Source organism: Paraconexibacter sp. AEG42_29 (genome assembly GCF_040581415.1).
Lineage (GTDB): Bacteria > Actinomycetota > Thermoleophilia > Solirubrobacterales > Solirubrobacteraceae > Paraconexibacter.
Map to the genome: position 1 here is coordinate 727,632 of NZ_CP114014.1, position 112,259 is coordinate 839,890.

The following is a 112,259-nucleotide window of genomic DNA, read 5'->3' on the forward strand; positions in this document are numbered from 1 at the left end:
ACGAGGAGCAGCTGCCCGTGCAGTACGCCGGCTTCTCGCCGTGCTTCCGCCGCGAGGCGGGCGCCGCCGGCCGCGACACCCGCGGCATCTTCCGCGTGCACCAGTTCGACAAGGTCGAGATGTTCGCGTTCGTCAGGCCGGAGGACAGCGTCGAGTGGCACGACCGGCTGCTGTCGATCGAGGAGGAGATCCTCACCGAGCTCGAGCTGCCCTACCGGGTGGTGAACATCGCGGTCGACGACCTCGGCGCGAGCGCCGCGAAGAAGTACGACTGCGAGGCGTGGCTGCCCGGCCAGGGGAAGTACCGCGAGCTGACCTCGACGTCCAACACGACCGACTTCCAGGCGCGCCGGCTGGACATCCGCTACCGGCCGGCCGGGGGGAAGAAGCCGATCACGCTGCACACGCTCAACGGGACCGCGGTTGCCGTCGGGCGCACGATCGTCGCGCTGCTCGAGAACGGCCAGCAGGCCGACGGGTCGATCGCGATCCCGGCAGCGCTGCAGGCCCACGGCCTGCCTGCGGCTCTCGGCGCCGCCTAGGGCCGCGCGGGCCGGGCCTGACCGGCCCTCGACCGGGCGCGAGGTGGGCCGTCAGGATGCGGACGGGTCACCGTCACACGCCGGCGGGCCCCGCGTTCCCATGGCATGCCCACCACCCGCCGCATCACCTCCTCCCGCCGCGCCGCCGGCGTCGTCCTGGCGCTCGGGGCCGCGCTGGCCGCCGGCGTGCAGGCCACCCCGGCGAACGCCGACGAGCCCGTGCAGCAGACGCCCACCGGTCTCGGCCTCACCGCGGACGCCGGGTACGTCGCCTGGCAGGCGCAGGACGCCCGCAAGGGCCCGTTCCGGTTCCACGTCCTGAAGGCCGGCGCGCCGGCGGGGACCGCGCCGACGGTGATCGGCCCGGCGCTGACGCGCGGCACGAACCTCGACGTCGGGCGCGGCCGGGACGGGAGCGCCCAGCTGGTGTGGGCGGAGGGCTGCTCGCTGAAGGCGGCCCGCTGCGCGGTCCGGACCCTCGCGGCGACCGGCGGCACGCCCAAGCTCCTCACGCGCATCCCGTACACGGGCAACGGCACGCCCCACGTCGCGCTCGACGGGGCGCGGCTCGTCTACACGCAGGCCGTGTACACGCGCCCGTCCGGCACCGGCAAGAAGCGCAAGGCCTGCGACTCGCTGCGCACCCGCACGCTGACGGCGGGCGGTCGGCCGCGGCAGCTCGTCCTCGGGACGGGCTGCGTGCCGGTCCTGCAGCTGGACGTCGAGGGCTCCTGGGTCGCGGTGCTGATCAACCGCGGCAACGTCTACTCGGGCGGGGACCCGACCGAGGCCCGCGTGATCCGCACCGACGGCCGCGGGTCCCGCTCGCTCGAGCGCGAGAGCCAGGGCGAGGAGTCCAACTACATCGACAGCATCGCCATCGACCGCGGCCGCGTCTACACCGCGCTCGGCGGCCAGCGTCAGGCCAACCTCTTCCGGCGCTTCGACCCCGCCACCGGGCGCCGCAGCGACACGCGCCTGTTCAGCGCGTTCTCGGGCGGGTTCGCCCGCGACGGCGGCCACCAGTACTGGGTCCAGCCCGGGACGGGCAACGCGTACGACGCCGACTGCTACGAGGACACGGGGGCACCGTGCCTGCTCGTCGCCGGCCCGGATCCGTGGGCGGGACGCCGCACGCTGCTGGCCCAGGTGAGGATGGACCAGCCCGAGCCGGTGTACGTCGACCGCGCGGTCACGCTGACCGGCGTGGTGACCCGCACCGTCGCCGACCGCGTCAAGCGCCAGGTGACCTCGCCGCAGCTCGGGGTGCCGATCCAGCTCACCACGTCGATGCTCGACGACCAGGGCCAGAGGGCGCCGTTCACGCCGATCGGACAGGCGACGACGAGCGGGGCGGACGGCACCTGGTCCGTCACCGTCCCGGCCCCCCAGCAGGTGCACCGCGGGTTCGACGTGCACGCCGGCGGGCCTGGGGCGTTCGACGTCCTGCGCTCCGGCGACGCGCTGTTCCCGACCGTCTACACGCACCTGGACGCGACCGCACAGAGCCGATCGGGCGGCAACGTCACTGTGACCGGCACGATCGACCCGCCGCAGCCCGGCCGCAAGGTCGTCCTGAACCGCCGCTCGACCCGTGTCTGCAACGACCCGTTCGGCACGTGGCGTCCGTCGCCGGCCCAGGTCGGCGTGCCCAAGGGCTGCCACGACACCTTCAAGGGCCTCGGCTCTGCGGCGGTGAGCGCGGACGGCGCGTCGTTCACGATCACGCGGCCGAGCGGTGGTGGGGTGTTCTGGGTGGCGCTCGACAACCCGAAGTTCGGTCAGCTCGGTGGCGAGACCGCGCAGCTGACGGTGCCGTAGCCCGGGCCCGGGCCCGGGCCCGGGCCCCGGCCCGGGGTTGGGGCGGGAGCGCCGGTCAGTAGCCGTCGCGGCGCAGGGCGGCGACGACGATGTCCGCCGCGATCGACGCGCCCGCGACGTTCAGGTGCACGCCGTCCGGCTGGCGGACCGACACCGTGCGGCCGCCGTAGGAGATGACCTGCCGGAAGCGCCCGCCCGGCGTGAACGTCCGGCGCAGGTCGACGACCGTCACGTCGTCGGCGTCGAAGCGCCGCCCGGCGTCCTCGATTGCGCGGTTCACGACGCGGAAGACGCGCTGGAACGCGGCGGCGCGGGCGTCCGGGAGCAGGAGCCAGTAGACCCGCGCGCGGCCACCGCGTAGGTAGGTCCGCATCATTCCCGCGACGCGGTCGGCGTAGGAGTCCTGCCACGCCTGCCCGCAGCACGCGACGCTCCCGCCCCCGCGGCGCGGCATCGAGTAGCCGTCGTTGGCGCCGATGATCATCACCGTCGCGTCCGGCTTGAGCGCGCCGGCCGAGCCGCGGGCGTGCGCGGGCCAGTTCAGCTCGAACGGCTTGGAGAGCCCCGTGGAGATGTGGGCGTCGCTCGTCACGCGGCCGCCGCTCGCCCGCAGCCGCCGCGCCAGGAAGCCGTCCACGATCTGGATCTGCGAGTCCCCGGTCGCCAGCAGGCGGAACGCGCCGCCGGGCCGCCGGGCCGTGACGGTGCGGGCGGCGCGCTGGCCGAACGGCGTGCGCAGCTCGATGCGGTAGCGGCCGATCCGGGGGGTCGGGACGCTCAGGGCGCGGCGCGTCTGACCGGCGCCGAGGCGGACCGGCCGGCAGGCGGGCGTGCGGCCCGCCGGTCCGCTGCAGACCGTCGCCTCGAGGTCGCCGACCGCGAACCGGTCGAGCAGGCTCACGGTGACCGTGCCGCCGGGTCGCGCTGCGGTCGCGCGCAGCTCGATCCGGCGGTTGCAGGCCGGGGTGGTCACCGTGGTGCGGTCGCGCTGTGTGGTCCCGTCCGGGAGCGTGGCCGTGACGTCGAAGGCCCGGCTGCGCCGGCGGTCGCAGCGCCAGGCGGTCAGCCGCTGGCGTCCGCCGGTCGGGCCGCGCAGCGTGAGGCCCGCGACGGGGACGTCGACCTCGCCGACCGCTTCGGTGACGGCGATCGTGCTGCCCGGGACGCCGGTCACGGTCAGGTTGATCCAGCCACGCTCCTTGACCCGCGCGGCGGCGGACAGATCCGCCGGGGCGGCCGGGGGCAGCGGCGTCGCGGCGGCGGCGGCGGCTGTCTGCGCGAGGCCGGCGGCCAGCAGCAGGGTGACGATCAACTTGGTGGTGCGCCGCATCGCGGGGCGCGACGCTACCGGTTCTGCGCCAGCGAGCCGCAGGAATCCTGCCGGGCGATGAGTGGTCAGGCGCCGCGATCGAACAGGCTGGGTTGACCGAGGCTCTGGGGACGGGTCTCCCACACGTCGGACGCCCGGGCGAGCATCGTCACGTGCTCCGGCCAGGCGGCCAGACCCGACCCGCCGCGGAAGTTCACGCGCCCCGTCTCGCTGACGGAGCTGATGACCAGCGACGCGGGCAGCGGACGTGGTCGCGGGTCGGCCAGGAACGGGATGTCGTCGTCCTCGTCCCGATGCGGCCCGCCCCCGCGGCGGGCGACGCCGACGAGGTCGCCGTAGGCCGGCCGGAGCAGCTCGAGCGAGCCGACCCGCCCGCGGCTGACCAGCACCCCGATGAGCGCGGAGGCCACGCGGCGCGTCGCGCGCCACGGGGCGAGGCGCCACTGGTGACCGAGGTCGTGGAGGTACTCGAGCTGGCCCGCGGTCGGCGGCAGGGCGGGGTTCAGGGTCAGCGTCGGTGCCAGCGCGTCGAGCAGCAGGGCCGCAGCGACGTCGTGCGGGGTGTCGTCCGGCAGGTCGACGCCGGCGTGCGCGGCGAGCGCGACCTGCTCCGGGGTGGGAGGTCCGTACGACACGGCAAGCAGCCGTGCCGGCTCACGCCAGTCGGGAAACGGCATCGCGGTCCCGATGCTGACCGGCAGCGGCACCGCCGTCAAGGCCCGCCGGTCCCGCCCGCGGCCGCCCGGGCCGACGGCCGGTCGATGCTCGCGGCTCGGCCGCCGGGATCGACGGGCCGCTCGCCGTCAGGAGTAGAACTCCAAGGCGTTCTCGAGCAGGCCGAAGTAGTGATCGATCACCCGGTCGGACCCCGGGTTCACCCACGACACGTTCAGCTGGCTGTCGTTCCCGGGCGACTGGAAGGCCTTCAGCTCGTCCAGCGTGCCGCCGGCCCGCAGGTCGGGGACGACCGTGCGTGCGCGGCGAACACCGCCGCGGACCAGGTCGATGACGACGGCGTCGCCGAGCTCGGACAGCTCCACGCGGACGCGCCGGCCGTCGGGCAGCTTCGTCTCCGACGTGGCGACGAGCGCCCCGCTCGGGAGGTTGCGTGCGGCCGGCCCGTCGACCGTCTTCGGCTGCGGGGGGACGCCGCCCACGTCGAGCTCGGCGCGCAGCTGCAGCTCGCGGTCCAGGCCGGTGCCGGCCGCCCGGGTCGCCGGCCGCGGGAGCGTGACCGGGCCGAACCAGCGCAGCGTCGTCGGCGACGGCGTCCCGCCCGCGCGGGCGAAGCCGGCGGACGCGCCCGGCATCAGGACCAGCGCCAGCAGGTCACCGGCGTCGGCCCGCAGGGCGGTCGCGAACCGGTGCGTTCCGGTGTCGGGCGCCTCCTCGGTCTGCGAGCGCTGGATCTGCAGGTAGGCGTCGCCGCGCCGGCGCAGGACCTGCAGCGCGAGGCTGCCGCGGGCGCCGCGGACCGTCCACGCCCGGATGGCGCCGTCCTTGGTCACCTGGACCGCGCGGCCCGGAAGCGCGAGCTGCATGATCGAGCAGCTGGGTGCGCCCGCGCCCGCCGCGGCCCCCTCGCAGTCGAGCGTCTGCACCTCGCCGGCGGTGAGCGGGCTTCCCAGGGCGACGAGGCCGTCGCCGACAGGCGGGGCGGCGGTGTCGGGTGCCGGTGTAGTCCGGCCGCTCCCGGCGCTCGCGCGGTTGCCGCTGTCGCCGTCGTCACCCGAGCCGGCGACCAGGACGCCGGCGACAACGGCAGCGGCGACCGCGAGGGCGGCGATCGCCCGCCTGACGTGGCGGCGGCCTCCGGACGACCGCGCGCCGGGGGACGCACCGGATGCTGCAACGGCCCCCGCGCCGCCAGTCGCACCGGCACCGGCACCGGCAGTCGCACCGGCACCGGCACCTGCAGTCGCACCGGCACCTGCAGTCGCACCCGCGGTCGCAGCGCCACTCGCAGTCCCACCGGCAGCGCCACTCGCACTCGCAGCCGTACCGGCAGCGCCATCGTCACTCGCGTCCACGCCGCCGGCGCCACCACTGGCAGGAGTGGCCGCGGCAGCGATGCCGCCTCCGCCGGTCGCCGGGACGACCGTCGGCGCCGCGCCGCTGACGTCGACGGGTGCCGCCGTGACCGCGCCGCCCGACCCCGCGCGGTCGGCCCCCGCGGACGTCCGGGGTGCGCCGAGTGTCCGGCCGTCCTCGCCCAGGGCCGCGATGATGTCCGCCACCAGCGCGGCGGCGCTCGCGGGGCGGGCGGCCGGGTCTTCGCTCAGCGCGCGAGCGAAGACCGCGTCGAGTCCCCGCGGCAGGTCCGGCCGCCGCTCGCCGACCGGCGGCGGCGCCTCGCTGGTGATCGCGTAGAGCACGGCCGCGTCGGTCGGGCGCGGGAAGACGACCTGCCCCGTGAGGGCCTGGAAGGCGATCGCCGCGAGCGCGTAGCGGTCGGTGGCGGCGGCCGGCTCCTCGCCCCGGACGGTCTCGGGCGCGAGGTAGGCGAGCGTGCCGGCGAGCTGGCCGGTGAGCGTGAGCGACTCCTCGCCCGGCCCGCGCGCGAGGCCGAAGTCGGTCAGGTACGCGCGGTCGCCCTCGGTCAGGACGTTCCGCGGCGTGACGTCCCGGTGCACCGCGCCGGCGGCGTGGGCATGGTCGAGCGCGTCCGCCACCTGCCCCAGCAGCACGAGGGCGCGCGCGACGGGGAGCCCGCCCTGCAGCAGCTGCGAGAGCGTCGGGCCCGGGACGTGGCGCATCGCGAGGTAGGGCCCGTACGCGGAGTCGCCGACAGCGAGCACCGGCACGATCGCGTGGTGCTCGAGGGTCGCGTGGACGCGTGCCTCGCGCGCGAACCGCGCGGCGGCGGCGGCGTCGACCGCCAGCCCGGGCGGCAGCACCTTGACGGCGACATCGCGTCCCGTCGCGCGCTCGGTCGCCAGGACGACGACGCCGGCGCCCCCGCGGCCGATCTCGCGGACGACGACGTAGGGACCGATGGCGGAGCCGGGCGTGAGCATGGTCGATCCGGGCGCGCGACCGACGGGTCCGCTGTCCTCCGGCGGGCGCAAGCCTACCGCCCGCCCTGGCGCCCGCTACGGGCCACGGACCCGGTGGCGATCGTCGCGCTCACGCGAGCCGCTCCCGGACGACCAGCAGCAGCGTCGCGCCGATCATGACGCGATCGCCCAGCCCGAGCGCCGTGATCCCGGTCACGCGCTCACCGTTGACGAACGTCCCGTGCCGCGACCCGAGGTCCTGCAGCGCGATCGCTGCGTCCGCCGCCCAGACCTGCGCGTGCCGCCGGGACACGAGCGGATCGCCCACCCGCGGGCGGCAGCCGCCCGCCCGGCCGATCGCGGCGCCGGGCACCAGCCGGTGCTCTCGGCCGCGGACCGGGGACAGCTCGAGCAGGGCGACGGGGGCAGCAGACACGCCCGCCGGACCGTAGGCGCAAGGGCGGCTCGCGGACACCGACCCCAGGGATGAGGTCTCCAACCCCTGCTCGATGTGCCATCAGGCGCCACATCGGGACCTGGTGGCACATCGAGCGCGATGGACCGACACCCCCGCCTGCTCGATGTGCCACTACACGCCACCCGCGCACGTGGTGGCACATCGAGCGCGATGGACCCGTGCAAGACAGCGGCATGGAGGCCGGCCCCGACCGGTTCCGCGCGTGGGGGATCCGCCCGCGCGCGACCCCGGCTGCCGTCAGCCGAGCAGGTCGCGCGGCGTCACGAGCCCGGTCGCGATCGCCCGCCGCGCGAGCTCCGCGCGCTTGCGGTTCTGGGCCAGGTCGTCGACCCCGAGCTTGTCGAACAGCGCGCGCAGGTGGGTCTTCACCCCGGCGACCGAGAGCACGAGCTCGGCAGCGATGTCGGCGTTGGACGCCGGCATCGCGGTGTCCCCGCCCGCCGTCAGCAGCGGGCGGCAGAGCGCGCGCAGCACGCGTCCTTCGGCCGGGGTCAGCGACGCGACCGCGGTCGCGTCCTTGGCGGTCACGGTCACCCCCGCCGCGTCCTCGGCGACCGGGAGGCGGAAGACCAGCACGGTGCGGCCCACCCGGACCACGTCACCGGCGTGCAGGGGGCTGCGGCCGTGGACGCGCGTGTCGTTCAGGAACGTGCCGTTGCGCGAGAGGCCGTCGTCCACCAGCGACCAGACACCGCCGTGGCACTCCAGGCGTGCGTGGGCGCGGCTGACCTCCGGGTCCCAGTCGAGCGCGGCGTCGCACTCGGGGGCCCGGCCGATGATCGCGCCGCGGGCAGGGTCCAGCGGCAGCAGGCGCAGCGACGAGGCGCCGTCGCGCAGCAGGAGGTAGGCGGCGAGGTCGCGGTCGACCGCCAGCACCTGCTGCAGCTCCGGCGCGCTGAGGACGTAGGGGCCGAGCCACATGGAGCCATGATCCTGACACGCGCGTCCGACGCCCGCCCCCCGTCGTCCCCCCGTCGTCCCCCCGTCGTCCCCCGGCGTCCCCCCGCCGTCCCACGCGCTCGATGTGCCACCACACGCCACCCGCGCACGTGGTGGCACATCGAGCCGCCGACCCGGCCCCATGGCCGACCCGGCCCCATAGCCGACCCGGCCCCATGGCCGACCCGGCCCCTGGCCGATCCCGCCCCAGCGGCCGCCGCCGGCTCCACCGCCGCGAGCGGCCGAGTGGGCGTCGCCGTCCGCGCGTACGATGGGACGCACGTGGACCCGACGCCCCCGCCGCCCGACGAGCCGTCACCCTGGGCCGCGGTCGACCCCGAGGTCGCCGAGCGCATGCGGCCGCGCATGGGGGCGGCCGTGGACGCCGTGATCGCCGCCGTCCGCGCCGAGGTCCCCGAGTACGACCAGCCGCTCGAGGGCGAGTTCGGCCGGCTCATCTCGCAGGGGGTGACCGCGGGACTGGACCAGTTCATCGCGATCCTCGGACAGCCCGGGAGCTTCCCCGACGAGTCGGTCTACGAAGCGCTCGGCCGGGCCGAGTACCGCGCCGGCCGGACCCTCGACGCCCTGCAGTCGGCCTACCGCGTGGGCGCCCGCGTGTCCTGGCGGCAGGTGGCCGGCCACGCCGAGGAGGAGGGGATGGACGTCGCCACCCTGAGCCGCCTGGCGGAGGCGATCTTCGCGTTCATCGACCGCCTCTCCGCTGCCTCCGTGCGCGGCTACTCGCAGGAGCAGTCGCTGCGCGCCGGCTCGCTGCAGACGCGGCGCCAGGCGCTCGTCGAGCTGCTGGTCGCGGGTCCGGTCACGGACGTCGCCGCGGTGGAGGAGGCGGCGCTGTCCGCCGACTGGGAGCTGCCGGCGTCGGTCGCCGTGCTCGCGGTGGGGGACGCGGACCCCGCGGTGATCGGGCGGCGCATGCCGTCCGGCTCGATCGGTGCGGCCCTGCGGCCGGTCGCGGTGCTGCTGGTCCCGGACCCGGGGGCGCCGGGGCGCCGCGCGCAGGTCCGGCGGGCGCTCCGGGACCGACGCGGCGTCCTCGGCCCGGGCGGGCCGTGGACCGCGGCGCACGTCTCGTACACCCGCGCCGTCTCCGCGTGGCCGCTGCACGCCGCCGGGCACCTGGGCGGGGACAAGCTCGCCGTCGCGCGCGACCACCTGCTGCCGTTGCTGCTCAGCGCGGACCGGACCCTCACCGAGGACCTGGTCCAGATGCGCCTCGCGCCGCTCGACGGGCTGACCGACGCGGCCCACGCCCGCGCGATCCAGACGCTCGAGGCGTGGCTCGACGCCCACGGGGACGTGAGCACCGCCGCGGCCGCGCTGCACGTCCACCCCCAGACCGTCCGCTACCGGCTCGGCGGCCTGCGCGAGCGGTTCGGGGACGCGCTGGAGGACCCGCGTCAGCTCCTGGAGCTGCGCCTGGCCCTCCGCGCGCGCGACCTCGTCGACTGACGTCAGACGGCGGGTGCCGGCTTCGCGGCGCCGCCGCCGGGGAACGCCAGGCGCGTGATCTTCGACAGCACCTGCAGGTACTGCTTCGGCAGTGGGCCGCTCGTGTACGGCAGGTCGTAGCGCTCGCAGATCGCGCGCACCCGCGGGCTGATCTCGGCGTAGCGGTTGGACGGCACGTCCGGGAACAGGTGGTGCTCGATCTGGTGCGACAGGTTGCCGGCCATGATGTGGAACAGCTTGCCGCCGTCGAGGTTCGCCGACCCCGCGAGCTGCCGCAGGTACCAGCCGCCGCGGGTCTCGTCGGCCAGGTCCTGCTCGGAGTACTCGAACGTCTCCACGCCGTCGGGGAAGTGGCCGCAGAAGATGATCGCGTAGGACCACAGGTTGCGGGCCAGGTTCGCCGTCAGGTTGCCGGTGAAGACCGCCGGCGCGGCCGGGCCGGCCAGCGCCGGGAACAGCGCGTAGTCCTTGAACAGCTGCCTGCGGGCCTTGCGCAGGAAGCGCTTGAGGTCGACCTTCGCGGTCTCCGGGTCCTTGTTGCCGCGCTTGACGTCGTGGATGCCGACGTCGTGCAGCGCCACGCCCCACTGGAACAGCAGCGCCAGCGCCACGTTGTACACGGGCTGCGCGAGGTAGACCGGCTTCCACGGCTGGGCCGGGTCGATCCGCATGATCTCGTAGCCGAGGTCGCGATCCTTCCCGACGACGTTCGTGAACGTGTGGTGCTCGAAGTTGTGGCTGTGCTTCCAACCCTCGGCGGACGACACGTTGTCCCACTCCCATGTGGACGAGTGGATCTCCGGGTCGCGCATCCAGTCCCACTGGCCGTGCATGACGTTGTGCCCGATCTCCATGTTCTCGAGGATCTTGGCGACGGTCAGCGCGGTCGTCCCGACGACCCAGGCGGGCGGGAACAGGCCGAACATCAGCGTCCCGCGGCCGGCGACCTCGAGGGCGCGCTGGGTCGCGATGACCTTGCGGATGTACTGCGCGTCCTGCTCGCCGAGGTCGGCGGTGACCTCGTCGCGGATCGCGTCGAGCTCACGCCCGATGGTGGCGATGTCCGCCGCGCTCAGATGCGCGAACGGCGTCGGCTTGTCGGTGGCGTCGGCATCGACGACGACATCGACGGCGGGGGCTTCGGTTTCGGTGTACACGGTGCAGGTCTCCTGGAACGTTGGAGTCTTGAAGGGGTCAGAGGTCCAGCTCGACCGCGCCGACGGCGGTCGTCGTGCAGGTGCGGACCATGACGTCGGGCGTGTCGATGACCTCGCCGGTGCGCATGTCGCGGACCGCGCCCGAGCAGAGGCGGCCGATGCACGAGTTGCAGATGCCCATGCGGCAGCCGCTGGGCAGCAGCGCGCCGGCCTCCTCGCCGGCGACGAGGATCGGCGTCGACGCATCGGCGTCGGTGGTCCGCCCGGACTTCGCGAAGGTGACCGTGCCGCCGGTGCCGGTGCCGGCGGCAGCGACGACCGGCTTGAAGCGCTCGACGTTCAGGCGCTCGGGGACGCCGGCCGCCGCGTAGGCGTCGCCCAGCGCGTCGAGCAGCCCGGCCGGGCCGCACGCCCACGTCTCGTGCTCGTGCCAGTCCGGGACCAGGTGCTGCAGGCGGCCGGTCGAGAACACGCCGTGCCGGTCGTCGTGGTGCTCGTGGAGCGTGAACCGGTCGTGCCGGGCGTCGAGGCGACGGAGCTCGTCGCCGAAGATCGTGTCGGCCGCCGTCGGGGCGAGGTGGACGTGGGTCACGCCCTGCAGTCCGGCCCCCGCCGCCGTCAGCGACCGCAGCATCCCCATCGCCGGCGTGATGCCGCTGCCCGCGGTGATCAGGAGCACGCGCTCCGGCCGGGCCGCCGGCAGGACGAACTCGCCCGCGGGCGGACCGAGGCGGACGACCGTGCCCGGCCGCGTGTCCCGCACCAGATGGCGGGACACGAAGCCGTCGGCGGTGGCCTTGACGGTGATCGCGATGCGGTGGTCGGCGCGACCGGGGACGCTGGTCAGGGAGTACGTGCGCCAATGGCGCACGCCGTTGATGTCGACACCGACCCGGACGTACTGGCCAGCGGTGTGCAGCGGCCAGTCGGGCCCGACCTTCAGCCAGATCGTCGCGCTGTCCGCCGTCTCGGGGATGACCGCGTCGACGCGCCCGCGAGGCTCGCGGGTGGACCACAGCGGGTTGATGTACGTGAGGTAGTCGTCCGGCAGCAACGGGGTCGTCAGCGCCGTGGCCGCGCGGAGCAGCCGGCGGGCGACAGGCCGCTGGGCAGCGGCGGGGCGGGTGGCCGTGATCGACATGTATGGAGCGTACGATCAAGGTCCCGGTGCGATCTTGCCCGCAGCCTCACGACGTGACACGCAAAACTATTGCCTTTGCCACAGAAATCGCGGGCGCGAGGCGAGCCAGTGTGCCCGCCGTCACACGAGCGTCGGTTCCGCTCAGAGCGGAGTGGCCAGGACGTGCCGGCACTGCGGATCGTCCGGGCCCCAGGGTCCGTCGAGCGCCTCGAGCGCATACCCCGCGTCGCGCAGGACCGGCAGCGCGTCGGCGTGCGTGTCGTGCAGCTCCACGACGACGATCGGCCGGTGCGTCCGCAGCGTGTCGCGGGCGCCGCGCAGGACGTCCCCCTCGGACCCCTCCACGTCGAGCTTGAGGACGTCCGGGGCCGGGGCGCCCGCGGTGACCACCGCGTCGACGGTCGTCGTCGGCACGGTGATCGTCGCGACGGCGCCGCCCGGGTTCCCGCGGCTGGCCAGGTGCGACCAGCTGGCGTCCTGCACCACGTAGAGCGCCTCCGTCCCCTCGGTGAGCGCGACCGCCTCGGCGCGGACCTCGACCCGGCCGTCGAGCCCCGACCGCTGCGCCGCCTCCTGCACCTGCAGCGCGAGGTCCGGGACGGGCTCGAAGGCAAGCACGCGGCCCGCCTCGCCCGCGAACCGCGCGCACAGCAGGCTGAAGAAGCCGACGTTCGCCCCGATGTCGTACACCGTCGCCCCCGGGGCGACCGACCGCCGCAGCGCCTCCTGGACCGGGACCTCCAGGTCGCCGTCGAGGATCAGCAGCGCGTGCGCGAAGCCGGGGGTGACCGCACGCGCCGGGAAGCGCAGCCCGATGGCCATGCCGCGCAGCACGGCGACCTCGCCGCGCTGCATCAGCCCGGTCAGGCGCGCGGCACGGCGCGGCGGGAGGTGCCGCGAGACGCGCAGCACGGCGGTGCGGTCGCTGCGCCCGTGCTGGGCGACGAGGTCCGGGGTGTCGGCGGCGGCCATCGCGACATCGTCGCGCGTCGGCGGGACGGCGTGCGGTCCCGGGGACGCCGTGCTCAGCCTGGTTCCGCCGATCGATCCGTGGGTCCAGGCTCAGCGGCGCGCCGGAAGCGTCCGGTCGAAGGCGAGCGTCGCCCCGCCCATCGTGACCCTGATCCCGTAGCGGCCCGCAGCCAGGCTGCGGGGCACCGTGACGCGGACGACGCGCTCGCCGCGGAACACCGTGACCGTGCGCGTCAGGACCACTCGTCCACGCCGGCGCAGCTGTACCCGGAGCGCCTCGCGCCGGCAGACGGTGGCGCGGACGGTCAGGCGCCGGGCCCCGGCCGCGGTCCGCAGGAACCCACCGAACTTCAGCCGGGTCGTGCAGGCCTTGCCGGTCCCGGCCGACGGGGCGAGCGCCGTCGCCGTCGTGGTCGCCGCCGGCGGCCCGGCTGTCGTGAAGGACCAGCTGCGGGTGAACTCGCGATCGCCGCCGGTCGTGCTCACGCGCAGGCGGAGCGCCGCGCGGTAGGTGGTGCCCGCGGCCAGCGGCGAGCGTGGCAGCAGCTGGGCGCCCGCCGGCAGGTACTGGCCCACCTGCGGGCTCGTGCGGTCGAACGTCAGGAGCGTGACGGGCCCGGCGGGGCCGGTGAGCGACGCGGACACCACCTTCGTCGGGGTCGACCACGCCACCCCGGGGCCGCTGGCCAGGACGTAGAGCGTCGGGCCGGTGGTGATGCCCTGCGCCAGGCCGACGGTCTGCCCCGGGGTGAACGGCCCCTCGCGGGCGACCTCGGAGGTCCGCCAGCCGCGCGTCCCGTCGCCCGGATAGGTGTAGAGCGTGTCCACGGCCGCCGGCGGCCGCCCCAGCGACGCCAGGGTGCTGGCGCAGCCGTAGCCCTCGTTCTCGGACGCGCCGAGCCGGTCGATCTGCGGCGACAGCAGCTGGTGCAGGTGGATCGGCGCGGTCTCGAACGGGTTGGCGGACGCGGTCCACGTCGTCCCCTGATAGAGGACGGACGTCCGCGCCGCCGCGTCCCCGGCCACCGAGTAGCCGGGCTGCGCCGGGTCCTCCCGGTGGTCGAGCGACCGGTTCAGCGCGCTGTAGCGGTTGTGCCGGGCGCAGCCGTCCGAGAGGGCGGGGTCCTCGGCGATGTCGGCCGGGAAGCCGTGCGCCGCCCGCTGGGCGTTGAGGAACCCGACGATGTCCCGGCCGCTGACGTCGGCAGCGGCGGACGCCGGGCCGCAGAGCGCAGCCAGGGCGAGGGCGACCGGGACCAGCCGGCGGAGGGACGGGACGGACATACGTGCCCTATCGACACCGCGCGCCGCCCGGTCGATGCGGTCGCGGTGCCGCGCCGTGCCGTCAGGTCCGCATCGTGCCGCGCAGCGCGGCCAGCGCGATCGCCGTCGCGATCAGCAGCAGCACGAACAGGCCGAAGCCGGCCACGCCGAAGATCGCCAGGACGAACGTGACGGCGGAGGCGAGGCCGAGGCCGCCGGTCGCCATCGTGAGGGTGAACGCGCGGGATTCCCGTTGCCGGCGGGTGAGGTTGCTCATGCGCAGGTTGTAGCGGACCGGCCACCACGGGGGCGGAGCATCCGGGCGCGACGGCCGCCTGTCGACACCCCCCGGACGGCGGGGCGACGGCTCGGAATCGGCCCGTGCGGGCTACGCTTGGGGCGCGCGTGCGCTGCGGGACGGTGTGCGACGTGTCCACGACCGATCGATCGCGAGACCACGCCACATGAGCACTGCTGACCCGATGCAGCACCTGACCCCTGCCGACCTGGACGCGCTGGCCGCGGAGCTGGACGCCATCGCGGACGGCGTGCGCGCCGACCTCGGCGCCCGTGACGCCGCCTACATCCGACGGGTCATCGCCGCGCAGCGCGGCCTCGAGGTCGCGGGACGCGGTCTGCTCCTGTTCAGCCGCAAGCGGACGGCGCTCGTGCTCGGGACAGCGGTGCTCGCGGTCGCGAAGGCGATCGAGAACATGGAGATCGGCCACAACGTCATGCACGGCCAGTGGGACTGGATGCAGGACCCGTCGATCCACTCGTCGACCTGGGACTGGGACGCCGCCTCGACCGCCCAGTCGTGGAAGTACTCCCACAACTACCAGCACCACACGTACACGAACGTCCTCGGGAAGGACCGCGACCTCGGCTACTCGGCGATGCGGGTCGACCCCGAGCAGCCGTGGCACCCCGTCTACCTGCTGCAGCCGATCTACGGCGTGCTGATGGCCGCGACCTTCGAGTGGGGCATCGCGCTCTACGACATGGAGCTCGACGCGGTCCGCCGCGGCGAGAAGTCCAAGGAGCAGGCCCGCGCCGAGGTCGTCGCCTTCCTCCAGAAGGCCGGACGGCAGCTCGCGAAGGACTACGTCGTGTTCCCCGCGCTGGCCGGGCGCCGGGGCTTCAAGAAGGCCGTGCTCGGCAACGCGACCGCGAACGTCGCGCGTAGCGCCTGGGTCCACACGATCGTCTTCATGGGCCACATCCCCGAGGGTGCGCACACCTTCACCGAGGACCAGCTCGAGGGCGAGAGCCGCGGGGCCTGGTACGTCCGCCAGCTGGTCGGCTCGTGCAACCTGGAGGGCTCGCCGCTCTTCCACCTGATGACCGGCAACCTGTCGCACCAGATCGAGCACCACCTGTTCCCGGACCTGCCGTCCTCGCGCTACGCGGAGATCGCGCCGCAGGTGCGCGCCGTCTGCGAGCGCTACGGCCTGCCCTACCTCAGCGGGCCGCTCGGGCGCCAGTACCGCTCGGTCGCCAAGAAGATCCTGCGCCTGTCGTTCCCCGGCGGCTCCGCGGTGGCGAAGGTCGCGCCGACCGTCCCGCCGCAGCGCACGGCACCGGTGCCCGAGGCGGTCCCCGTCCCGGCCTGAGGAACCCTGCCGGCCGGCGCGGCCCGGCCGCCTGCGCTCAGGCGCCGAAGGCGGACGCCGGCAGCACGTAGCGCACCGGCGGGCGTGCGGCGGACGCGGCCGCGTCCGTCACCCGGCGGCGGTGCAGGCCGGCCGCGGGTCCGGCCGAGGCGCCGGTCTCCGGCTGGCCGTCGTGGGCCAGGATCCAGTCGATGACCGCGGTCGCATCCTCGCCCTCGGCCATGATGGCCGCCCGGGCGATCGCCCGGCCGCCCGAGGCGTGCCGGCGGGACAGGCGGCCGACCAGGGCCCGGATCTCGTCGTCTTCCACTGCCGCCGACACTACTCGACGCTCGCACCCAGGCCGGATTTCTGTGTGTGGCTGGGTCTGCCGCCGCCGGCTCAGAGGCGCAGGTGCAGCTGCAGCGCCGGGCCGAACCGCGTGGGGACCGAGTCCAGCAGGACGAAGCCGTGGCGCTCGTAGAAGCCCAGCGCGCCCGGGCCCGAGACGACGAACACGCTCGATGCGCCCGCGGCCCGCGCGCGCTCGACCGCGTCGAGCAGCAGCACCCGGCCCAGGCCGGACCCGATGTGCTCCGGCTCGACGAACAGGGCGTCGAGCTCGCACTCGCCCTCGGCCACCGGCAGCAACGTGGCGAAGCCGACCGGCCGGTCCGCGTCGGCGGTGACCACCCGCACGCGCCGCTCGGCGATCGCGCGGGCCGGGACGCTGATCGCGTCGGGGTGCGCCTCCAGGACGGCGCGGTCCTCCTCCCAGACCGCCGCCGACCGGCGCTGCAGCGCCTCCAGCACCGACGCCTCGCCGGGGCGCGCCTCGCGCACGCGGCCGACCGCCGTGCTCACGCAGCGTCCTCGCCGGCGGCCTTCCGCGCGGCGCGACCGGCCTTGCGGCCCGCGGGCACCGGCGGCGCCGCCTCGCGGATCTCGGTGAGGAGCCGCTGCGCGAAGGCCTTGTGGTCCTCGCCCGGCTGCAGCTGGCCGCCGGCGGGCGGGAAGAACGCGACGTGGATCCGCGGCCGCGTGAACGGGCCGCGCACCAGGTCCACCGTCCCGGTGACCCGGCAGGAGACGACCTGCGCCTCCGGCACGTTCTGGGCCAGGCGGCCGATGCCGCTGCGGGCGCGCAGGACCTTTCCGCGCGTCAGCGTCCCCTCGGGGAAGATCCCGATGCACGCGCCGCCGCGGAGCTCCGCCGTCGCCGCGTCAAGCGCGCCGACGTCGCCGGCGCCCCGCTCGATCGGGATCTGGCCCATGCCGTCCAGGATGTGCCGCAGCCCGGGGCGCTTCCACATCGACGCCTTGGCGAGCGCGCGGATCTGGCGGCGCGGCCGGCCGGCGACGCCGATCGCGACCGGGTCCCAGTGGCTGTCGTGGTTCCCGGCGAGCAGGACGGGCCCGTCCTCCGGCAGGTGCTCGAGGCCCTCGACGGTCAGCCGTCCCCACCAGCGGACAGCTGGGCTGCAGGCGGTCATCGCGAAGCGGTACGTCTTCGTGAACTGCTCGATCGGTGCCACCCCGCGACCCTACGAGAAGGCGTCGGCCCGCTGCCGTCAGCCCGCCGCCTTCAGCCACGTCATCGCGAGCGTGGGGGTGGGGGAGACCCGCGTCGCCGTGCCACCGCCCGCACGCATCCGGTACGTGCCGGCCAGGCTGCTGAACGCGACCTGGTCGCCGTCCGGTGCCCACGCCACGGCGAACGCCTGCGGGTGCAGGAGGCGCGGCGTCGCGCGACCGGTGAGCGCCACCTGGTAGACGCCGGTGCGCACGAGCGTGCCGGGCGGCGGGAGCTGTCCCGGCGCCGGGTCGCCGGTGAACACGGCGCTGTTCCCCGCCGGCGACAGGGCGAAGCTCAGCGCGCACGGGAGCGTCCCGCCGACGGCCTCGTAGAGCAGCGTGTCGCGCGTGCCGTCGAGGCGGACGCGTCGCAGGGACGGGCACGCCACGAAGTCGCCGGTGGTGGGTGCGCCGGCGTAGACGAACGCCCGCCCATCGCGGGTGAAGCGCAGGTCGAACGTGTGCCGCAGGCGCGTGGTGACGCGGGTCAGGCCGCGTCCGCTGATGTCGGCGACGTACGGGAACAGGTTCAGCCGCCCCGGTTCCGCGTCGCGGAACGCGGTGAGGGCCAGCCGGCGCCCGTCCGGGGAGATGTCGAGGGAGTGGATGACGATGCCGCGGAAGTCGATGCGGCGGATCACCCGCCCGCGGCCGTCGGCGATCGTGACGTCCCCGTCGGTGCCGCTCGAGAGCGCCATCAGCCGGCCCGAGCGCGAGCTGCCGATGATCGTCGCGCGGCGGTCCTTGATGACGGACGGTGCGCCGGTCAGCGGCTGCAGCACGAGGTTGCTCGCGTTCGGGAACGCGAGCCGCCCGTTCTTCGCGACCGCCGCCGCGGGTGCGATCAGCCCGCTGCCGGCGGTGACAGCGGTGACGGCGGCGACGGTGGCGGCCACCCGGGACCGACGCCCCCCCGTCGGCGCGGAGATGCGACAAGCGACACCCAGGTCGACGCGCATCGCGTCCCGGCCTCAGTGTGACGAGGTCTCGACGGGGAGCGACTCGGTGGCGACGTCGCCGCTCATGCCGATGTACGCGAACTGCGCCGGGTCCAACTGCCGCGTCGCTGCCTCGTACTCGCGCATGTACCCGGGCCAGTTCGCGACGATCCGCCCTTCGTCGGTCCGGTACCACGAGTCGCACAGCGTCCACGCCGTGCCGGCGAACTGCTGCTGCAGCGCGGCGTCGCTCGCGGACTCGACGTCCGCACGGACCATCAGCGCCCGGGCGCCGCGGTCACGGACGGTCTCCAGCGCCTGCCGGATGTACTGCGCCTGCGCCTCGAGGTAGACGATGATCGACCCGCCCGAGGTGTTGGTGTTCGGCCCGTACATCACGAACAGCGAGGGGAAGCCCGGCATCGAGATCCCGAGGTGCGCGTGCGCGCCGCCCTCCCAGTCGGTCGCGAGGTCGCGCCCGTCCGTCCCGGTCACCTGCATCGGGAACATGAAGTCGTTCGTGCGGAACCCGGTGCCGTAGATGATGCAGTCGACCGGGTGCTCGCGCCCGTCCTCGGTCCGGACGCCGGCGGGGGTGAGGCCGGTGACGCGGTCGGTGACGAGGTCGACGTTCGGCCGCTGCAGCGCCGGGAGGTAGTGCGAGCTGAAGAGCACGCGCTTGCAGCCGAACGTGTAGTCCGGCCATGCCTTCGCGCGGACCTCGGGGTCCTTCAGCTGGCTGCGCATGAACGACGCCGAGCGGAAGTACACGAGGCGGCCGAGCGTGTTCGGGTGCCGGATGGCGGCGGTCAGCACCTCGCCGTAGTGGTAGAGGAAGCGCCGCCGGGCGGACTGCAGGCCCGGGATCCGGTCGATCGCCTTCATCGCGAGCGCCGGGTAGGGCCGGTTCTTGCGATTCAGGAACCAGTTCCCGGACCGCTGGAAGACGCTGAGCGCCGCCACCTGCTTGGCGATCTCCGGGACGAACTGCACGGCGCTCGCGCCGGTCCCGATGACGGCGACGCGCTTGCCGGTCAGGTCGTACTCGTGGTCCCACTCGGCGGAGTGGAAGCTGTGGCCCTCGAAGGACTCCGCGTCCTGCAGCCGCGGGAACGCCGGCTGGTGCAGCTGCCCGGTCGCGAGCACCACGGCGCCGGCGTCGTACGTCCTGCCGTCCGTGGTGGTCACGGTCCACTGCAGGTCCTCGTCGTCCCACACGCAGCTGCTCACGGTGCTGCCCGGGACGGTGATGCGGTCCAGCCCGTACGTGCGCGAGACGCCCTGCAGGTAGCGCAGGATCTCCTCCTGGGGCGAGCACAGCCGCGTCCAGTCGCGGCGCTGCGCGAACGAGTACGAGTAGAGGTGGCTCGGGACATCGCACGCCGCGCCGGGGTAGCTGTTGTGGAACCACGTGCCGCCCGGCTCGGTCGCCTTCTCGAGGATCGTGATGTCGCTGAAGCCGTGACGCTGCAGCTCGATCGCCGCGGCGATCCCCCCGAAGCCGGCGCCCACGATGACGACCTTCGACTGCACGTTGGCGTACACGCCGTCAATGTACCGATGGGCCCGCCAAGCGGCGACGGCGGCGCCCCGTACGACCGGTGACAGGCATTGTGAGAGCTTCGTGAGATGTGTAACCCGGACCGCACCGGGGCCGTTTACCTCCGTGTTACCTTCCCGATCATCACCCCCTCCAAGGAGAACTTCCTGATGCACAGCCGTCGCCGCCCCCGCGCGCGCACCCTCGTCACGCTGGCCTGCCTCGCCGGTGTCGTCCCCGTCGCCGGCGTCACCTCGACGACCGCCACCGCCGCCACCTACACCGCGTCCAAGGCTGCAACGTGCTCGCTGTCGACGAAGGACGGCACCAAGAAGGGCGGGTACTTCACCTCGCTCAAGGCGACGGGCCTCAGCTGCAGCTCCGCGAAGTCCGTCATGAAGGCGCACGACAAGTGTCGCCTGAAGAAGGGCCGCAAGGCGACCTGCACCCGGGTCAGCGGCTACAAGTGCACCGAGAAGCGCGGCGCGTCGATCCCGACCGAGTACTCCTCGACCGTGACGTGCAAGAAGGGCTCCAAGAAGGTCGTCTACAGCTACTCGCAGGACACCGCGTAGCCCGCAGCATCACCTGACGCGGAGCGCCGCTCCGCGACGGTCACCGCGCGTCCCGGACCTGGTCCGGGGCGCGCAGTCTGCGTTAAGCGGCGGGTGAGGCGGCCGCCGCGGGGGCGACGGGTGCCGGGTCGGTGACCGGCGGCGTGGCCGGTGCGGGCTCCGGCGTCGGCGTCGGTTGCGGGGCGGGGGTGGTCGCCGGCGGGTCCAGCTGCGACGGCGCCTGCGGGGCCGGCTCGGTCAGCGGCTTGAACGGTGCGAGCTTCTCGACGGCACGCTGCAGGTAGGGCGCGAGGGTCTCGCCGAAGGCCCGCGTGATGTGCCCGGGGTCCTTGAAGACGAGGACGCCACCGATCACCGGAAAGCAGAACCGGCTGGAGCAGAAGAAGCTCGTCAGGTCGACCGCCATGTAGCGAGGGGACTTGAGGCGGCGGACGGCTTCGACCGCTGGGTCGGGCTTGACCGAGAAGCTGCGCGGGATCGCGCAGGCGGTACCGGCCCGCTGCTTCTTGCGCACCGCGCCCGCGACGCAGGCCGCGGTCTTCCCGGTGGCGCGCGGGGTGTCCTTGATGACGACGACACGCGTGACGGAGGCGGGCAGCGCGGACATCTGGTTCATGTAGCCGCGGACCTTCGCCTCGTACTGCCCGCGCTTCTTGGAGTCGGTGACGCGGACCTGGATGTGCTCGGACAGGAAGACCGTCGACACCTCCTTGTGCCGCCGGAACCAGGCCTGGACCTGCGGGTTCCACTTCACGCACGCGCGCCGCGTCGACTCCTCCAGGACGGGTGTGGTCGTCGAGAACGGGCAGCTGGAGCGCGTCAGCGAGTACCCGGTCCACTCGCGGGCCTTGGCGAACGGGTCCAGGGCCGCGCGCCAGTGGGCGGCGTGGCTGTCCCCGACCAGCGCGATGGTCCCGGCGGCGCGCGCGGCCTCGGGCGGCGTGAAGCCGAAGCTGCAGACGAACGGCTTGCTGATCAGCGAGACCGTCACGCACTCGGCGTTCGGCTCGATCAGGGCGTTGTCCGGCGTCGGGGTCACGCGGAACCGCAGCGCGGAGTTGCTGCACGGGTGCAGCAGGTCCCGCGCGGCCGCGCCGAAGCACGCCGGGGCCTTGGGCGGGGGGCCGGACTCGCCGGCGGCGGCCAGGGCCGGGGCGGGGGAGCCGACGGACAGCGCGAGCAGGATGCCGGCACCCGCCAGCTTGAGCGCCGGGTGCGGCCGCGGGGTGCAGCGGCCGCGGCCCGGAGCGCGCGTGGACGCGATCCGAGCGAGCAGAGAGGCGTACATGTGCGTCGAAACGCTACAAGACGCCTCGGAGATGCGGCGCGCTTGCCGCCGGGCGCCGCTGCGACGCGTCACCTTTGACGGGGCGCGCGCGTTGACGGGACCGGAAACGCCGGTCGTCTCTATGATCCGGCGCTGGCCGGGCGGCGCCCTTCCTCGCCCCCACGCCCGCTCCCGCGCCCCAGAAGCCGCGCCCGGCGCCTCCGCGTCGCTCGCGAACGAGCTCCCGCTGATGCTCTTCCCCACCACCCAGTTCGCCATCTTCTTCCCGATCGTCCTGGCGATCTCGTGGGCGTTGATGTCGCGGCCGTCGCTGTGGAAGCCGTTCATCGTCATCGCGAGCTACGTCTTCTACGCGGGCGCGAACCCGCGGTTCTGCCTGCTCCTGGGCGGCGTGACGATCGCCAATCAGCTGTTCGCGAAGTGGATCCACCGCACCGAGGACGACGTCGCCCGCAAGCGCCTCGTGGTGACGATCGTCGTGATCGACCTCTTCGCGCTGGGGGTGTTCAAGTACTACTCGTTCTTCGTCGAGAGCCTCGCCGACGGCCTGGACTCGATCGGGCTCGGCATGCCGCTCCCGCTGCTGACCATCGCGCTCCCGGTCGGCATCAGCTTCTTCACCTTCCAGGCGATCTCCTACGTGGTGGACGTGTACCGCCGCGAGGTCGAGCCGTCGCCGACGATCGACGTCGCGCTGTACCTGAGCTTCTTCCCGCACCTCGTCGCCGGCCCGATCGTCCGCGCCAAGGAGTTCCTCCCGCAGCTGCTGAAGCCGGCCAACCCGAAGCGGGTGGCGGTCGGCGCCGGCATCTCGCTGATCGCGCTCGGCCTCATCAAGAAGGTCGTCATCGCGGACTACCTCGCGCGGTCGGTGGCCGACCCCGTGTTCGGCGTCCCGCAGGGGTACGGCGCGCCCGACGTCCTGCTCGCCTCCTACGCGTACACCGCGCAGATCTACTGCGACTTCTCCGGCTACACGGACATCGCGATCGGCCTGGCGCTGCTGATGGGCTACGTCTTCCCGCAGAACTTCAACAGCCCCTACAAGGCGACCGGCTTCCAGGACTTCTGGCGGCGGTGGCACATGACGCTGTCGCGGTTCCTGCGCGACTTCCTGTACATCCCGCTGGGCGGCAACCGCGGCGGCAAGTGGTTCATCTACCGCAACCTCATGCTGACGATGTTGCTCGGCGGCCTCTGGCACGGCGCCGCGTGGACGTTCGTCATCTGGGGCGGCCTGCACGGCCTCTACCAGGTGCTCGAGCGGATGTGGGGCGGGCGCTACAAGCTGCCGGTCTTCGTCCGCTGGTTCGTCACCTTCCACGCCATCGTCCTGGGCTGGATCGTCTTCCGCAGCCAGAGTCTCGGGGAGCTCGGCGACTTCCTGACGGGCTTCACCCAGGGCGGCGGGCTGACGCTGCTGACCCCGGGCGTGGCGCTGGCGATCGGCTTGACGATCGGCCTGCAGCTGCTGCCGACCGGCCTGCTGCAGAAGGCCACCATCTGGTTCGAGGGCCGACGCCCGCTCGTGCTCGGCACGAGCTTGGCGCTGCTGATCGTCGCGACGGCTGCGACGATCTCGAGCCAGGGTGTCGCCCCCTTCATCTACTTCAGTTTCTAAGCGGCCGTAAGAGGAGCATCTTCCGATGGCAGACGACGACGCGCTGATGGACCGATTCGAGCAGAACTCGCGGCGCTTCAACGCGCGCGACGCCATCATCACGGTGTTCGTCTGCGCGTTCGTGCTGGTCCTCATCAACGGCAACTCGATGAAGAACGCCGGGGAGCGGCTCGAGCCCGGCGTCCAGCGGACGGCGATCCTCGCGGTCGCCAAACCCGCGGGCTGGCTCGCGGACCAGCTGCCGTTCCACGACGTGGCGCACGACCTGACCGCCGGGCTGTCGCCCGACGAGGAGCTCAGCAAGAAGGGCGGCTTCGACCAGGCGCCCGCCGCGGGGGCCGCGAACCAGGTCCCGCTCGTCACACCTGCCGCCTTCGACCCCGCCGCCATCGGCGCGAAGCCCGCGGCGAAGCTGCCGCTCAAGAAGCTGCTCGTGACCGGCGACTCGCTGTCGGACCCGCTCGACAAGGTGATGGCGCGCGACCTGGCCTCCGCCGGGGTGGACGTCGACCGCAAGCCCGTCCTGGGCTCCGGCATCTCCAAGACGGATCTCGTCGAGTGGGGCCGGCTGTCGGCGACCCAGAAGGAGAACATCGATCCCGACGCGGTGATCATGTTCATGGGCGCCAACGAGGGCTTCCCGATGAAGAACGCCGCCGGCAAGGACGTCGAGTGCTGCGGCGCCGACTGGGCGGCGATCTACGCCAACCGCGTGCGGCAGATGATGAACACCTACCGCGCGGGCGGGAAGACGCACATCTACTGGGTCAAGCTCCCGACGCAGCGCCAGGCCGCCCGGCAGAAGATCGCCAAGGTCGTCAACGCCGCGATCGAGGTCGCCGCGCAGCCCTACCGCAACCAGGTGACCGTCTTCGACACGCTCCCGACGTTCACGCCCGGGGACAAGTACCGGGACGCGATGGACATCGACGGCAAGAAGACGATCGTCCGGCGCGAGGACGGCATCCACCTCAACGACGAGGGTGCCGACCTGCTCGGGGAGCTGCTCATCAAGCAGCTCCAGCAGCACTTCGACTTCTGAGCGCTCGAGCTCGCCGGGCGCTCGGCCCGGCGCGCTCGCTCAGCCCGGTAGGCGACCGTCGAACCGCGGCAGCCCGTCGTCCGGGATCGGCTCCCACGGCGCGGCGTTCGCCACGAACTGGCGGGCCTGGGGCCGCACCCCGGGGTCGCCGTCGATCGCACCGAGCCGGACGACGACGACGGCACCGGTATCGCGGTCGGCGGCGAACAGCGCCGACCCGCAGTCCCGGCAGAAGCACTTGAGCAGGCCGTCGCCGGCGTCCCACCGCCCGACGCGGTCCTCGCCCTCGACGATCGTCGCCGAGCCCGGCTTGACGCGGCCCGAAGCCTGCGCCGCGGTGCCGCTGCGCCGCTGGCAGCGGGTGCAGTGGCAGTAGGCGGCCGCCTCGAGCGGGGCGTCGATCGCAAGGCGGACGGCGCCGCAGCCGCAGCCGGCGGTGAGTGTGGGTGAGGACATGGGGTGACGCTACCCGGCTACGGTTCGAGCCATGTCCACCAGCGAGAAGCCCACCGTCGACGTCCCCGTCGGCACCGACCCGTCCTACCAGCTCGAGCTCGAGGACCTGGTCGTCGGCGACGGCGACGAGGCCGTCTCCGGCCACACCGTCGAGGTGCACTACGTCGGCGTGTCGTGGTCCAGCGGCAAGCAGTTCGACGCGTCGTGGGACCGCGGCGACACGTTCAAGTTCGGCCTGGGCAAGGGCCAGGTCATCAAGGGCTGGGACGACGGCGTGGCCGGCATGAAGGTCGGCGGCCGCCGCCGCATCACGATCCCGCCGATGCTCGGCTACGGCAAGCGCGGCGCCCCGCCGGTCATCGGCAAGGACGAGACGCTCGTCTTCGTCGTGGACCTCATCGCGGTGCGCTGACGAGGTCCCGCAGGGCGGCGGAGAGGCGCTCGCCGTCGTCGTCGCCGCCCCGGGTCGTCGGGAGGACGTTCACGGGACGCGGCCGGCGATCGTGCCAGAAGCGGCCGCTGGTCCGGCCCGGCTCCGCGGCGGCGCCGAGCCAGACGATCGTGTCGGCGCCCTGCTCGGGGGTCCGCAGCACGGGCTTCAGCAGGCTGTGGAAGCGCGGCAGCGACGTCTCGACGCCGGGGGTGTCCGCCCAGCCCGGATGCATCGCGTGGACGGTGACGCCGGTGCCGCGCAGCTGGTCCGCCCACCACTCGGTCAGGACCACCTGCCCGCGCTTGGTCCGCGCGTAGACCGCCGGGGCGGCGTACTCCATCCGCGCGGTCTGCAGGTCATCCAGGCGCAGCTTCTGGCTGTACATGCCGCCCGAGGACACGGTGACGATGCGGGCGGGGGCGCTTTCGACGAGCAACTCCCTGAGCCCCTCGGTGAGCGCGAACGTCCCGAGCAGGTTGGTCGCGAAGGTCAGCTCGTGACCGTCGACCGACAGCTGACGCGTGTCGCTCATGACGCCGGCGTTGTTGACGAGCACGTGGATCGCCGCCTCGTCGCGCTTCAGCGTGTCGACGGCCGCCTGCACGGAGTCCAGCGACGCGAGGTCCGCGAGGACGATCGCCACGTCCTGGTTGCCGGTGGCGGCGACGATCTCCCTGCGCGCCGTGTCGGCCCGCTCCTGGCTGCGCCCGACGAGGACGACGCGGGCGCCGAGCGCCGCGAACCGCTCGGCGGCGGCGCGGCCGATGCCGCCCGTGGCGCCCGTGACGACGACGGTGCGGCCCTCCATCTGGGGCAGGTCATCGCCGCGACCCGGCCAACCGCGGCGCCGCAGCTCGTAGCCGACGCGGGAGTAGCCGGGGGCGACGGTGAGGTCGAGGGCGCGGTCGAGGACGGAGGCGATCACATCTGGTTGTCCGGATGGGGGAGGCGGCCGGATCAGTCGCCGGCCGGGGCCGGCCGGGGGGTGGGACGCCGGCTGGCGATGGTCGCGGGGCCGTCGTGTGTCGCTCCGGGAGCAGCGGACGGGCCTGCGGGTCAGGCGGGGGACAGGCCGCGGACCAGCAGGCGGACGACCGCTCTCAGGCGGCGGCGGTAGGCGTCCGGGGTCAGTGCGGCGTCCGTCTTCGCGCCGTGGGCGCCGTCCAGGATCGCCTGTGCCGCGGCGGGGGCCGACAGGCCCGCGGCCTTGAGATCGAGCTCGCCGGCCTTCGCGGCGGCTCGCAGCGTCGCACCCAGCAGCGCAAGCGTCTGGGCGTGGGCCGCCGCGACGATGTCCGCGGAGACGCGGCCCCCCTCGGCGAGGATCTCGGCGCCGTGCGGCGACCCGTGCGCGAGTGCGACGAAGCCGCCGAACCGCGCTTCGAGCATCGCCAGTACCCGCGCGCCGACGTCGGCGTGCTCGGCCAGCGACGCCGCGCGCATCGCCTCGAGCGCGAGGTCGTGCTGGTGCTGGGCCAGCGCGCGGAACACCTCCTCCTTCGTGCCGAAGTGGAAGTAGATCGTCGCCCGCGAGCAGCCGGCCGCTGCCGCGATGTCGTCCATCGACGTGCGGCGGTACCCGTAGGCGGTGAAGCGGCTCAGCCCCGCCGCGAGGATCGCCACCCGGGTCGCCTCGCCGCGCGCGGACGCGACCGGTGACGCGCCGGCGGGCGACGTGCCCTGCGGTGCCATGCCTCAGCCGGACCGGCCGGGACGCACGAACTGCGTCGCCATCATCCGGTCCCACACCCGCGGCGGCATCAGGCGGGCCGGCGGGATCAGCAGGTGTGCCGAGGCCGTGACGCGGTAGCGGATCTTCGGCCGCTTGGCGGTGATCGCGCGCTCGATGGCCTTCGCGACCGTCTCCGGGCCGCCGCCGAGCCGGGCGGCGGGGCCCTCCTCGTAGATCTCCTTCGTCGCCGTGGCGAGCGCCGCGTTGAACTCGGCGTAGGGCCCCTCGTCCGGGCTGGACGGCATCGCGGCCGCGGCGGTCTCGGCGAAGCTCGTGCGGATCAGGCCGGGCTGGATGATGACCACGTCGATGCCGAAGCCGGCGACCTCGAAGCGCAGCGCGTCCGACAGCGAGTCCACCGCGTGCTTGGTCGCGTGGTAGACGCCGCCCCCCGGGAACGTGAAGTTCGCGCCCATCGACGAGACGTTGATGATCTTCCCGCTGCGCTGCGCGCGCATCCCGGGCAGCGCGAGCTGGCACATGCGCGTGAGGCCGAAGACGTTGGTCTCGAACTGCCGGCGCAGGTCCTCTGGCGTCACGGTCTCCAGCGCGCCGGACTGCGAGTAGCCGGCGTTGTTGACGAGCACGCCGACCGCCCCCTCCGCGTCGACGACGTGGTTCACGGCGGCCTGCATCGAGTCCTCGTCGGTGACGTCGAGCGCCAGGAGCCGGCATCCCTCCGCCTCGAGGCCGGCGAGGCTCTCGAGCCGGCGGGCGGTGGCGTAGACGGTGTGCCCGCGCCGGGCCAGGTGCGAGGCGGTCGCCCGGCCGATGCCGGTCGAGCAGCCGGTGATCAGGACGGCGGCGGAGGGTGTCGGCATAGCGACAAACTGACATCTTGTGCGCAGAACGTCAAGTTGTCGGAAACGTCTGACGAGATGGGCGGGTCCGGAACGACCGAAGCCCCGCCGGAGGCAGGGCTTCGCGCGAAGCGGAGAGGGCGGGATTCGAACCCGCGATGGAGCTTTCAACCCCATACCCACTTAGCAGGCGGGCGCCTTCAGCCTCTCGGCCACCTCTCCGTGCGCCGCGAAGTGTAGAGCAGCGGGCCGCCCGGGCGCAGGACGCGACCGGGGGTGCGCTTGAATGCAGACATGGGCGACTTCTCGGCCTTCGACACCCGCGGCTACCGGACGGTGGACGTCCGCAGCGGCTACGGCCAGTGGATCGCGACCTACGAGGACACCGTCCGGGACGAGATGGACCTTGCGCTGCTGGAGCGCCTGACGACCGTGGACTGGGCGGCCGCGGCCGACGTGGCCGACCTCGGCTGCGGGACCGGCCGCACCGGGGCGTGGCTGGACGCGCGCGGCGCCCGCGGGATCGACGGCGTCGACCTCACGCCCGAGATGCTCGAGCGGGCGCACGCGCGGGGGATCTTCCGCTCGCTGGCGGAGGCGGACGTCCGGGCCAGCGGGCTGACGGCGGGCGCCTACGACCTCGTCAGTACGTCGCTCGTGGACGAGCACCTGCCCGCTCTGGAGCCGCTGTACGCCGAGGCCTTCCGGCTCGCGCGGCCCGGCGGAGCGTACGTGCTGGTCGGCATCCACCCGTTCTTCCTGATCGCGTCCGGCATGCCCACGCACTTCGACGCCGCCGATGGGGAGGCCGTCGCGATCGAGACCCACCTGCACCTGCTGGGAGACCACGTCGCGGCGGCGCACGCGGCCGGCTGGGTGCTCGCCGAGCTCCACGAGGCCGTCATCGGGGACGAGTGGATCGCCGCCAAGCCGCGCTGGGCCGCCCAGCGCGGTCAGCCGATCTCGTTCGCGTTCGCCTGGCGTCGTCCGGCCTGACCCCGCCTACCAGGCCCCGTCCCGGCAGCCGGCACCCGCGGGCGGGTCCGCTGCCGCGCAGGTGCGGGTCTCACCGGCGGGCACGACCCGGCGGATCGTGTAGTCGGTCCCGGCTCCGCTCCGCGCGGTCAGGGCGTAGGACTGCGGCAGGATCGTGGTGCGCAGGACCTCCGCGGGCGTGAACCCGTCCACCTGCTCGCACGTCTCGTAGTCGGCGCGCTCGACGAAGCACAGGTCCAGCTGTGTCGCGGCATCGCGGAGGCGCTGGCGGACGGCGACGTCGTCCGCCTTGCGCGCCTGCCCGGCGAACGCGGGCACCGCGATCGCGGCGAGGCCCGCGAGCACGAGCAGCGTGACCAGCACTTCGGGCAGGGTGTAGGCGCGGTCGTCGTGGGACGTCGCTGACACGGGTGAACCTCCTTGTTCCGGGCGCACCCGCCGGGCACGCGGTCCCGTCCGTGGGACCCACTCGGGGTGGTCGGTCCGGGCGACCGAAACCTGAGGCGGCGGGTCCCGGGCGGATTCGTCAGTATCCGTGGCCTCGGAGAGGTGGCAGAGCGGTTGAATGCACCGGTCTTGAAAACCGGAGACGTCTGAAAGGCGTTCGCGGGTTCGAATCCCGCCCTCTCCGCTCCGCCCGGGCGGTTCCGTGCGACGCAGAGCATCTATGTGACGCATCCGGTCTCACGCAGGCCGTGTGTGGGACTAGGATCGGGCGGGTCATGCCACGGTCGCTGATCCGCCTGCTCCTCTGGCCGCTCGTCGCAGCGACGCTGGCGCTCGCGGCGGCCGCCGCCGGGCCGGCCCACGGCGCCGCACCGCAGCCGACGGTCGTGGGGAACCGCCTGGTCGACGCGGCGACCGGCCGCGCGTTCGCCGTCCGCGGCGCCAACTACCCGAGTTTCGAGTACGCGTGCTACTACGGCTACGCGTACGGCGGCAACGACACCACGCCCGACCGGCTGCCCGACGCCGGCGCGGTCGCCATGATGGCGTCCTGGAACATCACGACGATCCGCATCCCGCTCAACCAGAGCTGCTGGATGGGGACCGACGGCCTTCCCGGCCAGGACCCCGACACGCCCGCGGTGGTCTACACCAAGGAGGGCTACCGGCAGGCCGTCGAGCGGTTCGTCGATCTGCTCAACGCCGCGGGCATCGTCGCCGTCCTCGACCTCCACTGGTACGGGCCGAACGACGGCAGGGGCGGCCAGCGGGCGATGGCCGGGACCGGCGCGCCGGCCTTCTGGCAGAGCGTCGCGACGACGTTCAAGTCGCGGCCGTCGGTGATGTTCGACCTCTTCAACGAGCCGTACTCGCGTGCCCCGGGGATCGACCTGACCTGGTCCTGCTGGAAGAGCGGCGGGTGCCAGCAGCCGAACGCGACGGACACGGCGGACCTCGGCGCGGTGCCCGGGACCGCGCCCGTCGTCGGGATGGACGCGCTCGTGGCCGCCGTCCGCTCGACCGGGGCACGGCAACCGGTGCTCGTCGCCGGGCGGGACTACGCGAACGACCTCGGCGAGTGGCTGGTCAACCGGCCCACGGACGATCAGGTGGTCGCGGCGTTCCACAACTACCAGAGCCAGGCCTGCTCGAACGAGGCGTGCTGGGACCGGACCATCCGGCCGGTGGCCGCCCAGGTCCCCGTCGTGACCGGCGAGTTCGGCTCCTGCGTCCCGGGCTTCGATGAGCAGTTCATGACCTGGGCCGATCGGCAGCCCAGCGTCGGCTACCTCGCGTGGGGCTGGTGGGTCTCGACCGCCGAGTGCGGCCAGTACTCGCTGCTGACCAGCGCAGACGGGACGCCGCGCGCCCCGAACGGCACCGAGCTGAAGGCGCACCTCGCCAGGTTCCCGAGTGCCCTGGGCGACGTCGTCACCGCGCCCGGCCCGGGGACGAACCCGGGCCCCGGCACGAACCCGGGCCCCGGCACGACCCCGGGCACAGGCACGACCCCGGGCACCGGCACAGGCACGACCCCGGGCACCACGCAGCCCCTGCCCGGCACGCGCGTCAACGCCTCCATCGCGCTCGCGGGCGTCAAGCGCAGGGGCCGGGTCGTGAGCTTCAAGGGCACCCTGAAGCCCGCCGCCCGGGCGAGCATCAAGGTCGTCGTCGAGTACCTCCCGGCCCGCGCCCGGCGCACGCAGAAAAAGACGAAGACCGTCCGCAGCTCGATCACCGGCCGCTTCAGCGCCACGGTCGTCCTGCCGAAGGGCGCCCGGGCGCGGAAGCTGACGGTCACCTTCCCGGGCTCCGCGAAGGCCCGCCCGAAGATCGTCTCCCGGACGTTCTGAGAACTAGGAGTCCGCGACGACCAGCTGCAGCTCGGTCACCCAGCCTGCGACGTCATCCGGGCACTGCAGCGTGACCTCGCGTGAGAGCCCGACGCTGCGCAGGCCCTGCTCCTCCACCCACACGGCGAGCGACTCGTAGGACGGCATGCACTGCTCCATCGAGCCGTGGTGCAGCAGGGTCGCGGCGCGCTCGACAGGCGGGAGCTCCGTGACGGTGAACGCGCCGTCGGCGCCGGCCGGCACCGGCATGGCCGCGTGCACGTCGATGCGGTCGTCCTCGCGCGGCGCGTAGTAGGACAGCGGCGGACCGCACGGCTCGACGCCGGCAGCCTCCAGCCGCTCGCCGAGCTGCCCGAACAGGGCCTGGATCACGGGCCCGATCTCCTCGGGTGCCCACCCGCCCGCGGTGTCGCTGAGCTGCGCGACGCGGACGGCGGGGACGGACTTCAGGGTGACGGCGGAACTGGTCATCTGGCCTTCTCTCTGGATGGACCGGAGTCGCGCCTCGACCCGCGCAAGGCGACCGGCGTCCTCCGCCAGCCGTGCCTCGAGCTCGACGCGCCGCAGCCGCAGCATGCCGGTGAGCTCCTCGACGCCGACCGACTCGTCGAGGAACACCTGCACCTGCTCGAGCTTGAACCCGAGGTCCTTGAGCGCGACCAGGCGGTTCAGGCGCCGCAGCTGGTCCAGCTCGTAGTACCGGTACCCGGTGTCGGGGTCCACCCGAGCGGGCCTCAGCACCCCGATGGCGTCGTAGTGACGCAGCATCCGGATCGAGACGCGTCCGAGCCTGGCGAAATCTCCGATGGTGAACATGACCTGACGCAGCCTGCGCCATCACATGGTGTCAGGGTCAAGGGCACGACCGGGAAATGTGTCCGGGCAGGGGCCCTGGCACGGCTGCGCTATAAGTCGAAGCATGCGTCGCACTGCTGCTGTGATCCTCGCTGCCGGGCTGCTCGCCGGATGTGGGTCGGACGACGAGGGCTCCGGGTCCTCCACGACCTCCGCCGGCACCGTCACCACCACCTCCTCCGTCACGGTCGCGCCGGGGACGACGACGACCACCGCGCCCGACACCACCGTCACCCAGACGACGCCGACCGCCGCGCCGACCGTCAGCACGCCGACAGTGACGACGACGACCACCGCCCGCGTCACCCACGCCCAGTACGTGACCCAGGTCGACGGACTGTGCCGCACCATCAACGCCCAGACCAAGCGGCTCAACGCGAAGGCCAACGCGGCCCTGCGCGGTGCCAAGACCGAGGCGGAGCAGCTCGCCGCCGTCGCACCGGTCCTGAAGGAGGGCCTCGGCGCGCAGAGCCTCGCGCTCGACACGATCAAGGCCGTCGAGCGACCCGCTGCCGACAAGGCGGCGCTCGCGTCCTACTTCGCGCTGCTCGACCAGCAGAAGCAGCAGCTCACCGCCCTCGCGGCGGCGGCGGAGGCGGGGAGCATCACGAAGTACAAGTCGGTGACGGCCAAGTCCGCCGGGCTGCGCCAGCGGGCCCGCGCGAAGGCCATCGCCTTCGGGTTCAAGGAATGCGGGAGCGGCAAGGGCGACGCGGCGTGACGAGGCTGCTGTTCGTCTGCCTGGGCAACATCTGCCGCTCGCCCACGGGCGAGGCCGTCATGCGCAGCCTGGTGGCCGACGCGGGCCTGACGGACACCATCACGATCGACAGCGCCGGCACGGGCGCGTGGCACGCCGGAAACCCGCCCGACGAGCGCTCGGCCCAGGCCGCGGCCGGCCGCGGCATCACGCTCGCTGGCGCCGCGCGCCAGGTCCGGCCGGCGGACTTCGAGGACTTCGACCTGCTGCTCTGCGCCGACGCGAGCAACGTCCGCGATCTGCTCGCCCTGCTGCCCGCGGACGACGTCGAGACCCGCGCGAAGGTCTGTCGCCTGCGTGAGTTCGACCCCGCCGCGGTGACCGCCGGCGACCTGGACGTCCCCGATCCGTACTACGGCGGCCCCAGCGGCTTCGACGACGTCCTGGACCTCGTGACCGCCGCCTGCGAAGGGCTACTCGGGCAGCTCCGCGGCGGCACCGTCGCCGCCGGTTGAACCCGCGCGGCTTCACCCGCCGCGGACCGTCGCCCCAGGGTCAGCCTCTAATGTGACCGAGGTGTCAACGCCTGCTCTGCCCGACGCCCGCCGCGTGCGCATCCTCGCCGCCGGGGGGACCATCGCCATGACCGGGCAGGCGGGGGCGACGCCGCAGCTGGACGCCGCCGGGCTCGTCGCGGCCCTCCCATCCCTCGCGGGACGCGCCGGCCTGTCCGCCGAGACGCTGATGAACAAGCCGAGCGCGCACCTCACGCTCGGCGACATGCTGCTGATCTGCAAAGCGGCACGCGACGCGGCCCGCCGCGGCATCGGCGTCGTCGTCACCCACGGCACCGACACCCTCGAGGAGACGGCGATGCTCTGCGACGTCATCCACGACGCCGAGGCGCCGATCGTCTTCACCGGCGCCATCCGGACGGCGACCGCCGCGGGCGCCGACGGCCCCGCCAACATCATGGACGCCGTCTCCGTCGCGGCCAGCGAGCACGCCGCGGGCATGGGCGTCCTGGTCGTCTTCGGCGGGGAGATCCACCACGCCCGCTGTGCGCGCAAGACCGACACCACGTCGCTCGTCGCCTTCAGCTCCCCGCAGACCGGTCCCCTGGGCCGCGTCACCGAGGGGCACGCCAGCATCTGGTCGCGGGTGCCGCGCAACCCGCCGCTGGACCCGCACGACATCGACCGCCGCGTGGTCATCGTCCCGACGACGGCGGGGGACGACGGCTCGCTGGCCCGCGCCGCGCTGTCCGCCGACCCGGACGGCGTGGTCATCGGCACGCTCGGCGCCGGGCACCTCGCGCCCGCGCTGCTCGAGCTCTGGGCCGAGGCGGCGCAGCGGATTCCGATCATCGCCTACTGCCGCCCCGAGCGCGGGGTCGTCCTGACCGGCACGTACGGGTACGCGGGCTCCGAGCAGGACCTCCGCGACACCAACATCATCCCCGTCGGCTTCCTCAGCCCGCAGGCGGCGCGGATCAAGCTGCTCGCGTGCCTGGCCTCGGGGCTCTCCATCGAGGAGACGCGGTGGGCGTTCTCCCAGGATGACGGGTAAACCGGGAGCTTCTCTCGCCTGCGGCTCGGAAGCTCCCGGTTTACCCTGGCGGTTGCTCGGCTGCGCCTCCCAACCGCCGCCCTCCTCCGGCGGTGCATGACGGCCGCTCCCGCCGACAGCTCGTCCGTCACCAGTTGCTGAGAGACGCCTTGAAGATGCTTTGCAAGTCGTCGGCGGATGGGTCGCGGGGGGCGATCACCAGGAGGCGCTGCTGCTTGAGGGCGCCTTCGACGAGGGCGGGGATGTCGTCCGAGGTGTAGCCCAGCTCCTCGATCCCGCGCGCCGCGTGGATGTCCTTCATCAGCGCGACGATCACGTCGGGCAGCGTGTCCGGCCCCGGGTCCGCGATCGGCTCGCCGTGGAGCAGCTCGGCGACGTGGTGGTGGCGCTCGGGCATGGCGTCGTAGGTGAAGCGGAAGCACGCCGGCGCCGTCACGATCACGCTGTGCCCGTGGGGGACGAACGGGTGATCCGCCGGGTAGCCCGGGGGCTGGTAGACGTGCTTGAGCCCGGCGATCGGGTAGGCGCACGCGTGCGGGATGTGGACGCCGGCCGAGCCGAAGCCGATGCCGGCGGTGGTCGCCGCCAGCATCATCGCGCCGCGTGCCTCGACGTCGTCGCCGTCCGCCACCGCCCGCCGCAGGTACGTGCCGCCGGTCCGCAGCGCGTGGGCGGACCAGATGTCGGCGATGGGGTTGGAGCCCTGGTACGGCGGCCGGGCGTCCGGCGTCTCCGGGTAGGGGCGCGTGTCGAACGGCCGCGAGAGGAACGACTCCGCCGCATGGCAGACGACGTCCAGCCCGCACGACGCGACGACGTCGGCGCCGAGGGTCCGCGTCAGCTCCGGGTCGACGATCGCCTGCGTCGCCCGCAGGTAGCGGTGCGAGATGCCCGACTTCACCTTCAGGTCGGGCAGGTCGAGGATCGCGACGGTGGTGGCCTCGCTGCCGGTCCCCGAGGTGGTCGGGATCGCGAGATGGGGCAGCAGCGGCGACGGGGGCTTGCGGCCCTCGCCGATCGGCGGGTTGATGTAGGCTATGATGTCGGCCGGGTGGCTGACGATCAGGTCCATGACCTTCGCGGTGTCCATGGCCGACCCGCCGCCGACCGAGACGAAGCCGTCGACCTTCGCGTCCTGCGCGAACGCGACCGCGTGCTCCATCGACTCCAGGTCGGGCTCGACGCGGCACTCGGCGTAGACGACGACATCGATGCCGGCGGCACGGACCGACTCGGCGACGCGGTCGGCGTGGCCGGCGGCCTGGACGCCCGGGTCCGTGACCAGCAGGGCACGGGTGACGCCGAGCCGCGCGAGCTCCCAACCCGCGTCGCCGGCCGCCCCCGGGCCGTACTTCACCGGGGTTGCCTCGAGGGTGAAGATCGTCTCCTGCGCGGGCCGGCTCATGAGGTCGTCTCCAGTGCCTCGAGGGATGAACGGAGCTGCTCCGGGAGCGCGGCGACCGGGCGCCGGGTCTCCCGGTCGACGAACACGTGCACGAACCAGCCGGTCGCGGCCGCGGCCTCGTCGCCGGCGCGGAACAGCGCCAGCTCGTAGGTGACCGACGAGCGGCCCAGCCGACCGACGCGCAGGCAGGCGTCGACGGTGTCCGGGAACGCCAGCGCGGCCGTGTAGCTGCAGTGTGATTCAGCGCAGAGGCCGATCACGGTGCCGCCGTGGATGTCCAGTCCGCCGACCCGGATCAGGTACTCGTTGATGACCGTGTCGAAGAACGCGTAGTACTCCACGTTGTTCACGTGGCCGTAGACGTCGTTGTCCTTCCAGCGGGTCGGAATGGCCGACCGGTGCGGGTAGTCCGCGCGGGTCGGAGGCGGGGCGGCGTCGGTCGTGCTCACTGTCGCCGGACGATACGCGAGGGGCGCACGTCCGGTGGCGTCGGGCTACCGCGGGCGGTCCGTCAGCTCTTGAAGCACGGCGTGGCGCCCGGAAGCGCGTTGACCGAGCCGTCCGTGTAGCCGTAGGTCACGGTGCTCATGAAGCTGCCGGCGCACGTCTTCGGGGTCGTGATGAGGTTCTGGGTCACCGTCTTGCGGACCTTGACCTTCTTCGTCACGGTCCGCGTGCGCTTGCGCAGCTTGCCGTCCTTGCCGCGGACCCGGGTGGTCTGCTTGACCTTCCGGGTCTGGGTGACGGTGACGCGCAGCGGCCGCCTGGCGCCCATGACCAGCGAGAGGTCCTTGACCTTCGCCGTCACGCCCGAGGGCAGTTTGGCGGTGGTGGACAGGTCGAACAGCAGGGCGGGCGCGCCGGCGTTGGCGCCGCGGATGACCCGGCCGGGAATGGTGAACGTCGCGCTCTCGGACGAGGCGGCCTGGAGCGTGAGGCCGGCGAGGTCACCCGGCTGGGTCGGCGGCGTCAGGTAGACCGTCGCGGTCGGGGCGATCGTGCCGCCGTAGCCCCCGATGATCTCGGTCTCCAGCGACACGCCGCCCTTCGCGACCTTGCTCGCGGGCGGGCACGACAGCGCCTTCGCCTGCTCGGGCGAGCACAGCGCGGCCACGGCCTTCGTGTTGAGCCTCACGCCCGCGGGGGTGTCGACGCGAATCGTCGACGGCGTCTTCGTCCGCGCCGGATCGAAGCGCGCGCCGAGCGCCCGGACGAGGTAGTCCGCGCCCTGGCTCGCGCGCGGCGGGTCGAAGGTCACGTAGACCGCCTCGCCCTCGGCCTGGCCGAGGGCCGGGACGGCGACGACCGCCGGGGCGGCGACGAGCGTGACGAGGGCGATGGACCAGACGCGTCGGGACATGCCCGTGACTCTCTCACCCGGACGCGCCTCCGGCCCCCGTCGTTCGCCGCGGATCTCCCCGCCTTTAGGGGTGCCTCTCCGCGGTCGCCATGGCCTGCGCCGCAGCCACCGCGGCCTCGCCGATCCGCGCGAGGTCCGCGTCGCCGGTGACGTATGGCGGCATCGCGTAGACCAGGTTCCGGAACGGGCGCAGCCAGACGCCGCGCTCGACGGTCGCCGCGGTCACCCGCGCCATGTCGACCGGCCCGTCGAGCTCGACGACCCCGATGGCACCGAGGACCCGGACGTCGACGACGCCGGGCACATCCCGCGCGGGGGCCAGGCCGGCTGCGAGCCCGCGGGCGATCCGCGGGACGTCGTCCCGCCAGCCGCCGTCCAGCAGCAGCTGCGTCGACGCGAGCGCCGCGGCGCAGGCCAGCGGGTTCGCCATGTACGTCGGGCCGTGCATCAGGGCGCCGCCGGCCGCGGGGGTGGCGAGCCGCTCGGCGACCGCCGGGGTGCACAGCGTCGCGGCCAGCGTCAGCGCGCCACCGGTCAGCGCCTTGCCCACGCACAGCACGTCCGGCGTGACGCCCGCGTGGTCCGCGGCGAAGAGCGCCCCGGTACGGCCGAAGCCGGTCGCGATCTCGTCGAGGACCAGGAGCAGCCCGTGCCGGTCGCAGACGTCCCGGAGGTGGGCGACGCAGGCGGGGGAGTGCAGGCGCATCCCGCCCGCCCCCTGCACGACGGGCTCGACGATCACCGCCGCCAGCTCGTGCGCATGCCGAGCCGCCAGGTCATCGACGGCTGCGGCCCAGTCCGGGTCGAGGCCGGCGTCGAAGCCGTCCGGCGGGCGCGGCGCGAAGACGTGCTCGGCCAAGATGCCGGTGAACAGCGAGTGCATCCCGCCGACCGGATCGCACACGGCCATGGCCCCGAACGTGTCCCCGTGGTATCCGCCGCGGACCGTCAGCAGCTTCGTCCGCTGCGTGCTCCCGTCCGCCCGCGCGGCCTGCAGGACCATCTTGATCGCGACCTCGACGGCGATCGACCCGGAGTCGGCGAAGAAGACGTGCTCCAGGCCGTCGGGGGCCATCGCGACCAGCCGCTGCGCCAGGACGATCGCGCCCTCGTGGGTGAGGCCGCCGAACATCACGTGGGCCATGCGGTCGAGCTGGTCGCGGATCGCGGCGTCGATCGCCGGGTGCCGGTAGCCGTGGACGGCGCACCACCAGGAGGACATGCCGTCGATCAGCTCGCGCCCGTCGGCGAGGGTCAGCCGGACGCCCTGCGCGCTCGTGACGGGAAGCGCGTCGACCGTCCCCGGCATCGGGCCGTACGGGTGCCACACGTGGCGGCGGTCGGCGGCGAGGAGGGCGTCCCAGTCCATCGCGGACACCCTACGCCGCGGGATTCGCCGCGCGGCCCGCGGGTAGGGTCACGCCCCATGGCCGCCCTGCGCTTCGCCGCCCCGTCCGACGTGACCCGCAGCTGGACGCATCCCTCGCCGCCGTGGATGCAGCGCGCCGGGCACGCCGTCCTGGCCGGCGGGGGCGTGTGGCTGGTCGACCCGCCGGACGGGGACGGGCTGGACGCGGGAATCGCCGAGCTGGACGCGCCCGTCCGCGGCGTCCTGCAGCTGCTGGATCGCCACCCCCGCGACTGCGCGGCGCTCGCGGAGCGGCTCAGCGTCCCGCTGCACGTGGTCCCGCTCGGCTCGGGCCACGGGCTGCCGTTCGAGGTCGTCCCGATGTGGCACCTGCCGGTCTGGAAGGAGGACGCGCTCTGGATCGCGGAGTCCGGGACGCTGATCGTGCCCGAGGCGCTCGTCGGCGCGCCCGACTTCGCCGCGCCGGGCGAGCGCGTCGGCGTGCACCCGATGCGGCGCCTGCTGCCGCCGTCCGTCCTGAAGCGGTTCGCGGGCGACGTCGAGCACCTGCTGCTGGGCCACGGCGACGCACTGCACGGCGACGCGGCGCGGGCCGCCGTCCGGGACGCGCTGGGCGGATCCCGGCGGCGGCTGCCGCGCCTGCTCGCCGCGCAGCTGACCCGCGCGGCGAGGGGACGCTTCCGGGGCTGACGCCCGACTCAGCCCGTCTTGGTGATGCGGGTCGCGGCGGGCGGGGCGAGGGCGGGCTTGGTCCCCAGGTAGGCGGTGAACGCGTCGATGTCGACGTCCCCGCCGATCTGGTTCGTGCCGGCCGCAAAGACCGCGAACCCGTCCCCGCCGGTGGCGAGGAAGTTGTTCATCGTCACCTGGTAGTTCGTCGCCGGGACGACGGCCGTCCCCCCGATCTTGATCGTGGCGGCGTCGACCCGCGAGCCCGCGGGCTTGCTGCGGTCGTAGCTGTACGTGAACCCGTCCGAGACCTGCAGGACACGGTCCGCGCCGGCGGTGGGGTTGTCGAACTGCTGCTCGAGCAGCGCCTTGATCTGCGCGCCCGTCAGCGTCTTGACCACCAGCGTGTTCGCGAACGGCTGCACCGTGTAGGCGGCGTTGTACGGCACCTTGCCGTCCGTCCCGAACGGCAGGTCCGCCCGGATGCCGCCGGGGTTCATGAACGCGACGACCGACCCGCCCTTCGCCGGGGCGCTCGTGGCCGCGAGCTGCGAGTCCGCGATGACGTCACCCAGCGGCGACTCCCCGGCGGCGTTGGTCGTCCGGCTGATCGTGGCGGTGACCGTCCCCACGACCTTGTTCGCGATCGGCGCGGCGGCCGCCGTGTACTTGTCGACGATCGCCTTGACGCCCGGGTCCTCCGGCACGTCGCGCGTGTTCAGGACGTTCGCGGCGTCGTAGGCCTTGACGTCCCCGGTGGTGCCGTCGAGCGTGAGGTCCACGCGCGTCACGAGCCGCCCGAACGACGAGGAGCTCGTCACGAGCTTGTTGTTGATCCGGCAGACGTAGGGCTGGTGGGTGTGGGCGCTCAGGACCGCGTCCACGCGGCTGTCGAGCCGGTTCACGACGCCGGTGATGTCGCCGCTGAGGTTCTCGCAGCCGCTGGCGTCCTGGTACCCGGCGGCGTACGGCGGGTTCTGCTGGCCGCCCTGGTGGATGAGGACGACGAACGCCTGCACGCCGTCGGCGTCGGCGAGCTTGCGCACGACGCGGTTGACCGCCGCGGCCTCGTCGTCGAAGGCCAGGCCCTCGACCCCCGACGGCGTGACGATGCTCGGCGTGTCCTTCAGCGTGACGCCGACGAACGCGACCGGGATGCCCTGCACGCGGCGCACCATGTAGGGCGGCAGGATCGTGTCGTCCGTCCCGGCGTAGCGGACGTTCGCCGCCAGGTACGCGAAGTCGGCGCCGTAGAACGGGTCGCCGTCCTGGCAGCCGTCGTCCGGATGGCAGCCGCCGAACTGCATCCGCAGCAGCTCCTTGCTGCCCTCGTCGAACTCGTGGTTGCCGACGCCGGCGTAGTTCATCCCCATCGCGTTGAGCGCCTCGATGGTCGGCTCGTCGTGGAACAGGCCGGACACCAGCGGGGACGCGCCGATGAGGTCGCCCGCGCCGACGAGGACCGAGTTCGGGGAGCCGGCGCGCAGCTGGTTCACCCGCGTGGCCAGGTACGCCGCGCCGCCGGTGACGGCGGTGGCGCCGCCGGGGCCGACCGGCGTGGTGCCGGAGCTGCCCGACGGCGGGGCGAGGTTCCCGTGGAAGTCGTTGATGGCCAGGACGCGCAGCTGGCGGTCGGCGGGCGCCGCCGGGGTCGCGGGCGGGCCGGGGGGACCGGCCGGGCCGGTGGGGCCGACCGGACCGGGGGCGCCCTTGGGCCCGGTGGCGCCCTTGGGCCCCTTCGGACCCTTCTTGGCGGCGAGGGCCTTCTTCTTGGCCGCCGCCAGCGCCTTCTTCTTCGCCAGCGCCTTCTTCTTCGCGGCCGCCTTCTTGGCCGCGGCCTTCTTCGCCGCTGCCTTGCGCTGGGCGGGCGTCAGCCGCGCCGCCGCCTTCTTGGCCGCGCGCTGCTTCGCGGCCGCCTGCTGCCGGGCCTGGGTGGACGAGCCGGCCTTGGCCGTGGGCGACGACGAGGCGGCGCCGGTCGCGGCGGCCGCGGGCGCCGGGGCGCCCGAGGTCAGCAGCAGGCCGGCGGCGACGACTGCCGCGAGAGCAGAGCGCATGGGGTGGATCTCCTGGGATGGGAACAGCGGGGTCGGTCGCCAAGCTAAGCGGCGCCGCCGGCGCGCGCCAGCCCCTTCACGACCTGCTCACCGCGGGTTGTCAAATCGCTGACAACCCCGGGGAGCCGTCCGGCCCCCGCGTCGGTCGGCGCGGGACCGTCAGTCCGTCAGCGCGTCCGCGAGCTCCTGGCGGAGGGTCGGCGCCGGCTGGCGGCGCTGCTCGTAGGTGGTGGTGAGGAACCGCTCGATCGCCTCGATGACCGGCGCCGTCCGCCAGCTCGGGATCACGTCGAATGCGTGCTGGCCGCCGACCATCTCACCGAACAGGACCGGCTGCCTGGACACCCCGCGCAGCGCCTCGACGAACTTGTGGGCGTCGGCGATCGGGACCAGCGAGTCGCGCGTGCCGTGCAGCACGAGGAACGGCGGGGCGTCCGCGTGGACGCGGAAGAACGGGGACGCGGCCCGGTACCGCTCCGGGGCGTGCTGCCGGCGGACGCGGAAGACCAGCGGCGCGAGCACGATGTCGTGCAGCGCGGGGGCGTGGAGGCGGTCCTCGTCGAGCATGTCGTACACGCCGTAGAACGGGACGGCGGCCGCGACGGAGGTGTCGGCGTCCTCGAAGCCGGGCTGCAGGCTGCGGTCGTCCGACGTCAGCGCGGCGAGCGCCGACAGGTGACCGCCCGCCGAGCCGCCGCTGATCGCGATGAACGACGGGTCCACGTCATAGTCGGCGGCGTTCTCGCGCAGCCAGGCGATCGCGCGCTTGACGTCGACGACGTGGTCGGGCCACTGCGCCCACGGGCTGAGCCGGTAGTCGATGTTCATGCCGACGAACCCGTTGGCGGCGAGGTGCGTCAGCAGCGGGATGCCCTGCTCGCGGCGGGAGCCGAGGACCCAGGCGCCGCCGTGGACCTGGACGACGGCCGGCCGGGGCTTCGTGGCGGGCGTGTCCGGCAGGTAGAAGTCGGCCAGCAGCGGGCGGCCGTCCACGCGCGCGAACTCGACGCCGCGCACCACCTTCACGCCGGGCCGGCGGAACATCAGCCACGGGAACGCCACGTGGCTCAGCGGGTAACGCGGCGTCTTGCCGTCGTCGTCGGCGATGTCGAGCTCGGTGACCAGGGAGCCGGTCGACAGGCGGGTCCGGCGCGCGCTGACGACGAGCGGGATCGCAGCGAGGTCGGTCGCCACGAGCAGCCCGAGCCCGACGAAGCCGGCGACGTGGCCGGTCGCGCCCAGGACCGCGAGCGCCGCGGCCGCCAGCGTGCTGAGGACGATCAGGTGCAGCGCGAGCTCCGTCGTCACGAACGCGGCGCCCCAGCTGGGGCCGATCGCCCACCAGGCGCGCCGCGGGAAGAGGGCGTTCAGGAGCCCACCCGCGGCGGAGGCACCGAGCAGGAGCAGCAGGACGGCGGCGACGACGGACATTGGCGGCCAGGGTAGTGACCTGCGCCCCGGATGCCAGCGCTGGTCCGCGCCGCCCGCCCGAGGCAATATGCGCCAGCGTCGGTTCAGCGGCGCGCCCTGCGGGCATGGAACGTCGACGCGGGCGCGGGCCCGCGGTCACCCGTCCCCAGGAGAGCCGATGACCCTGAGCACCCGACTGGTCGCCATCGCGGCCGTCGCCCTGTCCGCCGGAGCCCTTGCCACGACCGCCCACGCCGCCCCGACGTGGGCCCCCGCCGGGAGTGCGACCGTGCACCCCGGTGTCCAGACCGACACGGCCGGCGCCGGCCAGTGCACGTCGAACTTCATCTTCACCGCCGGCGAGGACGTCTACATCGGGCAGGCCGCCCACTGCTCCGGCACCGGCGGCAGCACCGAGACCGACGGCTGCACCTCGAAGTCGCTGCCGCTCGGGACCGACGTGACGATCCAGGGCGCCACCCAGCCTGGGAAGCTCGCCTACAACTCGTGGATCACGATGCAGGAGAAGGGCGAGAAGGACCCCGACACGTGCGCGTTCAACGACTTCGCGCTGGTCAAGGTCGATCCGGCCGACGTCGGCAAGGTCAACCCGTCGGTGCCGTTCTACGGCGGTCCTGTCGGCCTGTCGCGCACGGGCCTGCAGGTCGGTGACGGCGTCTTCTCGTACGGCAACTCGTCGCTGCGGCAGGGCCTCACGCTGCTCTCGCCCAAGCGCGGTCTGTCCCTGGGCGACGACGGCAACGGCTGGTCGCACGGCGTCGTGACCCTGACCCCGGGTGTCCCGGGCGACTCCGGCAGCGCGTTCCTGACGAACTCCGGTGAGGCGCTCGGCGTCCTGAGCACGCTGGCGCTGCTGCCGATCCCGGGTTCCAACGGCGTCGGCGACCTGGCCAAGGAGCTCGACTACCTCCGGGCGAACTCCACGATCGCCGCCGACCTCGTGCCCGGCACCGAGCCGTTCACGCCCAAGCCGATCCCGCTCGACCTCGGCGGTCTGCTCGGCTGACCGCACGACGCGGGCGGCAGTCGCCCAACTAGACTGCCGTCCGCACGCGCCCGTAGCTCAGCTGGATAGAGCGTCGGTCTACGGAACCGAAGGTCAGAGGTTCGAATCCTCTCGGGCGCGCTGGGCGAAAGGTCCGCTTTTGCGGGCCTTTCGTAATTCCGCGGTGCGCCAGTTGTGGCGCGTTGGCGGTGGTGGGGCAACGTAGGGGGCAACACGAGGAAATGGCGGTCGCGCGGCGGGCGAGATGTGGGGCAACAGGCTGTTGCCCCACCACGGCCTTATGGTCGTGGTCCAGTCGGTCGCGGGTTCGAGCCCTGTCGCTCACCTCTCGTGCCGAAGGGTCTTCCTTGCCGAGAAGCGCCTTCCCGGTGGGGTGTCGATTCGAGCGGCCGTGCAGCAACTAGTGGCTCCGGGCTCCGGATTGCCCTCGCTCTCCCGCGATTGGTGGCGATTCTCGGGCGGTCTTAGGGACCGCTAGCGGCGGCTTACTGAGTGCGGGGGCGGGGGCCGCACGAGCGGTGCCCCGACGCGTGATCGTGCAGGAGCGCGCGCGATCGGAGCGACCGGTGTTCGCGAAGTCGCCGATGGCGGTAGGCAGTTCGCGGCGTGCGTCCGGGAACGCCGGTCAGATCGCGTTCAGATCGCGGTCGTATTGACGCTGAGGTTCGCTGGAGCTTGGCTGACGTAGGTCAGCGCGGTCTGGACCGTTTTGATGGCGGTCTGCAGCTCGGGGGTGTCGCCGTTCTCGAGATAATTGAGGATCAGGCCCTGCACGTTGGCGAGGATGAGGACTTCCAGGCTCGCTCGGTCCAGGAGAAGTATGCGTCCGCGGCCGATGGCGTCGTCGATGAGGCCGCTGACGAGGTCGCGGAAGCGGGTCGAGATGTAGCTGGCGGCGCCGTGGAGTGCGGGGTTGGTGATCGATTCGGCCTGCAGGCCGAACCAGGCGACGAGGAGTGCGCGGTCGGTGGTGATCGAGGCCCAGAAGGTCTCGAAGCCGCGTTCGACGATGTCGCTGGGCTCTTCCAGGCCTCGGACGGTGTCTTCGAGCTGGGCTATGAATCGGCCGCCGACGTGCTCGACGACGTGGAGGAACAGGCCTTCTCGGGACTCGTAGTAGTAGATGACGACGCGCTTGTTCAGACCGGCTTCGTCAGCGACGCGTTGGAGCGAGGTCGCCGCGAAGCCGTCGCGCGCGAGGCAGCGCAGCGCGGCGTCGAGGATCTCGGTGGCCCGCTGCGCGCCCTTGCGTGTGAGGTCGCCGTCGGCTCGCATCGGCACAGGGTAGTCGCGCTGTCGGCAGAGCGCACCAGGCGGTGAACTAAAAACCACCATCTGGTACGTTCTGCCGATGGGTGCCACGAGTCGGCCAAGATGATGAAGCGCGCTGGGGCGTTCGCGATGGCGCGGCCGAAGCTAACGATCGCGCTCTGGGCAGCGGTGACCTTGGTTCTGGTGGTACAGGGCCTCAGCTTCGCGGGCCGGATCTCGCCAAGCTCGATCGATGTGCCGGGAACCTCGAGTGAGAAGGCACAGCGAGTCGCGGCCAAGTACTTCGGGATCGAGGCGTCGATCCCGGTGTTGTTGGAGGGGCCGCGGGCGCAGCTCGATGCGGAGGGGCGGCGGCTGGTGCGTCAGCTGCGGCTGCGCAAGGACTACCGCGTGCTGTCGCCGTGGGACCGCGGCGCGAAGCTCCCCGAGCTGCGGCCTCGCAAGGACGCGGCGCTGGTGCTCGTGGTGGCGGGAACGGACGACGCGTTTGCGGGCACCGCCGGACATACGGTGCGCCGGCAGGTCGCCGCGGAGGTCCGCTCGCCGGTACGGGCGTCGGTGACCGGCTTCTCGACGGTCGGCGGGGATCTGAAAGACGCGTCGCTGAGCGCCGCGCACGAGGCGGAGCTGGTTGCGATTCCCGTGCTGCTGATCGTTCTGCTGCTCGTGTTCCGTTCGCCGATCGCGGCGCTCATCCCGGGGCTGTTCGGGCTTGCGGCGGTGGAGTCGGGGTTCGGGGCGGTCGGGCTGATCGCGCTGATCCACCCGATCACCGACGTGGCGACGGCGCTGACGTCGATGATGGGGCTGGCGCTCGGGGTTGACTACTCCTTGCTGCTCGTCTCTCGTTTCAGAGAGGAGCTCGCGCACGGGGCTGAACCGGCGGCGGCCGCCCGAACCGCACAGGGCAGCGCGGGGCGGACGGTGCTTTTCGCCGGGGCCACGCTGGTGGTCGCGATGGGCGTTGCGGCTCTGTTGTCGCCGGGCGACTTCCTGCTGTCGGCGGCGGTGAGCGTCGCGACGGTCGCGGTCATCAGCATGGGCGGAGCGTTTCTCGTGGTCCCGGCGATTCTTGCCCTGCTCGGCCATCGGATCGACCTGTGGCGGATCGGCGGGATCCCGCGCGACGACGGCAACTGGGCCAGCATGGCGCGGTTCGTCCAGCGCCGTCCGGTCATCCTCGGGGGCCTGGCGCTGCTGCCGCTGCTGGCGCTGAGCGTTCCGGCTCTAGGGCTGGACACCGGTCCTCCCGACGTGCGGACGCTGCCGAAGAACGCCCAGGCCCGGATCGACTCCCAGCGGACCATCGATGTCCTCGGGCCCGGCTGGGGTGCGCCGTTCGAGGTGTTCGTCACCGACCCCAGCGGCCCGGTCACGACGGCGTCGCGGCTGCGGGCGATGGAGCGCTGGCAGCGCCGCATCGCGAGGCTGCCGTCGGTGCAGACCGTGATCGGGCCGGGCGCCATCGCCAGCCGCGAGCCCGCCCTGCTCGACGCTGATCGCAGCGTCGGCCGCACGCAGCGGGCGCTAAAGAACAGCCGCGTTCAGGCCCGAAAGCTGTCCGGCGGCTTGGCGCAGGCCCGCGGCGGTGTGGCCAGCCTCCGCGGCGGGCTGCGCGACGCCCGCGGCGCGTCTGACCAGCTCGGCAGCGGCGCCGGACAAGGCAGCGCAGGGGCCGCGCGGCTCGCCGACGCGCTGACACGCGCCCGCAGCGGCGCGCGGCAGCTACGTGCCGGAATCCTCCGGGCGCGCGACGGTGCCGGCAAGCTCAGCGCCGCCCTCACCCGTGCCCAGACCGGATCACGGCAGCTGACCTCGGGACTCGCCAAGGCCCGCCGAGGAGCGCGGCAACTCGCCGGCGGAAGCGGCCAGCTCGCCGCCGGCCTGCGCGCAGGGCAGCAGGATCTCGACAAGCTGACCGGGGCAGCCAGCGACGCGCAGGCTGAGACCGCCGAGCTGCTTAAGGCGCTCTCGTCGATGACCCTTGGCCGCGCCGACCCCCGATACCGCGCCGCGCTGGAATCGGCCGGGAAACTCTCGGCGTTCGCGACCGGGAAGGATCCCCGCGACGGGCAGCAGCTGGACCCGGCCTACCCGGGCCTGAGCGCCGCGCTGCAGCAAGCCTCGGGCCAGCTGACCCAGGCCGCCGACGCCGCCGCCAAGCTCCAGGCCGGCGCCGACCAGCTTCAGGCCGGGCTGCAGAAGCTGAAGAACGGCTCCGGCGCTCTGACCACGGGCCTTGCGAAGGTCGACACCGGTGCGAGCCAACTGGAGGGCGGCCTGGACCGGATCGCCGCCGAGACCGGCACCCTGCCCACGGGCCTAAGCCAGCTGGCCGCCGGCGCCGACAAGCTCGCGGCCGGCCTGTCGCGGCTTGAGCGCGGAAACCGCCAGCTCGCCGCCGGGCTCGCCAACGGCAACGCCCGCAGCGCCACCCTCCAAAGCGGCCTCGCCCAGGCGCGCAAGCGCACAGCGGACGCCGCCAGCGGCGGCGCCGGCCAGAACCGACAACTTGAGCAGCTCCAGGACCGGTCACCGCGCCTCCTGGACTCCGGCTACTTCGTCCTGGCCGCCCTGGACGGCGCATCGGCCGGGGCACGCACCCAGGCCGGATACTCGGTCAACCTGCAGGGCGGCGGCCAGGCTGCCCGCATCACGATCATCCCGAAATACGGGATCAACACGCCGCAGACCACGGCGCTCAACCGCCGGCTACAACAGGAGCTACCAAGCCTCGAGCGCAGCACGCGCGCCAGCGCCGACCTCGGCGGCGTCGCCGCGCAGATCACCGATTACCAGCGGATCCTCGGGGCGCGCCTGCCGATCCTGGTCATCGCCCTCAGCCTCGTCATGTTCCTGGTCCTCGTGCTCATCCTCCGGGCGCTGGTGCTACCGCTGATCAGCGTCGTGCTCAACGTCCTGACGGTCGGCGCCTCGTTCGGCATGGTCGCGCTGCTCTTCCAAGGCGACAACCCGACACTCGGCGGCCCAGGCTGGGCGGACATCCTCTCGCTCCTCGGGACGTTCACCATCGTCTTCGGCCTGTCCCTCGACTACCAGGTGTTCATCCTCACCCGCATGCGCGAGGCCTTCACCGACAGCGGCGACCTCGGCGACGCGATCACCTTCGCGATCGACCGCACCGGCCGCGTCGTGACCGGCGCCGCCGCGATCATGGGGGGCGTCTTCATCGCGTTCACCACCACCGACCTGACCATCATCAAGCAGACCGGAGTCGGCCTCGCCGCCGCCGTCATCATCGACGCCACGCTCGTGCGGATGGTCCTGCTGCCCGCCGCAATGCGCCTCGCCGGCCGCTCGACCTTCTGGCTCCCCGCATGGCTCGACCGGCTGCTCCCCGAGCTCGACGTCGATGGCGTCGCGCAGCCTCAGCGGACGCTCGCGGTGAAGCCGGCATGAGCACCCTGAATCCTGAGATCCCGCTCAACGTCTGCCGCCCTGCGCCCGGTGTGTCGCGCTTCACCGTTCCGCTGGCGATGCCGTCACCCGATCACCTGCACATCCACGTCCTGGACACGCCCGACGGCCCGCTCCTGGTCGACACCGGCGCGATCGGATCACAGGATGCGCTCAGCGCCGGTCTCGCGTCGCTCGGTGTCACGCCTGACCGGGTGCTGATCACCCATGCGCACATTGACCACTGGGGACTGGCCACGACCCTGACCGACACAGTGCTCGCCCACCCCGGCGTGCTGCCGAGCCTGCGCTTCGCGACCGACGGTGCCGGCCCCGACCTCGCAAGCGCCTGGCCCGGCGCAGAGAAGATGGTTGAGGTCTTCGCCGCGTTCACCGACATGGCCAGCGGCGTCCCGGCAATCGATGAGCTCCACGACGGTCAGGTCATCGGTGACTGGCAGGTCCACTGGACCCCGGGGCACGATCCCGGCCACATCTGCCTGTTTCGCCCTGCTGACGGGGTCCTCATCTGTGGCGACCTGCTCCTCCCCGGATACACCCCGAACATCCAACCGGGCTTCGACGGCGCCGACGCCCTGACCGACTTCCTCGATTCCCTCAAGCGGATGGCGGCGCTGCCGATCACCCTCGTGCTGCCTGCCCACGGAGCGCCGTACCACGACGCCCAGGGGCGCGCCGATCAGCTGACCGCTCACCACGCACGCCGCCTGCAGCAGCTGCAGGCGGCGATCCACGCCGGCGTCCACGATCTCCGCGGCCTGAGCAACCGCGTGTTCGGCGCAGACCTACAGGCGCCGGCCGACCGGATGCTCGCCCGGATGGAGACCTACGCGCACCTTGACCACTTGCGCCGCCGCGGCCTGGCGTCGGCAGATCCCGACGGCCGCTGGACGACCGCCGAGCGGCCGCAAGACACGTCGTGACCCGCCCCGCGCCGCGACTACCGGCCAGCGAGCGCCGCACGCAACTCCTGCACGCCACGCGCTGCGTGGTCGACCGTGGCGGGTACTCGACGCTCACCATGGAGGCGGTCGCCCGCGAGGCGAACGTCACCAAGCCGGTGGTCTACTCCGCGTTCGCCAATCGCGACGACGCGATGACCCGGCTGCTGGAGGTCGAGGGGGCGAGGGTGGTGGCCGAGATCAGTGCCGCGATCGAGTTCGCCGCCCACGGGAGGTCTCCCCAGAACCTGGGGGAGATGGTGGTCCTTGGCCTGGACCGCGTCCTTGACATCGTGTGCCAGCAGCCGCAGCGGTACCGGCTGATCCTCATCGGAGTCCACGGGTCCCCGAGAGAGGTCCGCGAAGCCATCGACGAAGGACGGCGGATCCTCACCGCACAGGTCGCCGCCGTGATTGGCCGAGCGCCGGCGCTCGCGCGGACGGATGTCGAGCTGTTGGCCACGATGCTCGTAGCACTCGGGGAGCATGCGGCGACGCTCGTGCTGACCGAGCCCGAGCACTTCGGGCCGGCGAGGTTCAAGGACGCGCTACAGGCGCTCCTCTCAGCTGCTTGCTGAGGCGTGCGCCGGCTCTGCGTCGCGCGGCGCGGGCTTCAGCGCGACGGCTGCTCGGCGCGGCGGCGCCCAGAGCGCCGCGACGATGCCGGCTGCGAGCATGATAAAGACCATGACGAGCGCGGTGTGCTGCGTGGCCTGCACGTAGGAGTCCCGGGCTTGGTCTGCGAGTGCCTGCCCGTTGGGGCCGAGGCGGGCAGCGACCTCGAGCGCCCCGGCGGCAGATCCGCGGCTGGCCTCTCGGGCCGGGCCGGGGAGCTTCTCGGTGATGTTGAGCATGTCGGCGGTGTACTTGCCGGAGAGCAGGCCGCCGAAGAGCGCGACCCCGAGCGAGGTGCCGAGCTCGCGGGTGGTGTGGTTGACCGAGGCAGCGACGCCCTGCTTGGCCTCGGAGACGTTGCTGATGATCGCCTGGGTGCAGGGGACCATCGCCCCGCCGAGCCCGAGGCCGATCGGGAGCGTCGCGGCGAAGAGGACCCACACAGGTCCGGCGGAGCCGATCCCGAGGAGGATTAGGAAGCCGAGTGCGTTGAAGACGCAGCCAGCGCAGACGATGACGCGCAGGCCGAAGCGGCGGGTGAGTCGGCCGGCGTAGATCGTGATCGGGATCAGCGTCAGCGCGGTGGCCGACATCGGCAGCGACGCGGCGAGCGCGGAGTCGCCGAGCACGACCTGCTGGTAGGGGATGATCAGGAAGGCGAGTCCGTAAACGCTGGCGAAGCACATCATTACGGTGAACGAGGCGACGCCGAACGAGCGGTTGGCGAACAGCCGCACGTCGAGCAGCGGGTAGCGCCGCTTGAGCTGGATCGCGGCGAAGGCGGCGCCCGCCACGACGCCGAGGGTGAGCAGGCCGATGATCTTCGGGTCGCTCCAGCCGTCCAGGCCGGCCTGGATGAAGCCGGCCACCAGGGCGCTGACGGACACGAGGGCGGCGAGGGCGCCCCAGACGTCGATCGGCGGTTGGTCCTCGTCGCGGGAGGACGGGAGCGTCGGCGCGACGGCGAGCACGATCGCGGCGCCGGCGAGGATGCTCCAGAAGGCGGAGCGCCAGGAGAAGAACTCGAGCAGGATCGCGGCGATCAGGCCGCCGAGCACACCGGCGAGGGAGAACGCCGCGGTCCAGATGCTCACGCCGGCGTCGCGCATGTCCGCCGGGAGGGTGCTGGTGATCAGCGAGAGCGTCGAGGGGAGAATCAGGGCAGCGCCGACGCCGAGGGCGGCGCGGGCTGCGATGAGCGTGTTGGGGGTGTCGACGAACTGCAGCGCGACGGCCGCGGCGGCGAAGATCCCGAGGCCGGCGATCATCACGCCGCGGCGCCCGAAGCGATCACCAAGAGCACCCGCCGGCAGCAGCAGTCCGGCCATCGCGAGGGTGTAGACGTCGATGATCCACGTCAGCTCGGTCTGGTCGGCGCCGATGTCGCGGGCGACCTCCGGGCCGGCAATGTAGAGCGTGGTGATCGACGCGACGACCAGGCCGACCGCGGCGCAGAGGATCGTCAGGACCCAGTAGGCGCGGCGGCGTGACATCGGCGCTGCCTCAGGCATACGTGGCGACGGGCTGATCGGCGGGGGTCTGGGTGTCCTGCGGCGCCTGCCCGTGGGAGAGGCTGAATGACGGTAGGACCCGGCCGAGCCATGCGGGCTGGTGCCATGCCCGCGGGCCGGCGATGGCGATGAGGGCGGGGAGCAGCAGCAGCCGCACGAGGAACGCGTCCAGGAGGACGGCGACGCCGAGGACGACGCCCATCTCCTTGGCGGGGACCGCGGGGGAGAAGGCGAACGAGCCGAAGACGGCGAGCATCGCGGCGACGGCGGCGACGATGACCGGGCCCGATCGGCCCAGGCCGTGCACGACCGCGGTGCGGGCGTCCTGGGTCTGGTCCCAGCGCTCGCGGGCGGAGGAGACGAAGAACACGGTGTAGTCCATCGCGATCGCAAAGATCATCGCGCTGAAGAACACCGGGACCCAGAAGTCGATGAAGCCCTGCGGCTCGAAGCCGAGTAGACCGCTCAGATGCCCGTCCTGGAAGACTGAGACGGTGATGCCGAGCGCGGCGCCGGTGGACAGCGTGCTGGTCAGCGTCCCGGCGAGCGCGATGATCGGAGCCTGGACTGCGACGAGCAGCAGCAGCGAACCGATCAGCAGAATGAGCATGAGCACGAGCGGTGCACTGCCGGTCATCGCCTTCTGCAGGTCATGCAGCTCGGCGGGCGCGTGGCCAACGAGGGCACCCTGCGGTAGCACAGCGCGGAGGCGATCGATCTGCTTGCCGGCGGCGCGGCTGCCGGGGGCGACGGTGAGCGACGCCTGGATGATGATGTGCCTACCGGCCGGCCTGCCCGGTGTTCTGCGGGCCCCTGTCAGGTCGCGGTCTGCGCGCATGACGGCGAGCGCACGATCGGCGTCGGCGGGCGCGACGGCAGCGGTCACCGGTGCGATGGCGGCCGGCCCGAAAGCGGCGCCGGCGAGCGTTGCGCCCTGGCGGGAAGAGGCGTCCTTGGGCAGGATGGAGTCGCCGGGGATCCCGATCTGCAGGTGCGCGAGCGGGAGCGCGAGCACAACCAGGATGAGTACCGCAGCAGCAGCGAGCGGCCTAGGGTGACGCCAGACGAACGCCCCCCACCGGTGCATGAGCTGGTCCGCGTCGGGTTTGGGAGCACGCAGCTGGCGGCGGCGGCGCCACGGCATCGCTCCGGCGTCGATCCGCGGGCCCAGGCGGGCCATCAGCGCCGGCATGAGCGTGAACATCACCACGAGCACGAGCGCGACCGAGAGCAGGATCGCCAGCGAGATCGACCGCGGCATCGGGCTCGGGATGATGAAGCAGACGCCGAGCGCGGCGAACACCGTGACCCCGGAGAACGCGATCGCCCGGCCGGCGGTGTCCATCGTCACCGCCGCGGCGATCGCCGGGTCGGTGTGGTCCTTCAGCGCCTCCCGGAAGCGCATCACGATGAACAGCGCGTAGTCGATCCCGAGCGCCATCGTGAAGATCAGCGTGAACGTGAGCGCCCAGAGCGAGACGTCGAAGACGTGCGTGAGCAGCGTCAGCGTCCCGCCGGTGACCGCCAGGCCGATTGCCGTGATCAGTAGGGGCAGGCCGCCGGCGGCGAGCGATCCGAACGCGATCGCCAGCACGAGCAGCGTGATCGGCAGCGCGTACTTCTCCGAGTGCAGCGTCGCGTCGCGGTTGTCACGGTTGAAGTCCGCCCACTGCGAGGACAGCCCGGCCACGTAAGCAGGGTACGCGGCGCCAGAAGCGGCCGGGATCTTCTGAAGGAGGCGGTCGGCGGCACGGATCATCTCCTTGGGGCTTGCGCCCGCGCCACTGCTCACGATCACCGTGCGGCCGTCCGGCGAGATCAGCCGGGCCTTCGTCGGCCCAACGACACCGGCCACCGCGGCGTCGCTACGCAGCACGCCCGCAACCCGGTTCGCGGCAGCCCGGAACGCCGCGTCCTGACCGTAGGCGCGTGGCCCGCGGATGACGACGCTGAGCGCCGAGCTCGCCGCCAACGGGTTCGCTGCCTGCGCGGCGTCGCGGGCGGCGACCGACTCCGAACCCGTCGCCCACATCCCCGAACCGGCGAGCGATCGCTCGAGCTGCGGGAGAAACGCCCCGAGCACACAGCAGATGAGCACCCACACCATGGTGGTCCGCCGGCCGTTGGCGGCACAAGCGTAGGCGACGCGGCCAAGGGGTCCGAGCGCCGGCAGCGATGAAGTCGCGGAATGGCTCACTGGGGCATCAAAGCATATTTTTCACCATTCGGAGCAGAATAATGTTCTGATCGGTGCGTTATGCTTCCGGCTGTCAACGAGGAGATCAGCCGATGGCTCGCCCGACGATCGCGGACCGCTACGACGAGAAGATCGCTCAGCGGATGCTCGACTACAGCAATCAGATGCCGGGCCTGCCCGCCTACCTCGGGGTCAAGCTGTTGCGATTTGCTCCGGGGCTGCTCGAGGCAGAAGCCGACCTCGTTGCGCAAGAGGCGACCCCGTCAGGAAACGTGCACGGAGGGGTTGTCGCCGGGATCCTCGACCACATCACCGGCGCGGTGGTATACCCCCTGATCCCAGACGGGCACTGGGGCGCGACGACCGAGCTGAAGCTCAACTACATCTCCCCCATCACGCCGGAGCACCTACGCGCTGAGGCATCGGTATTGGCGATCACCAACCGCAGCGCGGTCGTTCGCGCCGAGGCCTTCCAGGGTGAACGGCTCGTCGCGGCCGCTCAGGGAACGATCGCCATAGTCGCACCGCGAACCGTCGTCACTGGAGCCTCGGCGTGACGACCGGGAAGCACCTCACGGCCAAGGGGCAGCGCACGGCCGCGCGTGTCCTGTCCGCGGCGACCACGGTGCTGGCCAGGGACGGGTTCGGTGGAGCGACGCTCAGCCGGATCGCCGAGGAGGCGGGCCTCGACAAGCGGAACGTCCTGTACTACTACGACTCTCGCGAGGAGCTCCTGGTGAGGGTGGTGCAGACCGTCGGCGAGCGTGTCGCCGAGCACATCGGCGAGGCGGTTGGCTGCATCGACACGCCGGAGCAGCTCGCAGACGCCCTCGTCGATGCGATGTGGTCGGGGGTCACCTCGGCACCCGAGCTGGCCCGCTCGTACTTCGCCCTGATCGGCGGCGGCGCCGGCAGCCCCGATGTCGAAGAGGCCCTCGGAGTGCTCAAGAGCGCGTACGAGGAGCTGATCGCTCGGCAGCTTCAGTCGATCGACCCCGTCCGGTGGCAGCTACGCGACGATCTACCGGGCATGGTCACGCTCACTCTCGCGGTGTTCCGGGGTCTGCTCCTGGAGTGGACCGAGACGGGCGACACCGCCGCGAGCACGGCGAGTCTGCGACGGCTGAAGCGCTCGATCGCCGCTGAATACGTCGAGGTCGCGTAGGCCAACCGAGCCACAGCCGTCGACCGGCGGCCCGACGCCCCCCGCCGTGGGCACGGGCCGGCGGCGCCGGAGTGTCAAGCGGCTGCGGGAACGGTGGGCTTCGGGGATCGCTCCGTGGGTGCCGGTGTCGGTGTCGTGCGAACGAGGGTCGCTGCGAGAAGTGCACCGACAGCGGCGATCGCGCTGCCGGCGAAGAACACGTGGTGCAGGGCGTCGGAGTAGGCGACCGATGCGGCCTGCGCTGCGCGGGCGCCGGCAGCATCGGGAGCACTCAGCGCATGGTCGAAGAGTGCGCCCATCGCTGCGACTCCGGTGGCGACACCGACCTGTCGGAACGTGGAGTTCATCCCTATGGCGGTCGCCGCATGGTCGGGCGGGGCCACGGCGAGGGTGACCGCGGCGACGGTCGGGTTGGCGAGCCCGAAGCCGAGGCCGCACAGGACGAGGCCGGGCAGCGCGACCGTCCAGCTCGAGCCGGCGTCGAGCATCGTCATCTGGAGTAGACCGACGGCGCTGCACGTGAGTGCCGCGCTCAGCACCAGGCGAGGCGAGACGGCCGACGAGAGTCGCCCGGCGCCCGCCGCGGCGACGAAGGCGAGGATCGTCACCAGGAGCAGGCGCGTGCCCGCGGGCAGGCCATCGATGCCTTCGACCTTCTGGAAGTAGAGGATGAGGTACACGAACATCCCGAACAGTGAGGCCGAGGTGGCGAATGCCGCGATCGCGCTTCCAGCGAATGACCGGTTGCGCAGCAGGGCCAGGTGGAACATCGGTTCCGCCTGGCGCGCCTGGGAGATGAGAAACGCGGCCAGCGTGAGCGCCGCCGTCGCGGCGACCGCGACAGTGCGGGTGCTCGTCCACCCCCAATCGCCTCCCTTGATCAGCGCGGTGACCAGCGAGGCGATACCGACCGCGAAGGTGACCTGGCCGACCCAGTCCACACGGCGCGGGCGCGGGTTGCGCGTTTCAGGGACATGACGAAGCGCGATCACAATCGCGACCGCAACGACCGGCAGGTTGACGAGGAAGATCCAGCGCCACTCGGCGACTTCGAGGATGGCGCCGCCGACGAGCGGGCCGAGTGCGACGGCGGCTCCGAAGACGGCGCCGAACGCACCGAGCGCCTTAGCGCGGTCGGCGCCGACGTAGGCAGCACCAAGGATCGCCAGACCGGTCGCGAAGAGCATCGCGCCGCCGACGCCTTGGAGCGCTCGTGCGGCGATCAGGAACGTCGCCCCGTTCGCCGCGCCGCACAGCGACGACGCCAACCCGAAGGTCACCAGGCCGCAGACGAACACGCGCCGACGGCCGATACGGTCGGCGACCGCGCCGGTATTCAGGAGCAACGCGGCAAGGGCCAGTGCGTACGCATCGACGATGAGCTGCATCGACTGCAGGCTCCCCGAGAGGTCCACTGAGATCGCTGGAAGCGCCACTGTCACGATGGTCACATCCAGCATCAGCAGCGTCTGCGCGAGGCAGACGGCCGCCAGGGGACCCCATCGCCACGACCCTGGACCCACCACTCTCCCGCCCTCGCCCGGTTCGCTCTGCTGAACTGCGCAGAACGTACCAGGCGGGGATTTTTATTTCCCACTTCGGTACAAAATGCGTTACCTTGACGCCATGTCAACTCAGGAAGCCGTGGACCTCGCGAACCTGCGCGTGGCCGACAACGCGCTGTGGCAGGCCGGCCCGCCGCACGAGACGTTCAGGGCGCTGCGGTCGCAGTGCCCGGTGCACTGGAGTACCGGGATCACGCAGACGCCGGGTGATGCCGGGTTCTGGTCGGTGACGAAGGCCGAGGACGTGCTGACCGTCAGCAAGGACTGGCAGACGTACTCGTCGGCGTCGAACTTCTTGCTGACGGATGAGGGTGTGCCGCTGGAGATTGTGAAGGGCATGTTCATCGGGATGGACCCGCCGATGCACGACCGCATCAAGTCGCTGTTTCAGCGGGCGTTCACGCCGAAGGCGATCGCCCGCCATGAGGGCGCGATCCGCGAGATCGCCGACGGCGTGATGGACGGCCTGGAGGGGCGTGAGGAGTGCGATCTGGTGACCGACCTCGCGCAGCCGGTGGTCGCCCGGGTGATCGGGAGCTTCATGGGCCTTGACCCGGAGGACGACAAGCCGTGGGCGGACGCGATCAACACGCTGCTCGGCTTCGGGGACCCGGTGCTGAACCCCGGCGGCATCGATCAGCTGGTGATGGAGCACATTCCGCCGATGTACGAGAAGTGCATGAAGCTCGTCGCTGCCCGTCGGGCGAACCCGACCGAGGACATGATGAGCGTCCTCGTCTTCGCCGAGATCGACGGCGACATGCTCACCGACCTTGAGATCTTCGCCGGCTTCGTGCTGATGATGGCTGCCGGTAATGACTCGACCAAGGCGACGTACACGAGCACGATGCGCGCGCTCATGGAGCACCCCGATCAGCGGGCGCTGCTGCTCGACGACCTGTCGCTCGTGCCGTCGGCCGTCGAGGAGGCGCTGCGGATGTTCCCGGCGTTCGCGCACTTCCGCCGGACCGCGACGAAGGACACCGAGCTCGGCGGCTGCCCGATCCGCAAGGGCGACAAGGTCGCCATGTGGTACCCGTCGTCGAACCGCGACGAGGACCGCTACGAGGATCCCGACCGCTTCGACGTGACCCGCAACCCCGAGCATCAGGCGTTCGGTGCGGGCGGCCGGCACTTCTGCCTCGGCACCGCGCTCGCCCGTCTGGAGCTGAAGATCCTCGTCGAGGAGACCGTCAAGCGGTTCCCGCAGATGACGATCGCCGGCGAACCGAGCTGGGTCGTCTCGCAGTTCTCGAGCCAGCTCAAGCACCTGCCTGTCAGGCTGCACGGATGAGCGTGAGCCCGGCGGCCGACCGCACGCACGACCCGCGGTGCATGGGATGCGGTCCTGAGAACCCCGACAGCCTCGGCGTCAGTGTGCGCTTCACGGAGGACCGGGTGCACGGCACGGTGACGCTCGACGGCCGCCACGGCGGCGCCCCCGGGTACGTGCACGGCGGCGCGCTTGCGGCGGTCATGGACGATCTACTCGGGAACGTGCTGATCGTCATCGATCGCCCCGGCGTGACCGCGACGATGACCGTCGACTACCGTGGCCCCGCCCTGCTCGGCCGCACGCTGAGGCTTGAGGGATGGTGCGAGAAGATCGATGGGCGCAAGCTCCACATGCGCGGCGAGATCCACGACGGCGACACCCTCATCGCCGAGGGCCGCGCCCTCTTCATCCACGTCGACGTCTCCCACTGGGAGGCATCCGGCCAACCCCTGCCGCCCAACTGGCAGGGCTGGGGAGACACCGCCGATGCCTGATCCCACCCGCTTCGACACCTCCCCGTCGCTGCTGATCACCGGCGGCGGCGGCCTCGGCGAGATCGCCGAATCGGCCCGTCTGGCCGAAGCGGCCGGATTCGCCGGCGCCTGGACCACGGAGTTCTACGACCGCTCCGCCACCGTCTCGCTGGCCGCGATGGCGGCCGCCACGTCGACGATCACGCTCGGAAGCGCGATCGCCTACGGCTTCGGCCGTACGCCCCTGGTCTGGGCCGCGGAGGCGCGCGACCTGGACGAGCTCACCGGCAAACGGCTGATCCTCGGCCTCGGCACCGGAACCCGCAAGATGCAGCAGGACTGGCACGGCCTGGACGGCGAGCACCCCGCCCCTCGGATGGAAGAGCTCGTCCCGCTGCTGCGCAAACTGCTGCGCCTGAACGAGGGGCCGATCGCCCACGACGGCCGCTTCTACCGCCTGCACGTCAAACCGACGCTGCCCGTCGGCCCGCCCCCGCGGACCGATCTGCCGATCTACCTCGCCGGCGTCAACCCACGGATGATCCAGGCCGCCGGCCGCGTCGGTGACGGCCTCGTCGGCCACCCGCTGTTCACCGCTGAGTACGTCCGCGACATCGCCCGCCCGGCGCTGGCCGCCGGAGCCGAGCACGCCGGCCGCGACGTACAGATCCCAATCGCCGGCTACCTGACCTGCAGCGTCAACGAGGACCGCGACGTCGCCCGCCAAGCCGCAAGAGCGACGGTCGCGTTCAACTCCACCGTGAAGACCTACCGAGTCGTGCACCGCCACCACGGCTGGGAGAAACACGCCGAGAAGATCCGCGAGAAGTGGATCAGCGGCGACTTCGCCGCCGCCGTCGACGCCGTCCCCGACGAAATGGTCGACACGATCACCCTCGCCGGCACCCCCGACGAGGTCCGCGCGCGTTACGCCGAACGCTGGCAAGGCGTCTACGAGCACACGCTCCTCTGGCCCCCGGCGTTCACCGGCATGGACGGCGTGCGCAAGGTCATCGAGACCTTCGCAGCACCGTCCGACACGGACGCTTGACCCCCGATCAGATGACGGCGGCCACCCGGGCGGGGTTGCGGATGAAGTCCGCGCAGCGCTCGCCGATCATCAGGGTGGGGGCGTGGGTGTTGCCGCGGGTGATCGTCGGCATCGCGGAGGCATCGGCGATTCGCAGCCCCTCGACGCCGTAAACGCGCAGTTCGGCGTCGCAGGCGCCGTTCTCAGGGGCGCCCATGCGAGCCGAGCAGGCGGGGTGGTAGGTGTGCTCGACGGTGTGGCGGACGTACTCGGCGATGGCCTCGTCGGTGCGGACCCACAGGCCTGGGTTGATCTCGGCGCCGCGGATGCCGTCCATCGCCGGCTGGGAGACGATCTCGCGGGCCCTGTGGACGCCCGCGACCATCGCCCGGATCTCGGAGTCGTGGCTGAGCATGCGCAGCGAGATCCGCGCCTTCTCCTTCGGGCTCGGTGAGCTGATCATCACCGAGCCGCGGCTGAACGGGGCGACGTAGGAGAGGCCGAGGGAGAACGCCGGCCGGGGATGCTCGCGCTTGCCGTGCTCCCAGAAGAACAGCGGGGCGACGACGATCTCCATGTCCGGGGCCGGGAGCGAGGAGTCGGTGCGGAAGAACGCCAGCGCCTCGCCGACGTTGCTCGTGAGCTTACCCTTGCGCGTGGTGACCCAGCGCGCGAGGTGCTTGGGGTGGCTGAGGTCGGCGAGCCCGATCTCCTCCCCTTTGAGCTCCCAGTTGAGGAACTGGAACGGGTGCTCCATGAGGTTGCGCCCGACGGCTGGGAGGTCGACCTGGACGGGCACGCCGACCTGCGCGAGGTGCTCGGCCGGCCCGATCCCGGAGCGCTGCAGGATCTCGGGGGTGCCGAAGGCGCCGGCGCTGAGGACGATCTCCTCAGCTGCGGCGAACCGCTCGATGCGCTTGCCGAACGACACCTCGACGGCGGTCGCGTGGCCGCCTTCGAGGATCACGCGGTGCACGAGCGCGCCGGTCTTGATGATGAGGTTCGGGCGGCTCCGCGCCGGCCCGAGGAACGCGGTCGCGGCGTCGTGGCGCATGCCGCGCTTCTGGTTGACCTGCGTGAGGGCGACGCCGTCTTGCTGGGCGCCGTTGAGGTCCTCGAGGCGGTCGAAGCCGGCCTCCACGCAGGCGTCGACGATCGTGTGGGTGATCGGGTCGGCGTTGCAGGTCTGCACATGCATCGGGCCGCCTGTGCCGTGGTAGGGGCCGCTGAGGTCGCCGTTGTCCTCGGTGCGGGTGAAGTACGGCAGGACCTCGTCGGCGCTCCAGCCGGGCGCGCCGTCCTGCGCCCAGGAGTCGTAGTCGTAGCGGTTGCCGCGCACGTACATCATCGCGTTCATCGAGGAGCAGCCGCCCATGAGCTTGCCGCGGGGCTCGTGGAGGCTGCGGCCAAAGAGGTTCTCCTCGGGCTCGGTCCAGTACTCCCAGTCGAGCTTCGTGTTGAACTGCGCGGAGAACGCGGCCGGCGCCTTGACCGAGAGGCGCTTGTTGTGGCCGCCGGCCTCGAGCAGCAGGACCCGTCGGTCGGGGTCTTCGCTGAGGCGGGCGGCGACGACGCTGCCGGCCGCGCCCGCTCCGATGACGATGACGTCGAAGGTGTCCATGTGCTCGAGGCTCCTCGGGTTCTCGCTTAGGCGCCGGCGTTGAGCTGGACGGGCAATGTGGTGAGCTGGTTGACGAAGATCGCCGTCGCGTACCGCGGCGTGGCGTCGAACTCCATGTTCGGGTACCGCTTGAGGGTCTCCTCGAACAGCACCTTCAGCTCAAGCCGCGCGAGCGCGGTCCCGAGGCAGAAGTGGCGGCCGCCGGCCCCGAACGCCTGGTGCTCGGGGTTGCGCTCGACCTGGAAGTCGTCGGGGTTCTCGTAGACGGCCTCGTCGTACCCGGTCGACGGGTACCACATCATCACCTTGTCGCCCTTCTTGATCGGGCAGCCGCCGAGCTCGGTGTCCGCCGTGGCGGTCCGGCGGAAGTGCGCGAACGCGGGGAACATCCGCAGGCACTCCTCGACCATGCTCGGGATCAGCGACGGGTCGGCAACGACCTTCTCCCGCTCCGTGGGGTTCTCGATGAGGGCCTTGATGCCGGAGCAGAACGTCGACTTGGTCGAGTCGTTGCCGGCGGTGACCAGCAGGATGAAGCCCATGACGATCTCCCAGTCGCTGAGCTTGTCGCCGTCAATCTCTGCGTTGACGAGGATGCTCATCAGATCGTCAGTGGGGGTCTCGCGACGTGCGTCGATCAGCACCTGACATTTCTGCACGATCTCGGGGATGACCTTCTCGATGACGTTGTCAGGGCCTTCGGGGTTCATCTCGGCGTCGTCGCCGCCGACGAGCATGTTCATGAGGTGCGCCCACATGGCGTCGTCCTCAGGGGCAATGCCCATGAAGTTGCCGATCACGCGGGAGACGACTGGAGCGGCAACATCGGTGACGATGTCGCACGTCTCCCGGCCCTGCAGCGTCTCGAGCTGAGCGACGGTGATCTGGCGGATGACATCCTCGTGCTCGGCGATCCGCTTCGGTGTGAACCCGCGCTGGAAGAGCTGCTTCAGCCGGCCGTGCTTCGGCGGGTCCATGCCGATGAACATGCCGTTCTGGACCTCGAGCTGGACCCACGGCATCCCGACCATGCCGCCGAGCTCCGAGGAGTACAGCTGGTAGTTGCGGCTGACCTCGTGCACGAGCTCCTGGTTGGTCACCGACCAGAAGCCGGGCTCGTCGGGAAAGCTCGTCATCCCCGAGCTCCAGTGCACGGGGCATGCGCTGCGCAGCTGCTTGAAGAGCCCCAGCGGTGCGCCTGCGCGCCAGTGCTCGGGGTCGGCGACCCGGACGTCCTTCAGGTCGTGCTGCGTCTCGGTCTGCTCGGACACGCTCATGGTGGCTCTCCTCGGTTCGTTTTCGCGATTGGGCCCAACATCCCACACTGCTTTACACCCTGTCAACCATCAATGTCATGCAGTAATGTCCTGGCGCATGTCAGTGCTTTCGCGTCGCTCGGCGCTTCCGGAGGAGCAACGCGGGCGAACCCGGGAGGCGATCCTGGCCGCGACGCGTGATCTGCTCGCCGATGGACGGGCCTTCGCGGAGCTGAGCGTCGGCGAGATCTCGATCGGCGCCGGCGTTTCGCGGCCGACGTTCTACGCCTACTTCCAGGACAAGCGCGACCTCGTCCTCAGCCTCGGCAGCGAGCTGGAGGCCGACGTGCGCGCCGTGGCCGGACCGTGGCTGCGCGACGAGGACGACGATCTGCGCGCCACGCTGGACGCCGTGTTGCACAGCTTTCGTACCCACGGCGCGACGCTCGGGGCGATCGTCGAGGCCGCGACATACGACCCCGAGGTTGCGACGTTCTGGCGCGACTTCCACGAGTGGTTCCTCGTCAACGCTGCCGAGCGCGCCCGCCGTGCCGACCCGGCCCTCGCGGCAGCCGACGCCGAAGCCCTCGCGTACAGCCTGGTGTGGATGACCGAGCGCTGCCTGACCGAGCACCTCAGCGCGCAGCGCGTCGAGGAAGAGCCGCTGCTGAACGCGATCGAGCGCCTGTGGCGCTCGGCCATCCCGGCAGCTGGGGCGCCCCTCAATCGCGCGCGGGTCGTGCGCCCCCCATCGGCGTAGCGGCGCCGCCGACCGTACGGGGGCCGGTCCCGTCACGGTGCGTCGCCTGAGGGCAGCGCGGCGAGGCGCAGGTACTTGGAGACGGCCTCCGCCCGGTTGGACGCGCGCAGCTTCCGGAGGATCTGCTTGACGTGCGACTTGATCGTTCCCTCGGTCACGACCAGTCGCGCAGCGATCTCGCGGTTGCGAGCGCCTGTGGCCAGGAGCTCGATCACCTCGAGCTCGCGCTTGGTCAGCAGGGACTCGAGCCGCCCGCCGCGGCACGGTTCGGGGACGCGCTCCACGGTGGCGTACGCCTGCTCCCGCGGGCGTTGGGGGCTCATCCGCACGCGGTCGAGCGTCAGCTCGTCCAGCTGCGACGCGAGGGCGGCCGTCGTCGATCGGACGAGTCGGGTCTGCGCGCGCAGGCGGCCGGCGAGCACGGTGCGCTGAACGAGCGCTCCGAAGGTCTCGGCAAAAGCGGACAGCGCGTCGCGGTCAAGCTTGTCCGGGTGTCGGCCCGAGAGGTGGTAGTCGGCGTGGATGAAGCCGATGACCTCGCCCTCAGGCATGATCGGTGCGGCGACGTACGACCGCGTGGCCGACGCTGCGGCGAGGTGCGGGTCCATACGCGGGTGGTCTTGGGCGCCGAGCACGAGGAGCGCGGCCCGGCGGCGCAGGATGTCGCACTCCAGCGTGCGGTGGGTCAACAGCTCCGGGTCCGGGCCCAGGGCTGCGAGGAGGGCGTCGCCGGCTGCCGGGTCGCCACGGACGTAGGCACTCACCGGGAGCCACTGCGAGTCGTTCACCTGCGAGACGAGTACGCGATCAAAACCAAGGGCCAGGCCGACCTCCTTCGGCGCGACCTGGAGGAGTTCGCCCGCCGACTGGACCTCGCGCAGCCTCGTGAGGCTCTCCCGCGTGGCCGCGATCACCATGACGCGCTGGTCGGCGCGGTAGGCGCATACCTCGCGGTAGACGGCAGTGAGCTCGCCCACCACGAGGCGGCGGTCGGTCGCCCGTGGCAGCCCGAGCGCACGGTCCATTAGGCCGGCGAGCACCGCGAGCGCCGCGTCCACGTCGGCGGGCGCGCGGGGTGCAGTGCTGCCGTGGTCACCGAGGGCGGATGTCGCGGTGGCGAGTGCCGCGTTCACACGCGCGCGGAGTTCGGTGCTGCGCAGTGGCGTGGCACGGGCGGGCCGCTCCGGCTCGCTTGCCGCGCGTTCCGGCCATTGCAGCGTGAGCGGTGGCGGCGGCGAGACGGTGGCCCTCATCGATCCCTTTCGTCCATGAGACCAAGTTTCGCCGCCCTGCCGCGCCGACGTTTGGGTGAGCTTCGACGGTTCGCGGTCCGTTCTCGTCGGATCGACGAAGTTGCGGTGCTTGCTGGCGCGTTGGCGGGTGTGGGATGGTCGTTTCGTGCCGTTGGGGACGCAGACATCCGGCAGCGCCCTCGCGAGCCGTTCGCCCGCATGCGCGTCCCTCATTACGAGAGTGGCCGGTGACATCGATGCCCGCATCGAGCAGATCGCTCTCGACCTGCAGACGGTGGTCCTCGGCGAGATTCCGGCGTTGGCGCAGCGCCCCGCCCTGAAGGAAGGTCTGATGGACGTCGCCCGCGGCAGCGCCACGTTGCTGACGGCGATGGCACGCTCGTGGAGCGATCCGGCCGTCGTCGCACCTCCTCAGGACTCGTTGGACTGGGCACGGAGCCTGGTCGAGCACGGGCTCCCGAGTGACACGCTCCTCCGGGTCTTTCGGGTCGGCCAGGCGCGCTACCAGGCTGAATGGCACCGTGCGCTCACCGCAAGCGGGGCCACGCCGCTGGTGATCCTGGAGGCGGTACAAGCGATCTCGGCGTTCTCCTTCAAATGGGTGGACGCGATCTCGGGTCCGCTCACGGACGCGCACGTAGAGGAAACGGCTCGCCGGCTGCGCGGCATCGATGCGGTGCGCAGCGCAGAACTGGCACGAGTCCTTCGCGGTGACCACGTCGACGAGACCGTCGCCAGCGGCCGGCTCGGCTACGACCTGCGACGCGAGCACACCGCGGTGCATCTGTGGGTCGAACCAGGGGCGCCGGGACAGGCCCGGGATCGGCTCGAGGCGGTTCTAGCCGAGATCCATCAGCAGGTCGACGGCCAGTCGCGCGCGCGGCCGCTAACGGCGCGCGTGTCGCCGGCGCACCTCCGTGCCTGGTTCATGGGGCCGATCGCGACGCCGTCCGCCGCTAACCTTGACGCGCTGCTTCGGCCCGACGGCATCCGTGCGGCGGTCGGGACGCGCGGGACGGGTTTGGCCGGCTTCATACGCACTGCGGATGAAGCCGAGCGCGCGCAGCGGGTCGCGACGTTGCTGCGCTTCGACCGGACGCTCACGCGCTTTTCGGACGTCGCCGTCGTCGATCTCCTGACCCGTGACGTTGACGCTGCGCGGCGCTTCGCCGTCGCGACGCTTGGCCCGTTGGGCGAGGACCGCGTCGGCCCGCGCCGTCTGCTGGCGACGCTGGCCTGCTTCTACGGACAGCGACAGAGCTACGCGCAGACGGCGCGGGCACTCGGGCTTCACGTGAACACCGTCGCCTACCGCGTGCGCCGCGCGGCGGAGCTCAGCGGCTTCGACGACGCGACGGCCGGCCCGCTGCACGCGGCGACGCTGCTGGCGCCCCTGATCGACGGCGACCCCCATTCATCGGGGTCGCGGTGACCATCGCTGACGCCGCTACCCGGCCCCGCGGTCGTCGGACCTGATGAGGTTCTCCGCCGCCGCCATGTTCTGGAAGTCGCCGACCAAGCGGCGGGCGATCGGAACGATGCGCAGCAGCTTGCGCACGGGGCCTGCGAACTCGATTTTGCCCTTCATGATGCCCATGGCCAGATGCATCTCCCCGGTCCAGAAGCGCAGGACGTCGTCGGTGTCGATCCAGAGCTCGATCTCGGGCTGACCGATCGGCCCCTCGGCCACTTCGATCGGGACCCGGTCGAACAGCAAGGTGAGGGTGAGGTGCTGCGGGGAGTCACGAAGGTGGACGTGGGTGACCGTCTGCGCGAAGGCGAGGCGCTCGCCGATCTCGCCGTGCGTGGCAGCGACGTTCATGATCCGCTCGAAGGCACTGAAGACGGCCTGCGCCTGTTCGGCGGTCGGCGGCTCGGCGGTCGGGCGACCGGCGGGTTGCGACGCGACCAGCGTCGGCGTTGCGTGGGACTGATCCTTATCAGGCATGCGACCTCCGTTCGGTACTTCGCCGCTAAAGCTCGACGGTAGGCGGCGCGGTGTCGCGGTGATAGTGGCCGGAAGGTGCGACGTCATCGCCCGTTCGATCACCTGCCCGCGCCGCGCGCGCCCGGTCGCCGAGCGCTGCTTTCGTCGAACCGACCAAATCCCGCCGCAGAAGCCGCTCGACAGCCCAACATCGTCGTCGGAAACGGCGGCAGAGTAGCCAGATGCGAGCGGCGCCGGACAGTCAGGTCAGCGACACGCGTTCGGCGTCGGTCATCTCGCCGGTCGCGGTCGACGACGGCGTGCGACTGCACCGGGCGTTCCGCGGGATGTCCTGCGCGCTCGCCGAGTTGCGCGAGATGGAGGTGCCGGACCAGTTGTTCGACGCCGTGGCGATCGCCGCCAGCCGGAAGTGTGGGTTCGATCGTTGCATCGTGTTCGTCGTCGTGGGTGACGAACTGGTGGCCCAGAGCGTGTACTTCCACGGGCATGAGGAGTGGGCAGCCGACGCCCTCCGCGTCGGCAAGGAGCCGCGCGGCAGACCGCACTTGCGCGAGTTCATCGTCGAGACCGAGCTTGTGCGCCGCCGGTCCGCCGCGATCGTGGCCGACGCCCAGAACGACCCTCACACGCCGCGGGCGCTGGTGGAGCTGACCCAGACGCGCGGGTATGTCGCCGCGCCGATCCTGTGCGAGGACCAGGTCATCGGGTTCCTGCACGCCGACCACCACTTTCACGACCGGGAGGTCGGTGAGATCGACAGGACGATTCTGTCCGCGTTCGTCATCGGGGTGGGCTTGATTCTGGAGCGCCAGGTCTTGCGTCGGCACCTCGAGCGCCAGCGCGCGCAGCTCCAGGCGCTGTCCGGCGAGATCTCCGCCGTCGCGCAGACGGCAGCGGTGATCGACTTCCAGGTGCACCCGGGTGCCGCGGAGGCGGGGCCGCAGCGGGCGATCGACCTCGTCTGGGATCCCGCGGTGCGCGAGTGTCTCAGCGTCCGCGAGCGCGAGGTCATCCAGCTGCTGGTCGCCGGCGCGACGAACGCCGTGATCGCGCGGCGGCTCTTTATCAGCGAGAGCACCGCGAAAGCGCACGTCCACCACATCCTTAAGAAGCTCGGCGCGTCCAACCGCGCGGAGGCGGTCGCGAAGTTCCTGCGTGCCGCGCCGCCCCCGTCGTAGGTCGCCGTCGCTCAGAGGGCGGCGACCTCGTCCTTCTCCGCAGTCAGCTCGCAGTAGATCGGAAACATGGGGCGGGTGAGGGGGACCAGTTTTAGGATCTTGTTGACCGGCCCCTTGCTCTTGGCCCGGCCACGTGCGAGCGCTGCCGCGAGGTTGAGCTCACCCCGCCAGTACTGGTTGGCGAGATCGGCGGACAGCGTGAGGGTGACGACCGGGACGACCTCGGTGTCGCCCTCGATGACCTCGATCGGGTCCGCCAGCCGCACGGTTGTCTGGCATTCCGGATCGTCGTAGCGCAGCTGCAGCACGATGTCCGCGGCCATCAGCGCCGGACCGACCTCAGGGTGGACCGCGGCCTCGCGCCAGACCCCGGCGAGGTACTTGTAGGCGTCGGCTGGATCAGCGAAGTAGGGCATGAGGCGACGCTAAGCCGGGCCTCGCACCGCGACTATTGACCGAAGGAACCGCAGGCGTGACCCGATCGGGTAGACATCGTCAGCGTCCCAGCAACTGACGCGCCCGACGTCATTCGTGCCTCCACCGAGCTCAACGAGCTTCCCGGCCCGGTGGCGACGGTTCAGCGCGGCCTCCCACGTGAACCGGATAGCCGCTGGCGGCCTGCACGGAGACCGGTGGCGTGAGCCGGCGGCCAGCGGCGCTTGGCACTGCAGCCATCCTGGCGGCGTCTCAGCATTGAACGATCTCGCGCGGTCCGGCTGGTCAGTCGGCCGGTCGGGCGGGGAGCAATCGAGGGGCGAGCCGGACGTAGGCGACCATGCCGAGGACTTCGACCAGGGTCTGGGTGACGATGACGACGGCAGTCAGCGTGTACCGGTCAGGGAGGGAGAGTGCGAGCGGGAGCACGACGAGCGAGTTGCGGGTCGCGCCGGTGAAGAGCAGCGCGCGGCCGACGGGAGCGCTCAGTCGCAGGGTGCGGGCTGCCTGTCGGCCGATGACGGCCATTGCGAGCAAGAACGCGGCGTAGAGCGGGACGACGCCGGCGATCTGACCCAGGTCGTCTTGGACGCGCGGGGTCTGGGAGGCGACGACGACGACGAGCGTCGCTGCCATCAGGGCGACAGGCGTGAGGTCCAGGGCGGCCTTGATGTGGGCTGCGGACGGTGATCGAGCGGCCGCGCTCTCCGTCGCCCAGGCTAGGGCGAGCGGGGCGACGATGAGGATGAGGAACGCCTCCAGGAAGGGACCGGGCTCGACGATGTCGGCGAGGTCTGAGCCCAGAAACAGCCAGAGGTACATGGGGAGCAACGCCATCTGCGCGAGCATCAGCAGCGGGGCAGCGGCGAGCAGTCGTCGCTCGTCGCCGCCGGCCAGGCGCGTGAAGACGATGACGTAGTCGATGCACGGGGTGAGGAGGACCATCAGGATGCCGAGTTGGACGGCCTGCCCGCCGGGGGCGAGGAGGCTGAGTGCGTAGGCGATCGGGGGGACGATCACGAAGTTGACGGTGATGACGGCGACGAGGAAGCGGCGGTCGTTGAACGCTGAGCGCAGCTCGGGGAATGGCACCTGCAGGAACGTGACGTACAGCAGGGCGCCGAGGACGGGGTAGATAAGCGTCTCGAACGCGGCCTCGCTGCCGGGGGCGACCACTCCGGTCAGACCACCGGCGGCGACAGCGAGGAGGTAGATGGGGACCTGGTGGCGCTCAAGGCGCTCGCCCAGCGCCATCATTCCCCGGCCCCGGCCCCGGCCCCGGCCCCGGCCCCGGCCCCGAGCGGAGCGGGAGGGTCGGTGGTGAATGGGTGCGGGGCGCGGAGAAACGAGCAGCCAGTGGCCTGGTCGGGCAGCGCGTCGAGCCGCTCAAAGCCGTCGGCGAACCGTCGCTCGAGCGCCCGCAGCTCTTGGATCTGCCGCAGCGTGGCGGCGACCTGGTCGACCAGTTGCTCGCGCAGCTCACGCCTGACGGTGGAGCACGGCCCCTTGTCCCGCGCCCGCAGCACATCGGCGACCCGGCCCAGCGGGACCCCGAGGCGCTCAATCGCCAGAACGAACTCGAGCCGGTCGCGGACGGCGTTGTCGTAGACGCGATAGCCGGACGAGGTGCGGCCGGGTTCGAGGAGGCCGATCCGCTCGGAGTAACGAGGCGTCGAGACGGGCACGCCGCTGGCGGCGGCGGCCTCTGAGATTTGAAGCGCGGTCACGCCCGGCACGCTAAACGCTGCACCCAGGTACGAGGTCAAGCGAGCCGGGCAACGGCTCGGCGTCATGTGACGCGTAGCGTCACGGGCGCCGATCACGACCCGGGCAGACTCGAGCACGTCAGCGGCCACCCGCGCGGTCGCGCATCAACAGCTGCAGCTGCAGCTGCCGGTGCCGCTGGCGCCCTTGCGGCGCTGCACTCCGAGGCCTACGCCGACCGCGACGAGGACTGCGGCTGCGATCCCGAACCAGCCGCCGATCATGGCGCCGGCTACAGCGCCGAGGACCGCTGGGCCGACGGCGCAGCACAGCACCATCAAGACGCTGGCGCCGGCGACCGCGGCGCCGCTCTTGCCGACTACCTTGACCGGCACCCGCGACGTCCGGAGAGGGCGCTCCGGGCCGCGGAACGCGTCGACGAGATCCTCGATGACAACAGCTGCGTCGGCTGGCCCGTCGATCGTCAGCTTCACCTCGTTGGGCTCGTCCACTACCTTCATGTGCAGGAAGGCGCAGCACTCCTCCTCCGCTGCGGCGATCGCCGCGACGCGGTCGCGACCTCCCGGAACGGCCGTGAAACGCAGCTCGGCGTGGGCGCCGTCCCGACGGGAGTCGATCAGCGCCTCGGCACCGAGCGCGGTCATCTGCGCGAGCCGCTCGGCGTAGTCGCGGGCGTCAAGCGAGCACGCGATCGGCGTCGCATCCGGGGTGCGGTGGGAGGGGGAGATCCTCAGCTCGGTCATGCCGCTACCTTGCACCTTGAACCCATGTTCAAGTCAAGGACCAAAGTGACGACCGCCGAAACGCGTTTGACGATCGGGCAGCTCGCCGCCCGCTTCGATCTCAACACCTCCGCGATCCGCTACTACGAACGCCAAGGCGTCCTCCCCCCGCCCGAGCGCGTCTCCGGCCAGCGCCGCTACGGCCCCGACGCGATCCGGCGCTTGGAAGTGCTCGAGATCGCCAAACGCGGCGGCTTCACGCTTGACGAGGCGCGGCTGCTCCTGGATCAAGCCGCCGCAGACAGTCTCGCGTTCGAAGCGATCCGCGACCTCGCCGAGCGAAAGCTCCCCGAGATCGACGCCCTGATCCGCCGCGCCCAGGCGATGCGCGGCTGGCTCACCACGGCAACCGACTGCTCATGCGCGAGCCTTGACGTCTGCGCGCTTTTCACCGCGAGCACCGAACTACAGCACAACCCCATCACCGTCACACAGGTTGCCGGCAGCGCCCACCGGTCCGCGTAGCTCAGGCCGGTCGACGCTGATCTGCGAGGGTCGTCCGATGAGCCAGCTCGCTTTCGACGAACGCGCCGGCCAGGAGCTCGAGGAGCTCTACCGCACCCGCGACGCCGTCCGCCGCCGATCACTCGCCCGCAGCGCGCTGAGAGCCGCCCCCGGCGAGCACATCATCGACGTCGGCTGCGGGCCCGGATTCACCACCGCCGAACTGCTCCTCGACATCGGCGTGAACGGATCGGTGACCGGCGTCGACAGCAGCCCGCAGATGCTGGCGCTCGCCGAGGCCCGCTGCGCTCAGCACTCGAACGTCCAGCTGCACCCCGGCCAAGCGACATCGCTGCCCGCAGCATCCGGCCGCTTCGACGGCGCGATCTGCGTCCAAGTGCTCGAGTACGTCCCCGACATCGCCGCCGCGCTCGCCGAACTGCACCGCGTCCTGCGCCCCGGTGGCCGCGTCGTCGTCTGGGACATCGACTGGACCACCGTCTCCTGGCACACGACAGACACCGACCGCATGCGCCGCGCGCTCGACGCATGGGACGAGCACCTCACCCACCCCGCGCTTCCTCGAACTCTCGCCTCGCGCATGACCCAGGCCGGCTTCGACAACGTCCAGATGCAGGCACACCCGTTCGCTGCCGCCGGCCCCATGGATCCCGACACCTACGGCGCGGGGATCTCCTCACTCATCCGCAACTTCATCGCCGGCCGTAACGGCCTCTCCCACCACGACGCCGAGGACTGGGCCGCGGAGCAACGCCAACTTGGCGAACGCAATGAGTACTACTTCGCCTGCCTGCAGTTCTGCTTCACCGGCACCCGTCGCTGACACGTGACGAGATTCCGCGTCGTACGCTCTGGCAGTCTGAACACACGACGCGGCTTCCCTCACGCTTAGCGGAACCGCTTGTTCGTCGACGGAGAGTCCGGGAGCCCTGCGGGGCCGTAGATGGCCGCGTTGTCGCGGTTCTCCATCTGCCGCGCGCCACAGGCGTCAAGCGAAGGCGGTAGGGCATGACGACGCCGCGGCGATTGATCGAAGGGCCGTTCGCGTTCGTCTTTCGGACGAAACCCGTAGCGGTCCTTGCGCAGCGCGAGAGGCCGCAGCTAGGGTCGATCGCTCACGGAGGCGACGGACCCGCAGCGTCGCGGGCGGAAGCGAGGGTGCGCACATGCTGACGGATGTCTGGCGGTCTCACCGCACGGGCGTCTGCCGTCCCGGAATCGTTCCCGGGCGTATCCGGGACACACGGTGACCGCGACCCCGGGATACGCGGCGCCGCTGTCGGCTGCGGGCGCGCGGCTGGTCGGAGGGCTCGAGTCGCGGACGGTCGAGACGGCGCGCGACGCGACCCACGCGATCTTCGACGAGATCCCGGCCTACGCGGCATCGCACAGCGAGCGCTTCTTCTCCGATGTGTGCCAACACGTGGAGCGCAACATCGCGACGCTGATCTGCACCCTGCGGCGAGGCGGACCGCCGACCGAGGAGGAGCTGGTGTTCCTGCGTGCGCCGACCGCCCGTCGCGCGCAGCATGAGATCGCGCTCGACGAGTTCCTTCACGCCTTCCGGATCGGCTTGCGGCACATCTGGCGCTCGCTGGTCCGTGACGCCGACGACGACGAGTCGCGGGCGGTGGCGCTGACGCTCGTTGACCCGGTCGCCGAGTACATCAACATCGCTTCGACGCGCGTCGCTGAGGTCTACCTCGAGGTCGAGCAGCTGCTGCTGGCCGAGGGTGAGCGCGTGCGGCGCGACGTGCTCGAGGATCTGCTCGGCGCTGCCGGGGTCCGTCCCGGCCCGCGGGCTGAGGCGTTGGGGGCCGCCGGCCTCTCGACCGGGGCGAGCTTCGTCGTCGTCAGCGCCCTCGCGGACCGGCGCATGGAGCCGAGTACGCTGCGGACCGCCGCGACGGCCATCGGCCGCGTCGTCGCCCGCAACACGGCGCCGCTCGCCGTCCAACGTGGTGACGAAATCGTCGCGGTGCTGCCGGTCGGACCGGGATGCGGACGGGCGGTGGCCGACGCGCTGGATGCGCTAAGAGCCCGCCTCGCCGCCGAGGACATGCCGCTCCGCATCGGTGTGAGCACGATCGTCACCGGCCTGGTGCAGGCCCCGGCCGCCTACCGCGAGGCGTGCGTGGCCCGGGCCATGAGCAGCGAGGCCAGGCACGTCATGTGCCTCTGCGGCATCACGGCGTTCGACTACCTGACGCTCACGGGGGACGGCACCGCCGCTCGGATGGTCGCTCCCGAGATCGCGGCGTTCGTCGCCGAAGACCTCGCAGCCGGCGGCGTCCTCACCGACACACTGCTGGCCTACGCCGCCGCCGACCTCAACGTCAAGCTCACAGCGGAGCGTCTGTTCGTGCACGTCAACACCGCCCACAAGCGGCTCGCGCGAATCGCCGAGCGCAGTGGGCGGGACCTGCGTCGGCTGAACGACGTGATCGAGCTGCTGATCGCGATCAAGCTCGCCGCCGCCGCCGCCGGGCGGTCGTCCGGCTAGGCCGCCTGAAGGAAGTACGTCGTCATCATCGACGTCAGCATGGCGAACCCGGCCAGCCCGACGACGCCGACCGGGAGCAGGACGGCGAACCGGATGCGGCGGCCGCGTGCGGCCTGTGCCGCACGCCGCTCCGCGGTGCGGCGGATGGCTACTGCCATCGACGCGCTTCCGCCCGCCGCGAACGCGGGCTGTACCTCGGCGGAGGCGCGGTCGAGATCGGCGAGCAGGGTGTTGTCGTTGCTGGTGACGGTGAGCATGGAAGCGACCGTACGCCGGGTGTTTGCGCCCCGATACGGTGCTCGCGACCACGATTTGTCACCGATCGGTGTAAGTCGCCCACACCCAGCGAGGCGGCATGCGCGATAACGCTCGGAAGCGGGCGGCCGGCGGGCATCCAGGGCACCGCAGGCCGACGAGCGCGCCCCGCGCCCGCCCGGGAGACCGGGCACCCGGCGATATGTCCGAAGGATCAACGCTTATGACCCGATCAGCGGATTGAGCGTGGCGTTGCGTCCGGCGTACGGTCGAACCACCTCTGGCCGAACCGGGAGAAACGCCGTGTCCTCGAAGTCCAAGCGCCGCAGCATCACGCAGACCCACGACCGCATCGCGCAGCTGGGGTGGGAGCCGACCTACCACGACGCGGTCCCGCGGTACCCGACCCGCTACCACATCCCGTCCAAGTCCAAGGACCCGATGAAGCAGATCATGCGGGAGTACCTCCCAATGGAGCTGGAGAAGGACGACCGCGTCTACGGCGGCCACGACGCGGCGGTGCGCGCGGACATGCCGAACAAGACGCACGAGCGCTGGCTCGAGATCCTCAAGCCCTTCCTCACGGTCACGAACTACGCTGAGATCGGCGCCGGCCGCTGCATGTCGATGCTCATCGACGCGATCCCGTCGAACGAGCTGCGCAACGGCTACCACGTGCAGTACATGGACGAGGTCCGCCACACGGGCATGCAGATGGCCCTCGGCCGCTGGTACGCAAAGCACGCGCCGGATCCGGGCGGCTGGAACCAGATGCAGAAGGCGATGCCGCGGGACATCTTCACGCTCGGCGGGATGAACTTCGCCAACCACTTTATGGTCGGCGACCCCATCCAGTGCGCGTTCGCGCTCCAGGTCGTCGCCGAGACCGCGTTCACCAACGTCGCGTTCGTCGCCCTGCCCGACGTCGCCGCGCGCAACGGCGACTTCACGCTTCCCACCACGTACCTGTCGGTGCAGTCCGACGAGGCGCGCCACATCTCCAACGGCTACGCGACGCTGCTGACCGTCCTGCAGGACGACCGGAACATCCCGTTCATCGAGCGGGACCTGCAGCAGGCGTGGTGGATCAACCACGCGTTCCTGGACGTTTTCACCGCGGTCGTCATGGAGTACTTCTCCAAGGACCGCTCCGACGACGAGTCGTTCCTGAACAAGTGGGACCGCTGGATCCGCGACGACTGGTACCGCGCCTACATCCTGAAGATGGGCAAGCTTGGCCTGGACATGGATCCGCACATCTTCGAGCGGGCGCGCGAGCGCATCACCAAGGGCCTGCATCACAAGATGGCGATGCTCGCGTTCGCGACCTGGCCGATGCACTTCTGGAAGTTCGACGGCCTCGACGAGAAGGACTTCGAGTGGTTCGAGAGCAAGTACCCCGGCTGGTACAACGAGTACGGCTTCTTCTGGGAGGCCTACCGTGAGCTCGACGATCCGGCTGAGCAGGCGCTGCTGCTCTCGGGGATGATGTCCGAGGCCCCGCCGTTCTGCTGGACGTGCACGATGCCGGCCCTCATCGACGAGGACATGTGCCACCGGCAGCTGCACGACCGCACGCGGTTCTACTGCTCCAAGGAGTGCCGCTGGCTCGACGAGTCCAACCCGGGCCGGTACGTCGGCGACCGCAACTACTTCGACCGCTTCCACGGCCAGGACCTGGCGGACGTCGTCCAGCAGCTCGAGTTCGTCCGCGCGGACGGCAAGACGCTCATGGGCCAGCCCCACCTGCGGGAAGACGGCAAGTGGACGATCGACGACCTTCGCAAGATCGCGATGACGGTCGAGAGCCCGAACATCAACACGGCCAAGGCGATGGGCCTGCCGTCCGGCGACTGGTCCTCCGCGTATAAGGAAGGCATCACCGACGCGACCGGGCGCAACGGCGGACCCGGCCCGGTGCAGGTCAGGCCGCTCGACATCCCACTGCCCCTGACGACCGTCTGACGACGGATCGCGACGAGGACGAGGAAGACGGCGATGCCGCGAATCCTGCTGGAGCCGATCGGCGAGGAGATCGACTGCGAGTCGGACGAGACGATTCTCGACGCCTCCTTCCGCCAGGGGTACTCGCTGGTGCACGGCTGCCGTGAGGGCCAGTGCTCTGCATGCAAGTGCTACCTGCTGGAGGGCGAGGTGTCGCTGAAGACGTACTCGACCTTCGCGCTGTCGGACTCCGAGGAGGAGCAGGGGTACACCCTGCTCTGCCGGGCGATGCCGGATGACGAGGACATCACCGTCGAGCTGCTGCACTTCGACGCGGAGAACTACCGGTCGGACTTCGACATCCGCGACGGGTCGGCGACCGTGGAGACGATCCGCGAGCTGACGCACGACATCTCCCACGTGGTGCTGCGGATCGACGAGCCGTCGGACTTCGAGTTCACGCCCGGGCACTACGTCGACCTCCACGTGCCCGGGTCGGATGGGGAGGAGCGTCGGTCGTTCTCGATGGCGAACCTCCCCGGTGACGGACAGATCGAGCTCATGATCAAGCGCTACCCCGGCGGCCGGCTCTCGGGGATGCTCGAGGACGGCTCGCTGACCGTCGGTGCCGAGCTGGCGTTCACCGGGCCGTACGGCGCGTTCCGCCTACGGCAGAACGATCGCCCGGTGCTGATGGTGGCCGGTGGGTCGGGCATGGCCCCGCAGATCGCGCTGCTGCGGCAGATGGCCCGGGACGGGATCGACCGGCCAGTGCGCTTCTTCTACGGCGCCCGGCAACGACGCGACCTATTCCACCTGGACGAGATCCAGGCGTTGGGGGCGCAGCTCCCGGACTTCCGCTTCGTCGCGGTGCTCTCCGACCCAGCCGAGGAAGACGGCTGGGACGGCGAAGGTGGCTTCGTTCACGACGCGGTCAGTCGCTACCTGAAGAGCGGCGAGATCGACGCCGACGTCGAGGCCTACCTCTGCGGCCCGCCCCCGATGGTCGACGCGGCGACGGAGATGCTCATCGACGGCCGCAGCCTCGACGCGTCGCAGGTCCACTTCGACAAGTTCACCACGTCGGTCGCCGCAGGCGATCAGGAGACAGCCACATGACCCCACCCCCGGTCAAGCAGATCAAGGACGGCACCGGCGCCCGCTCGGACGACAACGAGCGCACGTTCAACTACTTCACCCCCGTGAAACGCAGGGCCTCGGTCTACGAGGACGTCACCGTCGACACCCAGCCGTCCATCCACCGCCACGTGGACCGCGGCTGGCAGCTCTCGTTCGACGGCGTCCACGGCGTCTGGAGCGACGACTCCACACGGCTCGAAGTCGCCGACTGGTACGACTTCCGCGATCCCGCCGGCTGGTGGGAGCGGACCTTCTACCAGGTGGGCTCGCAGTCCGAGCGCGGCATCGACAGCGCCGTCCGCCAAGCGAACGTCGACGGCCTGTTCGCCGACTTCGACCCGGCCTGGGTGGAGTTCCTCCGCGTGAACCTCCAGGTCCCGGCGTTCGTGCAGCACGGCCTCTGGCTCGCGGTCGCCGCGACCGGCCGCGACACGCTCTCGGATACGCTCACGCACGCGGTCGTCATGCAGGCCGGACTCAAGCAGCGGTTCGCTCAGTCGATCGTCCTCTACGCCCTGGATCTCGAGCCGCACTTCGGCGAGTTTCCGATGGACACCGCCCGCGAGCGCTGGATGGAGCATCCGGCGTGGCAGCCGACCCGGCGCTTCGTCGAGAAGCTCCGGACCATCGTGGACTGGGGGGAGTCGATCGTCGCGATCAACCTCTGCTTCGAGCCGCTGGTCGGTGTGCTGATCTCCCGCGAGCTCGGCATGCGCGCGGCCAGTGCCAACGGGGACACCGTCACCCCGACGATCGGCCGGGTCGCGCAGCTTGAGTGGCAGTGGATCAACGAGTGGACGGCCGACTTCGCCAAGCTCGTCCTCGGCGACGCCGAGCACGGCGAGCGCAACCGGGAGCTGGTCGCCGGCTGGATCGACGACTGGATGCCCCTCGCCCTGGAGGCCGTGCAGGCGCTCGCGGGCATGGTCGACGAGCTGCCCGTGGCGATCGACTTCGAAGCATCGTGGGAGCGCACCCTCCGTGACGCGCAGACCATCTGGGCGGCGGCCGGGGTAGCTGACCTCGTGAGTGTGCCGACGCAGGTGCCGGCATGACCAGCGTCGGCGGCCTGGACAGCACGTACAACTTCGTCGGGATCGTGATGGCGCGCAGCGCTGAGGGCGACGCGGTCGCCGACGCGCTACGTGGCAAGCCGGGGGTGGAGATCATCCAGCAGCCGGCGTTCTGGGACATCCGCGCCGCGGACAAGCTCGAGATCGACTACGACGAGGTCTCCGAGGAGCTCGGCATCGACGTCGACGCCTACACGATCCAGCACGAGATGTCGACGCACTACGGCCGCATGGTCACCACCGACGACAAGCTCATCCTGTTCGGTGACCCCATCGAGGCCATGAACTTCCTCAACGGCGACACCTGAGCCGGCGGCTCAGCACTCCACGTCAGCAGGGCGGCCCGCGGAGTTCGCGGCCGACACCATCGAAACGAATGGACCCATCCATGTACGACTACGTCATCGTCGGCGCCGGCTCGGCCGGCGCCGTGCTCGCCGCCCGCCTCTCCGAGGACCCGTCCGTCACCGTCGCGCTGCTGGAGGCCGGCGGCGCGGACACCGACGACGAGATCCACATCCCCGCCGCTTTCGGCGCCCTGTTCAAGGGCCGCCGCGACTGGGACATGTCGACCGAGCCGGAGCCCGGCCTCGGCGGGCGCCGCGCCTACCTGCCGCGGGCGAAGATGCTCGGCGGCTGCTCATCGATGAACGCGATGGTCTACATGCGCGGCAACCGCGCGGACTACGACGAGTGGGCGGCGATGGGCGCCGAGGGCTGGGGCTACGACGACGTCCTGCCGTACTTCAAGAAGTCCGAGAGCAACGAGCGGGGCGAGGATCAGTTCCACGGCGCCGACGGGCCGCTCCCGGTGAAGGAGTCGCGGTCGATGAACCCGGTCATCGACGCCTTCGTCGAGGCCGCCGCGCAGGCCGGCCACGAGAAGAACCCGGACTTCAACGGCGCGCGTCAGGAGGGCTTCGGCCGCTTCCAGACGACGCAGGAGAACGGCATGCGCGCCAGCACCTCGGTCCGCTTCCTGCATCCGAACATGGGCCGCGAGAACCTCACGATCATCACGGACGCGATGGCGCTGCGGATCCTGTTCGACGGGGACCGCGCGAGCGGCGTGGAGATCGATCACGCCGGCACGATCGAGGAGATCCACGCGTCGCGTGAGGTGATCCTCTCTGCCGGCGCCTACCAGTCCCCGCAACTGCTGATGCTCTCCGGCATCGGCCCGGCTGACGCGCTGCCGCTGTTCGGCATCGAGGTCCGTCAGGACCTGCCGGTCGGTCAGGGCCTGAAGGACCACTGCATGGCGCTGTTCAACTGGAAGGCCGACTACGAGTCCCTCATGACCGCCTTGACGCCGGAGAACGTGGAGCTGCTGCAGACCGAGGGTCGCGGCCCGCTGTCCTCCAACATCGCCGAGGGCGGCGGGTTCATCCGCACCCGCCCGGGCCTCGACGCGCCCGACTGCCAGTTCCACGTCGCCCCCGTGCTCTTCCACGAAGAGGGCCTCGGCGCCGCGGTCGAGCACGGTGTCGCCTTCGGCCCGGGCGTGGTGAAGCCCACGAGCACCGGGTCGGTGACGCTGCGGGCCCCGAGCCCCTATGTCAAGCCGCGCATCCAGCACAACTACCTGACGACCGAGGAGGACCGGGCGACGATCCTCGCCGGCGCCCGCGTGGCGCTGAAGATCGCCGAGCAGGATGCCCTGGGCCCGTTCATCACGGGGCCTTTCAACGCGCCGCCGTCGGACATCTCCGACGAGGACCTGATGACGGTCATCGAGGCGCAGACCCAGACGATCTACCACCCGACCTCGACATGCGCGATCGGCCCGGTCGTGGACTCGCGCCTGCGCGTGCACGGCGTGCAGGGACTCCGGGTGGTCGACGCGTCGATCATGCCGTCGATCGTCCGCGGCAACACGAACGCGCCGACGATCATGATCGGCGAGAAGGCCGCCGACCTGATCAAGGAGGACGCGGCGGCCGCCGCGCCCGCCACGACCGCGACGGCGCAGGGGTAGATCGATGCTCGAGGGCCTGATGCAGCACGACGTGCCGATGAGCCTCCAGCACGCCTTCGGGCGGCTGCACCGGATGCACGGCAGCAGCGGCGAGGTCGTGTCGCTGCGCACCGCCGACGGGAATGTCGACCGGGTCGGCTATCGCGAGATCGGGGACCGATCGCTGCGGCTCGCGTCGGGGCTGACGGCTCTCGGCATCGAGCCGGGCGACCGCGTTGCGACGCTGATGTGGAACAACCACGAGCACATGGAGGCGTACCTGGCCATCCCGTGCATGGGCGCCGTGCTCCACACGCTCAACCTGCGGCTCTTCACCGAGCAGCTCGTCTACATCGTCAACCACGCGCAGGACCGCGTGATCATGATCGAGGACACGCTCATCCCGATGGTCGCCGACATCGTCGACCAACTCCCCGTCGTCGAGCACTGGATCGTCGTCGGCGACGGCGACGCATCGGCTCTCGGCGAGAACGTCATCCGGTACGAGGCGCTGCTCGCCGAGCAGCCGGGCGACTACCGCTTCCCGGTGATCGACGACGACCGCCAGGCTGCAGCCCTCTGCTACACCAGCGGCACCACCGGTAACCCGAAGGGCGTCCTCTACAGCCACCGCAGCGCGCTGCTGCACTCGATGGCCGTCCTCACCGCCGACTGCTTCGGTGTCGGGAAGAGCGACCGGATCCTGCCTGTCGTGCCGATGTTCCACGCGAACGCCTGGGGGCTGATCTACGCCGCCGCGCTCTCCGGCGCGTCGCTGGTGATGCCCGGCCCGTTCCTCAAGGCGCCGTCGCTCGCGCATCTCATCGTCAGCGAGCGGTGCACGGTCGCCGGTGCCGTGCCCACTCTGTGGATGGATCTTCTCCGCTACGCCGACGAGCACAAGCCCGACCTCACCAGCCTGCGGATCGTCCCGTGCGGCGGCGCTGCCGTCCCGCGGTCGCTGATGGAGGCATTCCAGGAGCGCCATGGCGTGCGGATCGTCCAGGCGTGGGGCATGACCGAGACCAGCCCGCTCGGGTCGGTCGCGATTCCGCCGGAGCAGCTCGAAGGCGAGGAGCACTGGCGCTACCGCACGAGCCAGGGCCAGGTCGCGCCGCTCGTCGAGGTCCGCATCATCGGTGAGGACGGGACCGAGCAGCCGTGGGACGGTGAGGCGACCGGCGAGATCCAGATCCGCGGGCAGTGGATCGCCTCCGCGTACTACGAAGACGACGCATCTGCGGAGAAGTTCCAGGACGGCTGGCTGCGCACCGGCGACGTCGCCGCCATCTCGCCCGACGGCTACATCTTCATCACCGACCGCTCCAAGGACGTCATCAAGTCCGGCGGGGAGTGGATCAGCTCGGTCGAGCTCGAGAACGAGCTGATGGGCCACCCCAACGTGCGGGAGGCGGCCGTCATCGCCAAGCCCGACGACCGCTTCACCGAGCGGCCCCTGGCCTGCGTCGTGATCGAGGGCGAGACGAGCGCCGAGGAGCTCCTCGCGTTCCTCGATGGCAAGGTCGCGCGCTGGTGGATCCCTGACGAGGTCGCGTTCATCGACGAGGTCCCCAAGACGAGCGTCGGCAAGTTCGATAAGAAGCGCCTCCGTCAGCAGCTGGCGGACGGTGAGCTCACCGACCGCCACACCGTCGACCGGCAAGCGGCGCCGGCCGCGTCCTCAGGAGGACCTCGATGACCAACACCGTCACCGCCGCGAATGCGCGCCGCGCGATCTACGACGACGACCACGAGGACTTTCGCGACTCGTTCCGCCGGTTCCTCGCCAAGGAGATCGTCCCGCACTTCGAGGAGTGGGAGCGGGACGGCATCGTCCCGCGCGAGTTCTACGCGCTCGCCGGCGCGAATGGATTCCTGGGCATGCAGGCGCCGGAGGAGTACGGCGGCGCCGGTGTCGGTGACGACTTCCGGTTCAACGCGATCATCACCGAGGAGACCTGCGCTGCGGGCCTCGGTGGGTTCGCGCTCGGCATCGGCCTGCACAACGACGTCTGCTTGCCCTACTTCCTCGACTACTGCAACGAGGAGCAGAAGCAGCGCTGGCTTCCGGGCATCGTCAGCGGTGAGCTGATCACCGCGATCGCGATGACCGAGCCGGGCACCGGCAGCGACCTGGCCGGTATCCGCACCAAGGCGATCAAGCAGAACGACGGCTCCTACCTGATGGACGGTGCGAAGACGTTCATCACCAACGGGATCAACGCCGACCTCATCGTCACCGCGGCGAAGACCGACCCGACGGAGCGCCATCGCGGTCTGTCGATCTTCGTGATCGAGCGGGACACCCCGGGGTTCGAGCGCGGCCGCAACCTGGAGAAGGTCGGTATGCATTCGCAGGACACGGCCGAGCTGTTCTTCGACTCCGCCCGGGTCCCCGCCGAGAACCTCCTGCGCAGCGAGGGTGATGGGTTCAAGTGCCTGGTCTCGAACCTCGCCCAGGAACGGCTCTCGATCGCGCTCACCGGCGTCGCCGTCGCCGAGGCCGCGCTCGCCGCGACGGTTACCTACGTCGGAGAGCGGTGCGCGTTCGGACAGCCGATCGCGGCGAACCAGGTCGTGCGTCACATGCTCGCCGACTGCCGGGCAGAGATCGACTGCGCCCAGGCGTTCGTGGACCAGTGCACCCGCGAGCTCGGCGAGCGCACCCTGACGCCGGAACGCGCAGCGTCGGCGAAGCTCATCTGCACCGAGCTGCAGGGCCGGGTCACCGACCGCTGTGTGCAGCTCCACGGCGGTTACGGCTACATGACCGAGTACGCCGTCGGCCGCATGTATGCGGACGCGCGCGTCTCCCGGATCTACGGTGGGGCGAACGAGATCATGAAGGAGATCATCAGCAAGGGGATGGGCGTTGGCTGACGCGTACCGGTCGGTCTTCCATCCCGGCCTCTTCGACGGGCAGACGATCATCGTCACGGGCGGCGGCAGCGGAATCGGCCGCTGCATCGCCCACGAGCTCGCCAGCCTCGGTGCCACCATCGCGATCACCGGCCGCCGCCTTGATCGCCTCCAGGCAGTCGCCGCTGAGATCGAGGACGTCGGCGGGTCGGTCAGCTGCCACGCCTTCGACATCCGCGACGAGGAAGCCGTCACCGGCGCGATCGCCGCGGCCCTCGAGATCCACGGACCGATCAGTGGACTGGTCAACAACGCAGGAGGCCAATACCCATCACCGGTCGAGGACCTCTCGCTCAAGGGCTGGGACGCAGTCATCCGCACCAACCTGACCGGCGGGTTCCTGATGGCGCGTGAGCTCTACCGGCAATCGATGGCCGATCACGGCGGCGCGATCGTGAACATCATCGCCGACATGTGGAGCGGGATGCCGACGATGGCTCACTCGGGCGCAGCCCGCGCGGGCATGCTGAACCTGACCGAAACGATGGCCTGCGAATGGGGGCATGCCGCCGTGCGGGTGAACGCGGTCGCCCCGGGATGGATCGCCTCGAGCGGTTTCGACACCTACGACGAGCCGATGCAGGCCCAGCTCCGCCAGCTCAAGAACGAGATACCGCTCGGCCGGTACGGAAACGAAGCCGAGGTCTCGGCTGCGGTGACGTTCCTGCTCACGCCCGGGGCGGCGTTCGTCTCCGGCTCGTGCATCAGGGTCGACGGCGCGGTCCCGAACCACCGACACACCTGGACGACCCGGCCCTCGGACCGGTCGGTGGCGTACGACGGCTTTCCACTGGCCGAGTTGCCCGACTGCCTGCGCTGAGCGCCCGCCTATTGGAGGACGCCGGCAGCGGTCAGCTGCGCACACTCGGCGTCCGAGGCGCCGAGCCAGGCAGACATCACCTCCGCTGAGTGCTCGCCCAGGCGTGGCGGCGGTCGATCGGCGATCAGGCGCCTCCCGTCGAGTCGGAACGGGCCCGCCGCCATTTCGACGCTCTGCCCGGCCAGCCGGCGCTCCTCATAGATCGCGCCGCTCGAGCGCGTGTGGGGATCAGCCGCTACCGCGTCGAGATCGGCGGTCACGCAGCAGAGCACCCCGACGGTCTGAAGCCGCGCACAAACGTCGGCACACGTCCGCGTCGACAGCGCGCCTTGGAGCGCGGAACGGACGGGTGGATAGTCGGCAAGCCGCTGATCGTTGCCGGCCAGCGCGGGGTCCGCGCCGAGGTCGGGAAGGCCCAGTGCCTCGCACAGCAGCGTCCACCGGCGGCGATCCCAGACGGCGAGGACGACGAAGCCGTCCGCGGCCGCGAACTGGTCGGCGAGCAATGGGTGACTGCGGTTCCCGAGCCGCGGCGGACTCGCGCCCTGCGCCGAGCGCAGGGTGACGAAGCCCGCGTTGTAGAGAAGCCCGAGATCGAACAGCGAGATCGACACGGGCCGTGACCCCAGCCCGCGCTCCCGGCCGAGCAGCGCGGCGACGCTCGCGCCCGCCGCTGCTAAGCCCGCGCCAACATCGATCACCTGCGAGCCGGCGCGCATCGGCACCCCGTCCGGGTCGCCGGTCAGCGCCGACATGCCGGTCATCGCCTGGATCATCGAGTCCAGCGCCGGGCGCCCGGCGTACGCGCCCTCCGGCCCGAAGGCGGAGATCGTGCAGGTGACCGCGGTCGACCCCGCCTCTGACAGCGCTCGGCGGCTGAGCCCCAACGCGGTCGCCACGTCGTCACGCTGGTTGTGGACCACGAGGTCGCTCGCCGCTGCGAGCCTCGCGACGATCGCGCGACCGGGTTCGGACGTGTAGTCGACCGCGATGCTCTGCTTCCCGCGGTTCGCGGCGATGAACAGCGCCGACAGCCCGTCGGAGACGCGTCCGCCGCCCATCTCGCGGGTCGGGTCACCGACGCGAGGCTCCACCTTCACCACCTCCGCGCCCCAGTCGGCGAGCAGCGAGCAACAGACCGGACCAGCCAGAAAGGTGCTCGCGTCGAGCACGCGCAGGCCTCCGAGCGGAGCGCCGGATCCTGCTGGCGGCGGTGTCATCTCAGTCAGTGTGTAGGGGCTGCACATCGGCCGGGAAGGCCGAGGCGAGACGCTCGATCACCTGCTCCAGCACCGTGCACGCCGCCGATGGCGTGCCGAACAGCATGCGCAGCTGCGCCTCGACGGCAACGGCCACGGAGTGCGGTGTCACCTGCGTGTCCCCAGCTATCCATGTGCGCATCGTCGCCGACTCGAACAGCTCCTCGCCGATCAGGTCGCGGAGCAGCACCAGCTCCGAAACGGTGAGCACCGCACGCCCGCGCACGGGCAGCACGCCGTCGATCAGATCATCGAAGTCGTCGTCATCCATGTGGTCTGCTCCTCGACTCGTCGCGCCGACGGTGTCATGCCATCTGGGTCATGAGCGCAACGCCGGCGTGCTCGAGCTCGCCGACCTGCCGCGCGAGCGCGATGCCGTCTCGGTGCGAGCCGGTCTTCGCGCAGTCCCCGAGTGCGACCCATGCGGCGGAGAGCCGGTCGTAGTGGTCGGCGAGGGCACGGAGTGACGAGTCGTCGAGGAGCTCGCCGGCCTCGCGCAGAAAACCCGCGTGGAGCGAGCGGAACATCGCGCCCCCGGTGCCGGCCTTCACGATGAACACCCAGAGGCCTGACATCGCGGCGGGCAGCAGGGCGTCGGGGAGGTCGTCGGGCCAGCGCTCGTAACCCGACACGAAGGCGTCGACGCCCGCCAGCCCGGATGCGCCCGGCAGGTCGCCGACGCTGACGACCGCGCCGGTCATGTTGTCCACGGCGCGCGTCAGCGCCCGGGTGACAGCAACCCGGAGGTCGGGAAGCTGATCAGGCCAGCGGTAGACGTACGTCGCGTTGCGGTTGGGGCTCGGGAACCCGCTCGACGTGCGCGCGGCGGCGAGGGACTTCAGCGAGCAGGCCACCAGCTCGTCGCGATCGTTGTCCGCAATCCAGACGACGCCCGCTTCGGGGTCGTGGCGTACCACGAGTATCGCGTGGCGGGTGTTGCTCATCTTCACCCGGAGGTATTCGAGCTCGGCGATGTCGGCCCGCACCATCGCGGGGCGGCCTGCAGCGAGCTGCTCGCTCGCCCATGCCCAGCCCTGCTCGGCGTCGTCGCTCTCCTTCACCTCGAGATCGGCGTCGAGCACGTCGGCGATGTCGCGTTCCAGGTCATCGGTGCGGCCGACGAGGTAGAAGGGAGGCGCCCAGCTCGGGTCCGGTGCGTAGAAGAAGCCCAGTCCGCCAGCGAGCCCGAAGACCATCTCCTCGGTGAGCGGTCCGCGTCCGTAGTCGAGTCCCTCGAACTCGAGCAAGTCGCGCAACGATCCCGAGCCGCAATGGCCGGCACGCCGGTGCGCGAACGACATGGTGCTGGTCATCGGCGAAGCATACGCAACTTCGTATCCGATCGGTGACATTTGACTGATGGATGGTGGGGCAGCCGTGGGCTCGGAGCTGCCGGAGGGCGGCGCGGTACGGTACGGCGATGAAAGAGCGGACAGCGTCCGGCGTGCCGGCGCCGGCCCAGCTGACGCCGAAGGGCGACTATCGGGCGGCGTCTATCCTGCAGGCTGCGACAGCCGTCCTGGCCCGCGACGGTTTCGGCGGCGCCACGCTCGGCCGGATCGCGACGGAGGCCGGGGCGCAGAAGCGCAGCGTGCTCTACTACTTTGGCAGCCGGGAGCAGCTTCTCGTCCGGGTCGTCCACAGCCTCGGCAATCAGATCGCTGAGACGGTGCGGGCGGACATGCCCGCGATGGAGGATCCCCGTGAGCTGCTCGATGCGATCGTGAGCTCCACGTGGGCCGGGGTTACGTCCGACCCGCAGCTCGTCCGCGCGTACTTCGCGTTGGTCGCCGGGGACACGGAGGCGGGCGAGATCGACGACGCGCTCGTCACGATCAAGGACATCTACCGGTCGCTGCTCCGGGATCAGATGCTCGCGCTCCAGGCGGCCGGGTGGCAGCTCCGCGGAGACGTGGACGTCTCCGCCTCGGCGCTGTTTGCGATGCTCCGCGGGCTCCTCCTGCAGTGGCTCGAGGAAGGTGACGTCGCGCTGTCCGGTGGGGGGCTCGCGCAGTTCAGGGGGCTCGTCATCGCGCAGTTCCATCAATCGAATTAAAAAATCTCCGATCGGTTACAAATGGTGTACCGTCGTCGCATGAGCAATGCACGGCGGGGTCGGCAGTTGTCGTCGGTGAGCGCGAACTCGCGCTCACCCCGCGCGGCGACACCGCGCGGCCAGAGGTGCGACGGGGAGGCCCACGCGACGGCGCATGCCGGAGCGCTGAGTGCGCTTGACGCACGCCTGGGCCTGGCCTTGAGCGCGTCGGACCTGTACGACCTGGCGCTCCGGACGGTCCGCCGGGCGCACCCGTCCGCGTGCACGGTCTTGCTCGAGGTCGATGCCGAGCGCCTGGCCAGCTGCCGCAGCGATGCCGTGCCCACGTCCGGCTGCAGCCGGCAGCTTGTCGATCGTGTCGCCGCCGAGTCTTTGGCTCTCGGCGCTGATGACCACTGGGTCATCAGCCACGGCCGACACGACGGCATCGACCCTCTCGAGACGCTCCTCGAGAGCCGCCTTGACCTGAGTGGACTGGTCGTCGGCCGGGTGCGGCTCGACGGCGCGGTGATCGCGCTGCTGGTGCTGCACCTCTCACCCGGCCTGCAGCTCGACCGGGACCGAGACTTCGTCGACGGGGTCGCGGAGCGTGTCTCGGCTCGGATGGACGCTGCCATGGACTCGTTCTGGGCGAGCGTCACGGGTAAGGCCACCCACCCCGTGGAGGTCAGCTGACTCTGTCGGCTGGTGGCGCCGGTCCGTCGGCGGCCGAGTTGCGCGCGACCGCCCTAACGCGGACTGATCCTGCGCCGAGCCCGGGCCGCCGATCCGACGGACGCCGTTGGCTATAGCTCCGAGGACCACAAGCGTGCCCTCTCTCCGCATACGACTCGAGCCGATCGTTTCCGGGACACTGGAGCACGGAAGACCGGTCCGCACGAGCATGCCGCCCTGGACCGCGCTGCGCCGTGACCGACGGGGGCCGATGCGCAGCGCGCGATGAGGTCCGAGCGCCAGCCTGGCGCCGGACTCGGTTCTGCGTCGCACGACCAGGCGGTCGTCGATAGACACGAAGACGACGCCTCCGTCGACGCCCGCCGGCCGGCCACCCGGAAGCGCGGCCAGCCGGGAGCAGGGCACTGGGTCGGGCCCGGCCGGACTCGTCCTTCGGGACTGAGTGGCGTCCGGATGCTCGTTATCCGATCCGTCCGGCCTTCACGTCGGCGAGCCACGTGTTCGTGAACTCGTTGATGGCGTCGATGTCGACAGTGCTGCAGGTGAGCTCGCGGCGCGCGGTGACGGCGCGGACCGCGGCTTGCTGTTTGGCCAGCGGGGCGCCGACGGTGGGGCGGCTGGTCCCCTGAGACCAGTTCGCGGAGCGCCTGGATGTCGGCCGCCGGGAGGGTGGGCTTGTAGCGGATGGCGACGTAGCCGTCGGTGAGGACGTGGACGATGTCCACGCCGTCGACGTCGGCGCCGGGCTCCTGGAACTTCTGGTCGGGGTGGTTGCCGCCGGCGAACGTCGGCGGGTCGATTGGCTCCTGTGTGCAGGCGCTTGCCTTGCGGGCGACAATGACTGGCTCGGCGTCGGCGCTGGATCCGTCGCTGGCGGGAATCGCGAGGACGACGGCGGCCATCATGCCAACGGCCGCCAGGAGCGTGCCGGCGATCTGCAGGGAGTGCGGCGGCCGAGCGTGGACGAGCCGCAGGGCGACCCAGCCGACCGCCACCACCAGCGCGATGACTGCGAGTTGGCCGATCTCGATGCCGACGTTGAACGCGATCGTCTTCGGGAGGATGCCGTCGTCGGGGAGTCCCGCGTCCTGCAGCCGAGTGGAGAGGCCGAGGCCGTGGATCAGGCCGAACCCGAAGACTGCGCCAAACACGGGGTTCCAGTTCTCGGGGCGGCCGTAGATGCCGCGCACGCCGACGTAGACGAGGCTGAGGGCGATGAAGACGTCGACGAGGGTGGCGTTCAGTTGCCATCCGGCGAGCGTCGCGAGGATCAGGGTGGTGGAGTGGCCGGCGGCGAACGTGGAGATCAGCTTGACCGCCCGGCGGGGCTCGGCGGCGATGACGACGATCCCGATGATGAACAGCAGGTGGTCCCAGCCGAGGGCCATGTGCTCGATGCCGAGCGGGACGAACCCGAGCGTGGACGTCTCCCGGGCGGCGAGGCCGTCCAGGCCGTGCGCGTGGGCGGCGGCGGGCGCGGCCAGCGCGGCGATCAGCGCGGCGCACGCGGAGATTTGCGCGCGGGTGGTGGTGGGGCTGGGTACGGCACGGCCAGTCCGCGACTTGCGGGTCATGTGTTCTCCTAGCGAAAGAATGGTCTGCGACGGGCGCGCGCACGCGTCGCCCTCAGGGCGGGTGCGGCGGACGGAGTCGGTCGGGTCTCAGGCCCGGGGCGGGCCGCGACCGGCGAGGTTCGCCGCCAGCGGGGCGCGGAGCAGCGGCACCGCCGCGACGGCGGCGGCCAGGCACGGAGTGCCGGGAAGAATCAGGCCGGGGTCGACCCGGACACGGACCGGCGCCGTGTCCTCCAGGCGCCGCGCTACCCGCACGCCGACGGTGAGGAGTGCCCCGACCGCTGCGGCGAGCGGGACGGAGATCGCGCCGCCCTGGCCGAACACGCCGGCGAGTCCGTCGGGGTGGGCCGGGGACGCCAGCCCCTCGGCGAGTTCCTGGATGGTGAAGATCAGCAGGAGCCCGGCGCTCATCAGCGGCCACACGCGCCTCACACGGGCGTACTGCTCGCGCCCTGCGGGCGCCGGGGCGGCCGCGGTGACCCACCGGGCGAGGCCGAGCGCGGCGAGCATGCCGATGAGCGGCGCGAGGACCGCGAGGTAGCCGTGACCGTGTTCGCCCGCCTCGTCGCTCGAGGGGGCGGCGAGGGCGTAGCGCAGCTGGTGCAGGGCGAGAGCCCCGACGAGCAGCAGCACTGCGGTGCGCACGGAAGACGGGCTGATCACACCGGCGAAGGATCGACGACGATCGGCCCCGCTGCGCGAACGGTGTGAGCCCGCATCAGCGCCCGTGGCCGCCCGTCGCTTCGGCGACGGCGTGCCCCGGGTGGCCCTTGATCGTCTGGATCGACTGCCAGGTGATTCGCAGGATCACGAGCGTGATGACCAGGCCGATGAGCGGATCCCCGAGCGGGAACCCCGCCGCGACAACGGCAGCGCTGGCGATCACCGACAAGCTCACCCACCCGTCGACGCGGGCGTGGTTGCCGTCCGCGACGAGCGCCGGGCTGTCCAGCCGGCGGCCGGCCCGCAGGCGGACCTGCGCGGCGATCTCGTTGCCGGCGAACCCGATGGCTCCGGCAGCCGCGAGGGCCCAAAGGTGGTCGAGGTTCTGGGGATCCAGCAGCCGGACGACCGCCTCGACCCCAGCGACGCAGGCGCTGAGGAAGATCGTCGCAACGACGAAGTAGCCCGCGCGCTTCTCCGCGACCAGCGACCGCATCCAGAACGCGATCGCCAGCGGCACCGCGGTCAGCGCGTCCCCGAAGTTGTGGATCAGATCGGCCAGCAGCGCCACACTCCCGGTCACCACGAACACCACCGACTGAAGCGCGGCTGTGATCAGGAGGACCAGCAGACTCCAGCCCACCGCCCGCAGTCCTTCCCGGGAGCGGACGATCGACCGCTCCACCAGGCCATGGCTGTGCCCATGCCCAGACGCGTGGTGCGAGTGGCCGTGAGCGCTCATGACGCCGCCGCCCCGAGATCGGCCGCCGCGTGCGAGAGATGCTGAACGTGGAAGATCGCCTGATCCAGGAGCTCGGCGACGTGCGAGTCGTGCAGCGAGTAGATCACGCGCCTGCCGTCACGCTCACCGACGACGAACCCGAGCTGCCGCAGCGTGCGCAGCTGATGGGACACCGCCGAGGACTCCATCCCGACCGCGTCCGCCAGCACCTGGACGGAGCACGGGCCCTCCCGCAGACGGCCGAGGATCTGCACCCGGCTGGGTGTGGCGAGCATTTGCATCTGGTCAGCGACGAGCCGCGCGAGACGCGCATCGATCCGCGCCGGGGCGATGTGTCCCTTGCTCATCAGAACACATGATAGGTCATTCAGGATTTCTCCCTTAGCCGCAGGTCGTCCGTGAGACCGCGATCCGACGACGCTCAAGAAGCAGGACGCGCGGCCGATGCTGTGGGAATGGGAACGACCGTGGACACCGCCGCGTCGGACGGCGGCGTGACGGAGGGGACGCGCGAGGGCGCGGTGCGGCTGCTGACGCGGCCGGAGCTGGTCGAGGACTACGAGCGGCTGGAGGCTGAGTGCCGGCGGTTTCGCACGGCGTTTGAGAGCGCGGCGGCGGGTTCGGCGATCGCCACGCCGGACGGGGTCCTCGTCGAGGTGAACGAGACGTACGCGGCGCTCGTAGGGCGTTCGGCCGAGGAGCTGGTCGGGACGCGGGTCGCCGCGCTCACCCATCCAGAGGATCTCGCCGCGACGGCCGCGTACTTCCGTGCGTGTCTGGCCGGCGGGCCGGCCCGCGACCAGTTGGAGAAGCGGTTCGTGCGGCCTGACGGCACGGTCGTACCCGTGCTGGTCTCGGCGGCGCTCGTGCGCGACGAGCAGGGCGCGCCGGCGTACGTGACGGCGCAGGTCATCGATCTGTCGGCGCGCATGTCCGCCGAGGACGAGGCTCGCGCGGCGCGGCAGCGGCAGCGGCTGATCCTCGCAAGCCTGCCCGGCACCGTCGTGGCGCTCTACGACAGCGACCTGCGCGTCGTCGAGACCGAGGGTCTGGGAGCGGACAATCCGGCCGGCCACACCGACACGTCCGTTCGCGGCGCGCTGCTGGCGGAGTTCTTGACGGCGGACGACTTCGCCATCGTCGAGCCGCAGATACGTGCCGCCCTGGCCGGCGGGACGGGCCGTGCCGAGCTCAACACCGCGGCCGGCCGGGAGTTCGAGATGGAGGCCGCGCCGTTCGTTGAAGGCGGTCGCGTTTCCGGCGTGCTTACCGTCTGGCGCGACGTGACCGTTCGCAACGACGCCGAGCGGGGCCGGCGGGACGCCGACCGTCAGCTGCGTGCCGCGTTCGACGACGCCCCGATCGGCATGGCGATGGTCGGCCTCGACGGTCGGTTCACCCGCTGCAACGCGGCGATCTGCGCGATCACGGGACGCTCCGCGATCGAGCTTGCGCGGCTTGGGCCGTTCGCGTTCGTCCACCCTGATGACGTGCCGGCGGTCGCGGCCCGGTTCACGTCTCTGGGGTCGGAGACCGACGCGTTGACGATCGAGCACCGGATCCTCCACGCATCCGGTCGCACGGTGTGGGTCCAGGCGCAGGTGACGCTGATGCGCGACGACGAGGAGCGGCCGCTGTACGCGCTCGCCCAGGTCACCGACGTGTCTGACCGCAGGGTCTTCGAGGACCGCCTGCGGCACATGGCGGACCATGATTCGCTTACCGGTCTGCTGAACCGCCGGAGCTTCGAGGTCGCGCTGGAGTCCCACCTGCAGCGCGCCGACGATGGTCCCGCGAGCGGGGCACTGATGGTCCTCGACGTCGATCAGTTCAAGACGGTCAACGACACCCTCGGGCACCGTGCGGGTGATGAGCTGATCCTGCGGCTCGCGACCGTCCTCACCTCGATCGTGCGGCAGAACGACGTGCTTGCCCGGATGGGCGGTGACGAGTTCGCCGTGCTCCTGCCTCATGCCGATCGGCAGGCGGCGCAGAACGTCGCGGACAAGCTGCTGGGCGCGATCCGCGGCGACGAGCAGCTGCTCCTCGGCGCCAGGCGTCGGTCGGTCACGGTCAGCGTCGGCGTCTGCCTCCTGGACGAAGCCGGTGCGGCGGACGCCGACGACCTGGTCGTGCGCGCCGACCTGGCGATGTACAGCGCCAAGGACGCAGGCCGCGACCGCGTCGTGTTCTGGACCGAGGAGGACCGAGAGGGCCGGGCACCGACACGACTGAGCTGGCCGCAGCGCATCAGCCGCGCCATCGACGGCGGCGGACTCGCGCTCGAAGCTCAGCCGATCCGCAACCTCCGCACCGAGACGATCGACCGCTACGAGCTGCTCGTACGCATGCTCGGCCACGACGGGGACCTGATCCCGCCGGCCGCGTTCCTGCAGGTCGCCGAGCGCGGCGGAATGGTCACGCGGATCGATCGCTGGGTGACCGAGCAGGCCGTCGCGCTGCTGTCGCGGACCAGCGGCTGGCCGGCCCCGCCCGTCCTGGAGGTCAACCTCTCAGGTCAGTCGGTCGGGGACGCCGGGCTGCTCGCGCAGATCGAGGCGCTGCTCCGCGCGCATCCCGACGTGGACCCGGCCCGCCTGGTGTTCGAAGTGACCGAGACGGCTGCCGTCGCGGACATCCTGCGGGCGCGTGCGTTCGCGCAGCGGCTCAGCGACCTCGGGTGCGGGCTGGCGCTCGACGACTTCGGCTCCGGGTTCGGGTCGCTCTACTACCTCAAGCACCTGCCCTTCGACTACCTGAAGATTGACGGCGAGTTCGTCGCCCGCTGCGCGACCGACCGCACCGATCAGCTGATCGTCGAGTCCGCCGTCCGCCTGGCCCAGGGCCTCGGCAAGGAGACGATCGCCGAGTTCGTCGGCGACCGCACGACGCAGCGCATGCTCCGCGCCCTCGGCGTCGACCACGCCCAAGGGTTCTTCGTCGGCCGGCCCGCACCCGTCGACCAAGTGCTCCCGTCCGCCCGATGAGATCGGCCTCAACACAAGGCTCACCCTGAGTGGTCCAGGATCGCACCTCGAAGGAGTGCGTTGCTCGCCCTCGCGGCCTCACCGATCCGGGCTGGTCGTCGACAGCGTCGACGCGGGCGGACCGGCCGCCGCAGCCGGGCTGCTGCACCGTCGACGTGCTCGTCCGCCCCCCGTGGCCGACGCGAGCTTCGCTCGGTCGCCGCACCGGCGGACGCGGCCAACGGTCGCCTGCGCGTGCGTGTCGTCCGTGGCACGGAGGAGCAGCGTGCCGTGGTTGTGCACTTCGAAGCGGCAGCAGGCGAACCAGCTAAGGCCCGTCAAACGCGGCTGTGGGTTGGTGCGCGCGTGGCCAGGGTATCCCGCGCGCGAGCGGCCAGATCGGCGACACGCACCTCGGCGTCGAAGCCTCTGTTCGTGGGCTGCCAGCGCATCGAAGTCCGGACAACAAAAGCGAGGTCTCTGCCAGAGAGACATGTAGATGGCAGTTCCAGCACGAGACAGCTCTGAGTCCTACGAGGACTACTACCGCAGGAACGCAGACCAGTTCACGGCGTTCTTGCGGCGGACCCTGGGTCGCCAGGGTGAGGACGTCGGTGGCCGGGTAGCGGTGGCCGATACGCTGCAGGAGGCGATGCTCATCGCTCACACGCGGTGGCCGGAGCTCGCGCGGGTGGAGTCTGATGAGCGCGATCGTTGCGTGTATCGGTGCTTGCGTGATGCGGCCGGGGAGGCGCTGCGCCGTGAACACGGTCGGCTTGCGAAGGAGCACGGCCGGCCGCGGGTGGTGGCGTTCGACTTCGGGCTGCTCCATGAGCGCGACGACGATGTGACCTCGGCGCGTGAACGTGAACTCACGACCGCGGTGCTGGGCTCGATGGCGGCCGACGTTGCCGCGGCGGGACAGTCGGGAAGCCGCCGCGAGCTGCTGGATCGAGCCGTACTGCTTGCGGGTTTGCGGGCGCTGAGCGAGCGCGAGGTGATCGTTCTGATCGCCGTTGACCACATGGGCTGGGAGCAGGACGAGCTGGCTGAGCATCTAGAGCTTGCGAGCGTGGCGCTGCGCACGGTGCTGTTCGAGGCGCGCCGCGTGTTCTACGGGGTGGTGCGGCACGCTGCCGGGATCGAGCTTGATGAGGAGGAACGTGCGCGGCTTCACGCCTACCAGGCGGGCGAGCTCGCCGGTCGGGAGCGGCGGGTCGCCCGGCGGCATTTGCAGCATTGCGAGGCGTGCCAGGGCCTGGTACGCGAGATGGACCGGTTCGGCGGTGGGGCGCAGTATGCGCTGGCGCCGCTGCCGTTTGTGTTCGGCGCGAGCGCATTGGCGCGGCGGGCGCCCGCGAAGGGCACGGCGGGTGGGGCGGCGGCTGGGCTGGGGTTGCTCGGTCAGGCGGGGGCGGCGAAGGCGCTCGGCGTGACGGTTGCATTTCTCAGCGTCGGCGCGGGAGTGAGCGGCTGGCTCGCTGAGCGGGCGCCGGCGCCGCCACCTGGTCGCGCGGAGTGGGGCGCGACGCTCGGGGTCAGCTCGTCGCTCGGCACGATCACGGCCGGACTCCCAGCGCCACGCTCGACCAGGCCGAAGGTGGCGACGCCCGGGCCCTCCAAGCGCAAGACCACCAAGCGGAAGACGACCCGGCGATCGAAGCGCACGGTGCGCGCGTCCGCGGCGCCGTCCCCGGAAGGCGCGGCGGCCGCGCCCGCGGCGGCGCAGGAAACGGCGCCGGTCGTGCCGGTGCCTCCGGCTGCAGCGGCGCCTGCTACTACCCCGCCGGCGCCCGCGAGCAACGGGACGGCAAGCAGTTCAGGCGGCAGTTCATCGAAATCGACCGGCGGCGGTAGCGCGACCGGTGGGGGTGAGTTCTTTGCGGGCTAGGACGAGGGCGCTCGTGGCGACCGCGGCGGCACCGATCGCGGCGATGATGATGTGCGCGAGCTCTTGGGCAGGCACCTACGATGTGCCGGCCTGTGACGCGGCTGCGGGCGCGAACGGGTCGTGGACGACGAGCGAGACGATCTACACCACCGCCTACGTGCAGTGCCCGTCAAACGGCGATCCGCTCCGTGGCCTGGTCGCACGTAACGCGGTGCAGCCTGGGCTCTCCTCGGGGAACCTGGCCGCCGCCTTGCAGTTCACGGCGCCGGCGGGCACGTCGATCGTCGGTATCCGTGCGACGGGCGACTTCTACGCAGCCGACTCCACGTGGGGTGCGGCGCTGGGCACGGGTTCGCAGGTGCTGCGCGGGTGCGGGGTGGGCAGCCTGCCCGGGTGCGCGCGGGCGATCAGTGATGAGTGGGTTGATGTGCCGCGTGCCAATGCGCTGCTGATCGCGGTGAACTGCCCTGGCACGAACTGCTCGCTGGAAGGCAGTGATGCCGCGCACAACTACCTCAGGGCACGCGCGCGTCTCACGTCCGCGGTGGTGCGGATCGAGGACAACGGCGCCCCTGCTGTTGCCTCCGCCCGCGGCGAGCTGTGGACCGACGGCTGGAAACGTGGCACTGCGTCGGTCTCGTTCGACGCATCAGACGCGTCGGGGATTCGGCAGACCGCGCTACTGGTGGACGGCGAGACCGTGGCAAGCCGTGGTCACGCGTGCGACGCGACGTTGCCCGCCCCCTGCGCGCAGGGGGGCGACTCGTTGGCGTTCAGCACCAACTCGCTCAAGGACGGAAGCCACTCCGCGGTGATCCAGGCGGTGGACTCGGCCGGGAACCCGTCGACTCTGACGAGGACCGTCCTCGTCGACAACACGCCGCCAGGTTCGCCGCAGGAGCTCAAAAACGAGGGTGGTGACGGCTGGCATCCGGCGAACGCGTTCTCGGTGACGTGGACGAACCCGAAGGTCGATGGTGCGCCGGTCGGGGGCGCCGTGTGGCAGATCTGCCCGGTGGGCAACGCCGGCGCCTGTGTCGACGGCGAGATGGCGGGTGACCGGATCACGGCGTTGCGGGATCTGAAGGTCCGCGGCGCCGGTGACTTTGAGCTGCGGCTGCGGCTGCGTGACGCGGCGGGGAACATCAGCGACGCAAACTCTCCTGCCGTCGCTCGCCTGCGCTTGGATGACGAAGCACCCGCGGTCGTGTTCCTGCCGCGGGATCCGGCTGACCCAGCGACGGTTCGGATGCGGGCGACGGACGCCGTGAGCGGTATCGCGTCAGGCGCCGTGGAGATCAAGCCCCTGGGCTCCGAGACGTGGACGTCGGTCCCCGCGCAGCTTGCGGACGGACAGCTCGTCGCGTCGCTCCCGGACGAGACGTTGGCGGACGGTGCCTACGACCTACGGGGTCGCGCGGTGGACCAGGCCGGCAACGAGCGGAGCACCACGACCCTCGAGGGCGGCGAGCCGATGACGGTGACGCTGCCCGTCCGGGCCAAGACGAGGCTGACCGGCGGGCTCGCCCGTGCGGTGCGTCGCAAGGGCAAGCGCGTGACGGTGCTCGCCTCGTCGGTTCGCGCGGGCTTCAGCCGGCGCGTCAGGCTCCGCGGCCGCCTGGTCGACGCGTCGGGACAGCCGATGGCGGGTACCGGGGTGCAGGTGCTGGAGCGGACGGCGCTGCCGGGCCGGCCGTGGCGACAGCTCCGTACGCTCACGACCGGCAAGGGCGGCACGTGGTCTTTCCGGGCGGCCGCGAAGCGTCCCTCCCGGACCGTGAGGTTCCGTTACCCCGGGACGCCGACGGTGCGCCCGTCGCAGATCGATGTGGCGTTGAAGGTCGCCGCTCGGGCGACGATCCGCCCGAGCAGCCGCATTGTCCGGCTCGGGAGCAGCGTGCGGTTCAGCGGCGTGCTCCTGGGCGGGCACATTCCCGCGTCGGGGAAGGTGCTGCAGCTGCAGGCCAAGGTCAACGGTCGCTGGCAGGTGTTCGCCAACCCGCGCACCAACTCCCGCGGCCGGTGGTCGCGGCTCTACCGCTTTATCGGCCGGTACCGATCTGCGACGTTCCAGTTTCGGGTGCGCGTCCCGCGTGACCCGGCCTATCCCTTCGCGGCCGGCGTCTCGCCGGCGACCCGCGTCCTGGTCCGAGGCCCCTGAACCACCATCGATGACGGAAAGATGAACTGCATGCGCCTTCCTAGCTTGTCCTATGCGAACGTCGTCTCGAGCGTGGCGCTGTTCGCCGCGCTCGGCGGCGTCTCCTACGCCGCCGCGACGCTGCCGCGCAACAGCGTCGGCGCAAACCAGATCCGCCCCGGCGCGGTGGGAACGAGCGAGCTCAAGAATGGCGCGATCCGCCTGCCGGACATCGCCACCAGCACCCGCAGGAGCCTGCGGGGAGCCGCGGGGCCCGCGGGACCGACCGGCCCGGCCGGCGCCAAAGCCGTGTCGTACTTCGCGGTCGTCAACGCTGGGGGTCAGGCTCTGCGCGGGAACTCGAGCGAGCAGGCGCACACAACCGGCGGCTCGGGGAGCTACACCATCGGCTTCCCGACGAGCGTCAGCGGCTGCGCGTACACCGTCACGCTCGGCGGCGTTGACGCCGGCAACCAGCCGCCGGGCTTCGCGACGGTTCGCGATGACGCAGGCAAGGTCGGCGTGCAGATCTACGACGCCGCCGGGAGCCCGGCTGACCGTCCGTTCCACCTGATCGTCGCCTGCTGATCGCGCAGCGCGTGAGCGGCATCGGCAACAGCGGCCGAGCGGCGGACGCCGACGAGCGGGTCGTGGTCGCCCGACCCCGACCCGTCGTCCGGCGGCCCTCGAGCCGTGGGGCCGTACGGACTGGCAGCGATGCCGGCCTCGCGCTCGTCGGCATCACCGTGGTGCTCTGCGTCGCGGGCTGGCTCGTGGGAGGCGCCGTCGGGGTGCCAATCTTCGGCGCGATGGTCGGCGGCCTGGCGGGCGTGATCGTGGGGTTCGCCGCGGTGTACGTGAGGTTCCGCGACCTCTGAGATCGTCGGGTTCTGGTCGCGGACGAACATCGCGGACAACAAATCGGGGGTGGCTGCCAGAGAGCTAGGTATGACCACTTCACCTCGGCCCCAGGGCCACACCACCGCCTCTGCCAACCCGCGTCGTGACCGCTGCCCGCGGCGCCCCAGCCGCCCGACGGGGCACCTGTCGGAGCTGGGGGTGGACATCACCGCAAGCCGGCTGCGGGTCCTCGGACATCCGGCCCGCCTGCGGATCATGCGCGCCGTCGAGCACGAGCCGGCGACGGTCGAGCAGCTCGCCCGGACCCTGGGCCTGAACCCGGCCGCGGCCGGTGTCCATGCCCGGATGCTGTACCGCACCGGGATCCTCTCCCGCGTGGACCGCTCCGGGCCGCCGGCGTACCGGCTGTCGGACTGGCCGTCGCTGTGGCTGGTCGATCAGTTCGCGCGGCGGCTGCGGGAGCAGACCGCCGAGTTCGCCCCGTCCACCGACGTCGACGAGGCGGGGGAGGGATCGACGTGCCGTTGACCCGCAAGCACCTCATCGCCATCGCGGCGATCATTCTTCTCGTCCTCGTGGAGCCGTCAGTCGCGGCGGCGCAGGCGTCGGGCAACGACGTCGGCGAGAACCTCAGCAAGCTCCTCAGGCACTACGCCAGTCAGCTGTACGCAGGGATCATCGCGATCGTCTCGCTCGTCTTCCTGATCAACCGCCGCTACAGCGAGCTCGGCACGTTCCTGTTCGCCTCAGTCGTGGTGGCGTGGCTGGTGTTCTCGCCGGACCAGGTGTCCAGGGCGGCGCGGGCCATCGGCCAGCAGATCTTCTGACGGGCGCCGGCCATGTCTGAGCGTCCGTCAGTGGTGCGCAGCTACTCGCGCGTCTTTCGTCCCGACCGTCGGATCTACGCGATCGACGGTCGCACCCTCCCGATCCCCGGCGGCGTCCCGCTCCGCTGGCTTGGCACCGCCACCCTCGTCCTCATCGCCGGGCTCCTGCTCGCCGCCGTCAAGCCACTCGTCGTCATCACGCTGGCCGCCGTCGCCGGCGGCATGGTGTGGCGGCTCGGCCGTCCCCGGCAGGCCATGCAGGTCGCCGGCGGCGTAGCGCTGCTGGGCTTCGTCGGCGGCCTGATGCTCAGGTCGCTGGATTGGCCGCTACGGCTGATCGTGATCCCAGCCGTTGTCGCGACCGCAGCGACGCAGCTGGCGCCCGACGGCCGCGCGGCCCACCGATTCGTGGGCTCGTGGCTCCGGACGCAGGTCGCCGGCCGGCGGCGGCTCGGTCAGCCGCTCGCGGCGGCTGGCGAGCAAGGCACCGCCGGCGGTGAACTCCGCGTCGCTCACGACAGCCACGGCCCGGTCCTGCGCCGCGCCCGGATCCACGGCCCGGCGACGGTGACGCTGAGCGCGCCGGTGTTCGCGCGCCGTCGCTGGCGACGCCGGTCAATCACGCCGCTGCACTCCGCCATTCGCGGTGGGGTGATGCTCGACCGCGTCGAGCTGTCTGATGGTGAGCGGCTGGAGGTGCGCCCGTGAGATCGTCCGCCGACCTAATCGGGCTGCGATACGCCCGCGCGAACCTGCTCATCGGCCCCGGCGGCGAAGCCGCCGCCCTCTACCGACTCCCCGACGTCACCTACCCGCTGCTGTCAGTCGCGGACAAGTGGGGCGTTCAGGGACAGCTTGAGGCGCTCGCGCACGCGGTCCAGGGCGACTTCTCGCTGTGGCGCCTCTCCCGCGGCCTCACCGCCGACCGCTACGCCGCGACCGGCGGGACGGGCCTCGCGCCGCTGCTCGAGCAGCACCGCGAGGCGATCGGTCGGCTGGACGCACGCCGCCCTGAGACGTACCTGGCGGTCGCCCTCAATACCGGCTCGTCGCGCCGCCTCGGCGGCGCCGTGCTGGAGGCGGCGGACCGTGTTCGCGCACGCGTCTTTTCGCTGGCGGCGCCGAAGGTCGCCGCGCCGATCTCTGGTCGCGAGCTCGCCCAGCTCGCTGAGAGCGAGGCGCTGCTCTCCGAACGCCTCGGCGGTGTTATCGGGCTCCGTCGCGCGACCACACGCGAACTCGAGTGGCTCCTGCGCCGCGGCCCACTACGCGGAGTAGGTGAACCCGATCTCGACCAGCTGTGGCAGCCCGACGCCCTCGTCATTCACCCCGCGGACGACGAGGAAACGGACGCCGAGACCCTCTACGAGCCACTTGGCTGGGACCTCTGGCGGCTCCCCGCAGCCGCGGTGCTCGAGGACCCTGACGAGCCGCCGAGCCTGCGGGTCGACGCGGACGAGGGCACGGGGTTCCAGGCGTTCCTCGCGCTCGGCCCGCTCGCTGACGAACCCGTCTTCCCCGGGCCGGCAACGGAGCTGCTGTCGGCGCCGCTTGACGCGTTGCCGTTCGCGGTCGACGCGGTGGTCCATGCGCGGTGGCTTGGGAACCGTGAGGCGCTCGGGCAGGTTCGCAAGCGGATCGTCGATGCCGAGCAGAGCTACCGCGACCAGCTTGAATCGAGCCACGGTCCGGCGTGGCGGGCGGACGACGACCGCACCCTCGCCCGCGAGTACGAGCAGGTCCTGCAGTCCGGCGCCCGTCCCCCGATGCTCTACGCGTCGATCGGCCTCGCCGTCGCGGCCGAGACACGGGAAGTGCTGGAGCGACGCATCGAGATGCTCCGCACCCAGTTCGGCGACATCGAGCTGCACCGTCCGCGCGGCCTTCAAGAGGCGCTCTTCTTCGACCACCTCCCACGGGCGGACGGCGGCCGTGTTCGGGACTACGTGCAGCAGCTCACGGCGGAGCAGTTCGGGGCGATGGTCCCGACCGCCACCACCACGGTCGGCGATCGCGACGGCCTCTACCTCGGGTACACACCGGCCGGGGTGCGGCGGCCGGTGCTCTACGACGCGGAGGCGCCGTCGCGGGAGTCGCGGGCGAGCGCGGTGATGATCGCCGGCACCCTCGGCTCTGGCAAGACCGTCGCCGCGCAGCTCATCACCCACGCCGCCCTCCTCCGCGGAAGCGTCGTGGTCGACTTCGACCCCAAGCCCGACCACGGCTGGACCAACCTCCCCGACCTGCACGACCGGGTCGGGGTGCTCGAGCTCACCGGCGCCGAAGGACAGGAAGGGCGCCTGGATCCGATGGCGATCGGCCTTGAGGACCTCCGCGAGGAGCTCACCGTCTCCTACCTGCTTGAGCTCTTGCGGGATCCGCCGGCGTCGTGGGAGCACGCGATCGCCCGCGCCGTCCGCGACGTCACCCGCGACGTCACCCGCGAAGGTGGCCGCACGACCCGCGCCGTGCTCGTCCGGCTCCGCGAGCTGGACGCGCCGGCCGCCGCGGAGGTCGCAGATGCGCTTGAGGTGATTGCCGACGTCGGCCTTGCCCGCCTCGGCTTCGGCACCGCCGCGGCGACTGAGGAGCTGGTGCAGCGGCAGCTGACAACGATCCGCACCCCAGGTCTCACCTTGCCGGAGCCGGGCGTCTCGAGGGAGACGTACACGCGGGCGGAGCGGATCTCCGTCGCGACCCTCTCGCTCGTCGCCGCGCTCGCCCTACGCCTGGTCTCGAACGACCGGTCACGACACAAGGTCGTGTTGCTGGACGAGGCGTGGTTTCTGCTGGCGTCGTCGCAGGGGCGGGCGGTCATCAACCGCCTCGTCCGGCTCGCCCGCGCCTACAACGCCACCGTCCTGCTCGTCACCCAACGCCTCGACGACGTCGAGGAGATCCGCGACCTCGTCGGGACCTGGCTGATCTTCGGCCAGGATGCCGACAGCGAAGCGACCCACGCCCTCGAGCTGCTCGGGGTGGAGCCGAGCCCGGCGCGGGTGGCGATGCTCCGCGGCGCCCGGGCGGGCCGGTGCATCATGCGCGACCTTCAAGGCCGTGTCGCCGAGGTCCAGGTCGACTGCCCCGACTCCGGGCTGCTTGAGGCGTTCAACACCACACCCCGAACGCGGTCGGACGCGGAGGGTGGTGAGCGCTCATGAAGCGCGCCGTGCTGTGCGCGTCCGCCTCCGCTCTGGGCCTCATGCTCCTGGCTGCAGCGTCCGCCGGCGCGGCGAGCGATCTGTACTCGAACGTCGGCCCGGGCACGTCGGCGTCTGGGCTGGCGAGCCGGTACCCGATCGGCAACTACGCGCTCGATCAGCACTTCTCCGCGATCAAGGCGTCGATCACGGGCGGGGTGGATGCCAGCGGGATTCCGTCGATGATCGCGTTCTTCCTGGCGAACCTGATCTGGCAGATCACGGCGTTTATCGCCAACGCCGTGATCCTCCTGTTCGGCTTCGCGTTCTCCCTGGACCTCGTCAACGGCTCATCCGCGACCGGCGGTCAGGGTGCGCTTGAGCCGGTAGGGGAGGCGATCGCCGGCCTGTACTCGAGCACGTTCGGAGAGCCGTGGGCGATCGTCGCCATCACCCTCGCCGGCTGCTGGGCGATGTGGCGCGCCCTCGTGCAGCGCAGGTACACCGAGACCGCCTCCGCACTCGGCACGTCGCTGATCTTCTGCCTGATCGCCCTCGCGATCGTCTCCCGCCCAGACGCCACGATCGGGTCAGCGACCCGGTGGACAAACCAGGTGTCCGTCGCATTCCTCTCGGTCACCAGCACCGGAGACATCGCCACCGGCAGCCAAGCCCGCGGTGACGCCGCCGACGCGCTGTTCACGACGCTGGTCTACAAGCCGTGGGTGGCGCTGAACTTCGGCGGCACCGAGCACTGCATCAAGCCCGGCACCGGAAGTAAAGACAAGGATCCCGAGTCGGTTCCTGTCCGCCCGCTCCCCAGAACCGCCGGCCGCGCGCTCCAGACGGGCGACGGGACGGTGACCGCGGGCGGGAAGCAGTGCGTGAGCAACACCCGCCGCTACGCCGACCGGTTCCTGAAGCACGCACCGGGCTCGGACGAGCGCGACGCGGAGTACGACGCGATCAACGAGGCCGACCCGGGCAAGCTCTCCGACGACGCCAAGAAGACCACGGGCGGTTACCAGCCGTCGATCATCGACAAGCCCGCCACCGACGCGATGGAGAAGGGCGGCCAGTACCAGCGCCTCCTCCTCGCACTCGTGATCCTCCTCGGCGAGCTCGGGGCCTTCCTCCTGCTCGGGGCGCTCGCTCTCTCGGTCGTCATGGCTCAGGTCATCGTCCTGCTGCTCGCCTGCTTTGCGCCGGTCGCTTTGGTGGCGGGGATCATCCCGGGCCGCGGCCACGATCTCTTTCGCACGTGGGCGCAGCAGCTCGTCACCTACCTGGTCCGCAAAGCCGCGTACTCGCTCGTCCTGGCGGTGGTGCTGGCGGTGATGTCGGCGCTGCAGAACGCCACGTCGAACCTGGGGTGGCTGATGAGCTTCGGCCTCCAAGCCGCGCTGCTGTGGATGGTGTTCCTGCAGCGGCACAAGCTCGTCGGCCAGCTCACCGCCGCCGTCTCCGGCCACACCCCCGGACGCGATACCCAGCTGCGCAAGCTGCTCGGCGTCGCCTACGCCGCTCGCACGGTCACGGCCGCGCGGCGGCCACCGGCGCTGTCGGTCCGGCCGACCGACAGCGACGAACCGCCGACGTCGACCCGCGCGGCATCGGGTGGCGCGCCGCCGGTGAACGACCTGGACGAGGACGGCCCGTCCCCGCGGCCGCGGCCGCGGCCGCGCACGACGACTACGCACCCCGACCGCGACGGCGGCGACTCCAGGACTCGAGAAGCGGGTGCTCCACGTCCAACGCCAACGCGCGCCACACGCGGCACGCAGGAACGACAGGCCCACCGCCGCGCGACCCGCGAAAGCGACCAGGCGCCCCGCCCGAGCGACCCGCCAGCGGCAGACCCCCCGCGGCCGCGGAGCGCCGCTCCGGCTTCGGGTGATTCCGACCGCGCGGTGACACCGCCGGTCAACCCAGCGCGCCGCAGACCACGCGCGGCCGACCCGGACCGCGCCGAGCGACCACGACCTGACAGCGCCCACGACGCTCGGCCACCGGCACCGCGCGAGGTCGACCCAGCGCCCCGACCAGAAGTCCCCCAGCCGGAACGGCGACCCGTCCCGCCACCGGAGCCTACGGACGAGCAGCCGCTGCGCGAGCAGCTCGACCAGGACCGCGAACGCCTGCGGCCCGCGCCGCGCGAGCCGCGACCCGAGGAACAGCCGCCGCCCCCGGCGCGCCGGCCCGACACCAACCCGGAGAGCCAGGAGGACGCCTGATGCCCCGCCTCACTCCCCGCCCACACCAGCGTGAAGACGCCCGCTGCGCTCGCCTGACCGCGACCGCGTGCCTGTGCCTCATCGCCGCCTCGACCGCCGCGCTCACGAGCACCCCCGAACCACCAAACCGACCCGCACCGCCGCAAGAGCTGCAGCCCGTGGCTGGCGACGTTCGGGCGGCCTCCATGACCGCCCGCGCGTTCGTGGAGGACTACCTGCTGTGGACCCGCGGGCAGCGCGCGCCGTCAAGGATCGCCGGCGCGAGCGGTGACGTGCGGCGGGAGCTCGTCGCGCTGCGGCTGCGCCCAAGCCGCGGCACACGTCGCGGGCGACCGCAGATCACCGAGCTACGCACCGACCTCACCAGCCCGACGGCGGGGCGCGCAACAGCACGGGTCATAGACCGCGTCCTCGGCGCGCAGTACACGCTGCGGCTGGACCTGGCCCGGGGCACGGATGGGTGGGAAGTCACCGATGTCAGCGCCTGAGCTCGCGCGCCGCTGGCGCTGGCCGCTGCTCGCCGCGTCCGCCCCGACCGCGCTCTTCGGGGTCGCGGTGATCGGCTGCGTGATGGCGATCACCGGCGCCACCTTCACCCTCCCCTGCGCCGGCGGCGGTGATGACGCCGGCCGCGGTCCTGACGGTCCAGTGGTGACCGCGGGAGCGAAGGAGCAGATCCCGCCGAACCGCCTGAAGCTCTACCAAGCGGCCGGCCGGCGGTTCAACATCGACTGGACCTTCCTCGCCTCGATCGGTGCCCAGGAATGCAACCACGGCTCGTGTGCTGGCGAGAACGGGTCGGGGTGCTCGGGCCCGATGCAGATCGCCTCCCGCCGCCAGTCACCGTGCAGCCCTGGGCCGGGCCCGACGATCTTTGAGACCTACGGCGTCGACGCAGACCACGACGGCCGCAAGGACGTCAACGACCCGGCGGACGCGATCTTCACCGCCGCCCGCCTGCTGCGCGAGGCCAAGGGCGCACCGCCGACCGGCGGCTCATACGAGGACTACCGGCAGGCCGCCTGCGGCTACTACGGTGCCTGTGCCGATGCGGTCGCGCAGTACGCCGACACCGTCATGAAGCGCGCCGTCGCCTACGGCTTCGGCGGACCCGGAACACCACCCCAGCCGAGCCCCGACCTGCCCGCTCTCACGGGCCAGTCGAGCGGCTGCGGCGCCGCCTCGGACCTCGCAGGAATCGACGGCTCCGGTGGCCTGGGAAAGGTCAAGCGCAGCTACTCGCCGCGGCGCCTTCAGACGCTCCCAGCGTTGGTGACGGCCGCTGGCGGGATCCAGTGCGACGCGCGGATCGTCCCGGACGTCGTCTACCTCGCCCGCCGCTTCAAGGTCCTCGTCACCGCCTGTGCGTCGATCCACTCGCAAGCCGGCGAGCACCCCCTCGGCGCGGCCGTCGACCTCGTCCCGCAACCCGGCAGATCATGGCCCGAGACGACCGGGGCGCTGGCGCGTGCGATCGGCTGGAAGAGCAGCTGCGCCGCCTCCGGGGTGGCTCCTGATTGTGCGAAGCCGCCGTTCCGCTTTGCGGGCTACAACGGCTTCCCGGGCCACGGCGACCCAGGCCACTGCAGGCCCTGCGGCGGCGGGCCACATCTCCACCTGTCCTGGCTCACCTCGGCGTCGCCCGGTGAGCCGCAGAACGCGCCCAGGACGACGCTGTTTGCGCCGGCCTGGATCAGCACTTTCACACCCAAGCAAGGAGCAAACCATGACCAGCAGCACACGTAGTGCCCGGCGTGTTCGGCGCGCCGGCGTCCTGACCATCCGCGACCTCGCCGGCGCGCGAGACCGCTGCGGCGGGCTTCGAAGGCGCGCCGTGACCGGCCTGACGAGGTGGTCGCCTGGCGGGTCGTTGGGAGGGCCACTGGGCGGGCCACTGGGGAGTGCATCGGGCGGGACGCTCTGCCCGGTGCCGCGATCCGCGAACGTGCCACTCGCCATGGGGGATCTCGCGGGGTGCCCGGTGGTCGACAACCTTAAGTGGGGGGTGATGTGCCCGTGAGCGGCGGACGGCCGCAGGACACCATCGCGATGGCCGCGCTCGCAGCCGGCGTCGCGGTCCTCATGATCGCGCGGCACGCCCGCGCCTGGATCACCAGCATCCACACCCAACTCGACAAGCTCGTCGCCGGGGCGACCTCCCCCAGAACCCTCGGGCTGGCGGCCCTCACCGTGGCCGCGGCGGCCGGGCTGCTCGCCCTCCGCGCCAGGCATGCACGCCGCGTGCTCGCCGACCGCACCCTGCTTCAGGTGGTGCCGCCGGCGGACCTCGATCCATCACCGGATGCGGTGGCGCGCTTCGCCTCGCAGCTGTCGCGGACCAGGCGCCGCGGGCGCGGCTGGCTTGAGCGGTCAGCGGCCGCCACGCGCATCACCATCCACAGCGACCAGGCGGGCCGTCTCGCGTACGAGATCAGCGCACCCAGGCACGCGGCCGCAGCGCTGCATGCGGCGCTCGGCGAGTACCCCGGACTCGACCTCCTCGAGCCGCAACCACCGGCCGACACCTCGCCGGCAACCGGCACCGGCGTCACCCCAACCGGCGGCCGCGAAGCTGGCCCGATCGCCGCGCACGGTCGTGCTCGCTGGCGGGCGCATCAGGAGCGTCGGCGGGTGCTGCGCTGCGAGCTGATGCTCGCCCGCCCCGCCCATGAGCCGCTGGCGATCCTCGGCCTCACGCCGGATCCGCTGCAGCCGCTCGCCGCTGCGCTCGGCGGCCTGGACACGGCCGCCGGTGAGCGCGCCCAGGTGCACCTGGACGTGCTCGCGATGACGGCCGGTGAGGCGCGCCGGTGGCGGCGCCGGACCCAGCGCCGGGCCCGCCGCGACCTCGGCCACCACAGCCCGGCACCACGACCCGCAGGCGGCTGGTCGTCGGCGGGGTCTGATCCGCTGAACCTCACCGACCTGCTGGCCCGCCCGGCGGGCCAGGCTGGCGGGCGTGGCGACGTCGTCGCGGCCGCGGGCCGCCAGCACGTGGTCGAAGGGCTCCGCGCCAAGGCGTCGGGTCACGGCCAGCTTCTCGGCGTGCAGCTGCTGCTCGAGGTGCGGGGCCGCGACCGGCGCGCGGCCCGCTCACACCTCCGCGCGCTGTTGGCGTGCTTCGATCAGTTCGCGGCGCAGAATCACTGGCGCGCCCGCGGTCTGGACCTCCCCGGCCTCGGGTTCACGGGCGCCGACGGGCCACTGCACCGACGGGGGTTCGACCAGCGGGCACGGACGGGCCGGTTTCGGCCACCGCGGCGCAACGTGGTCACCGCCGGTGAGATCGCCGGACTGCTGAAGCCCCCGACGAAACGCTGTGAGGCACCGAACGCCGTCCGCGCCGCCGGGGCGATCGCACCCCCGCCACCGGGACTGCCGACCTTCGATCATGAGCGGCACCTCCTCCCTCTCGGTCGTGTCCGCGACCGGCACGGCGAGCGCGTGGTCGGCGCGCGCCTTGAGGACACGTTCTTCTCGTACATGGCGGGCCGGTCGCGGTACGGCAAGACGGAGCTTGGGCTGGTGCAGTTCATCCACCTCGCCCGCTCCGGGCGCGGCGGCCTGTTCCTCGACCCGCACGCGGACGCGCTGGCGGAGATCAAGAACTACCTCACCGACGAGGACATCAGTCGCCGTGTGGTTGAGGTCAACCTGTCTGGCCAAGCGGCGCGTGAGCGGCAGCCGGGCTGGAACCCGCTCGCGATGGCCGGCCTGCCGGTGGAGGCGGCGGAGGGGAAGGTCGAGGCGCTCGTCGACGCCTTCGCCTCGGCACTGCAGTGGGACGAGCGCAACACCAGGGCGCTCTCCTTGACGACCCAGGCGGCGCAGGCGCTGATCGAGCTGTCGATGAAGGTCCCCGCCGACACCGCCCCGACCCTGTTCCAGATCCCGACCCTGCTCTCAAACGACGACTGGCGCACGGCCGTCCTGCCGCATCTGTCGCCGCCGACCAGGACGTTCTTCGAGCAGCGGTTCCCGAGGTTGCCGGCGGAGGCGATCACGCCGGTGACGAACCTCATCGACCGCCTCCGCGCGTCCACCCCGATCGCCGGGCTGCTCGGCTCGTCGACCAGCACCTACGACATCCGCAACGCGATGGACGACGGGAAGGTCGTCCTCGCCTGCCCCGGGTCGGGCGGCACGCGCGACCGGCTCGTCGCGAACTTTCTGGTGTACGACCTGCTCCACGCTGCCAAGGCCAGGGCAGACGTGGCGAGTGATCAGCGGCGGAAGTTCTACGTGTACCTGGACGAGGTCCAGACCTACGACGGAGCCTCATCGGGGAACCTCGCGGCGCTGCTTGAGCAGACGGCGAAGTACGGGGTGCGGGCGTTCCTGTTCAACCAGAACCCCGAACGCCTCACCGCCGCAACCCTCAACGCGGTCACGACCAACCGGTCGCACTTGCTGACCACGACGGTGAACGCGAAGGCCGCGTCGCTGCTCGCCCGCGAGTGGGGCGGCGCACCATCGGCGGAGACCGTCACCCAGCTCGCCCGCTACACGTACCTGGCGTCGGTCACTCTCGGCGGGGAGGCGACGAAGCCGTTCCTCGTGCGCGGCATGCCCGCCACGGAGATCCACGAGCGCCACCGCGGCAAGCCCGAAGACCTCCCTCACCTCGAGGAAGCGATCGACCAGAACACCGGTCGCCGCTCGGTCAAGGACACGCTCATGGCGCTGGACACGCTCGACGCCCGCATCCTCCAAGCACTCGCGACCGCCAAGCCCGCCGCCCCAACAGCGAGGCCGGCGGGGAAGCGGTCGTCGGACTTCGAGATGCCCGCCGCCGATCAGGACGGCGGTGCGCGATGACCGCCGGGACCCCGACGGGGACGCTCAGCGACAGGGCGAACCTGCTGCTCTCGTGCCTGCACGAGCACCACCTGCTCACCACCAGGCAGCTTCAGCAGCTTCTGCTGCCGACAGGCCGGCTGCGCGGAATGCAGAAGCTCCTGGCGCTCCTCGTGCAGCGCGGCCTGGTCGCGAGCGTCGGCCACAAGGCGGGGCGCCGCAACCGCCAGCGCGTCTGGTACCTCACCCCTGCCGGCGTCGACGTCGTACAGGCCGTCCCCGGCACCCGGCCGAGCCGGAGCAAGCCGCTGACCCGGCAGCTGGCCGAGGGGCAGCTACAGCACCACACCCTCGCGGTCAACGACGTCGGCATCGCCTTCGTCCAAGCGGCACGGCAACGCGGCGATGACTGTGGTCCACTCGGCTGGCAGCACGAGGTCGTCCACCGCGCCGGCACCCGCCGCACCGACGTCGTCATCAGCGACGCCGTCCTGCGCTACCAACGCCACCCCGACCAGGGGTTCAGCGTCACCTACCGCTTCATCGAACTCGACCGCTCAACCACCCCCGTTGAACGGCTGCAAGCGAAGCTCGAGAACTACGCGCGCGCCGCCTCGTACACGGCGCAGGGGGCGAAGCGGGAAGAGTGGCGCGAGCGGTACCTCGCGCTGCCCGAGGTGCTGCTCGTCCTCACCGGCGCGCCACCAGGCCGCCTGGAGCGACGAGCGGCCAACCTCGTCGCGCTGTGCAAGTCGACGCCGACGCTCGGTGATGACCCCGTGATCCCGATCTCGATCTGCCAGCTCAGCGAGCTCACCGAGCACGGACCGCACGCCGCGATCTTCACCCGCCTCGGCCAACCCGAGACTCAGTGCGACTGGCGCGGGGAAGGGGGTCGCGCATGACCCGGCGCCCGCTCAAGGCTCGGGAGCGGTGGACGGTGCTCTGCGCCGACACCCTCACCACGCTCCCCGACCTGCCAGAAAACAGCATCGACGCCGTCGTCACCGACCCCCCGTACGGCATCGACTTCCAGGCCGAGGCCTGGGATGGCAAGAGCATCCGCGAAGCCGCTGTAGAGGCGAACGGCGGGCCGCTGACGGCCGGGCAGGCCTTTGAGTACTGGACCCAGATCTGGGCCAGCGAACTCGCCCGGGTCGTCAAGCCCGGCGGGCACATCGCGTGCTTCGCCGCCCCGCGCATGACCCACCGCCTCACCAGCGGCCTTGAGAACTCAGGGCTCGAGATCCGGGACGTGCTGATGTGGCTCTACGGCAGCGGCATGCCCAAATCCCGCCGGCTCCCCGGCGGGCAAGGCACCGCCCTGAAACCGGCGTACGAGCCGATCGTCCTCGCGCGTGTCCCGGCCGCCGGCACGACCGCGCAAGCGCTCGCCCGGTGGGGGACGGGGGCGCTGAACACCGAAGCCTGCCGTGTCACTGACCACGAGCCGGCGGCACCGGGGCGGTGGCCGGCCAATGTCTGCCTCAGCCACAGCCGCCGGTGCTCGCCGAGGCGTTGTGACCCGGGCTGTGCGGTGACGCGGCTCGAGGGCCAGCGGGAGGGGGCGAGCCGGTTCTTCTTCGCCTCCAAAGCCTCGCGCCGCGAACGCGACGCCGGCTGCGACCAGCTTCCCTCCCGACGCCTTGACTTGTTCCCGTCGGCGACGAAGGGCGTGCCGCGACCGGTCCGCAACCCGCATCCGACGGTCAAGCCGATCACGGTGATGCGCTGGCTGACCCGGCTCGTCACACCGGAGGGCGGGCTCGTCCTTGACCCGTTCTGCGGCAGCGGCACCACCGGCGCCGCCGCACGCCTGGAAGGGCGGCGGTTCGTCGGCATCGAGCGCGACCCAGCCCACAGCGAGGTCGCCCGCGCCCGCATCACCCACTGGGACGCAGTAGCCGAACAGGGGCCGGGGACGGACCCCACGACTGGCGGCCGCTCATGACCGACCGCTCTCGCGCGGTGACCGTCTGCCTCCCCGACGAGGTTGTCGAGGAGATCGCTCGCCGAGCCGCCACGCTCGCCGCCGCGTCCCTCAACGACAAGACGGGCGCAGACCCTGACGGATATCTGACGGCAGCGGCGGCGGCTGCCTATCTCGGGGTCAGCCGGCGCCGGATTCATCAGCTCACGAGCTGCCGGGTGCTTGAGCCCGACGGCCGTGATGGCCGCACGCCGCTGTATTTGCGGGCGTCGCTTGACCGCTACGTCCGCACCGGCACCAGCCGCGAGAGAGGACGCTGACTCGTGGACTTGCTGGCCCCTGAACGTCGAGCTACGTTCGTCAGACAAGCCCACAAGTTGGGCGGGCGCCGCGCCAACGGCCCCGCCCACGGCTGACGACCCGAAGGAGGACGTCATGCACGATGAGCCTAGCGGCGCGCCCACCCGCGCCCGGCGACAAACAACGCCCAAACCCAGCGACCGGCGCAAGCTGCAGAAGACCAGCACCGCCGGGATCTACAAGAAAGGCAACGCCTACCTCGTCGTCTACCGCGCCGCCGGCAGGCAGCGCAAAGAGTCCGCCCCGACACTCGAAGCGGCACGCCGACTAAAGCGTGCCCGCGAGACCGACGGCGACCGCGGCGAGTTCCAAGAACAGGCGAAGGTCACACTCCACGCCTACGCCACCGAGTGGATCGACCGCTACCAAGGCAACGGCCGCCGCGGCTTCCGCGAAGGCACACGCGACGAATACCGCCGCCTCCTCAGCACCTACGCCCTGAAGTACTTCCGGCCCTCCCTCCGGCTGACGGAGCTGACACCGCTGCATCTGGCGCAGTACGTCGGCTGGCTCGCCGACGACGAGGAGCAGGGCAAGCACCTCGCAGACACGACGATCCGCAACGCGATGAACCCGATGCGCGCGATGCTCTCCACCGCCGTCCGCGAAGGGCTACTCAGGTACAGCCCCGCCACCGGCCTCGCCCTCCCCAAGCGCGACCAGAACGACGTCGACGACGACGAAGACGAAGTCCGAACTTTCTCCCGCGACCAACTCCGCAAACTCCTCGCCACGGTCGACGACGAGCACGCCGTGATGTTCAGGCTGCTCGCCTCCACCGGCCTGCGAATCAGCGAAGCCATCGCGCTGCGCTGGCGCGACCTGCAGCTCGACACCACCACCCCGCACCTGCGCGTGCGGCGCGCAATCGTCAAAGGCCGCATCGAACCGCCGAAGACCAAACACGGCCGCCGCCGCGTCCCCCTCTCGGCAGCGCTCGCCACCGACCTCCGCGCCCGCCGAGACGGCCTGAGCGTCCCGGCGCAGGACGACGACCTGATCTTCACCACGAGCACGGGGACGGCGATCGACCCGAACAACCTGCGACCCCGGGTGCTGAAGCCGGCGGCGAAAGCGGCAGGGGCGGACTGGGCGGGCTTTCACACCTTCCGCCACACCTACGCCTCGCTGATGCTCGCCCGCGGCGCAAACCTCCTGCAGCTCTCCCGCGCCCTCGGCCACCACAGCCCCGCGTTCACCCTCACC

General features: G+C 71.7%; 104 protein-coding genes and 3 tRNA genes (2 of these 107 cut by a window edge). 58 read left to right on the plus strand and 49 right to left on the minus strand.

Annotated elements, in window-relative coordinates:
- Together serS and DSM112329_RS03470 are read left to right on the plus strand one after the other, a co-directional pair.
- Positions 1 to 542: the end of a serine--tRNA ligase gene (gene serS, locus DSM112329_RS03465; RefSeq protein ID WP_354700417.1), read on the plus strand. The gene continues 715 nt to the left of window position 1, outside the view; 542 of the gene's 1,257 nt are visible here — the last part of the coding sequence; its start codon lies off the left edge, out of view; its stop codon occupies positions 540 to 542.
- Positions 543 to 647: 105 nt separating this feature from the next.
- Positions 648 to 2,363 carry a hypothetical protein gene (locus DSM112329_RS03470; RefSeq protein WP_354700418.1) on the plus strand — a complete coding sequence of 572 codons (1,716 nt, stop codon included), beginning with the start codon at positions 648 to 650 and terminating at the stop codon, positions 2,361 to 2,363.
- A 55-nt stretch (positions 2,364 to 2,418) separates the two neighbouring features.
- Here DSM112329_RS03470 and DSM112329_RS03475 read toward each other — a convergent pair whose 3' ends face one another.
- The 5 genes from DSM112329_RS03475 to DSM112329_RS03495 all read right to left on the minus strand — a co-directional run bounded on the left by DSM112329_RS03475 (position 2,419) and on the right by DSM112329_RS03495 (position 8,088).
- Positions 2,419 to 3,693 (minus strand): GDSL-type esterase/lipase family protein, encoded by a 1,275-nt coding sequence (locus tag DSM112329_RS03475; protein WP_354700419.1) that lies wholly within the window; start codon positions 3,691 to 3,693, stop codon positions 2,419 to 2,421.
- Positions 3,694 to 3,758: 65 nt separating this feature from the next.
- Positions 3,759 to 4,370: a hypothetical protein gene (locus DSM112329_RS03480; RefSeq protein WP_354700420.1), complete on the minus strand. Its 612-nt coding sequence runs from the start codon at positions 4,368 to 4,370 to the stop codon at positions 3,759 to 3,761.
- A gap of 126 nt (positions 4,371 to 4,496) precedes the next feature.
- Positions 4,497 to 6,710, minus strand: a complete 2,214-nt coding sequence (locus DSM112329_RS03485) for a serine/threonine-protein kinase (RefSeq protein ID WP_354700421.1) — start codon at positions 6,708 to 6,710, stop codon at positions 4,497 to 4,499.
- Between the two features lie 109 nt (positions 6,711 to 6,819).
- A complete protein-coding gene (locus tag DSM112329_RS03490) occupies positions 6,820 to 7,125 on the minus strand; it encodes an FHA domain-containing protein (protein ID WP_354700422.1) in 306 nt (101 codons plus the stop codon).
- Between the two features lie 279 nt (positions 7,126 to 7,404).
- Positions 7,405 to 8,088 (minus strand): FHA domain-containing protein, encoded by a 684-nt coding sequence (locus DSM112329_RS03495; RefSeq protein ID WP_354700423.1) that lies wholly within the window; start codon positions 8,086 to 8,088, stop codon positions 7,405 to 7,407.
- Positions 8,089 to 8,388: 300 nt separating this feature from the next.
- Here DSM112329_RS03495 and DSM112329_RS03500 point away from each other — a divergent pair, with 300 nt between their 5' ends.
- Positions 8,389 to 9,579, plus strand: coding sequence for a helix-turn-helix domain-containing protein (locus tag DSM112329_RS03500; RefSeq protein ID WP_354700424.1), 1,191 nt, complete (start codon positions 8,389 to 8,391; stop codon positions 9,577 to 9,579).
- 2 nt (positions 9,580 to 9,581) lie between these two features.
- Here DSM112329_RS03500 and DSM112329_RS03505 read toward each other — a convergent pair whose 3' ends face one another.
- The 5 genes from DSM112329_RS03505 to DSM112329_RS03525 form a co-directional block, all read right to left on the minus strand.
- Complete coding sequence (locus DSM112329_RS03505; RefSeq protein WP_354702435.1) at positions 9,582 to 10,655, minus strand: acyl-CoA desaturase; 1,074 nt, start codon at positions 10,653 to 10,655, stop codon at positions 9,582 to 9,584.
- Between the two features lie 118 nt (positions 10,656 to 10,773).
- The gene (locus DSM112329_RS03510; protein ID WP_354700425.1) at positions 10,774 to 11,877 is read right to left on the minus strand and encodes a ferredoxin reductase; all 1,104 of its coding nucleotides are present in this window, start codon (positions 11,875 to 11,877) and stop codon (positions 10,774 to 10,776) included.
- A gap of 141 nt (positions 11,878 to 12,018) precedes the next feature.
- Positions 12,019 to 12,849, minus strand: coding sequence for an FkbM family methyltransferase (locus DSM112329_RS03515; RefSeq protein ID WP_354700426.1), 831 nt, complete (start codon positions 12,847 to 12,849; stop codon positions 12,019 to 12,021).
- Positions 12,850 to 12,939: 90 nt separating this feature from the next.
- A complete protein-coding gene (locus DSM112329_RS03520; protein ID WP_354700427.1) occupies positions 12,940 to 14,133 on the minus strand; it encodes a hypothetical protein in 1,194 nt (397 codons plus the stop codon).
- Between the two features lie 61 nt (positions 14,134 to 14,194).
- Positions 14,195 to 14,389 carry a hypothetical protein gene (locus tag DSM112329_RS03525; RefSeq protein WP_354700428.1) on the minus strand — a complete coding sequence of 65 codons (195 nt, stop codon included), beginning with the start codon at positions 14,387 to 14,389 and terminating at the stop codon, positions 14,195 to 14,197.
- 187 nt (positions 14,390 to 14,576) lie between these two features.
- Between DSM112329_RS03525 and DSM112329_RS03530 the strand changes: the two genes are divergently transcribed.
- A complete protein-coding gene (locus DSM112329_RS03530) occupies positions 14,577 to 15,725 on the plus strand; it encodes an acyl-CoA desaturase (protein WP_354700429.1) in 1,149 nt (382 codons plus the stop codon).
- Positions 15,726 to 15,762: 37 nt separating this feature from the next.
- Here the strand turns inward: DSM112329_RS03530 and DSM112329_RS03535 are convergent, their stop codons facing one another.
- The 5 genes from DSM112329_RS03535 to DSM112329_RS03555 all read right to left on the minus strand — a co-directional run bounded on the left by DSM112329_RS03535 (position 15,763) and on the right by DSM112329_RS03555 (position 19,762).
- Positions 15,763 to 16,035, minus strand: a complete 273-nt coding sequence (locus tag DSM112329_RS03535) for a hypothetical protein (RefSeq protein ID WP_354700430.1) — start codon at positions 16,033 to 16,035, stop codon at positions 15,763 to 15,765.
- A 71-nt stretch (positions 16,036 to 16,106) separates the two neighbouring features.
- Positions 16,107 to 16,568 (minus strand): GNAT family N-acetyltransferase, encoded by a 462-nt coding sequence (locus DSM112329_RS03540; RefSeq protein WP_354700431.1) that lies wholly within the window; start codon positions 16,566 to 16,568, stop codon positions 16,107 to 16,109.
- Entirely contained in the window at positions 16,565 to 17,239 is a 675-nt protein-coding gene (locus DSM112329_RS03545) for a lysophospholipid acyltransferase family protein (RefSeq protein ID WP_354700432.1), read from the minus strand. The genes DSM112329_RS03540 and DSM112329_RS03545 overlap by 4 nt, the downstream gene beginning before the upstream one ends.
- A 36-nt stretch (positions 17,240 to 17,275) precedes the next feature.
- Positions 17,276 to 18,175: a hypothetical protein gene (locus tag DSM112329_RS03550; protein WP_354700433.1), complete on the minus strand. Its 900-nt coding sequence runs from the start codon at positions 18,173 to 18,175 to the stop codon at positions 17,276 to 17,278.
- A gap of 75 nt (positions 18,176 to 18,250) precedes the next feature.
- Positions 18,251 to 19,762 carry an NAD(P)/FAD-dependent oxidoreductase gene (locus tag DSM112329_RS03555; RefSeq protein ID WP_354700434.1) on the minus strand — a complete coding sequence of 504 codons (1,512 nt, stop codon included), beginning with the start codon at positions 19,760 to 19,762 and terminating at the stop codon, positions 18,251 to 18,253.
- 84 nt (positions 19,763 to 19,846) lie between these two features.
- Here DSM112329_RS03555 and DSM112329_RS03560 point away from each other — a divergent pair, with 84 nt between their 5' ends.
- Complete coding sequence (locus DSM112329_RS03560) at positions 19,847 to 20,332, plus strand: hypothetical protein (protein ID WP_354700435.1); 486 nt, start codon at positions 19,847 to 19,849, stop codon at positions 20,330 to 20,332.
- Between the two features lie 82 nt (positions 20,333 to 20,414).
- Here DSM112329_RS03560 and DSM112329_RS03565 read toward each other — a convergent pair whose 3' ends face one another.
- Complete coding sequence (locus DSM112329_RS03565; protein WP_354700436.1) at positions 20,415 to 21,620, minus strand: SGNH hydrolase domain-containing protein; 1,206 nt, start codon at positions 21,618 to 21,620, stop codon at positions 20,415 to 20,417.
- A gap of 229 nt (positions 21,621 to 21,849) precedes the next feature.
- Here DSM112329_RS03565 and DSM112329_RS03570 point away from each other — a divergent pair, with 229 nt between their 5' ends.
- Together DSM112329_RS03570 and DSM112329_RS03575 are read left to right on the plus strand one after the other, a co-directional pair.
- A complete protein-coding gene (locus DSM112329_RS03570; protein ID WP_354700437.1) occupies positions 21,850 to 23,241 on the plus strand; it encodes an MBOAT family O-acyltransferase in 1,392 nt (463 codons plus the stop codon).
- A 25-nt stretch (positions 23,242 to 23,266) separates the two neighbouring features.
- A complete protein-coding gene (locus DSM112329_RS03575; RefSeq protein ID WP_354700438.1) occupies positions 23,267 to 24,283 on the plus strand; it encodes a DUF459 domain-containing protein in 1,017 nt (338 codons plus the stop codon).
- Positions 24,284 to 24,322: 39 nt separating this feature from the next.
- Here the strand turns inward: DSM112329_RS03575 and DSM112329_RS03580 are convergent, their stop codons facing one another.
- Complete coding sequence (locus DSM112329_RS03580) at positions 24,323 to 24,739, minus strand: GFA family protein (protein ID WP_354700439.1); 417 nt, start codon at positions 24,737 to 24,739, stop codon at positions 24,323 to 24,325.
- Positions 24,740 to 24,770: 31 nt separating this feature from the next.
- Here DSM112329_RS03580 and DSM112329_RS03585 point away from each other — a divergent pair, with 31 nt between their 5' ends.
- On the plus strand, positions 24,771 to 25,151 hold the full coding sequence (locus DSM112329_RS03585; protein WP_354700440.1) for an FKBP-type peptidyl-prolyl cis-trans isomerase: 381 nt from the start codon (positions 24,771 to 24,773) through the stop codon (positions 25,149 to 25,151).
- Here the strand turns inward: DSM112329_RS03585 and DSM112329_RS03590 are convergent.
- From DSM112329_RS03590 to DSM112329_RS03605, 4 genes are all read right to left on the minus strand, one after another.
- Positions 25,135 to 26,097, minus strand: a complete 963-nt coding sequence (locus DSM112329_RS03590) for an SDR family NAD(P)-dependent oxidoreductase (RefSeq protein WP_354700441.1) — start codon at positions 26,095 to 26,097, stop codon at positions 25,135 to 25,137. The genes DSM112329_RS03585 and DSM112329_RS03590 overlap by 17 nt on opposite strands.
- Positions 26,098 to 26,228: 131 nt before the next feature.
- Positions 26,229 to 26,864, minus strand: a complete 636-nt coding sequence (locus tag DSM112329_RS03595; RefSeq protein ID WP_354700442.1) for a TetR/AcrR family transcriptional regulator — start codon at positions 26,862 to 26,864, stop codon at positions 26,229 to 26,231.
- Positions 26,865 to 26,867: 3 nt separating this feature from the next.
- The gene (locus tag DSM112329_RS03600) at positions 26,868 to 27,725 is read right to left on the minus strand and encodes an SDR family NAD(P)-dependent oxidoreductase (protein ID WP_354700443.1); all 858 of its coding nucleotides are present in this window, start codon (positions 27,723 to 27,725) and stop codon (positions 26,868 to 26,870) included.
- A 111-nt stretch (positions 27,726 to 27,836) separates the two neighbouring features.
- Positions 27,837 to 27,926 (minus strand) — tRNA-Ser (locus DSM112329_RS03605).
- Positions 27,927 to 27,998: 72 nt separating this feature from the next.
- Here DSM112329_RS03605 and DSM112329_RS03610 point away from each other — a divergent pair.
- A complete protein-coding gene (locus tag DSM112329_RS03610; protein WP_354700444.1) occupies positions 27,999 to 28,700 on the plus strand; it encodes a class I SAM-dependent methyltransferase in 702 nt (233 codons plus the stop codon).
- Between the two features lie 6 nt (positions 28,701 to 28,706).
- On the opposite strand, the gene DSM112329_RS03615 is transcribed toward DSM112329_RS03610, so the two are convergent.
- Entirely contained in the window at positions 28,707 to 29,108 is a 402-nt protein-coding gene (locus DSM112329_RS03615) for a type II secretion system protein (protein WP_354700445.1), read from the minus strand.
- Positions 29,109 to 29,243: 135 nt separating this feature from the next.
- Between DSM112329_RS03615 and DSM112329_RS03620 the strand changes: the two genes are divergently transcribed.
- Both DSM112329_RS03620 and DSM112329_RS03625 read left to right on the plus strand, forming a co-directional pair.
- Positions 29,244 to 29,331, plus strand: a tRNA-Ser gene (locus DSM112329_RS03620).
- A gap of 91 nt (positions 29,332 to 29,422) precedes the next feature.
- A complete protein-coding gene (locus DSM112329_RS03625; RefSeq protein ID WP_354700446.1) occupies positions 29,423 to 31,000 on the plus strand; it encodes a cellulase family glycosylhydrolase in 1,578 nt (525 codons plus the stop codon).
- Positions 31,001 to 31,003: 3 nt separating this feature from the next.
- On the opposite strand, the gene DSM112329_RS03630 is transcribed toward DSM112329_RS03625, so the two are convergent.
- Positions 31,004 to 31,816 (minus strand): MerR family transcriptional regulator, encoded by an 813-nt coding sequence (locus DSM112329_RS03630; RefSeq protein ID WP_354700447.1) that lies wholly within the window; start codon positions 31,814 to 31,816, stop codon positions 31,004 to 31,006.
- 103 nt (positions 31,817 to 31,919) lie between these two features.
- Between DSM112329_RS03630 and DSM112329_RS03635 the strand changes: the two genes are divergently transcribed.
- From DSM112329_RS03635 to DSM112329_RS03645, 3 genes are all read left to right on the plus strand, one after another.
- Positions 31,920 to 32,576, plus strand: a complete 657-nt coding sequence (locus DSM112329_RS03635; RefSeq protein WP_354700448.1) for a hypothetical protein — start codon at positions 31,920 to 31,922, stop codon at positions 32,574 to 32,576.
- On the plus strand, positions 32,573 to 33,070 hold the full coding sequence (locus DSM112329_RS03640; RefSeq protein ID WP_354700449.1) for a low molecular weight protein-tyrosine-phosphatase: 498 nt from the start codon (positions 32,573 to 32,575) through the stop codon (positions 33,068 to 33,070). The genes DSM112329_RS03635 and DSM112329_RS03640 overlap by 4 nt, the downstream gene beginning before the upstream one ends.
- Before the next feature lie 61 nt (positions 33,071 to 33,131).
- Positions 33,132 to 34,124 (plus strand): asparaginase, encoded by a 993-nt coding sequence (locus tag DSM112329_RS03645; RefSeq protein WP_354700450.1) that lies wholly within the window; start codon positions 33,132 to 33,134, stop codon positions 34,122 to 34,124.
- Positions 34,125 to 34,251: 127 nt separating this feature from the next.
- On the opposite strand, the gene DSM112329_RS03650 is transcribed toward DSM112329_RS03645, so the two are convergent.
- From DSM112329_RS03650 to DSM112329_RS03665, 4 genes are all read right to left on the minus strand, one after another.
- Complete coding sequence (locus tag DSM112329_RS03650; protein WP_354700451.1) at positions 34,252 to 35,529, minus strand: hydroxyacid-oxoacid transhydrogenase; 1,278 nt, start codon at positions 35,527 to 35,529, stop codon at positions 34,252 to 34,254.
- The gene (locus DSM112329_RS03655) at positions 35,526 to 35,978 is read right to left on the minus strand and encodes a thioesterase family protein (protein WP_354700452.1); all 453 of its coding nucleotides are present in this window, start codon (positions 35,976 to 35,978) and stop codon (positions 35,526 to 35,528) included. The genes DSM112329_RS03650 and DSM112329_RS03655 overlap by 4 nt, the downstream gene beginning before the upstream one ends.
- A gap of 62 nt (positions 35,979 to 36,040) precedes the next feature.
- The gene (locus DSM112329_RS03660) at positions 36,041 to 36,889 is read right to left on the minus strand and encodes a hypothetical protein (protein WP_354700453.1); all 849 of its coding nucleotides are present in this window, start codon (positions 36,887 to 36,889) and stop codon (positions 36,041 to 36,043) included.
- A gap of 64 nt (positions 36,890 to 36,953) precedes the next feature.
- Positions 36,954 to 38,258, minus strand: a complete 1,305-nt coding sequence (locus DSM112329_RS03665; RefSeq protein WP_354700454.1) for an adenosylmethionine--8-amino-7-oxononanoate transaminase — start codon at positions 38,256 to 38,258, stop codon at positions 36,954 to 36,956.
- A 57-nt stretch (positions 38,259 to 38,315) separates the two neighbouring features.
- On the opposite strand from DSM112329_RS03665, the gene DSM112329_RS03670 reads away from it, so the two are divergent.
- Positions 38,316 to 38,948: a hypothetical protein gene (locus DSM112329_RS03670; RefSeq protein ID WP_354700455.1), complete on the plus strand. Its 633-nt coding sequence runs from the start codon at positions 38,316 to 38,318 to the stop codon at positions 38,946 to 38,948.
- Positions 38,949 to 38,956: 8 nt separating this feature from the next.
- Here the strand turns inward: DSM112329_RS03670 and DSM112329_RS03675 are convergent, their stop codons facing one another.
- Together DSM112329_RS03675 and DSM112329_RS03680 are read right to left on the minus strand one after the other, a co-directional pair.
- Positions 38,957 to 40,984, minus strand: coding sequence for a bifunctional metallophosphatase/5'-nucleotidase (locus DSM112329_RS03675; protein WP_354700456.1), 2,028 nt, complete (start codon positions 40,982 to 40,984; stop codon positions 38,957 to 38,959).
- A 159-nt stretch (positions 40,985 to 41,143) separates the two neighbouring features.
- Positions 41,144 to 42,415, minus strand: a complete 1,272-nt coding sequence (locus DSM112329_RS03680; protein WP_354700457.1) for an alpha/beta hydrolase — start codon at positions 42,413 to 42,415, stop codon at positions 41,144 to 41,146.
- Between the two features lie 157 nt (positions 42,416 to 42,572).
- Between DSM112329_RS03680 and DSM112329_RS03685 the strand changes: the two genes are divergently transcribed.
- Both DSM112329_RS03685 and DSM112329_RS03690 read left to right on the plus strand, forming a co-directional pair.
- On the plus strand, positions 42,573 to 43,421 hold the full coding sequence (locus DSM112329_RS03685; RefSeq protein ID WP_354700458.1) for a serine protease: 849 nt from the start codon (positions 42,573 to 42,575) through the stop codon (positions 43,419 to 43,421).
- Between the two features lie 46 nt (positions 43,422 to 43,467).
- Positions 43,468 to 43,541: transfer RNA gene (locus DSM112329_RS03690), tRNA-Arg, on the plus strand.
- Positions 43,542 to 44,057: 516 nt separating this feature from the next.
- Here DSM112329_RS03690 and DSM112329_RS03695 read toward each other — a convergent pair.
- On the minus strand, positions 44,058 to 44,696 hold the full coding sequence (locus DSM112329_RS03695) for a TetR/AcrR family transcriptional regulator (protein WP_354700459.1): 639 nt from the start codon (positions 44,694 to 44,696) through the stop codon (positions 44,058 to 44,060).
- A gap of 99 nt (positions 44,697 to 44,795) precedes the next feature.
- Between DSM112329_RS03695 and DSM112329_RS03700 the strand changes: the two genes are divergently transcribed.
- From DSM112329_RS03700 to DSM112329_RS03710, 3 genes are read left to right on the plus strand one after another with little or no spacing between them, the layout of a single operon-like run.
- Positions 44,796 to 48,113: an MMPL family transporter gene (locus DSM112329_RS03700; protein ID WP_354700460.1), complete on the plus strand. Its 3,318-nt coding sequence runs from the start codon at positions 44,796 to 44,798 to the stop codon at positions 48,111 to 48,113.
- Positions 48,110 to 49,054 (plus strand): MBL fold metallo-hydrolase, encoded by a 945-nt coding sequence (locus DSM112329_RS03705; protein WP_354700461.1) that lies wholly within the window; start codon positions 48,110 to 48,112, stop codon positions 49,052 to 49,054. The genes DSM112329_RS03700 and DSM112329_RS03705 overlap by 4 nt, the downstream gene beginning before the upstream one ends.
- Positions 49,051 to 49,650 carry a TetR/AcrR family transcriptional regulator gene (locus DSM112329_RS03710; RefSeq protein WP_354700462.1) on the plus strand — a complete coding sequence of 200 codons (600 nt, stop codon included), beginning with the start codon at positions 49,051 to 49,053 and terminating at the stop codon, positions 49,648 to 49,650. The genes DSM112329_RS03705 and DSM112329_RS03710 overlap by 4 nt, the downstream gene beginning before the upstream one ends.
- Here DSM112329_RS03710 and DSM112329_RS03715 read toward each other — a convergent pair.
- Both DSM112329_RS03715 and DSM112329_RS03720 read right to left on the minus strand, forming a co-directional pair.
- A complete protein-coding gene (locus tag DSM112329_RS03715) occupies positions 49,636 to 51,180 on the minus strand; it encodes an MFS transporter (protein ID WP_354700463.1) in 1,545 nt (514 codons plus the stop codon). The two genes, DSM112329_RS03710 and DSM112329_RS03715, sit on opposite strands and share 15 nt — an antisense overlap.
- Before the next feature lie 10 nt (positions 51,181 to 51,190).
- A complete protein-coding gene (locus DSM112329_RS03720) occupies positions 51,191 to 53,395 on the minus strand; it encodes an MMPL family transporter (protein WP_354700464.1) in 2,205 nt (734 codons plus the stop codon).
- Between the two features lie 92 nt (positions 53,396 to 53,487).
- Between DSM112329_RS03720 and DSM112329_RS03725 the strand changes: the two genes are divergently transcribed.
- Positions 53,488 to 53,952, plus strand: coding sequence for a PaaI family thioesterase (locus DSM112329_RS03725; RefSeq protein WP_354700465.1), 465 nt, complete (start codon positions 53,488 to 53,490; stop codon positions 53,950 to 53,952).
- Positions 53,949 to 54,560, plus strand: coding sequence for a TetR/AcrR family transcriptional regulator (locus tag DSM112329_RS03730; protein ID WP_354700466.1), 612 nt, complete (start codon positions 53,949 to 53,951; stop codon positions 54,558 to 54,560). The genes DSM112329_RS03725 and DSM112329_RS03730 overlap by 4 nt, the downstream gene beginning before the upstream one ends.
- A gap of 74 nt (positions 54,561 to 54,634) precedes the next feature.
- On the opposite strand, the gene DSM112329_RS03735 is transcribed toward DSM112329_RS03730, so the two are convergent.
- Positions 54,635 to 56,086: an MFS transporter gene (locus tag DSM112329_RS03735; RefSeq protein ID WP_354700467.1), complete on the minus strand. Its 1,452-nt coding sequence runs from the start codon at positions 56,084 to 56,086 to the stop codon at positions 54,635 to 54,637.
- Between the two features lie 100 nt (positions 56,087 to 56,186).
- Here DSM112329_RS03735 and DSM112329_RS03740 point away from each other — a divergent pair, with 100 nt between their 5' ends.
- From DSM112329_RS03740 to DSM112329_RS03750, 3 genes are read left to right on the plus strand one after another with little or no spacing between them, the layout of a single operon-like run.
- The gene (locus DSM112329_RS03740) at positions 56,187 to 57,419 is read left to right on the plus strand and encodes a cytochrome P450 (protein WP_354700468.1); all 1,233 of its coding nucleotides are present in this window, start codon (positions 56,187 to 56,189) and stop codon (positions 57,417 to 57,419) included.
- On the plus strand, positions 57,416 to 57,895 hold the full coding sequence (locus tag DSM112329_RS03745; RefSeq protein WP_354700469.1) for a PaaI family thioesterase: 480 nt from the start codon (positions 57,416 to 57,418) through the stop codon (positions 57,893 to 57,895). Before DSM112329_RS03740 ends, DSM112329_RS03745 begins: the two co-directional genes overlap by 4 nt.
- A complete protein-coding gene (locus tag DSM112329_RS03750; RefSeq protein ID WP_354700470.1) occupies positions 57,888 to 58,925 on the plus strand; it encodes an LLM class flavin-dependent oxidoreductase in 1,038 nt (345 codons plus the stop codon). Before DSM112329_RS03745 ends, DSM112329_RS03750 begins: the two co-directional genes overlap by 8 nt.
- A 7-nt stretch (positions 58,926 to 58,932) precedes the next feature.
- Here the strand turns inward: DSM112329_RS03750 and DSM112329_RS03755 are convergent, their stop codons facing one another.
- Together DSM112329_RS03755 and DSM112329_RS03760 are read right to left on the minus strand one after the other, a co-directional pair.
- On the minus strand, positions 58,933 to 60,525 hold the full coding sequence (locus DSM112329_RS03755; protein WP_354700471.1) for a GMC family oxidoreductase N-terminal domain-containing protein: 1,593 nt from the start codon (positions 60,523 to 60,525) through the stop codon (positions 58,933 to 58,935).
- Positions 60,526 to 60,551: 26 nt separating this feature from the next.
- A complete protein-coding gene (locus DSM112329_RS03760; protein ID WP_354700472.1) occupies positions 60,552 to 61,802 on the minus strand; it encodes a cytochrome P450 in 1,251 nt (416 codons plus the stop codon).
- 97 nt (positions 61,803 to 61,899) lie between these two features.
- On the opposite strand from DSM112329_RS03760, the gene DSM112329_RS03765 reads away from it, so the two are divergent.
- Positions 61,900 to 62,541 carry a helix-turn-helix domain-containing protein gene (locus DSM112329_RS03765; protein ID WP_354700473.1) on the plus strand — a complete coding sequence of 214 codons (642 nt, stop codon included), beginning with the start codon at positions 61,900 to 61,902 and terminating at the stop codon, positions 62,539 to 62,541.
- A gap of 32 nt (positions 62,542 to 62,573) precedes the next feature.
- Here the strand turns inward: DSM112329_RS03765 and DSM112329_RS03770 are convergent, their stop codons facing one another.
- Positions 62,574 to 63,794 (minus strand): LuxR C-terminal-related transcriptional regulator, encoded by a 1,221-nt coding sequence (locus tag DSM112329_RS03770; RefSeq protein ID WP_354700474.1) that lies wholly within the window; start codon positions 63,792 to 63,794, stop codon positions 62,574 to 62,576.
- A 220-nt stretch (positions 63,795 to 64,014) separates the two neighbouring features.
- Here DSM112329_RS03770 and DSM112329_RS03775 point away from each other — a divergent pair, with 220 nt between their 5' ends.
- On the plus strand, positions 64,015 to 65,226 hold the full coding sequence (locus DSM112329_RS03775; RefSeq protein ID WP_354700475.1) for a helix-turn-helix domain-containing protein: 1,212 nt from the start codon (positions 64,015 to 64,017) through the stop codon (positions 65,224 to 65,226).
- 15 nt (positions 65,227 to 65,241) lie between these two features.
- Here DSM112329_RS03775 and DSM112329_RS03780 read toward each other — a convergent pair whose 3' ends face one another.
- Complete coding sequence (locus DSM112329_RS03780; protein ID WP_354700476.1) at positions 65,242 to 65,829, minus strand: SCP2 sterol-binding domain-containing protein; 588 nt, start codon at positions 65,827 to 65,829, stop codon at positions 65,242 to 65,244.
- Between the two features lie 134 nt (positions 65,830 to 65,963).
- On the opposite strand from DSM112329_RS03780, the gene DSM112329_RS03785 reads away from it, so the two are divergent.
- Positions 65,964 to 66,920, plus strand: a complete 957-nt coding sequence (locus DSM112329_RS03785) for a LuxR C-terminal-related transcriptional regulator (RefSeq protein WP_354700477.1) — start codon at positions 65,964 to 65,966, stop codon at positions 66,918 to 66,920.
- Positions 66,921 to 66,931: 11 nt separating this feature from the next.
- On the opposite strand, the gene DSM112329_RS03790 is transcribed toward DSM112329_RS03785, so the two are convergent.
- From DSM112329_RS03790 to DSM112329_RS03805, 4 genes are all read right to left on the minus strand, one after another.
- Entirely contained in the window at positions 66,932 to 67,336 is a 405-nt protein-coding gene (locus DSM112329_RS03790; protein ID WP_354700478.1) for a hypothetical protein, read from the minus strand.
- 304 nt (positions 67,337 to 67,640) lie between these two features.
- Positions 67,641 to 68,609: a bile acid:sodium symporter gene (locus DSM112329_RS03795; protein WP_354702436.1), complete on the minus strand. Its 969-nt coding sequence runs from the start codon at positions 68,607 to 68,609 to the stop codon at positions 67,641 to 67,643.
- Entirely contained in the window at positions 68,609 to 69,082 is a 474-nt protein-coding gene (locus tag DSM112329_RS03800) for a MerR family DNA-binding transcriptional regulator (RefSeq protein WP_354700479.1), read from the minus strand. The genes DSM112329_RS03795 and DSM112329_RS03800 overlap by 1 nt, the downstream gene beginning before the upstream one ends.
- 144 nt (positions 69,083 to 69,226) lie before the next feature.
- On the minus strand, positions 69,227 to 69,823 hold the full coding sequence (locus tag DSM112329_RS03805; protein ID WP_354700480.1) for a hypothetical protein: 597 nt from the start codon (positions 69,821 to 69,823) through the stop codon (positions 69,227 to 69,229).
- A 45-nt stretch (positions 69,824 to 69,868) separates the two neighbouring features.
- On the opposite strand from DSM112329_RS03805, the gene DSM112329_RS03810 reads away from it, so the two are divergent.
- The 3 genes from DSM112329_RS03810 (at position 69,869) to DSM112329_RS03820 (ending at position 72,830) form a co-directional block, all read left to right on the plus strand.
- Complete coding sequence (locus DSM112329_RS03810; protein WP_354700481.1) at positions 69,869 to 70,327, plus strand: MerR family transcriptional regulator; 459 nt, start codon at positions 69,869 to 69,871, stop codon at positions 70,325 to 70,327.
- 37 nt (positions 70,328 to 70,364) lie between these two features.
- The gene (locus DSM112329_RS03815) at positions 70,365 to 71,150 is read left to right on the plus strand and encodes a methyltransferase domain-containing protein (protein ID WP_354700482.1); all 786 of its coding nucleotides are present in this window, start codon (positions 70,365 to 70,367) and stop codon (positions 71,148 to 71,150) included.
- A 423-nt stretch (positions 71,151 to 71,573) separates the two neighbouring features.
- The gene (locus DSM112329_RS03820; RefSeq protein WP_354700483.1) at positions 71,574 to 72,830 is read left to right on the plus strand and encodes a helix-turn-helix domain-containing protein; all 1,257 of its coding nucleotides are present in this window, start codon (positions 71,574 to 71,576) and stop codon (positions 72,828 to 72,830) included.
- On the opposite strand, the gene DSM112329_RS03825 is transcribed toward DSM112329_RS03820, so the two are convergent.
- A complete protein-coding gene (locus DSM112329_RS03825; protein WP_354700484.1) occupies positions 72,827 to 73,087 on the minus strand; it encodes a hypothetical protein in 261 nt (86 codons plus the stop codon). The two genes, DSM112329_RS03820 and DSM112329_RS03825, sit on opposite strands and share 4 nt — an antisense overlap.
- Positions 73,088 to 73,388: 301 nt before the next feature.
- Here DSM112329_RS03825 and DSM112329_RS03830 point away from each other — a divergent pair, with 301 nt between their 5' ends.
- The 8 genes from DSM112329_RS03830 (at position 73,389) to DSM112329_RS03865 (ending at position 82,938) form a co-directional block, all read left to right on the plus strand.
- Entirely contained in the window at positions 73,389 to 75,050 is a 1,662-nt protein-coding gene (locus tag DSM112329_RS03830) for a methane monooxygenase (protein ID WP_354700485.1), read from the plus strand.
- 33 nt (positions 75,051 to 75,083) lie between these two features.
- Positions 75,084 to 76,148 carry a 2Fe-2S iron-sulfur cluster binding domain-containing protein gene (locus tag DSM112329_RS03835; RefSeq protein ID WP_354700486.1) on the plus strand — a complete coding sequence of 355 codons (1,065 nt, stop codon included), beginning with the start codon at positions 75,084 to 75,086 and terminating at the stop codon, positions 76,146 to 76,148.
- Entirely contained in the window at positions 76,145 to 77,224 is a 1,080-nt protein-coding gene (locus tag DSM112329_RS03840; RefSeq protein WP_354700487.1) for a hypothetical protein, read from the plus strand. The genes DSM112329_RS03835 and DSM112329_RS03840 overlap by 4 nt, the downstream gene beginning before the upstream one ends.
- A complete protein-coding gene (locus tag DSM112329_RS03845; RefSeq protein ID WP_354700488.1) occupies positions 77,221 to 77,550 on the plus strand; it encodes an MmoB/DmpM family protein in 330 nt (109 codons plus the stop codon). Before DSM112329_RS03840 ends, DSM112329_RS03845 begins: the two co-directional genes overlap by 4 nt.
- A 68-nt stretch (positions 77,551 to 77,618) precedes the next feature.
- On the plus strand, positions 77,619 to 79,220 hold the full coding sequence (locus DSM112329_RS03850) for a GMC family oxidoreductase N-terminal domain-containing protein (RefSeq protein ID WP_354700489.1): 1,602 nt from the start codon (positions 77,619 to 77,621) through the stop codon (positions 79,218 to 79,220).
- A gap of 4 nt (positions 79,221 to 79,224) precedes the next feature.
- Positions 79,225 to 80,898 carry a long-chain fatty acid--CoA ligase gene (locus DSM112329_RS03855; protein WP_354700490.1) on the plus strand — a complete coding sequence of 558 codons (1,674 nt, stop codon included), beginning with the start codon at positions 79,225 to 79,227 and terminating at the stop codon, positions 80,896 to 80,898.
- Positions 80,895 to 82,079, plus strand: coding sequence for an acyl-CoA dehydrogenase family protein (locus DSM112329_RS03860; protein WP_354700491.1), 1,185 nt, complete (start codon positions 80,895 to 80,897; stop codon positions 82,077 to 82,079). The genes DSM112329_RS03855 and DSM112329_RS03860 overlap by 4 nt, the downstream gene beginning before the upstream one ends.
- A complete protein-coding gene (locus DSM112329_RS03865; RefSeq protein WP_354700492.1) occupies positions 82,072 to 82,938 on the plus strand; it encodes an SDR family oxidoreductase in 867 nt (288 codons plus the stop codon). Before DSM112329_RS03860 ends, DSM112329_RS03865 begins: the two co-directional genes overlap by 8 nt.
- An 8-nt stretch (positions 82,939 to 82,946) precedes the next feature.
- On the opposite strand, the gene DSM112329_RS03870 is transcribed toward DSM112329_RS03865, so the two are convergent.
- Genes DSM112329_RS03870 through DSM112329_RS03880 form a run of 3 tightly spaced genes read right to left on the minus strand, consistent with a single transcriptional unit; the run spans position 82,947 to position 85,510 of the window.
- Positions 82,947 to 84,185 carry a CoA transferase gene (locus DSM112329_RS03870; RefSeq protein WP_354700493.1) on the minus strand — a complete coding sequence of 413 codons (1,239 nt, stop codon included), beginning with the start codon at positions 84,183 to 84,185 and terminating at the stop codon, positions 82,947 to 82,949.
- Complete coding sequence (locus DSM112329_RS03875; RefSeq protein ID WP_354700494.1) at positions 84,160 to 84,468, minus strand: hypothetical protein; 309 nt, start codon at positions 84,466 to 84,468, stop codon at positions 84,160 to 84,162. Before DSM112329_RS03875 ends, DSM112329_RS03870 begins: the two co-directional genes overlap by 26 nt.
- A 34-nt stretch (positions 84,469 to 84,502) precedes the next feature.
- Positions 84,503 to 85,510, minus strand: coding sequence for a BtrH N-terminal domain-containing protein (locus DSM112329_RS03880; protein WP_354700495.1), 1,008 nt, complete (start codon positions 85,508 to 85,510; stop codon positions 84,503 to 84,505).
- Positions 85,511 to 85,617: 107 nt separating this feature from the next.
- On the opposite strand from DSM112329_RS03880, the gene DSM112329_RS03885 reads away from it, so the two are divergent.
- Positions 85,618 to 86,253 (plus strand): TetR/AcrR family transcriptional regulator, encoded by a 636-nt coding sequence (locus DSM112329_RS03885; protein ID WP_354700496.1) that lies wholly within the window; start codon positions 85,618 to 85,620, stop codon positions 86,251 to 86,253.
- Between the two features lie 198 nt (positions 86,254 to 86,451).
- Positions 86,452 to 86,928: a hypothetical protein gene (locus DSM112329_RS03890; RefSeq protein ID WP_354700497.1), complete on the plus strand. Its 477-nt coding sequence runs from the start codon at positions 86,452 to 86,454 to the stop codon at positions 86,926 to 86,928.
- A gap of 110 nt (positions 86,929 to 87,038) precedes the next feature.
- Here DSM112329_RS03890 and DSM112329_RS03895 read toward each other — a convergent pair whose 3' ends face one another.
- The 4 genes from DSM112329_RS03895 to DSM112329_RS03910 form a co-directional block, all read right to left on the minus strand.
- Entirely contained in the window at positions 87,039 to 88,502 is a 1,464-nt protein-coding gene (locus DSM112329_RS03895) for a HupE/UreJ family protein (protein WP_354700498.1), read from the minus strand.
- A gap of 87 nt (positions 88,503 to 88,589) precedes the next feature.
- Positions 88,590 to 89,147 (minus strand): hypothetical protein, encoded by a 558-nt coding sequence (locus tag DSM112329_RS03900; protein ID WP_354700499.1) that lies wholly within the window; start codon positions 89,145 to 89,147, stop codon positions 88,590 to 88,592.
- Positions 89,148 to 89,220: 73 nt separating this feature from the next.
- On the minus strand, positions 89,221 to 89,808 hold the full coding sequence (locus tag DSM112329_RS03905) for a cation diffusion facilitator family transporter (protein WP_354700500.1): 588 nt from the start codon (positions 89,806 to 89,808) through the stop codon (positions 89,221 to 89,223).
- Positions 89,809 to 89,903: 95 nt separating this feature from the next.
- Positions 89,904 to 90,254 (minus strand): metalloregulator ArsR/SmtB family transcription factor, encoded by a 351-nt coding sequence (locus DSM112329_RS03910; RefSeq protein ID WP_354700501.1) that lies wholly within the window; start codon positions 90,252 to 90,254, stop codon positions 89,904 to 89,906.
- Between the two features lie 108 nt (positions 90,255 to 90,362).
- On the opposite strand from DSM112329_RS03910, the gene DSM112329_RS03915 reads away from it, so the two are divergent.
- The 17 genes from DSM112329_RS03915 to DSM112329_RS03995 form a co-directional block, all read left to right on the plus strand.
- Positions 90,363 to 92,894, plus strand: coding sequence for an EAL domain-containing protein (locus DSM112329_RS03915; protein ID WP_354700502.1), 2,532 nt, complete (start codon positions 90,363 to 90,365; stop codon positions 92,892 to 92,894).
- A gap of 478 nt (positions 92,895 to 93,372) precedes the next feature.
- On the plus strand, positions 93,373 to 94,764 hold the full coding sequence (locus DSM112329_RS03920; protein ID WP_354700503.1) for a zf-HC2 domain-containing protein: 1,392 nt from the start codon (positions 93,373 to 93,375) through the stop codon (positions 94,762 to 94,764).
- A gap of 13 nt (positions 94,765 to 94,777) precedes the next feature.
- Positions 94,778 to 96,925, plus strand: coding sequence for an Ig-like domain repeat protein (locus DSM112329_RS03925; protein ID WP_354700504.1), 2,148 nt, complete (start codon positions 94,778 to 94,780; stop codon positions 96,923 to 96,925).
- Positions 96,926 to 96,955: 30 nt separating this feature from the next.
- A complete protein-coding gene (locus DSM112329_RS03930; protein WP_354700505.1) occupies positions 96,956 to 97,492 on the plus strand; it encodes a hypothetical protein in 537 nt (178 codons plus the stop codon).
- An 11-nt stretch (positions 97,493 to 97,503) separates the two neighbouring features.
- Positions 97,504 to 97,782, plus strand: coding sequence for a hypothetical protein (locus DSM112329_RS03935; protein WP_354700506.1), 279 nt, complete (start codon positions 97,504 to 97,506; stop codon positions 97,780 to 97,782).
- 70 nt (positions 97,783 to 97,852) lie between these two features.
- A complete protein-coding gene (locus DSM112329_RS03940) occupies positions 97,853 to 98,293 on the plus strand; it encodes a winged helix-turn-helix domain-containing protein (protein ID WP_354700507.1) in 441 nt (146 codons plus the stop codon).
- A complete protein-coding gene (locus tag DSM112329_RS03945; RefSeq protein WP_354700508.1) occupies positions 98,284 to 98,592 on the plus strand; it encodes a hypothetical protein in 309 nt (102 codons plus the stop codon). Before DSM112329_RS03940 ends, DSM112329_RS03945 begins: the two co-directional genes overlap by 10 nt.
- A gap of 12 nt (positions 98,593 to 98,604) precedes the next feature.
- On the plus strand, positions 98,605 to 99,300 hold the full coding sequence (locus tag DSM112329_RS03950; protein WP_354700509.1) for a TcpE family conjugal transfer membrane protein: 696 nt from the start codon (positions 98,605 to 98,607) through the stop codon (positions 99,298 to 99,300).
- Positions 99,297 to 101,753 (plus strand): ATP-binding protein, encoded by a 2,457-nt coding sequence (locus tag DSM112329_RS03955; RefSeq protein WP_354700510.1) that lies wholly within the window; start codon positions 99,297 to 99,299, stop codon positions 101,751 to 101,753. The genes DSM112329_RS03950 and DSM112329_RS03955 overlap by 4 nt, the downstream gene beginning before the upstream one ends.
- The gene (locus tag DSM112329_RS03960; RefSeq protein WP_354700511.1) at positions 101,750 to 103,966 is read left to right on the plus strand and encodes a type IV secretion system protein; all 2,217 of its coding nucleotides are present in this window, start codon (positions 101,750 to 101,752) and stop codon (positions 103,964 to 103,966) included. The genes DSM112329_RS03955 and DSM112329_RS03960 overlap by 4 nt, the downstream gene beginning before the upstream one ends.
- Positions 103,967 to 104,124: 158 nt before the next feature.
- Complete coding sequence (locus DSM112329_RS03965; protein WP_354700512.1) at positions 104,125 to 104,454, plus strand: hypothetical protein; 330 nt, start codon at positions 104,125 to 104,127, stop codon at positions 104,452 to 104,454.
- The gene (locus tag DSM112329_RS03970; protein WP_354700513.1) at positions 104,441 to 105,712 is read left to right on the plus strand and encodes a hypothetical protein; all 1,272 of its coding nucleotides are present in this window, start codon (positions 104,441 to 104,443) and stop codon (positions 105,710 to 105,712) included. Before DSM112329_RS03965 ends, DSM112329_RS03970 begins: the two co-directional genes overlap by 14 nt.
- A gap of 270 nt (positions 105,713 to 105,982) precedes the next feature.
- Complete coding sequence (locus DSM112329_RS03975; protein WP_354700514.1) at positions 105,983 to 108,784, plus strand: hypothetical protein; 2,802 nt, start codon at positions 105,983 to 105,985, stop codon at positions 108,782 to 108,784.
- Positions 108,781 to 109,668: a replication-relaxation family protein gene (locus DSM112329_RS03980; protein ID WP_354700515.1), complete on the plus strand. Its 888-nt coding sequence runs from the start codon at positions 108,781 to 108,783 to the stop codon at positions 109,666 to 109,668. The genes DSM112329_RS03975 and DSM112329_RS03980 overlap by 4 nt, the downstream gene beginning before the upstream one ends.
- Positions 109,665 to 110,714 (plus strand): site-specific DNA-methyltransferase, encoded by a 1,050-nt coding sequence (locus tag DSM112329_RS03985; RefSeq protein WP_354700516.1) that lies wholly within the window; start codon positions 109,665 to 109,667, stop codon positions 110,712 to 110,714. The genes DSM112329_RS03980 and DSM112329_RS03985 overlap by 4 nt, the downstream gene beginning before the upstream one ends.
- Positions 110,711 to 111,013, plus strand: coding sequence for a hypothetical protein (locus DSM112329_RS03990; RefSeq protein ID WP_354700517.1), 303 nt, complete (start codon positions 110,711 to 110,713; stop codon positions 111,011 to 111,013). Before DSM112329_RS03985 ends, DSM112329_RS03990 begins: the two co-directional genes overlap by 4 nt.
- Positions 111,014 to 111,128: 115 nt before the next feature.
- A protein-coding gene (locus DSM112329_RS03995) for a site-specific integrase (protein ID WP_354700518.1) crosses the window boundary here: on the plus strand, positions 111,129 to 112,259 show its 5' portion. 87 nt of this gene lie beyond the right edge of the window; 1,131 of the gene's 1,218 nt are visible here — the first part of the coding sequence; its start codon is at positions 111,129 to 111,131; its stop codon lies beyond the right edge, outside the window.

What these genes read in the sequence shown, in the direction of transcription:
- DSM112329_RS03895 (WP_354700498.1), bottom strand. Translation starts at nt 88,502, where the DNA reads ATGACCCGCAAGTCGCGGACTGGCCGTGCCGTACCCAGCCCCACCACC.
- DSM112329_RS03470 (WP_354700418.1), top strand. Translation starts at nt 648, where the DNA reads ATGCCCACCACCCGCCGCATCACCTCCTCCCGCCGCGCCGCCGGCGTC.
- DSM112329_RS03750 (WP_354700470.1), top strand. Translation starts at nt 57,888, where the DNA reads ATGCCTGATCCCACCCGCTTCGACACCTCCCCGTCGCTGCTGATCACC.
- DSM112329_RS03860 (WP_354700491.1), top strand. Translation starts at nt 80,895, where the DNA reads ATGACCAACACCGTCACCGCCGCGAATGCGCGCCGCGCGATCTACGAC.
- DSM112329_RS03625 (WP_354700446.1), top strand. Translation starts at nt 29,423, where the DNA reads ATGCCACGGTCGCTGATCCGCCTGCTCCTCTGGCCGCTCGTCGCAGCG.
- DSM112329_RS03680 (WP_354700457.1), bottom strand. Translation starts at nt 42,415, where the DNA reads ATGTCCGTCGTCGCCGCCGTCCTGCTGCTCCTGCTCGGTGCCTCCGCC.
- DSM112329_RS03575 (WP_354700438.1), top strand. Translation starts at nt 23,267, where the DNA reads ATGGCAGACGACGACGCGCTGATGGACCGATTCGAGCAGAACTCGCGG.
- DSM112329_RS03675 (WP_354700456.1), bottom strand. Translation starts at nt 40,984, where the DNA reads ATGCGCTCTGCTCTCGCGGCAGTCGTCGCCGCCGGCCTGCTGCTGACC.
- DSM112329_RS03600 (WP_354700443.1), bottom strand. Translation starts at nt 27,725, where the DNA reads ATGCCGACACCCTCCGCCGCCGTCCTGATCACCGGCTGCTCGACCGGC.
- DSM112329_RS03495 (WP_354700423.1), bottom strand. Translation starts at nt 8,088, where the DNA reads ATGTGGCTCGGCCCCTACGTCCTCAGCGCGCCGGAGCTGCAGCAGGTG.
- DSM112329_RS03595 (WP_354700442.1), bottom strand. Translation starts at nt 26,864, where the DNA reads ATGGCACCGCAGGGCACGTCGCCCGCCGGCGCGTCACCGGTCGCGTCC.
- DSM112329_RS03745 (WP_354700469.1), top strand. Translation starts at nt 57,416, where the DNA reads ATGAGCGTGAGCCCGGCGGCCGACCGCACGCACGACCCGCGGTGCATG.
- DSM112329_RS03970 (WP_354700513.1), top strand. Translation starts at nt 104,441, where the DNA reads ATGTCAGCGCCTGAGCTCGCGCGCCGCTGGCGCTGGCCGCTGCTCGCC.
- DSM112329_RS03740 (WP_354700468.1), top strand. Translation starts at nt 56,187, where the DNA reads ATGTCAACTCAGGAAGCCGTGGACCTCGCGAACCTGCGCGTGGCCGAC.
- DSM112329_RS03630 (WP_354700447.1), bottom strand. Translation starts at nt 31,816, where the DNA reads ATGTTCACCATCGGAGATTTCGCCAGGCTCGGACGCGTCTCGATCCGG.
- DSM112329_RS03790 (WP_354700478.1), bottom strand. Translation starts at nt 67,336, where the DNA reads ATGCCCTACTTCGCTGATCCAGCCGACGCCTACAAGTACCTCGCCGGG.
- DSM112329_RS03880 (WP_354700495.1), bottom strand. Translation starts at nt 85,510, where the DNA reads ATGACCAGCACCATGTCGTTCGCGCACCGGCGTGCCGGCCATTGCGGC.
- DSM112329_RS03565 (WP_354700436.1), bottom strand. Translation starts at nt 21,620, where the DNA reads ATGTACGCCTCTCTGCTCGCTCGGATCGCGTCCACGCGCGCTCCGGGC.
- DSM112329_RS03930 (WP_354700505.1), top strand. Translation starts at nt 96,956, where the DNA reads ATGCGCCTTCCTAGCTTGTCCTATGCGAACGTCGTCTCGAGCGTGGCG.
- DSM112329_RS03525 (WP_354700428.1), bottom strand. Translation starts at nt 14,389, where the DNA reads ATGAGCAACCTCACCCGCCGGCAACGGGAATCCCGCGCGTTCACCCTC.
- DSM112329_RS03780 (WP_354700476.1), bottom strand. Translation starts at nt 65,829, where the DNA reads ATGACGTCGCACCTTCCGGCCACTATCACCGCGACACCGCGCCGCCTA.
- DSM112329_RS03835 (WP_354700486.1), top strand. Translation starts at nt 75,084, where the DNA reads ATGCCGCGAATCCTGCTGGAGCCGATCGGCGAGGAGATCGACTGCGAG.
- DSM112329_RS03520 (WP_354700427.1), bottom strand. Translation starts at nt 14,133, where the DNA reads ATGTCCGTCCCGTCCCTCCGCCGGCTGGTCCCGGTCGCCCTCGCCCTG.
- DSM112329_RS03725 (WP_354700465.1), top strand. Translation starts at nt 53,488, where the DNA reads ATGGCTCGCCCGACGATCGCGGACCGCTACGACGAGAAGATCGCTCAG.
- DSM112329_RS03475 (WP_354700419.1), bottom strand. Translation starts at nt 3,693, where the DNA reads ATGCGGCGCACCACCAAGTTGATCGTCACCCTGCTGCTGGCCGCCGGC.
- DSM112329_RS03635 (WP_354700448.1), top strand. Translation starts at nt 31,920, where the DNA reads ATGCGTCGCACTGCTGCTGTGATCCTCGCTGCCGGGCTGCTCGCCGGA.
- DSM112329_RS03850 (WP_354700489.1), top strand. Translation starts at nt 77,619, where the DNA reads ATGGACCCATCCATGTACGACTACGTCATCGTCGGCGCCGGCTCGGCC.
- DSM112329_RS03950 (WP_354700509.1), top strand. Translation starts at nt 98,605, where the DNA reads ATGTCTGAGCGTCCGTCAGTGGTGCGCAGCTACTCGCGCGTCTTTCGT.
- DSM112329_RS03560 (WP_354700435.1), top strand. Translation starts at nt 19,847, where the DNA reads ATGTGTAACCCGGACCGCACCGGGGCCGTTTACCTCCGTGTTACCTTC.
- DSM112329_RS03480 (WP_354700420.1), bottom strand. Translation starts at nt 4,370, where the DNA reads ATGCCGTTTCCCGACTGGCGTGAGCCGGCACGGCTGCTTGCCGTGTCG.
- DSM112329_RS03665 (WP_354700454.1), bottom strand. Translation starts at nt 38,258, where the DNA reads ATGGACTGGGACGCCCTCCTCGCCGCCGACCGCCGCCACGTGTGGCAC.
- DSM112329_RS03510 (WP_354700425.1), bottom strand. Translation starts at nt 11,877, where the DNA reads ATGTCGATCACGGCCACCCGCCCCGCCGCTGCCCAGCGGCCTGTCGCC.
- DSM112329_RS03610 (WP_354700444.1), top strand. Translation starts at nt 27,999, where the DNA reads ATGGGCGACTTCTCGGCCTTCGACACCCGCGGCTACCGGACGGTGGAC.
- DSM112329_RS03785 (WP_354700477.1), top strand. Translation starts at nt 65,964, where the DNA reads ATGCGAGCGGCGCCGGACAGTCAGGTCAGCGACACGCGTTCGGCGTCG.
- DSM112329_RS03795 (WP_354702436.1), bottom strand. Translation starts at nt 68,609, where the DNA reads ATGGCGCTGGGCGAGCGCCTTGAGCGCCACCAGGTCCCCATCTACCTC.
- DSM112329_RS03755 (WP_354700471.1), bottom strand. Translation starts at nt 60,525, where the DNA reads ATGGACACCTTCGACGTCATCGTCATCGGAGCGGGCGCGGCCGGCAGC.
- DSM112329_RS03715 (WP_354700463.1), bottom strand. Translation starts at nt 51,180, where the DNA reads ATGTCACGCCGCCGCGCCTACTGGGTCCTGACGATCCTCTGCGCCGCG.
- DSM112329_RS03670 (WP_354700455.1), top strand. Translation starts at nt 38,316, where the DNA reads ATGGCCGCCCTGCGCTTCGCCGCCCCGTCCGACGTGACCCGCAGCTGG.
- DSM112329_RS03485 (WP_354700421.1), bottom strand. Translation starts at nt 6,710, where the DNA reads ATGCTCACGCCCGGCTCCGCCATCGGTCCCTACGTCGTCGTCCGCGAG.
- DSM112329_RS03840 (WP_354700487.1), top strand. Translation starts at nt 76,145, where the DNA reads ATGACCCCACCCCCGGTCAAGCAGATCAAGGACGGCACCGGCGCCCGC.
- DSM112329_RS03875 (WP_354700494.1), bottom strand. Translation starts at nt 84,468, where the DNA reads ATGGATGACGACGACTTCGATGATCTGATCGACGGCGTGCTGCCCGTG.
- DSM112329_RS03515 (WP_354700426.1), bottom strand. Translation starts at nt 12,849, where the DNA reads ATGGCCGCCGCCGACACCCCGGACCTCGTCGCCCAGCACGGGCGCAGC.
- DSM112329_RS03805 (WP_354700480.1), bottom strand. Translation starts at nt 69,823, where the DNA reads ATGACCGAGCTGAGGATCTCCCCCTCCCACCGCACCCCGGATGCGACG.
- DSM112329_RS03585 (WP_354700440.1), top strand. Translation starts at nt 24,771, where the DNA reads ATGTCCACCAGCGAGAAGCCCACCGTCGACGTCCCCGTCGGCACCGAC.
- DSM112329_RS03910 (WP_354700501.1), bottom strand. Translation starts at nt 90,254, where the DNA reads ATGAGCAAGGGACACATCGCCCCGGCGCGGATCGATGCGCGTCTCGCG.
- DSM112329_RS03825 (WP_354700484.1), bottom strand. Translation starts at nt 73,087, where the DNA reads ATGCTCACCGTCACCAGCAACGACAACACCCTGCTCGCCGATCTCGAC.
- DSM112329_RS03530 (WP_354700429.1), top strand. Translation starts at nt 14,577, where the DNA reads ATGAGCACTGCTGACCCGATGCAGCACCTGACCCCTGCCGACCTGGAC.
- DSM112329_RS03760 (WP_354700472.1), bottom strand. Translation starts at nt 61,802, where the DNA reads ATGAGCGTGTCCGAGCAGACCGAGACGCAGCACGACCTGAAGGACGTC.
- DSM112329_RS03650 (WP_354700451.1), bottom strand. Translation starts at nt 35,529, where the DNA reads ATGAGCCGGCCCGCGCAGGAGACGATCTTCACCCTCGAGGCAACCCCG.
- DSM112329_RS03940 (WP_354700507.1), top strand. Translation starts at nt 97,853, where the DNA reads ATGACCACTTCACCTCGGCCCCAGGGCCACACCACCGCCTCTGCCAAC.
- DSM112329_RS03815 (WP_354700482.1), top strand. Translation starts at nt 70,365, where the DNA reads ATGAGCCAGCTCGCTTTCGACGAACGCGCCGGCCAGGAGCTCGAGGAG.
- DSM112329_RS03990 (WP_354700517.1), top strand. Translation starts at nt 110,711, where the DNA reads ATGACCGACCGCTCTCGCGCGGTGACCGTCTGCCTCCCCGACGAGGTT.
- DSM112329_RS03695 (WP_354700459.1), bottom strand. Translation starts at nt 44,696, where the DNA reads ATGCGAGCCGACGGCGACCTCACACGCAAGGGCGCGCAGCGGGCCACC.
- DSM112329_RS03700 (WP_354700460.1), top strand. Translation starts at nt 44,796, where the DNA reads ATGATGAAGCGCGCTGGGGCGTTCGCGATGGCGCGGCCGAAGCTAACG.
- DSM112329_RS03765 (WP_354700473.1), top strand. Translation starts at nt 61,900, where the DNA reads ATGTCAGTGCTTTCGCGTCGCTCGGCGCTTCCGGAGGAGCAACGCGGG.
- DSM112329_RS03660 (WP_354700453.1), bottom strand. Translation starts at nt 36,889, where the DNA reads ATGTCCCGACGCGTCTGGTCCATCGCCCTCGTCACGCTCGTCGCCGCC.
- DSM112329_RS03915 (WP_354700502.1), top strand. Translation starts at nt 90,363, where the DNA reads ATGGGAACGACCGTGGACACCGCCGCGTCGGACGGCGGCGTGACGGAG.
- DSM112329_RS03960 (WP_354700511.1), top strand. Translation starts at nt 101,750, where the DNA reads ATGAAGCGCGCCGTGCTGTGCGCGTCCGCCTCCGCTCTGGGCCTCATG.
- DSM112329_RS03770 (WP_354700474.1), bottom strand. Translation starts at nt 63,794, where the DNA reads ATGAGGGCCACCGTCTCGCCGCCGCCACCGCTCACGCTGCAATGGCCG.
- DSM112329_RS03685 (WP_354700458.1), top strand. Translation starts at nt 42,573, where the DNA reads ATGACCCTGAGCACCCGACTGGTCGCCATCGCGGCCGTCGCCCTGTCC.
- DSM112329_RS03885 (WP_354700496.1), top strand. Translation starts at nt 85,618, where the DNA reads ATGAAAGAGCGGACAGCGTCCGGCGTGCCGGCGCCGGCCCAGCTGACG.
- DSM112329_RS03570 (WP_354700437.1), top strand. Translation starts at nt 21,850, where the DNA reads ATGCTCTTCCCCACCACCCAGTTCGCCATCTTCTTCCCGATCGTCCTG.
- DSM112329_RS03980 (WP_354700515.1), top strand. Translation starts at nt 108,781, where the DNA reads ATGACCGCCGGGACCCCGACGGGGACGCTCAGCGACAGGGCGAACCTG.
- DSM112329_RS03855 (WP_354700490.1), top strand. Translation starts at nt 79,225, where the DNA reads ATGCTCGAGGGCCTGATGCAGCACGACGTGCCGATGAGCCTCCAGCAC.
- DSM112329_RS03870 (WP_354700493.1), bottom strand. Translation starts at nt 84,185, where the DNA reads ATGTGCAGCCCCTACACACTGACTGAGATGACACCGCCGCCAGCAGGA.
- DSM112329_RS03985 (WP_354700516.1), top strand. Translation starts at nt 109,665, where the DNA reads ATGACCCGGCGCCCGCTCAAGGCTCGGGAGCGGTGGACGGTGCTCTGC.
- DSM112329_RS03705 (WP_354700461.1), top strand. Translation starts at nt 48,110, where the DNA reads ATGAGCACCCTGAATCCTGAGATCCCGCTCAACGTCTGCCGCCCTGCG.
- DSM112329_RS03920 (WP_354700503.1), top strand. Translation starts at nt 93,373, where the DNA reads ATGGCAGTTCCAGCACGAGACAGCTCTGAGTCCTACGAGGACTACTAC.
- DSM112329_RS03845 (WP_354700488.1), top strand. Translation starts at nt 77,221, where the DNA reads ATGACCAGCGTCGGCGGCCTGGACAGCACGTACAACTTCGTCGGGATC.
- DSM112329_RS03580 (WP_354700439.1), bottom strand. Translation starts at nt 24,739, where the DNA reads ATGTCCTCACCCACACTCACCGCCGGCTGCGGCTGCGGCGCCGTCCGC.